Annotated in this window: 104 protein-coding genes and 4 tRNA genes (2 of these 108 only partly in view); 57 read left to right on the top strand and 51 right to left on the bottom strand. The window is 60.2% G+C overall.

The features are described 5' to 3' along the window. Nucleotides 1-55: the beginning of a large-conductance mechanosensitive channel protein MscL gene (gene mscL, locus NF676_RS23380; RefSeq protein WP_024014404.1), read on the bottom strand. Its footprint begins 359 nt before the window's first position; 55 of the gene's 414 nt are visible here — the first part of the coding sequence; the start codon lies at nt 53-55; its stop codon lies beyond the left edge, outside the window. Between the two features lie 285 nt (nt 56-340). On the opposite strand from mscL, the gene katB reads away from it, so the two are divergent. Genes katB through radA form a run of 3 tightly spaced genes read left to right on the top strand, consistent with a single transcriptional unit; the run spans nt 341 to nt 3,903 of the window. Further along, nucleotides 341-1,882, top strand: a complete 1,542-nt coding sequence (gene katB, locus NF676_RS23375; RefSeq protein WP_252886826.1) for a catalase KatB — start codon at nt 341-343, stop codon at nt 1,880-1,882. 60 nt (nt 1,883-1,942) lie between these two features. Next, a complete protein-coding gene (locus NF676_RS23370; protein ID WP_150742268.1) occupies nt 1,943-2,488 on the top strand; it encodes an ankyrin repeat domain-containing protein in 546 nt (181 codons plus the stop codon). Nucleotides 2,489-2,535: 47 nt separating this feature from the next. Beyond that, a complete protein-coding gene (radA, locus tag NF676_RS23365; RefSeq protein ID WP_095181861.1) occupies nt 2,536-3,903 on the top strand; it encodes a DNA repair protein RadA in 1,368 nt (455 codons plus the stop codon). A 172-nt stretch (nt 3,904-4,075) separates the two neighbouring features. Here the strand turns inward: radA and NF676_RS23360 are convergent, their stop codons facing one another. Then, a complete protein-coding gene (locus NF676_RS23360) occupies nt 4,076-4,444 on the bottom strand; it encodes a PilZ domain-containing protein (RefSeq protein ID WP_041477779.1) in 369 nt (122 codons plus the stop codon). Between the two features lie 159 nt (nt 4,445-4,603). Between NF676_RS23360 and NF676_RS23355 the strand changes: the two genes are divergently transcribed. From NF676_RS23355 to yjiA, 3 genes are all read left to right on the top strand, one after another. Next, entirely contained in the window at nt 4,604-6,670 is a 2,067-nt protein-coding gene (locus NF676_RS23355; protein WP_041477781.1) for a carbon starvation CstA family protein, read from the top strand. Nucleotides 6,671-6,685: 15 nt separating this feature from the next. After that, entirely contained in the window at nt 6,686-6,883 is a 198-nt protein-coding gene (locus NF676_RS23350) for a YbdD/YjiX family protein (protein ID WP_003228401.1), read from the top strand. Between the two features lie 152 nt (nt 6,884-7,035). Then, the gene (gene yjiA, locus NF676_RS23345; protein WP_150638464.1) at nt 7,036-8,013 is read left to right on the top strand and encodes a GTPase; all 978 of its coding nucleotides are present in this window, start codon (nt 7,036-7,038) and stop codon (nt 8,011-8,013) included. 114 nt (nt 8,014-8,127) lie between these two features. On the opposite strand, the gene NF676_RS23340 is transcribed toward yjiA, so the two are convergent. The 5 genes from NF676_RS23340 to morA form a co-directional block, all read right to left on the bottom strand. Continuing rightward, on the bottom strand, nt 8,128-8,832 hold the full coding sequence (locus NF676_RS23340) for a GntR family transcriptional regulator (RefSeq protein ID WP_252886825.1): 705 nt from the start codon (nt 8,830-8,832) through the stop codon (nt 8,128-8,130). Between the two features lie 18 nt (nt 8,833-8,850). Then, nucleotides 8,851-9,555, bottom strand: a complete 705-nt coding sequence (locus NF676_RS23335; protein WP_016773102.1) for a FadR/GntR family transcriptional regulator — start codon at nt 9,553-9,555, stop codon at nt 8,851-8,853. Nucleotides 9,556-9,604: 49 nt separating this feature from the next. Further along, nucleotides 9,605-10,918, bottom strand: coding sequence for a C4-dicarboxylate transporter DctA (locus NF676_RS23330; RefSeq protein WP_095181858.1), 1,314 nt, complete (start codon nt 10,916-10,918; stop codon nt 9,605-9,607). A gap of 335 nt (nt 10,919-11,253) precedes the next feature. After that, a complete protein-coding gene (gene glyA, locus NF676_RS23325; protein ID WP_041477786.1) occupies nt 11,254-12,507 on the bottom strand; it encodes a serine hydroxymethyltransferase in 1,254 nt (417 codons plus the stop codon). Nucleotides 12,508-12,737: 230 nt separating this feature from the next. Then, nucleotides 12,738-16,586 carry a cyclic di-GMP receptor MorA gene (morA, locus tag NF676_RS23320; protein ID WP_041477787.1) on the bottom strand — a complete coding sequence of 1,283 codons (3,849 nt, stop codon included), beginning with the start codon at nt 16,584-16,586 and terminating at the stop codon, nt 12,738-12,740. A 286-nt stretch (nt 16,587-16,872) separates the two neighbouring features. Between morA and ettA the strand changes: the two genes are divergently transcribed. Then, nucleotides 16,873-18,537 carry an energy-dependent translational throttle protein EttA gene (gene ettA / locus NF676_RS23315; RefSeq protein WP_016773108.1) on the top strand — a complete coding sequence of 555 codons (1,665 nt, stop codon included), beginning with the start codon at nt 16,873-16,875 and terminating at the stop codon, nt 18,535-18,537. Nucleotides 18,538-18,887: 350 nt separating this feature from the next. Next, nucleotides 18,888-20,225, top strand: coding sequence for an NADP-specific glutamate dehydrogenase (gdhA, locus tag NF676_RS23310; RefSeq protein ID WP_252886824.1), 1,338 nt, complete (start codon nt 18,888-18,890; stop codon nt 20,223-20,225). Here the strand turns inward: gdhA and NF676_RS23305 are convergent. The 4 genes from NF676_RS23305 to NF676_RS23285 form a co-directional block, all read right to left on the bottom strand. Next, nucleotides 20,222-20,716, bottom strand: coding sequence for a GreA/GreB family elongation factor (locus tag NF676_RS23305; RefSeq protein ID WP_252886823.1), 495 nt, complete (start codon nt 20,714-20,716; stop codon nt 20,222-20,224). The two genes, gdhA and NF676_RS23305, sit on opposite strands and share 4 nt — an antisense overlap. A 70-nt stretch (nt 20,717-20,786) precedes the next feature. Then, nucleotides 20,787-21,143 (bottom strand): hypothetical protein, encoded by a 357-nt coding sequence (locus tag NF676_RS23300; protein ID WP_056790510.1) that lies wholly within the window; start codon nt 21,141-21,143, stop codon nt 20,787-20,789. Between the two features lie 219 nt (nt 21,144-21,362). Further along, nucleotides 21,363-23,216 (bottom strand): Lnb N-terminal periplasmic domain-containing protein, encoded by a 1,854-nt coding sequence (locus NF676_RS23290; protein WP_150638473.1) that lies wholly within the window; start codon nt 23,214-23,216, stop codon nt 21,363-21,365. 97 nt (nt 23,217-23,313) lie between these two features. Continuing rightward, nucleotides 23,314-23,802 carry a DUF3015 domain-containing protein gene (locus NF676_RS23285; RefSeq protein WP_016773112.1) on the bottom strand — a complete coding sequence of 163 codons (489 nt, stop codon included), beginning with the start codon at nt 23,800-23,802 and terminating at the stop codon, nt 23,314-23,316. Between the two features lie 302 nt (nt 23,803-24,104). Between NF676_RS23285 and NF676_RS23280 the strand changes: the two genes are divergently transcribed. Then, nucleotides 24,105-26,543: a Lon protease family protein gene (locus NF676_RS23280; protein WP_016773113.1), complete on the top strand. Its 2,439-nt coding sequence runs from the start codon at nt 24,105-24,107 to the stop codon at nt 26,541-26,543. Between the two features lie 325 nt (nt 26,544-26,868). After that, nucleotides 26,869-27,189, top strand: a complete 321-nt coding sequence (locus NF676_RS23275; RefSeq protein ID WP_016773114.1) for a PA4575 family protein — start codon at nt 26,869-26,871, stop codon at nt 27,187-27,189. On the opposite strand, the gene NF676_RS23270 is transcribed toward NF676_RS23275, so the two are convergent. Next, complete coding sequence (locus NF676_RS23270; protein WP_252876926.1) at nt 27,186-29,015, bottom strand: hypothetical protein; 1,830 nt, start codon at nt 29,013-29,015, stop codon at nt 27,186-27,188. The two genes, NF676_RS23275 and NF676_RS23270, sit on opposite strands and share 4 nt — an antisense overlap. Before the next feature lie 160 nt (nt 29,016-29,175). Between NF676_RS23270 and NF676_RS23265 the strand changes: the two genes are divergently transcribed. The 3 genes from NF676_RS23265 to bamJ all read left to right on the top strand — a co-directional run bounded on the left by NF676_RS23265 (nt 29,176) and on the right by bamJ (nt 30,838). Continuing rightward, the gene (locus NF676_RS23265) at nt 29,176-29,664 is read left to right on the top strand and encodes a TIGR00645 family protein (RefSeq protein WP_016773116.1); all 489 of its coding nucleotides are present in this window, start codon (nt 29,176-29,178) and stop codon (nt 29,662-29,664) included. 130 nt (nt 29,665-29,794) lie between these two features. Continuing rightward, nucleotides 29,795-30,100 (top strand): DUF6482 family protein, encoded by a 306-nt coding sequence (locus NF676_RS23260; protein WP_056790499.1) that lies wholly within the window; start codon nt 29,795-29,797, stop codon nt 30,098-30,100. A 120-nt stretch (nt 30,101-30,220) separates the two neighbouring features. Further along, a complete protein-coding gene (bamJ, locus tag NF676_RS23255) occupies nt 30,221-30,838 on the top strand; it encodes a BamJ family beta-barrel-assembly machinery protein (protein WP_039761705.1) in 618 nt (205 codons plus the stop codon). Between the two features lie 139 nt (nt 30,839-30,977). Here the strand turns inward: bamJ and NF676_RS23250 are convergent, their stop codons facing one another. The 3 genes from NF676_RS23250 to NF676_RS23240 all read right to left on the bottom strand — a co-directional run bounded on the left by NF676_RS23250 (nt 30,978) and on the right by NF676_RS23240 (nt 32,931). Continuing rightward, nucleotides 30,978-31,235 (bottom strand): PA4570 family protein, encoded by a 258-nt coding sequence (locus tag NF676_RS23250; protein ID WP_016773118.1) that lies wholly within the window; start codon nt 31,233-31,235, stop codon nt 30,978-30,980. Nucleotides 31,236-31,439: 204 nt separating this feature from the next. Further along, the gene (locus NF676_RS23245) at nt 31,440-31,781 is read right to left on the bottom strand and encodes a zinc ribbon domain-containing protein YjdM (RefSeq protein WP_016773119.1); all 342 of its coding nucleotides are present in this window, start codon (nt 31,779-31,781) and stop codon (nt 31,440-31,442) included. A 181-nt stretch (nt 31,782-31,962) separates the two neighbouring features. Beyond that, entirely contained in the window at nt 31,963-32,931 is a 969-nt protein-coding gene (locus tag NF676_RS23240) for a polyprenyl synthetase family protein (protein ID WP_016773120.1), read from the bottom strand. Between the two features lie 241 nt (nt 32,932-33,172). Here NF676_RS23240 and rplU point away from each other — a divergent pair, with 241 nt between their 5' ends. The 5 genes from rplU (at nt 33,173) to NF676_RS23215 (ending at nt 36,928) form a co-directional block, all read left to right on the top strand. Then, on the top strand, nt 33,173-33,484 hold the full coding sequence (gene rplU, locus NF676_RS23235; protein ID WP_007924746.1) for a 50S ribosomal protein L21: 312 nt from the start codon (nt 33,173-33,175) through the stop codon (nt 33,482-33,484). 35 nt (nt 33,485-33,519) lie between these two features. Beyond that, nucleotides 33,520-33,777, top strand: a complete 258-nt coding sequence (rpmA, locus tag NF676_RS23230) for a 50S ribosomal protein L27 (protein WP_016773121.1) — start codon at nt 33,520-33,522, stop codon at nt 33,775-33,777. Between the two features lie 193 nt (nt 33,778-33,970). Then, on the top strand, nt 33,971-35,194 hold the full coding sequence (cgtA, locus tag NF676_RS23225; protein ID WP_016773122.1) for an Obg family GTPase CgtA: 1,224 nt from the start codon (nt 33,971-33,973) through the stop codon (nt 35,192-35,194). A gap of 137 nt (nt 35,195-35,331) precedes the next feature. Continuing rightward, nucleotides 35,332-36,450, top strand: coding sequence for a glutamate 5-kinase (proB, locus tag NF676_RS23220; RefSeq protein WP_039761700.1), 1,119 nt, complete (start codon nt 35,332-35,334; stop codon nt 36,448-36,450). 10 nt (nt 36,451-36,460) lie between these two features. Next, nucleotides 36,461-36,928 (top strand): CreA family protein, encoded by a 468-nt coding sequence (locus tag NF676_RS23215; RefSeq protein ID WP_041477794.1) that lies wholly within the window; start codon nt 36,461-36,463, stop codon nt 36,926-36,928. Nucleotides 36,929-37,113: 185 nt separating this feature from the next. Here the strand turns inward: NF676_RS23215 and rpsT are convergent, their stop codons facing one another. Next, nucleotides 37,114-37,386 carry a 30S ribosomal protein S20 gene (rpsT, locus tag NF676_RS23210; RefSeq protein WP_003228351.1) on the bottom strand — a complete coding sequence of 91 codons (273 nt, stop codon included), beginning with the start codon at nt 37,384-37,386 and terminating at the stop codon, nt 37,114-37,116. 252 nt (nt 37,387-37,638) lie between these two features. Here rpsT and murJ point away from each other — a divergent pair, with 252 nt between their 5' ends. The 6 genes from murJ (at nt 37,639) to ispH (ending at nt 45,191) form a co-directional block, all read left to right on the top strand. Next, nucleotides 37,639-39,177 (top strand): murein biosynthesis integral membrane protein MurJ, encoded by a 1,539-nt coding sequence (gene murJ, locus NF676_RS23205; RefSeq protein ID WP_150638483.1) that lies wholly within the window; start codon nt 37,639-37,641, stop codon nt 39,175-39,177. Nucleotides 39,178-39,306: 129 nt separating this feature from the next. Beyond that, complete coding sequence (gene ribF, locus NF676_RS23200) at nt 39,307-40,245, top strand: bifunctional riboflavin kinase/FAD synthetase (protein WP_252886822.1); 939 nt, start codon at nt 39,307-39,309, stop codon at nt 40,243-40,245. Between the two features lie 13 nt (nt 40,246-40,258). Then, nucleotides 40,259-43,090 carry an isoleucine--tRNA ligase gene (ileS, locus tag NF676_RS23195; RefSeq protein ID WP_056790497.1) on the top strand — a complete coding sequence of 944 codons (2,832 nt, stop codon included), beginning with the start codon at nt 40,259-40,261 and terminating at the stop codon, nt 43,088-43,090. Continuing rightward, nucleotides 43,083-43,595 (top strand): signal peptidase II, encoded by a 513-nt coding sequence (gene lspA, locus NF676_RS23190; protein ID WP_150742253.1) that lies wholly within the window; start codon nt 43,083-43,085, stop codon nt 43,593-43,595. The genes ileS and lspA overlap by 8 nt, the downstream gene beginning before the upstream one ends. Then, nucleotides 43,588-44,040, top strand: coding sequence for an FKBP-type peptidyl-prolyl cis-trans isomerase (gene fkpB / locus NF676_RS23185; RefSeq protein ID WP_252886821.1), 453 nt, complete (start codon nt 43,588-43,590; stop codon nt 44,038-44,040). The genes lspA and fkpB overlap by 8 nt, the downstream gene beginning before the upstream one ends. A 206-nt stretch (nt 44,041-44,246) precedes the next feature. Next, nucleotides 44,247-45,191 (top strand): 4-hydroxy-3-methylbut-2-enyl diphosphate reductase, encoded by a 945-nt coding sequence (ispH, locus tag NF676_RS23180; protein ID WP_016773129.1) that lies wholly within the window; start codon nt 44,247-44,249, stop codon nt 45,189-45,191. On the opposite strand, the gene NF676_RS23175 is transcribed toward ispH, so the two are convergent. Beyond that, on the bottom strand, nt 45,148-45,717 hold the full coding sequence (locus NF676_RS23175; protein WP_095181845.1) for a GspH/FimT family pseudopilin: 570 nt from the start codon (nt 45,715-45,717) through the stop codon (nt 45,148-45,150). The genes ispH and NF676_RS23175 overlap by 44 nt on opposite strands. 130 nt (nt 45,718-45,847) lie before the next feature. Between NF676_RS23175 and NF676_RS23170 the strand changes: the two genes are divergently transcribed. From NF676_RS23170 to thiO, 7 genes are read left to right on the top strand one after another with little or no spacing between them, the layout of a single operon-like run. Then, nucleotides 45,848-46,321, top strand: coding sequence for a GspH/FimT family pseudopilin (locus NF676_RS23170; protein ID WP_252886820.1), 474 nt, complete (start codon nt 45,848-45,850; stop codon nt 46,319-46,321). Beyond that, nucleotides 46,318-46,767: a type IV pilus modification protein PilV gene (gene pilV / locus NF676_RS23165; protein ID WP_024014356.1), complete on the top strand. Its 450-nt coding sequence runs from the start codon at nt 46,318-46,320 to the stop codon at nt 46,765-46,767. The genes NF676_RS23170 and pilV overlap by 4 nt, the downstream gene beginning before the upstream one ends. Beyond that, nucleotides 46,764-47,477: a PilW family protein gene (locus tag NF676_RS23160; protein WP_125925976.1), complete on the top strand. Its 714-nt coding sequence runs from the start codon at nt 46,764-46,766 to the stop codon at nt 47,475-47,477. The genes pilV and NF676_RS23160 overlap by 4 nt, the downstream gene beginning before the upstream one ends. 10 nt (nt 47,478-47,487) lie before the next feature. Continuing rightward, on the top strand, nt 47,488-47,967 hold the full coding sequence (locus NF676_RS23155) for a pilus assembly PilX family protein (protein WP_150742250.1): 480 nt from the start codon (nt 47,488-47,490) through the stop codon (nt 47,965-47,967). After that, entirely contained in the window at nt 47,954-51,043 is a 3,090-nt protein-coding gene (locus tag NF676_RS23150; RefSeq protein ID WP_252886819.1) for a pilus assembly protein, read from the top strand. The genes NF676_RS23155 and NF676_RS23150 overlap by 14 nt, the downstream gene beginning before the upstream one ends. Before the next feature lie 15 nt (nt 51,044-51,058). Beyond that, nucleotides 51,059-51,460, top strand: coding sequence for a type IV pilin protein (locus NF676_RS23145; RefSeq protein ID WP_252868305.1), 402 nt, complete (start codon nt 51,059-51,061; stop codon nt 51,458-51,460). A 57-nt stretch (nt 51,461-51,517) separates the two neighbouring features. Next, nucleotides 51,518-52,618, top strand: a complete 1,101-nt coding sequence (gene thiO, locus NF676_RS23140) for a glycine oxidase ThiO (protein ID WP_252886818.1) — start codon at nt 51,518-51,520, stop codon at nt 52,616-52,618. Between the two features lie 92 nt (nt 52,619-52,710). Here thiO and NF676_RS23135 read toward each other — a convergent pair whose 3' ends face one another. The 4 genes from NF676_RS23135 to NF676_RS23120 form a co-directional block, all read right to left on the bottom strand. Beyond that, the gene (locus tag NF676_RS23135; RefSeq protein ID WP_252886817.1) at nt 52,711-54,057 is read right to left on the bottom strand and encodes a sigma-54-dependent transcriptional regulator; all 1,347 of its coding nucleotides are present in this window, start codon (nt 54,055-54,057) and stop codon (nt 52,711-52,713) included. Further along, nucleotides 54,054-55,643, bottom strand: a complete 1,590-nt coding sequence (locus tag NF676_RS23130) for a sensor histidine kinase (protein ID WP_073475487.1) — start codon at nt 55,641-55,643, stop codon at nt 54,054-54,056. Before NF676_RS23130 ends, NF676_RS23135 begins: the two co-directional genes overlap by 4 nt. Further along, nucleotides 55,633-55,866, bottom strand: coding sequence for a PP0621 family protein (locus NF676_RS23125; protein ID WP_252868302.1), 234 nt, complete (start codon nt 55,864-55,866; stop codon nt 55,633-55,635). The genes NF676_RS23130 and NF676_RS23125 overlap by 11 nt, the downstream gene beginning before the upstream one ends. A 127-nt stretch (nt 55,867-55,993) precedes the next feature. Next, nucleotides 55,994-57,010: an outer membrane protein assembly factor BamD gene (locus NF676_RS23120; RefSeq protein ID WP_056790462.1), complete on the bottom strand. Its 1,017-nt coding sequence runs from the start codon at nt 57,008-57,010 to the stop codon at nt 55,994-55,996. Between the two features lie 151 nt (nt 57,011-57,161). On the opposite strand from NF676_RS23120, the gene rluD reads away from it, so the two are divergent. The 8 genes from rluD (at nt 57,162) to NF676_RS23080 (ending at nt 64,039) form a co-directional block, all read left to right on the top strand. Next, a complete protein-coding gene (rluD, locus tag NF676_RS23115) occupies nt 57,162-58,124 on the top strand; it encodes a 23S rRNA pseudouridine(1911/1915/1917) synthase RluD (protein ID WP_016773140.1) in 963 nt (320 codons plus the stop codon). Beyond that, on the top strand, nt 58,121-58,843 hold the full coding sequence (pgeF, locus tag NF676_RS23110; RefSeq protein WP_056790460.1) for a peptidoglycan editing factor PgeF: 723 nt from the start codon (nt 58,121-58,123) through the stop codon (nt 58,841-58,843). The genes rluD and pgeF overlap by 4 nt, the downstream gene beginning before the upstream one ends. 130 nt (nt 58,844-58,973) lie before the next feature. Further along, nucleotides 58,974-61,538: an ATP-dependent chaperone ClpB gene (gene clpB, locus NF676_RS23105; RefSeq protein ID WP_073475480.1), complete on the top strand. Its 2,565-nt coding sequence runs from the start codon at nt 58,974-58,976 to the stop codon at nt 61,536-61,538. 297 nt (nt 61,539-61,835) lie between these two features. Continuing rightward, nucleotides 61,836-61,911 (top strand) — tRNA-Asn (locus NF676_RS23100). Between the two features lie 9 nt (nt 61,912-61,920). Continuing rightward, nucleotides 61,921-61,997: transfer RNA gene (locus NF676_RS23095), tRNA-Pro, on the top strand. 5 nt (nt 61,998-62,002) lie between these two features. Continuing rightward, nucleotides 62,003-62,078: transfer RNA gene (locus NF676_RS23090), tRNA-Lys, on the top strand. Between the two features lie 97 nt (nt 62,079-62,175). Then, a tRNA-Pro gene (locus NF676_RS23085) sits at nt 62,176-62,252 on the top strand. Nucleotides 62,253-62,413: 161 nt separating this feature from the next. Next, complete coding sequence (locus NF676_RS23080; protein ID WP_252886816.1) at nt 62,414-64,039, top strand: methyl-accepting chemotaxis protein; 1,626 nt, start codon at nt 62,414-62,416, stop codon at nt 64,037-64,039. A 156-nt stretch (nt 64,040-64,195) separates the two neighbouring features. Here NF676_RS23080 and NF676_RS23075 read toward each other — a convergent pair whose 3' ends face one another. From NF676_RS23075 to NF676_RS23060, 4 genes are all read right to left on the bottom strand, one after another. Then, entirely contained in the window at nt 64,196-65,494 is a 1,299-nt protein-coding gene (locus tag NF676_RS23075) for an NAD(P)/FAD-dependent oxidoreductase (protein ID WP_016773144.1), read from the bottom strand. Nucleotides 65,495-65,557: 63 nt separating this feature from the next. Further along, on the bottom strand, nt 65,558-65,731 hold the full coding sequence (locus NF676_RS23070; RefSeq protein ID WP_007909875.1) for a DUF3094 domain-containing protein: 174 nt from the start codon (nt 65,729-65,731) through the stop codon (nt 65,558-65,560). Nucleotides 65,732-65,782: 51 nt separating this feature from the next. Continuing rightward, nucleotides 65,783-66,310, bottom strand: a complete 528-nt coding sequence (locus tag NF676_RS23065) for an MOSC domain-containing protein (RefSeq protein WP_160768590.1) — start codon at nt 66,308-66,310, stop codon at nt 65,783-65,785. Then, nucleotides 66,307-66,933 carry a DUF1780 domain-containing protein gene (locus tag NF676_RS23060; RefSeq protein ID WP_007909887.1) on the bottom strand — a complete coding sequence of 209 codons (627 nt, stop codon included), beginning with the start codon at nt 66,931-66,933 and terminating at the stop codon, nt 66,307-66,309. Before NF676_RS23060 ends, NF676_RS23065 begins: the two co-directional genes overlap by 4 nt. A gap of 190 nt (nt 66,934-67,123) precedes the next feature. Between NF676_RS23060 and NF676_RS23055 the strand changes: the two genes are divergently transcribed. Both NF676_RS23055 and NF676_RS23050 read left to right on the top strand, forming a co-directional pair. Further along, complete coding sequence (locus tag NF676_RS23055; protein ID WP_041477814.1) at nt 67,124-67,813, top strand: energy-coupling factor ABC transporter permease; 690 nt, start codon at nt 67,124-67,126, stop codon at nt 67,811-67,813. Nucleotides 67,814-67,878: 65 nt separating this feature from the next. Next, nucleotides 67,879-68,094 carry a hypothetical protein gene (locus tag NF676_RS23050; RefSeq protein ID WP_016773148.1) on the top strand — a complete coding sequence of 72 codons (216 nt, stop codon included), beginning with the start codon at nt 67,879-67,881 and terminating at the stop codon, nt 68,092-68,094. 7 nt (nt 68,095-68,101) lie between these two features. On the opposite strand, the gene yacG is transcribed toward NF676_RS23050, so the two are convergent. From yacG to pilB, 5 genes are read right to left on the bottom strand one after another with little or no spacing between them, the layout of a single operon-like run. Beyond that, nucleotides 68,102-68,302: a DNA gyrase inhibitor YacG gene (gene yacG / locus NF676_RS23045; protein ID WP_016773149.1), complete on the bottom strand. Its 201-nt coding sequence runs from the start codon at nt 68,300-68,302 to the stop codon at nt 68,102-68,104. Then, nucleotides 68,299-68,922: a dephospho-CoA kinase gene (gene coaE / locus NF676_RS23040; RefSeq protein WP_110646726.1), complete on the bottom strand. Its 624-nt coding sequence runs from the start codon at nt 68,920-68,922 to the stop codon at nt 68,299-68,301. Before coaE ends, yacG begins: the two co-directional genes overlap by 4 nt. Beyond that, nucleotides 68,919-69,791, bottom strand: coding sequence for a prepilin peptidase (locus tag NF676_RS23035; protein WP_041477817.1), 873 nt, complete (start codon nt 69,789-69,791; stop codon nt 68,919-68,921). Before NF676_RS23035 ends, coaE begins: the two co-directional genes overlap by 4 nt. Before the next feature lies 1 nt (nt 69,792). Then, the gene (locus tag NF676_RS23030) at nt 69,793-71,010 is read right to left on the bottom strand and encodes a type II secretion system F family protein (RefSeq protein ID WP_095181835.1); all 1,218 of its coding nucleotides are present in this window, start codon (nt 71,008-71,010) and stop codon (nt 69,793-69,795) included. A gap of 2 nt (nt 71,011-71,012) precedes the next feature. Beyond that, nucleotides 71,013-72,713: a type IV-A pilus assembly ATPase PilB gene (gene pilB, locus NF676_RS23025; protein WP_056790439.1), complete on the bottom strand. Its 1,701-nt coding sequence runs from the start codon at nt 72,711-72,713 to the stop codon at nt 71,013-71,015. 226 nt (nt 72,714-72,939) lie between these two features. Here pilB and NF676_RS23020 point away from each other — a divergent pair, with 226 nt between their 5' ends. Both NF676_RS23020 and NF676_RS23015 read left to right on the top strand, forming a co-directional pair. Next, a complete protein-coding gene (locus NF676_RS23020) occupies nt 72,940-73,356 on the top strand; it encodes a pilin (protein ID WP_056790436.1) in 417 nt (138 codons plus the stop codon). A 294-nt stretch (nt 73,357-73,650) separates the two neighbouring features. After that, nucleotides 73,651-74,004, top strand: a complete 354-nt coding sequence (locus NF676_RS23015; protein ID WP_071173629.1) for a BON domain-containing protein — start codon at nt 73,651-73,653, stop codon at nt 74,002-74,004. 263 nt (nt 74,005-74,267) lie between these two features. Here the strand turns inward: NF676_RS23015 and NF676_RS23010 are convergent, their stop codons facing one another. From NF676_RS23010 to dksA, 14 genes are all read right to left on the bottom strand, one after another. Continuing rightward, nucleotides 74,268-74,567: a DUF2845 domain-containing protein gene (locus tag NF676_RS23010; protein ID WP_039761633.1), complete on the bottom strand. Its 300-nt coding sequence runs from the start codon at nt 74,565-74,567 to the stop codon at nt 74,268-74,270. Continuing rightward, a complete protein-coding gene (locus NF676_RS23005) occupies nt 74,564-77,506 on the bottom strand; it encodes a DUF748 domain-containing protein (RefSeq protein ID WP_252886815.1) in 2,943 nt (980 codons plus the stop codon). The genes NF676_RS23010 and NF676_RS23005 overlap by 4 nt, the downstream gene beginning before the upstream one ends. Before the next feature lie 222 nt (nt 77,507-77,728). After that, entirely contained in the window at nt 77,729-78,745 is a 1,017-nt protein-coding gene (locus tag NF676_RS23000) for a class I SAM-dependent rRNA methyltransferase (protein ID WP_252886814.1), read from the bottom strand. A gap of 142 nt (nt 78,746-78,887) precedes the next feature. Next, nucleotides 78,888-80,825 carry an acetate--CoA ligase gene (gene acs, locus NF676_RS22995; protein ID WP_252886813.1) on the bottom strand — a complete coding sequence of 646 codons (1,938 nt, stop codon included), beginning with the start codon at nt 80,823-80,825 and terminating at the stop codon, nt 78,888-78,890. Nucleotides 80,826-81,026: 201 nt separating this feature from the next. Next, nucleotides 81,027-82,691: a glucose-6-phosphate isomerase gene (gene pgi / locus NF676_RS22990; RefSeq protein ID WP_016773160.1), complete on the bottom strand. Its 1,665-nt coding sequence runs from the start codon at nt 82,689-82,691 to the stop codon at nt 81,027-81,029. A 358-nt stretch (nt 82,692-83,049) separates the two neighbouring features. Next, nucleotides 83,050-83,910, bottom strand: a complete 861-nt coding sequence (gene panC, locus NF676_RS22985; protein ID WP_252886812.1) for a pantoate--beta-alanine ligase — start codon at nt 83,908-83,910, stop codon at nt 83,050-83,052. Then, the gene (panB, locus tag NF676_RS22980; protein WP_150638516.1) at nt 83,907-84,707 is read right to left on the bottom strand and encodes a 3-methyl-2-oxobutanoate hydroxymethyltransferase; all 801 of its coding nucleotides are present in this window, start codon (nt 84,705-84,707) and stop codon (nt 83,907-83,909) included. The genes panC and panB overlap by 4 nt, the downstream gene beginning before the upstream one ends. A 436-nt stretch (nt 84,708-85,143) precedes the next feature. Further along, nucleotides 85,144-85,629 (bottom strand): 2-amino-4-hydroxy-6-hydroxymethyldihydropteridine diphosphokinase, encoded by a 486-nt coding sequence (gene folK, locus NF676_RS22975; RefSeq protein WP_136494031.1) that lies wholly within the window; start codon nt 85,627-85,629, stop codon nt 85,144-85,146. A gap of 3 nt (nt 85,630-85,632) precedes the next feature. Then, complete coding sequence (locus tag NF676_RS22970; protein ID WP_039761624.1) at nt 85,633-87,033, bottom strand: polynucleotide adenylyltransferase PcnB; 1,401 nt, start codon at nt 87,031-87,033, stop codon at nt 85,633-85,635. Between the two features lie 733 nt (nt 87,034-87,766). After that, nucleotides 87,767-89,203: a sigma-54-dependent transcriptional regulator gene (locus NF676_RS22965; protein WP_039761623.1), complete on the bottom strand. Its 1,437-nt coding sequence runs from the start codon at nt 89,201-89,203 to the stop codon at nt 87,767-87,769. A gap of 22 nt (nt 89,204-89,225) precedes the next feature. Beyond that, complete coding sequence (locus NF676_RS22960; protein ID WP_024014332.1) at nt 89,226-92,180, bottom strand: sensor histidine kinase; 2,955 nt, start codon at nt 92,178-92,180, stop codon at nt 89,226-89,228. Further along, nucleotides 92,164-92,340: a hypothetical protein gene (locus tag NF676_RS22955; RefSeq protein WP_003176118.1), complete on the bottom strand. Its 177-nt coding sequence runs from the start codon at nt 92,338-92,340 to the stop codon at nt 92,164-92,166. Before NF676_RS22955 ends, NF676_RS22960 begins: the two co-directional genes overlap by 17 nt. Before the next feature lie 77 nt (nt 92,341-92,417). Next, nucleotides 92,418-93,311, bottom strand: a complete 894-nt coding sequence (gene gluQRS / locus NF676_RS22950; RefSeq protein ID WP_252886811.1) for a tRNA glutamyl-Q(34) synthetase GluQRS — start codon at nt 93,309-93,311, stop codon at nt 92,418-92,420. A 209-nt stretch (nt 93,312-93,520) separates the two neighbouring features. Further along, on the bottom strand, nt 93,521-93,964 hold the full coding sequence (dksA, locus tag NF676_RS22945) for an RNA polymerase-binding protein DksA (protein ID WP_041477831.1): 444 nt from the start codon (nt 93,962-93,964) through the stop codon (nt 93,521-93,523). Nucleotides 93,965-94,296: 332 nt separating this feature from the next. On the opposite strand from dksA, the gene NF676_RS22940 reads away from it, so the two are divergent. Then, on the top strand, nt 94,297-95,466 hold the full coding sequence (locus NF676_RS22940; RefSeq protein ID WP_056790414.1) for a pyridoxal phosphate-dependent aminotransferase: 1,170 nt from the start codon (nt 94,297-94,299) through the stop codon (nt 95,464-95,466). Beyond that, nucleotides 95,466-96,179, top strand: a complete 714-nt coding sequence (sfsA, locus tag NF676_RS22935) for a DNA/RNA nuclease SfsA (RefSeq protein WP_024014329.1) — start codon at nt 95,466-95,468, stop codon at nt 96,177-96,179. The genes NF676_RS22940 and sfsA overlap by 1 nt, the downstream gene beginning before the upstream one ends. On the opposite strand, the gene NF676_RS22930 is transcribed toward sfsA, so the two are convergent. Continuing rightward, nucleotides 96,176-96,493 carry a Rieske (2Fe-2S) protein gene (locus NF676_RS22930; protein ID WP_122506697.1) on the bottom strand — a complete coding sequence of 106 codons (318 nt, stop codon included), beginning with the start codon at nt 96,491-96,493 and terminating at the stop codon, nt 96,176-96,178. The genes sfsA and NF676_RS22930 overlap by 4 nt on opposite strands. 164 nt (nt 96,494-96,657) lie before the next feature. Here NF676_RS22930 and NF676_RS22925 point away from each other — a divergent pair, with 164 nt between their 5' ends. From NF676_RS22925 to NF676_RS22910, 4 genes are read left to right on the top strand one after another with little or no spacing between them, the layout of a single operon-like run. Next, a complete protein-coding gene (locus tag NF676_RS22925; RefSeq protein WP_150742232.1) occupies nt 96,658-97,530 on the top strand; it encodes a heme/hemin ABC transporter substrate-binding protein in 873 nt (290 codons plus the stop codon). 50 nt (nt 97,531-97,580) lie between these two features. Next, nucleotides 97,581-98,564 (top strand): FecCD family ABC transporter permease, encoded by a 984-nt coding sequence (locus NF676_RS22920; RefSeq protein WP_252887987.1) that lies wholly within the window; start codon nt 97,581-97,583, stop codon nt 98,562-98,564. Then, nucleotides 98,564-99,331, top strand: coding sequence for a heme ABC transporter ATP-binding protein (locus tag NF676_RS22915; RefSeq protein WP_252876905.1), 768 nt, complete (start codon nt 98,564-98,566; stop codon nt 99,329-99,331). The genes NF676_RS22920 and NF676_RS22915 overlap by 1 nt, the downstream gene beginning before the upstream one ends. A 19-nt stretch (nt 99,332-99,350) precedes the next feature. Continuing rightward, a complete protein-coding gene (locus NF676_RS22910; RefSeq protein WP_252886810.1) occupies nt 99,351-100,199 on the top strand; it encodes a ChaN family lipoprotein in 849 nt (282 codons plus the stop codon). Between the two features lie 232 nt (nt 100,200-100,431). Here NF676_RS22910 and NF676_RS22905 read toward each other — a convergent pair whose 3' ends face one another. The 4 genes from NF676_RS22905 to NF676_RS22890 form a co-directional block, all read right to left on the bottom strand. After that, on the bottom strand, nt 100,432-101,226 hold the full coding sequence (locus tag NF676_RS22905) for a Crp/Fnr family transcriptional regulator (RefSeq protein ID WP_252886809.1): 795 nt from the start codon (nt 101,224-101,226) through the stop codon (nt 100,432-100,434). Between the two features lie 15 nt (nt 101,227-101,241). Beyond that, nucleotides 101,242-101,514 carry a TfoX/Sxy family protein gene (locus tag NF676_RS22900; RefSeq protein WP_016773175.1) on the bottom strand — a complete coding sequence of 91 codons (273 nt, stop codon included), beginning with the start codon at nt 101,512-101,514 and terminating at the stop codon, nt 101,242-101,244. A 288-nt stretch (nt 101,515-101,802) separates the two neighbouring features. Further along, nucleotides 101,803-102,147 (bottom strand): pentapeptide repeat-containing protein, encoded by a 345-nt coding sequence (locus NF676_RS22895; RefSeq protein ID WP_252886808.1) that lies wholly within the window; start codon nt 102,145-102,147, stop codon nt 101,803-101,805. A gap of 91 nt (nt 102,148-102,238) precedes the next feature. Then, nucleotides 102,239-103,795: a bifunctional aminoglycoside phosphotransferase/ATP-binding protein gene (locus tag NF676_RS22890; RefSeq protein WP_252886807.1), complete on the bottom strand. Its 1,557-nt coding sequence runs from the start codon at nt 103,793-103,795 to the stop codon at nt 102,239-102,241. Between the two features lie 116 nt (nt 103,796-103,911). Here NF676_RS22890 and mrcB point away from each other — a divergent pair, with 116 nt between their 5' ends. Genes mrcB through NF676_RS22875 form a run of 3 tightly spaced genes read left to right on the top strand, consistent with a single transcriptional unit; the run spans nt 103,912 to nt 107,337 of the window. Then, on the top strand, nt 103,912-106,236 hold the full coding sequence (gene mrcB, locus NF676_RS22885; RefSeq protein WP_095181816.1) for a penicillin-binding protein 1B: 2,325 nt from the start codon (nt 103,912-103,914) through the stop codon (nt 106,234-106,236). Between the two features lie 16 nt (nt 106,237-106,252). Further along, a complete protein-coding gene (locus NF676_RS22880) occupies nt 106,253-107,002 on the top strand; it encodes a tetratricopeptide repeat protein (protein WP_041477844.1) in 750 nt (249 codons plus the stop codon). Continuing rightward, nucleotides 107,002-107,337: a YqcC family protein gene (locus tag NF676_RS22875; RefSeq protein ID WP_016773180.1), complete on the top strand. Its 336-nt coding sequence runs from the start codon at nt 107,002-107,004 to the stop codon at nt 107,335-107,337. Before NF676_RS22880 ends, NF676_RS22875 begins: the two co-directional genes overlap by 1 nt. A gap of 38 nt (nt 107,338-107,375) precedes the next feature. On the opposite strand, the gene NF676_RS22870 is transcribed toward NF676_RS22875, so the two are convergent. Next, a complete protein-coding gene (locus NF676_RS22870; protein ID WP_252867835.1) occupies nt 107,376-108,347 on the bottom strand; it encodes an IS110 family RNA-guided transposase in 972 nt (323 codons plus the stop codon). Between the two features lie 339 nt (nt 108,348-108,686). Further along, nucleotides 108,687-109,103: a DUF4124 domain-containing protein gene (locus NF676_RS22865; RefSeq protein WP_056790380.1), complete on the bottom strand. Its 417-nt coding sequence runs from the start codon at nt 109,101-109,103 to the stop codon at nt 108,687-108,689. Nucleotides 109,104-109,502: 399 nt separating this feature from the next. Between NF676_RS22865 and NF676_RS22860 the strand changes: the two genes are divergently transcribed. From NF676_RS22860 to msrP, 5 genes are all read left to right on the top strand, one after another. Beyond that, nucleotides 109,503-111,227, top strand: a complete 1,725-nt coding sequence (locus NF676_RS22860; protein WP_252886806.1) for an acetolactate synthase 3 large subunit — start codon at nt 109,503-109,505, stop codon at nt 111,225-111,227. Between the two features lie 2 nt (nt 111,228-111,229). Beyond that, complete coding sequence (gene ilvN, locus NF676_RS22855; protein ID WP_003176102.1) at nt 111,230-111,721, top strand: acetolactate synthase small subunit; 492 nt, start codon at nt 111,230-111,232, stop codon at nt 111,719-111,721. A gap of 46 nt (nt 111,722-111,767) precedes the next feature. Beyond that, nucleotides 111,768-112,784 carry a ketol-acid reductoisomerase gene (gene ilvC, locus NF676_RS22850; protein WP_003228216.1) on the top strand — a complete coding sequence of 339 codons (1,017 nt, stop codon included), beginning with the start codon at nt 111,768-111,770 and terminating at the stop codon, nt 112,782-112,784. A 148-nt stretch (nt 112,785-112,932) separates the two neighbouring features. Further along, nucleotides 112,933-113,790 carry a CDP-diacylglycerol--serine O-phosphatidyltransferase gene (pssA, locus tag NF676_RS22845; protein ID WP_016773182.1) on the top strand — a complete coding sequence of 286 codons (858 nt, stop codon included), beginning with the start codon at nt 112,933-112,935 and terminating at the stop codon, nt 113,788-113,790. A gap of 63 nt (nt 113,791-113,853) precedes the next feature. Further along, nucleotides 113,854-113,960, top strand: partial view of a protein-methionine-sulfoxide reductase catalytic subunit MsrP gene (gene msrP, locus NF676_RS22840; RefSeq protein WP_252886805.1) — the beginning only. It continues 907 nt past the right edge of the window; only the first 107 of its 1,014 coding nucleotides appear in the window; it begins with the start codon at nt 113,854-113,856; its stop codon lies beyond the right edge, outside the window.

Raw genomic sequence — 113,960 nt, 5'->3', positions numbered from 1 at the left:
TGTCGACCACATTGCCTTTGACCGCGAAGGCCTTGAACTCGCTAAGCACGCCCATAGTTATTTCCTTGTTACAGATGAGTTTGGTGTTGGCAGTGTAAATCAGCGAAACGCCTCCTGCGCGAAACACCTTCTTACAATGCCCGTTTTTATCGACACATCGATTGACGATTAGTTTGCAAATTGCCAGCAATCGCGCGCGGAATACGCGCTAACCCGCTGACGGGAAAGCCAATTTCTTCAATCATGGTGTTACGTTCTTTCTATTTATGTTCTGCGGCACAGGCCTCTAGCCTTGGTGTGGCGCACCTGGATGCGCCCAATAAAACCAGAGGAACCTGATATGACATCCACTCCTGGACTGGGGGCTTTTCCCTTCCGCCGCACCTTCGGCGTACTGACTGCCGGGCTGCTGACCTTTTCGGTCAACGCCGCTCCGCTGACCCGCGATAACGGCTCGGCAGTCGGTGACAATCAGAACTCGCAAACTGCCGGCGCCAACGGCCCGGTGCTGCTGCAGGATGTGCAACTGATCCAGAAGCTGCAGCGCTTCGATCGTGAACGCATCCCCGAGCGCGTCGTACACGCACGCGGCACCGGCGCTCACGGCACCTTCACCGTGACCGATGACATCAGCGACCTGAGCAAGGCCAAGGTGTTCGCCGCAGGCCAGAGCACGCCGGTATTCGTGCGTTTCTCGGCGGTGGTGCATGGCAACCATTCCCCGGAAACCCTGCGTGACCCGCGCGGTTTCGCCACCAAGTTCTACACTGCTGACGGCAATTGGGATCTGGTCGGCAACAATTTCCCGACCTTCTTCATCCGCGATGCGATCAAATTCCCGGACATGGTGCACGCCTTCAAGCCCGATCCGCGCACCAACCTCGATGACGATTCGCGCCGGTTCGATTTCTTCTCCCATGTACCGGAAGCCACCCGCACGCTGACCGAGTTGTATTCCAACTACGGCACTCCGGCCAGTTACCGGGAGATGGATGGCAATGGTGTTCATGCCTATAAGCTGATCAATGCCAAGAATGAAGTTCACTACGTGAAGTTTCACTGGAAGAGTCTTCAAGGCATCAAGAACCTCACGCCAAAACAAGTCAGCGAAGTTCAAGGTCAGGATTACAGTCATATGACTAACGACTTGGTGAGTAATATCAACAAGGGCAACTTTCCGAAGTGGGACTTGTACGTGCAAGTTCTCAAGCCACAGGATTTGTCCAAGTTTGATTTCGATCCATTGGATGCAACCAAGATCTGGCCGGGTATTGCCGAGCGCAAAGTTGGACAAATGGTCCTGAACCGTAATCCGGCCAATGTCTTCCAGGAAACCGAACAAGTTGCCATGGCTCCAGCCAACGTAGTTCCGGGTATCGAACCTTCGGAAGACCGCTTGTTGCAGGGCCGAGTGTTCTCTTATGCCGATACGCAGATGTATCGCCTCGGCGCCAACGCTTTGCAATTGCCGGTCAATGCACCGAAAACCGCAGTGAACAATGGCAATCAGGATGGTGCGATGAATTTCGGCGCCAGCCAGTCCGGCGTCAACTACCAGCCAAGCCGCCTGCAACCGCGTGAAGAAACGCCAGCGGCGCGTTACAGCCAGTCGGCGCTGGCGGGCAGCACGCAGCAGGCGAAGATCCAGCGTGAGCAGAACTTCAAGCAGGCCGGTGATCTGTATCGCTCGTACAGCAAGCTGGAGCGTCGCGACCTGATTGACAGCTTTGGCGGCTCGCTGGCCACCACCGATGACGAGAGCAAGCACATCATCCTGTCGTTCCTGTACAAGGCCGACCCTGAGTACGGCAGCGGTGTGACCGAAGTGGCCAAGGGCGACCTCAGCCGTGTGAAAGCACTGGCGGCGAAACTGACCGACTGATAGCCATGCGGCGTACGCGAGGGCCAGTGCGGCCTCGCGTGCGTTCAAGGAGAGAGCCCGATGCGTATTTTTCTTTTGTGCCTGGCCGGGTGCCTGTCGCTTACTGCGTGGGCAACCCCGGTCGAGCAGAGCCCCGAAGCGATCAAGGCGCAGTTGCAGGATTACTACTTCGACGCCGCCCGCCGGGGTGATGTGCCGATGCTCGAGACCTTTATCGAGTCCGGCTATTCCCTCGATACCCGCGATAGCAAGGGGTACACCGCGCTGATTCTGGCGGCCTATCACGGTCAGGCGCCGGCGGTTGAACGCCTGCTCGCCGCTGGCGCGGATGCCTGTGCTCAGGACCAGCGCGGCAACACGGCGCTGATGGGTGCGATTTTCAAAGGCGAATTACAGATCGCCCGGCGCCTGATGGCCACCGATTGCAGCCCCGACCAGCGTAACGGCGCCGGGCAGACAGCGGCGATGTACGCCGGGCTGTTCAAGCGTCTGGAATTGCTTGATGCGTTGAAAGCCAAGGGCGCTGACCTCAATGCCGAGGATCCGCTGGGCAACAGCGCCGCGCGTCTGGCCAGCGGCGAAATCCGTACCGCTGCGCCGCGCTGATCATCGATGGCTGCGTTATCATCGCGTCTTTTGTTCCGGGGGTTCTGATGGCCAAGGCCAAGCGCATGTACGGCTGCACCGAGTGCGGCGCAACCTTTCCCAAGTGGGCCGGGCAGTGCGGCGAGTGCGGTGCCTGGAACACTCTGACTGAAACCATGATCGAAAGCGGCGGCGCCACGGCACCTACCGGGCGCACCGGTTGGGCTGGCCAGCAGGCGCAGATCAAGACGCTCGCCGAAGTCAGCATCGAAGAGATTCCACGTTTTTCCACCGCCTCCGGTGAGCTCGACCGCGTGCTCGGCGGTGGTCTGGTCGATGGCTCGGTGGTGCTGATCGGCGGTGATCCGGGGATCGGCAAATCGACCATTCTGTTGCAAACCCTGTGCAATCTGGCCAAAAGCATGCCGGCGCTGTACGTCACTGGTGAGGAATCCCAGCAGCAAGTGGCGATGCGCGCCCGCCGTCTCGGCCTGCCGCAGGATCAACTGCGGGTGATGACCGAAACCTGCATCGAAACCATCATCGCCACCGCTCGCCAGGAAAAGCCCAAGGTCATGGTGATCGACTCGATCCAGACCATCTTCACCGAACAGCTGCAATCGGCGCCGGGCGGCGTGTCGCAGGTGCGTGAAAGTGCGGCGCTGCTGGTGCGATACGCCAAGCAGAGCGGCACGGCGATCTTCCTCGTCGGCCACGTCACCAAAGAGGGCGCCTTGGCCGGTCCGCGTGTTCTGGAACACATGGTCGATACCGTGCTGTATTTCGAAGGTGAATCCGATGGTCGTCTGCGTCTGCTGCGTGCGGTGAAGAACCGTTTTGGCGCGGTCAACGAATTGGGCGTGTTCGGCATGACCGACAAGGGCCTGAAAGAAGTCTCCAACCCATCGGCGATTTTTCTTACCCGCGCTCAGGAAGAAGTCCCGGGCAGTGTGGTCATGGCGACGTGGGAAGGCACCCGACCGATGCTGGTGGAAGTGCAGGCGCTGGTCGATGACAGCCATCTGGCCAACCCGCGTCGGGTGACGCTGGGGCTGGATCAGAACCGTCTGGCGATGTTGCTCGCGGTGCTGCACCGCCACGGCGGGATTCCGACCCACGATCAGGACGTGTTCCTCAACGTGGTCGGTGGCGTGAAGGTGCTGGAGACAGCGTCGGATCTGGCGTTGATGGCGGCGGTGATGTCGAGTTTGCGCAATCGGCCGTTACCGCATGATCTGCTGGTGTTCGGCGAAGTCGGCCTGTCCGGCGAGGTGCGCCCGGTGCCAAGCGGGCAGGAGCGGCTGAAAGAAGCGGCCAAGCACGGTTTCAAACGCGCCATCGTGCCGAAGGGTAATGCTCCGAAGGAATCGCCGGCGGGGTTGCAGATCATTGCCGTGACCCGCCTTGAACAAGCACTTGACGCACTGTTTGAGTGAACGCCGAACCTCTGTGGTGAGGGGATTTATCCCCGTTGGGGCGCGTAGCGGCCCTGAAAAAAACGGGTCTGCTGCGCAGCCCAACGGGGATAAATCCCCTCGCCACATAAGTCCCTTCACCACATAGATCCCCCTCACCACAGGGCATTCCAATTCGGGGTTGGGGGTGGCGCTAGATTTCGATCAGCGCACCCAGTTCGCGCTCCAGCTCGGCCTCATCCGCCAGATTCAGTTCGATCAAGCGGCGCAGGCGCTGGATCGATTCCAGGCTGATGTGCCGGCAGATGAACCCCAAGTGGCCGTTTTCCTCGTGGGCCAGATGCACGTCCATTTCGATATCGACGTCTTCGCTCAAATGAATGTCGACTAGGAAGTCCTGCTCTTTATCCCCAAGCCACGGCTCCGGTCGCTCGATCAGCAGGCCCTTGAGCGACAGGTCGATCAACTTGACCGGCCAGATGTACTCGCCCTGTTTCAGCTCGGTTCGGGCATCGAACGCAATACGTTTGAAACGACGTCGATTGGCGGGGTGCTCGCTCATGGCGCAATCCTCATGAAGGTTCGCTGACTATAGACCGCGAATGCGGGCGCCAGCCAATCGCTCAAGCGTCTAGACCTATGTCGGGGTATGGCCTTTGGCGCCGTAAGCGCTAAACTCGGGGTGGCTGTCTTTCTTGTCCACCCTGGCTGGAATAATAAAATGAAAAATAATAATAGCCTGCTGCGCCACTTACCCTGGCTCGTGCTGGCAATCGTAGGAGCGTGCGCCCTGGGCGTAGTGGCATTGCGCCGCGGCGAGGCGATCAACGCCTTGTGGATTGTGGTCGCTGCCGTGGCCATTTATCTGGTTGCGTACCGTTACTACAGTCTGTTCATCGCCAACAACGTGATGCAACTGGATCCGCGTCGGGCCACCCCCGCCGTGCTCAACAACGATGGTCTGGACTACGTGCCGACCAACAAACACATTCTTTTCGGTCACCACTTCGCGGCCATCGCTGGCGCGGGGCCGCTGGTCGGTCCGGTGCTGGCGGCGCAGATGGGGTATCTGCCCGGCACACTCTGGCTGATTGCCGGTGTGGTGCTGGCGGGCGCGGTGCAGGACTTCATGGTCCTGTTCATGTCGACCCGACGCAACGGCCGTTCCCTGGGCGACATGGTGCGTGAAGAGATGGGCCGGATTCCCGGGACCATCGCACTGTTCGGCTGCTTCCTGATCATGATCATCATCCTCGCGGTGCTGGCGCTGATCGTGGTCAAGGCCCTCGCCGAGAGCCCGTGGGGCATCTTCACCGTGATGGCGACCATCCCGATCGCGATGTTCATGGGCATCTACATGCGCTACATCCGCCCGGGCCGCATCGGCGAGATCTCCGTGGTCGGTGTGTTGCTGCTGCTCGGCTCGATCTGGCTGGGCGGGCAGATTGCTGCCGATCCGGTATGGGCCAAAGCCTTCACTTTCACCGGTGTGCAGATTACCTGGATGCTGGTCGGTTACGGTTTTGTCGCCGCGTCGCTGCCGGTCTGGCTGATTCTGGCACCGCGTGACTATCTGTCGACCTTCCTCAAGATCGGCACCATCGTCGCCCTGGCGATCGGTATTCTGGTGACCATGCCCGAGCTGAAAATGCCGGCGCTGACCCAGTTCGTCGACGGCACCGGCCCGGTGTGGAAGGGCGGTCTGTTCCCGTTCCTGTTCATCACCATCGCTTGCGGCGCGGTATCGGGTTTCCACGCGTTGATCTCGTCGGGCACCACGCCGAAGCTGCTGGATAACGAAACCAACGCCCGCTACATCGGTTACGGCGGCATGCTGATGGAATCGTTCGTGGCGATCATGGCCATGGTTGCCGCTTCGGTGATCGAGCCAGGCGTGTACTTCGCCATGAACAGCCCGGCCGCTGTGGTCGGCAGTGATGCCGCGTCAGTAGCGCAAATGGTCACCAGCTGGGGCTTCGCGATCACGCCGGAAGCGCTGCAAGCCGTGGCCCACGACATCGGTGAAACCACCATTCTGGCCCGTGCTGGCGGTGCGCCGACCCTGGCGGTCGGTATCGCGCAGATCCTGCACAGTGTCCTGCCGGGTGAAAACACCATGGCGTTCTGGTACCACTTCGCGATCCTGTTCGAAGCGCTGTTCATCCTCACCGCTGTGGACGCCGGTACCCGTGCCGGACGCTTCATGCTGCAGGATCTGCTCGGCTCCTTCGTACCGGCGCTGAAGCGCACTGAATCGTGGACCGCCAACCTGATCGCCACCGCCGGTTGTGTGGCGATGTGGGGCTGGTTGCTGTATCAGGGCGTGATCGATCCACTGGGCGGCATCAACACTCTGTGGCCACTGTTCGGTATCTCCAACCAGATGCTCGCCGGTATCGCGCTGATGCTCGGCACCGTGGTCCTGATCAAGATGAAGCGCCAGCGCTACATCTGGGTCACCCTGTTGCCGGCCACCTGGCTGTTGATCTGCACCACCACTGCTGGCTTCATCAAGCTGTTCGACGCCAACCCGGCGATCGGCTTCCTGTCCCTGGCCAAGAAGTACAGCGATGCGCTGGCCAACGGTCAGGTGCTGGCACCGGCGAAGAGCGTCGAGCAGATGCAGCACGTGATCTTCAACGCCTACACCAACGCCACACTCACCGCGCTGTTCCTGTTCGTGGTCTTCAGCATCCTGTTCTATGCGCTCAAGGTCGGCATCGCCGCCTGGGGCAAGAAAGAGCGTACGGATAAAGAATCGCCATTCCAGGCCCTGCCGGATGCGTAACCAGAGGATTGCAGCATGTTCAATGACCTGAGTCGCCTCGGTAAATACCTCGGTCAGGCCGCGCGCCTGATGGTCGGCATGCCCGACTACGACACCTACGTCGAGCATATGCAAACCAAACACCCGGACAAACCGGTGATGAGCTACGAGATGTTCTTCCGCGAACGTCAGGAAGCCCGTTACGGTGGCAAGGGTGGGCCGAAGTGCTGTTGAGCTGACAGCCTGCGGTTGAGGTAATCCCCTGTGGGAGCGAGCCTGCTCGCGAATACGGAGTGTCAGTTGATGAAGGATTTGACTGACACACCGCTTTCGCGAGCAGGCTCGCTCCCACATTTGTTTTTGTGTTCTTTTCAGGAGATCGGGTTTTGTCTTCTCCCATTCCGGTAACGGTCCTCAGCGGTTTCCTCGGCGCCGGCAAGACCACTTTGCTGCGTCATTTATTGAAAGCCGAGCACGGCCTGAAAATCGCCGTGATCGAAAACGAATTCAGCGACGCCGGCATCGACACCCAACTGCTGGGTGACGGGCCGGTGCAGGTCATGACCCTGGCCAACGGCTGCGTCTGCTGCACCATTCACACCGATCTGACCAAGGCGCTGTACTTGCTGCTCGAGCGCCTGGACAGCGGCGAGATCGCCTTCGATCGTCTGGTGATCGAGTGCACCGGTCTCGCCGATCCGGCACCGGTGGCGCAGACGTTCTTCATCGACGAAGAGCTGCGCGAGCGTTACCTGCTCGACGGCATCATCACCCTGGTCGACGCCGCTCACGCCGACGTGCACCTGACCCAGACCATCGCCCAGGCGCAGATCGGTTTCGCCGATCGCTTGCTGGTGAGCAAGACCGATCTGGTCGATGAGGCGACGTTCACCGCGCTGAGCGAGCGCCTTACGCGAATCAACCGCCGCGCGCCGATCCGCGTGGTCGAGCATGGCAACATCGATCTGGCTGAACTGCTGGATGTGCGCGGCTTCAACCTCAATGCTGACCTGGGCGGCGGTTTGAGCTTGCGTCCGGTGAGCAAGGCGCCGTCGATCGATCGCATCTCCAGCCTGGTGCTGCGCACCGATCAGGCGCTGGATATCGATCAGCTCAGCGAATTCATGAACGAACTGCTGGAAGAACACGGCAAGCAATTGCTGCGCTACAAAGGCGTGTTGAATATTGCCGGGGAAGATCGGCGCCTGGTATTTCAGGGTGTGCTGAAACTCTATGGTTTCGACTGGGACACCGAATGGGCCGAGGGCGAGACGCGCGAGAGTGTGATCGTGTTTATCGCCGATGACTTGCCGGAAGAGAAGATTCGGGCGGGGTTTGCCAGGGTTGCAGCGCAACAAGCCTGATAATTTCAATAGCTCAACGGGCCTCTTCGCGAGCAGGCTCGCTCCCACAGTAGAACGCATTCTGTCAGAAGGAATGCAATCCACTGTGGGAGCGAGCCTGCTCGCGAAGGCGGTCTAACCGACAGCACAATGCTCAAGATCTGAACCCAGCAGTGTCTGCTCAAGATGATCCAGATGCCGATTCATCAGCCCCTCTGCCTTGGCAGCATCACCTCGCTCCACAACCTCAACCAACGCCAAATGCTCCTGCCACGCGCAACAGCTGCGCGTCGGGCACCGACTCCGCGCAATCGCCAACGACGTCAACGGCACCAGACTGCGCAGAAAATGCGCCAACGGCACATTCCCCGCCATCCGTGCCAACTGCAAATGAAACTCCCCCGATAACCGAATCGCCGCCCCGCGCCGATCCTGCTCGACGGCGCGCTTCTCGCGCTCTATCAACGTGCGCAAGCATTTCAAATCGTCTGGCTGCGGACGCTGACACGCCAACCGCACCAACGTGTTCTCAGCCAGCCGTCGCGCATGCAAGGTCTGCCGGATCAGCTCCCGATCAGGCGCAGCCACTCGTGGTCGATGATTGGCGCGCAATACCACGATCTGCTCATGGGACAACTGCGTCAGCACCCGTCGTACATCGGCGCGGCCGGCGCCGAACATCGCTTGCAGACTGTCCTCGGTGAACCGGCTGTCTTCATCGATACGCTGCTCGAGAATCGCGTCGAACAGTCGCGGATACAGATCCTCCGTCGGCGTGCCGAGGCGAGAGACGGGCAGGGCGGTCGAATCGGCATGCGAGGCTGAAGCAAAACTGTTCATGGCCGTTCTCCTGGCAAATCAGGTGGGCAGGTTGTCGTCCGGGATGTTCAGCTCAACGCCCATGCGCTGGCCTTCGCGCAGAATGTGCCGACGCATTTCGGCGCTGGCCTGAGCGCTGTTCTTGCTGCGGATCGCGCGGACCACCGCTTCGTTTTCTTCCAGACGTTCGGCCAGATGTTCCGGGGAATTGCGCAACACTTCGGCGCTTTGCTTGAGGGCATTGCTGGTCTGCTGCACCACGCTCTGGAAAATCGGGTTCGAAGTCAGCGTGAACAGTTCTTCGTGGAAAGCGATGTAGGCGCTGACCCCGGCTTCACTGTCACCGGCCTCGAGGGCTTCGCGCATGTCCATCAGGGTCAGGCGCAATTGGCCGACTTCCTTGCTGCTGATCGATTGCGCAACCAGCCCGACAATGAACGGCTCGAGGGTGTAGCGCAGTTGCAGCACATCTTCCAGGCTCGCCCCGGCGACTGCGCTGTCGTGGCTCTGGCTGTCGCTGAGTTGCGCATCGAGGACGACCACGCCTTTGCCCGGCATCGAGCGCACCAGGCCGAGTGTTTCCAGCACGATCACCGCTTCGCGCAGGCTCGGCCGGCTGATGCCCAGCTGTTCGGCCAGTTCACGCTGGCCCGGCAGCATGTCGCCGGAGCGCCACTGGCCTCGGGCCAACGCGGCGCGGAGTTTCTCCACCACTGAATTGACGACGGTTGAAGTTGTAATCACGTATTGGCTCCCTGCGCCGTGCCTGCGCATTGGCAGGCACGGCACTCATTCAGAATTCTTTGGCCGCCGCCGGAGCGACGGTTTTTCGCGGTTGAAAGTTATAGCCCTGTTCGCCGTTGAGCACCTTGTTCGCTCGCTGTACATCGATGTCCTTTTCCCAGCGGGCGATGGCCACGGTGGCGACGCAGTTGCCGATCAGATTGGTCAGCGCGCGGCCGATGCCCATGAACCAGTCCACGGCCAACACCAGCACCAGGCCGACCACGGGAATCGCCGGAATCGCCGTCAGCGTTGCCGCGAGAATCACCAGCGCCGAACCGGGAATGCCGTGGGCGCCTTTGGAGGTGATCAGCGAAACCAGCAGAATCGTCAGCAAATCGGTCATCGCCAGCGGTGTGCCGGTGGCATTGGCGATGAACACGATGGCCAGGGTCAGGTAGATCGAGAAGCCGTCGAGGTTGAACGAGTACCCGGTCGGGATCACCAGACCGACCGTCGAGCTGCCGATACCGAGGTGTTCGAGCTTGCGCATGATCTGCGGCAGCACGGCGTCGGAAGAGGCGGTGCCCATGACGATCAGCAGTTCTTCCCGCAGGTACTTGAGCAGCGGCCACATGCGCAGGCCGGAGACGCGCATCACCAGACCGAGGATCAGCGTGACGAAGGCGACGCAGGTCAGGTAGAACAGACCGACCAGACTGCCCAGGTGCTGCAACGAATCGAGGCCGTATTTGCTGGTGGTGAAGGCGATGGCGCCGAATACGCCGATCGGCGCCAGACGCACGATCATGCCCATGATGCGGAAGATCACGTGGCTGAGTTCGTTGATCAGCCGCGAAATCCCGGAAGCCGCTTCGCCAACCAGATTCAGTGCGCTGCCGAACAGCACCGAGAACAGCAGCACTTGCAAGATATTGTTGTCAGCGAAGGCACCGATCACCGAGGTCGGGATCAGGTCCATCAGAAATTGCGTGGTGGTGTGCATGTGCTGGCTGCGCTCGGCGAGGTCGCCCATGTCGGCGCTGGAGAGTTGCTCCAGATGAATGTTCGCGCCGCTGCCAATGCCGGTGCTGAAGGCGAACACCAGACCAATCACCAAGGCGATGGTGGTCAGCACTTCGAAGTAGATCACCGACTTCAGGCCGATGCGCCCGACCTTCTTCAGATCGCCCGCGCCGCTGATGCCGCTGACCACCACGCAGAATACGATCAGGCCGATGAGCATCTTGATCAATTTGATGAAGCCATCGCCGAGCGGTTTGAGCTGGGCGGAGTATTCAGGAAGGGTCAGCCCGCAGACGATGCCGAGCATCAGTCCGAGAACCACTTGAAGGAAGATTGAACGCGAGCACCATCTGAGCATGGGAGGAATCCTGGGTCGGTGTCCTGGCTGCCGCACGCGTTGCGCATCGGATGCAGGACTTAATTATTGTGGTCTTACCGGTATGTCCAGTGCAGGCGCAGTCTAGGCTTGGTTTTTTCCTGATTACAAGGGGAAAACATGAAATTGGCATGACCGGTCTGACCAGCGGCCAGAGCCGCGTAGGAGCTGCCGAAGGCTGCGATCTTTTGATCTTGTTTTTAAAATCCAGATCAAAAGATCGCAGCCTTCGGCAGTTCCTACAGGTGAATTGCAGGCGAAAAAAAACCGGCCAATCACTTGGCCGGTTTTTTCATGCTGCTGGTTTAACGTCGCGATTAAGCGCCGTACACCGGCAATTTCTTGCAGATGGCTTTGACTTTCTCGCGAACGGCGTCGATCACCGCTTCGTTGTTCAGGTCAGCCAGGATGTCGCAGATCCAGCCGGCCAGCTCTTTGCACTCAGCCTCTTTGAAACCGCGAGTGGTCACAGCCGGAGTACCGAAGCGCAGGCCGGAAGTCACGAACGGCGAGCGTGGATCGTTAGGCACGGAGTTCTTGTTCACGGTGATGAACGCTTTGCCCAGAGCGGCGTCGGCGTCTTTACCGGAGATGTCCTGCTTGATCAGCGACAGCAGGAACAGGTGGTTTTCAGTACCGCCCGAAACCACGTCGAAACCGCGCGCGATGAACACTTCGGCCATGGCCTTGGCGTTCTTCACCACTTGTTGCTGGTAAGCCTTGAACTCAGGCTGCAGCGCTTCCTTGAAGCAGATCGCCTTGGCCGCGATCACGTGCTCCAGCGGGCCACCCTGGGCGCCCGGGAACACTGCGGAGTTGAGCTTCTTCTCGATCTCGGCGTTCGCTTTGGCCAGGATCAGACCGCCACGTGGACCGCGCAGGGTCTTGTGCGTGGTGGTGGTCACGACGTCGGCGAACGGTACCGGGTTCGGGTAGACACCAGCGGCAACCAGACCGGCGACGTGAGCCATGTCGACGAACAGGTAGGCGCCAACCTTGTCAGCGATCTCGCGGAAGCGCGGGAAGTCGAGGATCTGCGAGTAGGCCGAGAAACCGGCAACGATCATTTTCGGCTTGTGCTCGACCGCCAGACGCTCGACTTCGTCGTAGTCGATCAGGCCGTTGGCATCGATACCGTATTGAACGGCGTTGTACAGCTTGCCCGAGGAGGAAACGCTGGCGCCGTGGGTCAGGTGACCGCCATGGGCCAGGCTCATGCCCAGAATGGTGTCGCCACCTTGCAGCAGAGCCAGGTAAACAGCGGCGTTGGCTTGGGAACCGGCGTGCGGCTGAACGTTGGCGTAATCAGCACCGAACAGTTCCTTGGCACGGTCGATGGCCAGTTGTTCAACCACGTCAACGTATTCGCAACCACCGTAGTAACGCTTGCCCGGATAGCCTTCGGCGTACTTGTTGGTCAGGACCGAGCCTTGAGCTTCCATCACCGCTGGGCTGGTGTAGTTTTCCGAAGCGATCAGCTCAATGTGTTCTTCCTGACGCTGAGCTTCTTGCTCCATGGCGGCAAAAAGGTCGGCGTCGTACTTGGCAATAGTCAAATCACGGCTGAACATGGCGGTCCTCAAGGATCGGGGGCAGAAAAGGGGGCATTCTAACCCAACCGCTTTTGGATGACATATGAAACGACGTCATGTCGCAGACAAGTGGCGTTCATGACAGATGTGCGGTGCTTTTGCCGGCCCCTTCGCGAGCAGGCTCGCTCCCACATTTGAGATGCATTCCCCTGCTGCAATGCATTCCCCTGTGGGAGCGAGCCTGCTCGCGAAGGGCGCGCCGCAGATGTTCAGTCGAACATGAACAGCGCATCGTTACAGAACTGCGCTTCAAACCGTCCCGCCGGCATCGGCCGGCCGAACAGATAGCCCTGCACCTCATCGCAACCATGCTCACGCAGGAAGTCCAGTTGCTCATGGGTTTCCACGCCCTCGGCGATCACCGCCAGGTTCAGGCTGTGGGCCATGGCGATGATCGCCCGGGCGATCTGCGCGTCCTGTTCGCCGGACGGCAGGCCGTCGACGAAAGTACGGTCGATCTTCAGCACGTCGATCGGGAATTGCTTGAGGTAGTTGAGCGATGAATAACCGGTGCCGAAGTCATCGACTGCGATGCTCAGGCCGAGGTTCTTCAGCCCGGCAAGAATCTGCATCGCCTCGCTGACTTCGCGCATCAGGATACTTTCGGTCAGCTCCAGCTCCAGACACGCCGGTGGCAGGCCGGTTTCGCGCAGGATCGTCGCGATTCGGGTGCCCAACTGGCCATCGGAGAACTGCCGTGCGGAAATATTCACCGACACCTTCGGCACCCGCACCCGTTGCTGGTGCCAGGTTTTCAGCTGTCGACAGGCCTCGCTGATAACCCAGTCGCCAACGTCCACCACCAGGCCGAGCTCTTCCAGCACCGGAATGAAATCCCCTGGCGGCACCAGCCCGCGACGTGGATGGCGCCAGCGCAGCAGCGCTTCGGCGCCGGTCAGGCGCTTGCCGTCGCCACTGAACTGCGGCTGGTAATACAGGACGAATTCGTTCTGCTCCAGCGCATGGCGCAGATCGCTTTCCAGTTCCAGACGCTCCAGCGCACTGGCGTTCATGTCGGCCTGATAGAACTGGAAGTTGTTCTTGCCGCGTTCCTTGGCGTGGTACATCGCCGTGTCGGCGTTCTTCATCAACTGGCTGAGTTCGTTGCCGTCCTGCGGACTCAGGGCGATGCCGATACTGGCGGTGACGAAGAACTCGCGGCCCTCGAGCACGAACGGCCGCACCAGGCTGGCGAGAATCTGCTCGGCGACATGAATTGCCCGGTTCAGCGCCAGTTCGCGGTTGGAGCGATGCTGCAGCAGCAAGGTGAATTCGTCGCCACCCATGCGCGCCACGGTGTCGTCGTCATCGACGCAGGCCAGCAGGCGCGTGGCCATGTCCTTGAGCATGCGGTCGCCGGCGGCGTGGCCGAGGGAGTCGTTGATCGGTTTGAAACGGTCGAGGTCGAGGAACATCAGCACCACCCACGACTTCTGCCGTTCGGCCGCTTGCAGTGCGGTGTGCAGACGGTCCTGGAACAGCGTGCGGTTCGGCAGGTGGGTGAGGGCGTCGTAATAGGCGAGGCGGTGGATGCGCTGCTCGCTGGCCTTGCGCTCGCTGATGTCGCTGAAGAAACACACGTAACTGGCCAGATCGCCCTCGTCGTCGAGCACGGCAGTAATGCCGACCCACGCCGGGTAATGTTCGCCGTTACGGCGCTTCATCCACACTTCGCCTTCCCAGGTGCTGTGCTCGTGCAACTGCTTGAGCACGTAGCGCAAGTGCGCGTCCTGCTGCTCGTCGACGGTGAGCATGTTCGGCAACTGGTCGAGCACTTCGCCGACGCTGTAGCCGCTGACCCGACTGAACGCTTCGTTGGCCTGAACGATATAACCGGCCGGGTCGGTGATCAGGATCGCCGAGGTAGAGTGCTCGAATACCGTGGCGGCCATGCGCAAATCTTTTTCGGCACGGCGCTGCTGGCTGATATCGCGGCCGACGCCGAGCACGCCTTCGAACGCGCCGTGTTCGTCCCACACCAGCACCAGGCGCAGTTCGATCGGAATCTTGCGGCCATCGGCACGCAGGCAATCGAAGAGGAACAGCTGCGTTTGCACCTGGCTGCGCAGCAATGCCAGTTGCTCGGGCTTGTCCAGCGCCTTGCTGACGCGGTCCATCAGCACATGAATGCCGTTCAGTTGCCCGGGATTGGCGATGATCGATTGCCAGCCGTTCTGGAAGATCCATTCGGCGTTGTAGCCAAGCACGGCCTGCACCGACGGGCTGACGTAGTTCAGCGAGAGCTTGCTGTCGGTGGAGAAAATCACGTCGCTGATGCTTTCGGCGAGCATGCGGTAGCGCTGCTCGCTGTCACGCAGCGATTCGCTCGCCTCAATCTGTTCGGTGATGTCCTTGGCGACGCCGATGATCCGCGTGACCTGATCATGCTTGTCCCGCGCCAGCGCCTGTTCACGGATGTCGAAGCGCCGCCACTTGCCGTCGCGATGGCGGAAGCGCAATTGGCATTGCAACAACTGGCTGTAACCGGCGTGACGCTGCAACTGCCGCGAGCGATGGTAATAGTCGGCGTCTTCCGGATGCAGAAGGATTTCCCAGAAGTATTCGCCCATCTGATGCAGTTCAGTGCGGTTGTACCCCAGGGTCTGGCCGAGGTGGTGGTTGCTGAAAATCATCCGCTGGCTGATCACGTCCTGCACATACAGATGATCCGGCACGGTGCGCACCACGTCCGACCAGAAGCCTTCGCGCTCCAGCAACGACAGCTCGATCAGCTTGCGGCTGGTGATGTCGTTGATGCTGAGGATCACCGCTTTATAGTCGTGCTGCTCGCTCGGCAGGCGCAGGACCATCCACAGGTGCTGGTCGCGACCATTGCTGTTGGGCAGTTTGATTTCCAGTTCCAGCTGTTTCTGCTGCTGCAGGACGGCGTCGAGGATCTGCTGACCGATCGCGCACTGCGGATGGCGCTGGCCATCGATCAGCAGTTGCCAGGCATCGTCGCAGGAATGCACATCGAGCAGTTGCAGGGCGACCTGGTTGACCTCGGTGACGCGCATTTCCGCGAGCAACTGCTGGCGCTGCTGCGGTTGGTCGAGCCAGGCCTTGAGCTGGTCGCTGGTCTGGATCTGCGCCTTGTCGAACATCTGCTTGAGGCCGGACAGGTCAAGCACGCACAAGGCCACGCCGGTGCCTTCGAAAATATCCTGGTAACGCCGCCGGCCTTCATGCACCTGGCGCTGGCGCCGACGCATGTTCAACAGTGCAATCACCGGCAACATCGAAAACGCCAGGCCGAGCAGGCATTTGCCGATGAACGCCGGCAGCAATTCTTCCAGTACGCGCTGGCGGTCGAACAGCCCGCGCAATTGCCAGTCGCTGCTGCTCAGCGGCACGGTCAGCACGGTGTTGGCGACATCGTCAGGCGTCAGCCCGCCAGCCTTGGCCGAGGGCAGCCCCGCTTCGCGGCTGATGATCTGGTGATTGAGGCGGTTTTCCACCAGCCACAACGGGCGCAGGGCGGTGGCGTCCTGTTTGGTCAGCGAGTCGAAGAAGGTTGGCGTCAGGCGCAAGGCCCAGTAACCGCGACTGCTGCCGCTGGCCTGATGCAACAGCAGGTGCACCACCGAGCCGTCATCGGCATTGCTGAAATAATGCGCCTGAGCGCGACTGCGACGCACCAGTTCGGTCAGGTAATCGGCGTCGGAACTGTCGGTGGCGCTGTCGCTGATGATGCGGCCGGAGGGAGAAAGCAGGGCCATGCTGCGCAGATCCGGCAGCGAACGCTGCAACTTGCGCAGGAGCATCTGCTGTTCGTCGGCGGTTTGCGGTTGTTCGACGATCGGTAGCAGATTGAGGGCGATTTGCGCATTCAGCGCCATGTTCAGGCTGACCTGAGCGGCGAGATCGGCGGTGTAGTCGATGGTGTACTGGCGCTGATTCTTCTGGGTTTCACGCAATTGATCGAGCAGTTGCCAGAACAGCAACGCGAGCAATAACAGCACGAGGGTGGCCAGCGCACCCTTCAATGTCCCGCGCAGGGGCGAGCCGGGCGCCGGTGGGGTGCTGCTCACAGAGGCTGGCGGAGTGACATTGGTCAAGCTGTGATCCTGCGATTTGGCTGGACTGGCGCGACGTGCACTATAAGCCGGACGCCCGAAGGGCGGCTAGCATGCCTTGAGTTGTGGCGAAGTGCCAGCCCCTCTCGGCTGGACTGCCATCGGTCATTAAGGTAGCTTTGCCGGTTACGCGGGGGCGTTCCAGCTCCTAGAATCAGACTTTTTCCGCGCGCACGCATTGATGATCCTCAAGTGAACGACGCGCACCGGTCTGGCCAGGCATCGCCTGCGCTCCAATCATTCATCTGTCACTGACCCAAGGTTCTCCATGGCTCAATACGTCTTCACCATGCATCGGCTGGGCAAAGTTGTTCCGCCGAAGCGGGAAATCCTCAAGAACATTTCGCTGTCCTTCTTCCCCGGCGCCAAGATCGGCGTACTCGGCCTCAACGGTTCGGGTAAATCCACGCTGCTGAAAATCATGGCTGGCGTCGACACCGAGTTCGAAGGCGAAGCCCGTCCGATGCCGGACCTGAACATCGGTTACCTGCCGCAAGAGCCGCAGCTCGACCCTGCCAAGACCGTACGTGAAGTGGTCGAGGAAGCGGTCAGCGTGATCAAGGATGCGCAAGCGCGTCTGGACGAAGTCTACGCGGCCTACGCCGACCCGGACGCCGACTTCGACAAGCTCGCCGCTGAACAGGCCAAGCTCGAAGCGATTCTGCAGGCCAGCGACGGCCACAACCTCGAGCGCCAACTGGAAGTCGCCGCCGATGCGCTGCGTCTGCCGGCCTGGGACGCGAAAGTCGAACACCTGTCCGGTGGTGAAAAGCGTCGTGTCGCCCTGTGCCGTCTGCTGCTGTCCGCTCCGGACATGCTGCTGCTCGACGAACCGACCAACCACTTGGACGCCGATTCGGTGGCGTGGCTGGAGCATTTCCTCCACGACTTCCCGGGCACCGTGGTCGCGATCACGCACGACCGTTACTTCCTCGACAACGTCGCCGGCTGGATTCTGGAACTCGACCGCGGCGCGGGCATTCCTTACGAGGGCAACTATTCGGGCTGGCTCGAAGCCAAGTCCGATCGTCTCGCCCAGGAATCCAAGCAGCAGTCGGCTCACGAAAAAGCCATGAAAGAAGAACTGGAGTGGGTGCGCAAAGGCGCCAAGGCCCGCCAGTCGAAATCCAAGGCACGTCTGCAACGCTTCGAAGAAATGCAATCGCAGGAATTCCAGAAGCGCAGCGAGACCAACGAGATCTACATCCCGGCCGGTCCGCGCCTGGGTGACAAGGTCATCGAATTCAAGAACGTCACCAAAGGCTACGGCGATCGCGTGCTGATCGACAACCTGTCGTTCTCCATGCCGAAAGGCGCCATTGTCGGCGTGATCGGTGGTAACGGTGCCGGTAAGTCGACGCTGTTCCGCATGCTCATGGGCAAGGAAACCCCGGATTCGGGCAGCATCGAAATCGGCGAAACCGTGCAGTTGGCCTGCGTCGACCAGAGCCGCGAAGACCTCGACGGCAGCAAGACCGTGTTCCAGCAGATTTCCGACGGTTCCGACCAGATCCGCATCGGCAACTACGAGATCCCGTCGCGTACCTACGTCGGTCGCTTCAACTTCAAGGGCGGCGATCAGCAGAAGTTCGTCAAGGACCTCTCCGGCGGTGAGCGCGGTCGTCTGCACCTGGCGCTGACCCTGAAGGAGGGCGGCAACGTCCTGCTGCTCGACGAACCGTCCAACGACCTCGACGTGGAAACCCTGCGTTCGCTGGAAGAAGCCCTGCTGGACTTCCCGGGCGCCGCCATTGTGATCTCCCACGATCGGTGGTTCCTTGACCGTGTCGCCACGCACATCCTGGCGTACGAAGACGACTCGCAAGCGGTGTTCTTCGAAGGCAACTACACCGAGTACGAAGCCGACCGCAAAAAGCGCCTCGGCGAAGCAGCGGCCCAGCCACACCGGGTACGTCACAAGAAACTGGCCTGATTCGGGTTGGTTGTAGAAAGAGCGGAGCCTTCGGGCTCCGTTTTTTTTGCCCTGGGTTTTTCCTGATAAACCGAGTTGCGGCTTTCGCGAGCAGGCTCGCTCCCACAGGGGTAACGCATTCCAAATGTGGGAGCGAGCCTGCTCGCGAATACGGTGTAACTGTTGGTGCAAGTCTTGGATCTGTGCTCCCCACTCAGGTGCAAAAACGGATCAAATACCCCTCGGATTTATATCCTGTGCACCATTTAATTTCATAACTGCGACATTTTGCTCTGTTCCTGTGCGCAATTCGTTTGTTACAGTCCGGCCCAATCTCCTCCAACGACAATAAATTTGCCGAGACTTTGCCCATGATCGAATCCGTCGAATCCTTCCTTGCGCGCCTGAAAAAACGCGACCCGGATCAACCCGAATTCCACCAGGCTGTCGAAGAAGTCCTGCGCAGTCTGTGGCCGTTTCTTGAAGCCAATCCGCATTACCTGACTTCAGGCATTCTCGAGCGCATCTGCGAGCCCGAGCGCGCGGTGGTGTTTCGCGTGTCGTGGGTCGACGATCAGGGCAAGGTCCAGGTCAATCGCGGCTTCCGTATCCAGATGAACAGCGCCATCGGCCCTTACAAGGGCGGCCTGCGCTTCCATCCATCGGTGAACCTCGGCGTGCTGAAATTCCTCGCCTTCGAGCAGACCTTCAAGAACTCGCTCACCTCCCTGCCCATGGGCGGCGGCAAGGGCGGTTCCGACTTCGATCCGAAGGGCAAGAGCGACGCCGAGGTCATGCGTTTCTGTCAGGCGTTCATGAGCGAGTTGTATCGCCACATCGGCGCCGACGTTGACGTGCCGGCCGGTGATATCGGTGTCGGTGCGCGGGAGATCGGTTTCCTCTTCGGCCAGTACAAGCGCCTGAGCAACCAGTTCACCAGCGTCCTCACCGGCAAGGGCATGACCTACGGCGGCAGCCTGATTCGCCCGGAAGCCACCGGTTTCGGCTGCGTGTACTTCGCCGAAGAAATGCTCAAGCGCCGTGGACAGACCGTGGAAGGCAAGCGCGTGGCGATCTCCGGTTCCGGCAACGTTGCCCAGTACGCGGCGCGCAAAGTGATGGATCTGGGCGGCAAAGTGATTTCCCTGTCCGACTCCGAAGGCACGCTGTACTGCGAGGCAGGCTTGAGCGAAGCACAGTGGCTGGCGCTGCTGGAGCTGAAGAACATCAAACGCGGGCGCATCAGCGAACTGGCGAACGCCCATGGTCTGGAATTCCGCGCCGGCCAACATCCGTGGTCGCTGCCGTGCGATATCGCGCTGCCCTGCGCGACACAGAACGAACTTGATGCCGAGGCCGCGCGCACGCTGCTGCGCAATGGCTGCGTCTGTGTGGCTGAAGGCGCGAACATGCCGACCACGCTGGAGGCTGTGGATATCTTTATCGAGGCCGGTATTCTGTTCGCACCGGGCAAGGCGTCGAATGCGGGCGGTGTTGCCGTCAGCGGTCTGGAAATGTCGCAGAACGCCATGCGCCTGCTGTGGACGGCGGGCGAGGTGGACAGCAAGCTGCACGCGATCATGCAGTCGATCCACCACGCCTGTGTGCATTACGGCGAAGACAACGGTCAGGTCAATTACGTCAAAGGCGCGAACATTGCCGGCTTCGTCAAAGTCGCCGATGCGATGTTGGCGCAGGGCGTGGTTTAAGCCGGTTCGATGCGGATCACTTCGATCAGTTGATCGCCGGCCGGTCGCTGCCAAAGCACTTCATCGTTGAGCCGGGCGCCGAGCAAGGCCCGGCCCAGCGGCGATGCCCAGTTGATCAGACCCTGACTGGCGTCGGCCTGATCTTCGCCAACCAGTTGCACGCGGTGTTCAGTGTCGTGTTGGTCGGCGAAGGTCACCCAGCTACCGATTTGGACCTTGTCGGTGGAGGTCGCAGCGACTGCGACTTGGGCGCTGCTCAGGCGTTGAGTGAAATAGCGCAGATCCCGTTGCAGATCGGCCAGACGTTGCTTGTCGGCCTGCTCGCCCTTGGCCGTTTGCTCGGCGTGCAGGCTTTGCAGCTCGGTGACCTTCGCCTGCAACTGCGCCAGACCTTGCGGGGTGACGTAGTTGGGCTGCGTGCTGACCTGACGTTCGACCGGCTGATCGGCCTGCGCAGCGGCGTTGTCTTCGTTGACGAATGCGCGACTCATGAAGTCCTCCTGTTAAAGGATTTGGGCCATGATTGCCGGCATTTGGTTTCAACGGATGTCTGCAAGTGACCTATTGCGAGCGATAAGCCCGCCCGACGTCCTGGTCCTTCTGCTGCTGCCAGGCACGTTCGCGCTCATCCCAATGTTCGTTGCGATATTGCTCGCGATCCCTGTTTTCCAGCATCGCCTGACATTGGCGGAAGCCGTCGACCCAGCCGTCGGCGTATTGCTGGTCCTTGAGATAGCGCGGCACATTCTTGCGAAACTCACCGCTGATCGAGCCCGCCGCTTGCCGGCCGCTGACGCAACCGTCATCGAAACCGTCGGCGAAGGCCGGTGGATAACCCTTAGCGATCAAGTCTTCATGGGTGGTCTGGCAACCGCCCAGCGCCAATACAACGCCCAACAATCCCACGTACCGCCACATCGCACTCTCCCGCGCCGATACTCGGCTCATAAGGAAAGTCTAGAAGGGGATTCATGAGGCGGCTGTCGAAGGCCTGTGAAAAATCCATTGCACACCACAAGGCCCCTGTGGGAGCGAGCCTGCTCGCGAAGGCGTCTTGTCAGGCAACACTGCTATTGACTGACCCACCGCTTTCGCGAGCAGGCTCGCTCCCACAGGGAGATTTACACAGGCTCGGGATCAGTAGTGATACCACTTCACTTCAAGCATGACTTCCGTTTCCGGGCTGGCGAGCTGGCTGAATTCACGCTGAGCGCTCAGGCGCAAACCGAGGTTGCGCGACAGCTCCCACTGCTGATTCAGGCTCAGGCTGCGGCGCACTTCGCCGTTGAAGAAGTAGTCGCCCTTGGCCTCCAGGCTCAGATTGCCTAGCGGGTTTTTCCACAGCACGCCGGTGTTGAAGCCACCGGCCGGGGAAACAAACTCGGCGAAGTCATTGTTGTGTTCCACGCGTACCGTGCCCAGCGCGAAGCCGAGCACGTCTTCGCCCAACTGCCACGTGCCGCCGCCGCCACCGTTGACATGGCTGACCAGCGTCTCGTCATCATGCTTGCCCGGCACCCGCTCAAGGCCACCGGTGACTTGCCACGACAGCGGTTGCAGTAGCTCGTTGCGCGGCGTCAGCGAACGAATGGTCGCCAGATCCAGTTGCTGTAGCTGCCAGTCATTGCCTTCGTATTGGCGCAGCTTCAGTTGCAGGATCTCGATCTGCGCGCCGAGAGGAAAGCTTTCGGCGTTGTCATTGAGGTCGTGATAAGCCATGCGCAGGCCATATTCGCCAAAGGCGCGATCGCCTCGCGTACCTAGGTCGGCCTGCCAGGTGCGGGACTCGTGGCCATCTTCGGGCAGACCGGGTTGCGGAATTTCCAACTCCGGCGCCGGGTTCTTGTTGATCGCCCGCAGCAGTTCGAAACTGCGCTGCGCTCGTTGCGGGTCGCGCTCCTGGCCGTTGGCGCGGTAGCGCTCCAGACGATAGGCGGCGTCGACGATCAACGCCTGGCGCGCGCGCGGCAGCGCCTTGAACGTCGGCTCTTGCAGGACTTTTTGATCGGCGCTGACCTTGAGCACCCATTGCTGTTCTTCATCGCTCAACGGTTCGGCGCGGCTGAGCAGTTCACGTTCGCGGGACGGGCGATATTCGATGTGTTCGACCAGCCCGGCCTCTTTCACCGCTTTGACAGTGTCGGTCGGGATCGCGGTCAGCGGGAATTGTTCGGTCAGGCGCAGGCTCGGTCGCGCCACTTGCAGCAGTTCCAGCAAACGATACGAGCAGTTTTCGTCGAAGAAGAAGTAGTCGAACTGGATCTGCTTGAGCTCCCACACATGTTCGACCATGCGTGCGGTTTCTTCCTGAGTCAGGTTGAGGCGGTATTCCCACAGGTCGCGGTTTTCCAGGCTGCGGTATTCCGAGAGTTTTTCCTGATACGGCACCAGCGCAAACAGCCCCGGGTAGCCGCCCATCAAGCCTTTCCAGGCATACAGAATGCTGTTGTCCGAGCCTTCGATGTAGGCACCGAAGTTGATCGCGTAGCTGAGCAGTGAAGTCTTGTCGGCCTGCACATCCGCCTGATCGATGCGCAGCAGGGTGTGGCCGAACATCGACGAAGGGCTGTTGAGATACGCCGCCGGGAAGATCATCACCGCGCTGTGCGGCGAGACGTCCTTGAACCATTGCTTGTATTCGGCGCATTCGGGCGCTGGCAGGTCGGCGAGATTGAGCTGCGCTTTCAGCCAGCGTGTACGCGCCGGGTAGACGCATTGTGCGTGTTGCTCGCCGAGGCTGGCCGGGGCGTACAGCGCCTGCACGGTGGCGGCCAGTTCGCGGTCCGGATGCTCGTTGCCGTCGGGCGCGAGAAAGAACTTCTTGTCGCTGACATAGCTGCGCCAGCCGCCGAGTTTGGCGGTTTCGTAATGACCGAGGGAAATCCAGAAGCGGTCGTTGGCCAGTTGCTGCAAACGTTGAGGATCGATGTGAGGCGCGGCGGACAGCGGGGCGCAGACACAGAGCGCCAGCCAGGCAAGGCGTTTGAGCATAGTCGGCAACTTGAACAGGAAAAGAAATAAAAGACCCAAAGAGGGGCGGGCCAAAAAAACAAAACCCGCTTCCCGAAGGAAGCGGGCGGGGTCGAGCTTAAGCCTGAGTTGCGTACTTGGCCAGACGTGGGTCCGATTTCAGTACCGCCAGGGTGTTGGTATGCACGTCTTCAGCGGTCACGTCAGCCTTGCTGAAGATCTGCTGGAAGTGCTCGTGGGTCACTTGCGCGAAGTGCGCGCGATCTTCCGGTGCTACGCCCAGGACCACGGCATAAGTGGTCAGCGCTTCGCCATTGCCTTTGGCCATGTCTTCGGACAGCTCGTTCATCATGCCATTCATGGCGAACCAGGATTTGCCGCCGTAGGTCAGCGATGCGTTGGTCGAGCAACCGTTGGTGCCGGAAGTCATACCGAACGTGGCGTTACCGGAAGTGCCGTTGGTGGTGGAAGCAAGGAAGTGCGCCGGGGTGCCACGCTGACCTTCGAACAGCATGTTGCCCCAACCGCAATCCGGGCCGCCCGGGGCTTGCGCCATTGCGTTGATGGATACAGCGGTGAAGAGAGTACCGAGAAGAATCCGTTTCATAGCTTTGTTCTCTTTATGTGCATACCAATGGACAGGGTTCTGGCCCTTCGCGCTCTGCCCGAGGACAGAACCGAAAGTGTCAGTGGGCCGGTATTAGTTCCAGCCGCGCAGTTTGGAGTTTAGGCACGTTCCAGCGGTTCCGTGATTTTTTGCAAAATATTTGGAATAAACCTCTGATTTATCGGGATGCGTCGGCCGGCCGCGCGCTTGTCTATGCTTTGTCATGTGGCGCGCCTTGCCAGTGGGGCACGGGCAGCGCCAGAATGCCGCTACCTGCCCCGCCTGATTGTTAAGGAAGCCCGATGCCTGATCCTGTTGCTGCCAGCCTGCGTCTTGCGCCCGAAGCGCTGACTCGTCCGTTTTCCGCTGAACAGTTCAGCTTCACTAGCACCAATGATCTGGAGCCCTTTCGCGGTGTGCTCGGCCAGGAACGCGCGGTCGAAGCCTTGCAGTTCGGTGTGGCGATGCCACGCCCCGGTTACAACGTATTCGTCATGGGCGAGCCCGGCACTGGCCGTTTTTCGTTCGTCAAACGCTACCTGAAAGCCGAAGGCAAGCGCCTGCAGACCCCGGCGGACTGGGTCTACGTCAACAACTTCGATGAGCCGCGCGAACCGCGTGCACTGGAGCTGCCATCGGGCACGGCGGCCTCGTTCATCGGTGACATCAACGGCCTGATCGACAACCTGCTGGCGACTTTTCCGGCGGTTTTCGAACACCCGTCCTACCAGCAGAAAAAAAGCGCCATCGACCGCGCCTTCAACCAGCGCTACGACAAGGCGCTGGACATCATCGAGCGCCTGGCCCTGGAAAAAGACGTCGCCCTGTACCGCGACAGCAGCAATATCGCCTTCACGCCGATGCTCGACGGCAAGGCCCTGGACGAAGCCGAATTCGCGCAGTTGCCGGAAGCCGAGCGCGAGCGTTTTCACGATGACATTTCCGGCCTCGAAGAGCGCCTGAACGAAGAACTCGCCAGCCTGCCGCAGTGGAAGCGCGAGTCGAACAATCAACTGCGCCACCTCAATGAAGAAACCATCACCCTGGCCTTGCAGCCGTTGCTGGCGCCGCTGTCGGAGAAGTACGCGGAGAACGCCGGGGTCTGCGGTTACCTGCAAGCGATGCAGGTCTACCTGCTGAAAACCGTGGTCGAACAACTGGTCGACGACAGCAAGACCGACGCCGTCGCGCGCAAGTTGCTGGAGGAACAATACGCACCAAGCCTGGTGGTCGGGCATCCGGCCAGCGGCGGTGCACCGGTGGTATTCGAGCCACATCCGACCTACGAAAACCTGTTCGGCCGCATCGAGTACACCACTGATCAAGGTGCGCTCTACACCACTTACCGGCAGTTGCGTCCGGGTGCGCTGCACCGCGCCAATGGCGGTTTCCTGATTCTCGAAGCGGAAAAAATGCTCAGCGAGCCGTTCGTGTGGGATGCGCTCAAACGCGCCCTGCAATCGCGCAAACTGAAAATGGAGTCGCCGCTGGGCGAGATGGGCCGCTTCGCCACCATGACCCTGAATCCGCAGCACATCCCGCTGCAGGTCAAAGTCATCATCATTGGTGCGCGGCAGCTGTATTACACGCTGCAGGATCTCGATCCGGACTTCCAAGAGATGTTTCGCGTTCTGGTCGACTTCGACGAAGACATCCCGATGGTCGACGAAAGCCTCGAGCAGTTCGCCCAGCTCCTGAAAACCCGCACTTCGGAAGAAGGCATGGCGCCGCTGACCGCCGATGCGGTGGCGCGGCTGGCGACCTACAGCGCGCGGCTGGCCGAGCATCAGGGGCGCTTGTCGGCGCGCATTGGTGACCTGTTCCAACTGGTCAGCGAGGCGGATTTCATTCGCCATCTGGCCGGCGATGAAATGACCGACGCCGGCCATATCGAACGCGCCCTCAAAGCCAAGGCCACCCGCACCGGGCGGGTCTCGGCGCGGATTCTCGACGACATGCTCGCCGGAATCATCCTCATCGACACTGACGGTGCAGCAGTCGGCAAGTGCAACGGGCTGACGGTGCTGGAGGTCGGTGATTCGGCGTTCGGCGTGCCGGCGCGGATTTCCGCCACGGTCTATCCGGGCGGCAGCGGTATCGTCGACATCGAACGTGAGGTCAACCTCGGCCAGCCGATTCACTCCAAAGGCGTGATGATCCTCACCGGTTATCTGGGCAGCCGTTACGCTCAGGAATTCCCGCTGGCGATCTCGGCGAGCATTGCGCTCGAGCAGTCTTACGGCTACGTCGATGGCGACAGTGCCTCGCTGGGTGAGGCGTGCACGCTGATTTCGGCGCTGTCGAAAACCCCGCTCAAGCAATGTTTTGCCATCACCGGTTCGATCAACCAGTTCGGCGAAGTGCAGGCGGTCGGCGGGGTCAACGAGAAAATCGAAGGCTTCTTCCGCCTCTGCGAAGCGCGCGGTCTGACCGGCGAACAAGGCGCGATCATTCCCCAGGCCAACGTCGCCACGCTGATGCTCGATGAGAAAGTCCTGGCCGCCGTGCGCGCCGGCCAGTTCCACGTGTATGCGGTGCGTCAGGCCGATGAGGCGCTGAGCCTGCTGGTGGGCGAGCCGGCCGGTGAACCGAACGCCGATGGCGAATTCCCCGAAGGCAGCATCAATGCGCGAGTGGTCGAGCGCCTGCGCGACATCGCCGAGATGATCAGCGAAGAAGACCTGAAGGAGGCCGAGAAGGAACTGGCGCAGGAGGCTCTCGCCGAAGCCAAACCGGCCTGACAGGCTTGCAATAAACCCTGTGGGGAGCGAGCCTGCTCGCGAAAGCGCTGTTTCAGTTGACGAATGAGTTGGCTGATCCATCGTCTTCGCGAGCAGGCTCGCTCCCACAGTGCTTTTCCAGATTGGTCTCTGCGGGGATCTTCGGGGAATGTGTCACGAGTCTGGCGCCAATATTCACACAATGACCATTCGGCGCCTTCTGGTTCCATTTGGCTTGCGCGGGACACTTTTCTTCTATTCTCAGGTCAAGGATATCGACAGTATCACTGGATCGAGCCAGTCCTCCCATGGGGGCTGAATACCGGCTTTACCGAGGGTCGCCGCCATGTCGCGCAACCTCTGTCTCACCCGTCAATGCCTGGGTCTGGTGACCCGGATCGAATGCGCCGTCAAGCCGTTGGCCGGCGACAACGGCATGTGGACGCTGCTCTTCGCGGCCGGCATGGCCGGCGAACAACCTTCCGCGATCAAAGCCCAAGGCCCTTTTCACGGCCCGGTCGCGGCCGAGTCGATTCTCGACACCATCGTTGAAAGCCTGACCTTGCATGGTTACGAACTGGCCGATGATCCGCAGATCTGGAGCCTGCATCTGCAAGCGCAGTTGCGGCAGATCAACGGCGGCCGTGGGCGCAGCCTCAACGGTTAAGGTGCTGACTGGTCGACCTGCGCCTTGTCGAGCTTGACCTCAAAACCGTATTGCACGGTGGCGAGGTCGGTGCGCTGATAGGTTTCCACGCGAGTCGGGCGACCGTAAAAATAGTGCACGCCGAGTAGCGCCGGGCCTTCTGCACTGGCGTCGTGGCTGACCGAAAGAATCTGCTTGAGGTAGTGGCCACTGTCGTCCTTGACGAAGAAACGCCATTCGTTGGCCGGGAAGGTTTTCAGGTCGACCACCAGCGTGTTGTCCTTGATCGCCAGGCCTTTGGGCAATGACTGCGCGTCGTAGGATTGCTTGACCACAGTCGCCAGAAACAACGGCATCGAACCCACGGCAATCGCCGGGGTTTCCGGAAACAGGTTCAGATCATATGTAATCGTCGCTTGCAGCGGATCGACCTGATACGCCTCGGGCGGCAGTTCGATCGGCTCGTCGAGTTTGCCGCCGCGCTTTTCCGTGAAGAAAGTCACCGGGCTGACGCCGGGATTGAGTTGGTCGCCAAGCAATTCGTCATTGAAGGTGCGGCGGTGGGAAAACTCGATACGCGCCGCGCTCGGCTCTTCCACCGATTGATGAATGCGCACGCCGGCCTTCAATTGTTCCTCGGTCAGGTCCGCGCCTTTGAGCCAGTTGGCGGCCAGATCGTCATACACCACAACTGGCAGATCCAGCGGCTGCACGGCTTTGGCCGTGGTGTGCGGATTGAAGGTGCGCACCGGCAGATCCAGGGATTTGCGCGTCACCGTTGCCGAGGAGAAGTCGAGCACGCTGACTTCCAGTGTGTCGATCGGGCCGTGGAAATACACCTTGTTGTAGCGGCGCGGGTGTTCTTTCTCGAAGGCTTGCTGTTCGTCGCTGAGCTGTTTTTCCAGGGTGTCGCTCCAGCTCTTCTGCTTCTGTAACTGCGTCAGTTGCTTCTGGTAAAACTCGACCTGCTCCGGGCTTTCGTTGATCGAACCGGCGCGCACCAGGTATTGGCCACTGGCGTCGCGGGCCTGGACGATCAGCGGATTGATCCGGGTTTCGGCGACTTCTGCCGCGAGCGGCAGGCTGTTGCTGACTTCGACCTCGGCGTAGTTTTTTTCCAGCTTGAGCAGTTTGACGCTGAGATTGTCGTTGCTGCGGGTCTGGCCGACGTCTTTCTGCGTCAGGTCGAAACTGTACAAGCGACGGGGCGCAATGACCTCGACCTGGCCTTGCAGGCTGACCGGTTGCGGCAGGCTTTTTTTGTCGACGTTGAGGCCATCGATGAACGGGTAGGTCACCGTCAGGTCATCGGGGTTGGTCACGTTGGAGCTGGACGGGCTGAGCTGAATGCCGGGGTCGGTCTCCGACCACTCCGGCTGCCAGGCGATCACCCGTTTGTTGCTCAACGTGACCGAATGCCATTCGATGCCGTGCGGGAACAGAAAACCGCCGGGAATGTTCAGGTTGAACGGGAATACCGGTTGCAGATCGGTCAGGTAATCCGAGCTGGCGTCCTTGTGCAGCACGAACAGGCCATTGATGAAGGTATCGACCAGCGCCTGCGGGGTAAGGTAGTGCTTGAGCACGGCGAGGGCGTCTGCGCCGTATTCGGTATGCGGGGTGATGTCGTCGAGCTTGAGTCGGGCGCGTTCGAGCAACAGCAGCGAACCGCCGAGTTCGGTGATGGCGTCCTTGAGCTTCGGATCGCTGATCGTGTCCAGGGACTGTTCGAAGGTGGCGGTCTTTTCGTCAAGGTTGGCGACTTGTTTTTCATCGCCGGGCGAGCAACCGCCGATGAGCAAGGCGAGGCAGATTCCGGCAGTCGTCAAGGCTGATCGCACATCCATTTCCACGCGTCCTGTCCACTGTCATTGGGCTGTCAATGCTTTGGACACTAGCAGAAAAACTTTGTCACACACACGCAGGTGGCGGATTTTCCGGCGGTTTCTGGCTGTCACAGCGGGCTGTTATACTCGCCGCCATTTCCAGCCCCTTGTGTGAGAGTCAATGGAACGCTTTATCGAAAATGCAATGTACGCCACCCGCTGGCTGCTGGCGCCGATCTACATCGGCCTGTCCCTCGGTCTGCTGGCGCTGGCATTGAAGTTCTTCCAGGAAATCATCCATATCCTGCCCAACGTCTTCGCCATGGCTGAATCGGACCTGATTCTGGTGCTGCTGTCGCTGATCGACATGGCGCTGGTGGGCGGTCTGCTGGTAATGGTGATGATTTCCGGTTACGAGAACTTCGTCTCGCAACTGGACATCGACGAAGGCAAAGAGAAGCTCAGCTGGTTGGGCACTATGGACTCGTCGTCGCTGAAGATGAAAGTCGCGGCGTCGATCGTGGCGATTTCTTCGATCCACCTGCTGCGCATCTTCATGGATGCCAAGAACGTCGATCCTGAGCATCTGATGTGGTACGTGATCATTCACATGACTTTTGTGGTGTCCGCGTTTGCCATGGGTTACCTGGACAAGGTCACCAAGCACTGATCAGCCGATCAAGGCAAAAAAACCGCCCGTCTGTTGCGAAACAGACGGGCGGTTTCGTTTGTGGCTTGTGCTTTCAAGCGCAGCGGCCTATGCCTGTAACGGTGCGATTCGCCATGTGTGAGGTGCTTCCATGAACCTGCAAGAGTTGAACGCGTTTGCTGTTGCCAGGAAGGTCGATGAGTTGAACCTGATCTCGATGGAGGGTGGCATTTACCTGTTGGAAGCGAGGATGCATGGGACGGCGTATCCGTTGAGCGATCTCAAGGGCAATATGCTGACGCTGCGCTCAGTGGAGCACGCGCGGGATCTGCTGCATGCCTTTCCGGTACTGCCCTTCAATCTTGTGCACACCTCGGTCCACGACGAAATGTGTGGCCTGGTCGGTGACCTCGATGAAAGCCTGAAAGTGCCGCTCGCCTGGCGTTCGGCCCTGTAGCCCCGGCCCCAAGTCCGGGGTATCTGTGCTAGTCTGCTCGCCCTTTTGGTTCCGGGCGCGCCGGGACGCGCTGTGCACGCACGGCAAGTCCTGTGGCCGTCCGCACAGCGGAGCAGTGTCATGTCCGAAGTAAATCTGTCCACCGACGAAACCCGCGTCAGCTACGGTATCGGCCGTCAACTCGGCGACCAGCTGCGCGACAACCCGCCACCGGGTGTCAGCCTGGACGCGATCCTGGCCGGTCTGACCGACGCTTTCGCCGGCAAGCCAAGCCGTGTTGGCCAGGAAGAAATGTCCGCCAGCTTCAAGGTGATCCGCGAGATCATGCAAGCCGAAGCAGCGGCCAAGGCTGAAGCCGCGGCTGGCGAAGGCCTGGCCTTCCTCGCCGAAAACGCCAAGCGTGACGGCATCACCACTCTGGCCTCCGGCCTGCAATTCGAAGTGCTGACTCAGGGCGAAGGCGCCAAGCCGACCCGTGAAGACCAGGTACGTACGCATTACCACGGCACCCTGATCGACGGCACTGTGTTCGACAGCTCCTACGAGCGCGGCCAGCCTGCAGAATTCCCGGTTGGCGGCGTGATCGCTGGTTGGACCGAAGCCCTGCAACTGATGAATGCCGGCAGCAAATGGCGCCTGTACGTGCCGAGCGAACTGGCTTACGGCGCACAAGGCGTGGGCAGCATCCCGCCGCACAGCGTTCTGGTATTCGACGTCGAGCTGCTGGACGTTCTGTAATACCGAGCCTGCCTAGATGGCGGGCTAAAAAATGTGGGAGCGAGCTCGCTCGCGAAGGCGGTTTTTCAGTCGACTCATTCGTTGACTGATTTATCGCTTTCGCGAGCAAGCTCGCTCCCACAGGTTTTTTTAATGCTGCTCATATTTCGATCTTGTTGTGCAGCTCATTGGTCGGGCGCAACGCCCGGGCATAGCAGAACAGGAACAGATTGCGCACCAGCTCCTTGAGTACCAGCGGCTCGCTGGAATTGAGGCTGCTGACGTCCAGATCACCTTGATCCTGCAGCTCATGCAAGGCTTCTTCTTCAAGCACCGCACAGACTTCGCCGGTTTCCCGATGGAGGATTCTGAGGTACGGGTGTGGGCGATCCAGCCAGGCGTCGATCAAATAAGTCATGGGTCTCATCTCCTTGAAAGGTTTCAATGAGAATAATTCTTATTCATTAAATAGCAAGTGCCTATTGGCGGATCGTGGATTTTTCCGGGTAAAGGTTGTGTCAGGTCAAAATGGCTGGCTGATGGCCATGCGCGAATTCATTGAGCTGGAGCGGGGAGGGCAAAGCTCCATCCCACGACGGGCGCGGGATGGCTGACGCAAGGCTCAGACTTTTCTGACGAACTCGGATTTGAGCTTCATCGGGCCGATGCCGTCGATCTTGCAGTCGATGTCGTGATCGCCATCGCACAGGCGGATGTTCTTGACCTTGGTGCCGACCTTGACCACCAGCGACGTGCCTTTGACCTTGAGGTCCTTGATCACGGTGATGGTGTCGCCGTCCTGCAGGACGTTGCCGACCGAATCTTTCTTCACGGCATCATCGGCCGCCACTTCGGCTTCGCCGCTGGCAGACCACTCGTGGGCGCACTCGGGGCAGACCAGTTGGGTGCCGTCTTCGTAGGTGTATTCGGAATTGCATTTCGGGCAGGGTGGCAACGTGCTCACTAAGGTTCCTTGGGTATCAGGAGGACTAAAGGGCGCACATTGTATAGGGTTTTACGCGGAGGAGGGCATAGCGCAGAAACAACTGTGGGAGCGAGCCTGCTCGCGAAAGCGCTGTGTCAGTCAACATTGAGTCGATTGGCAGATTGCTTTCGCGAGCAGGCTCGCTCCCACAGGGGATGAATCAGTGCGTGCGGGCGACCGCGAACTCGCTCAGTTCCACCAGCGCATCGCGGTATTCGCTGGCCGGCAGCGCCTCCAGGCACTTGATCGCGCGGGCCACGTAATCGCGGGCCAGTTGCGCGGTGTACTCCAGCGAGCCGGACGCTTCGACGGCGATGCGGATGCTTTCCAGGTCTTCGATCCCGCCTTTCTGGATCGCCTGACGCACCAGTGCCGCCTGTTCGGCCGTACCTTCGCGCATGGTGTAGATCAGCGGCAGGGTTGGCTTGCCTTCGGCCAGATCGTCGCCGACGTTCTTGCCCAGGGTTTCCGCGTCGCCTTTATAGTCGAGCAAGTCATCAACCAGCTGGAACGCCACACCCAGGTGATCGCCGAACGTGCGCAGGGCTTCGCTCTGCTCGGCGGTCGCACCAGCCAGGGCGGCGGCGCTGTGGGTCGACGCTTCGAAGAGCATTGCGGTCTTGCCGCGGATGACTTCCATGTAGGTTTCTTCGCTGGTGCTGGCGTCTCGCACCTTGGACAGCTGCAACACTTCGCCTTCAGCGATGATCCGCGTGGCTTGAGACAAAATCTTCATCACCGGCATCGAGCCCAGTTCGACCATCATTTCGAACGAGCGCGAATACAGGAAGTCGCCGACCAGCACGCTCGGGGCATTGCCCCACATGGCGTTGGCGGTCGAGCGGCCACGGCGCATGCCGGACATGTCGACGACGTCGTCATGCAGCAAGGTCGCGGTGTGCAGGAATTCGATGGTGGCGGCCAGCAGGCGCATGTCGTCGCCTTCGCGACCCAGGGCCTTGCCACACAGCAACACTAATAAAGGACGCAGGCGTTTGCCGCCGGCCGACGTGATGTAATCGCCGATTTTCGATACCAGCGGCACTCGAGACGTCAGCTGCTTCTTGATGATGCCGTCGACGGCGCTAAAATCGTCCGCCACCGCGCGGTAGAAAGCTTGGGGTTGCATCAGCGAGAGTCGCTCCAGAAGGGTTGCGCGGCATGCTAGGACCCCCGTCCAGACCTGTCAAGGCGCGATGGACGGCCACTTGCGCGAGGCAGATTGCTTGCGTACAATCGCGCACCCTGAACTTCCTGGGCAGCACCTGCCTTACGCAATTGCACTTGGGCCGTTCCAGCCCCATGCAGCCATGCCAGCCAATACCTCTTCTTATAAAGAGCTGGGTGAGCAGGATTATCGGAGAAATACCATGTACGCAGTAATCGTTACCGGCGGTAAGCAATACAAGGTCGCTGAAGGTGAATACCTGAAGATCGAAAAACTGGAAATCGCTACTGGCGAATCCGTGACTTTTGATCGCGTTCTGCTGGTCGCCAACGGCGACGACGTGAACATCGGCGCACCAGTTGTTGCTGGCGCAACCGTCAAGGCTGAAGTGATCTCCCAAGGTCGTCACGATAAAGTCCGCATCATCAAGTTCCGTCGCCGTAAGCACCACATGAAGCGTATGGGCCACCGCCAGTGGTTCACCGAGATCAAAATCACCGGTATTCAGGCTTAATTACAGCCTAATTCCTCACTAGGAGAATTGAACTCATGGCACACAAAAAAGCTGGTGGTAGTACCCGTAACGGTCGCGACTCAGAAGCCAAACGCCTTGGCGTGAAGATGTATGGCGGCCAGGTCATCAAGGCCGGCAACATCATCGTGCGTCAGCGCGGCACCCAATTCCACGCTGGCTACGGCGTTGGCATGGGCAAGGATCACACTCTCTTCGCTAAAATCGAAGGCGTGATCAAGTTCGAAGTAAAGGGCGCCTTCGGTCGTCGTTACGTGAGCGTAATCGCGGCTTAATCGCGAGATCGCTGGAGAAGCCCTGTCTTGCGACGGGGCTTTTTCGTTTGTGGGGTGAGTCTCTTGCAAAGCTGTTTGTATGGGCTGTCGGCGTGCGATGCAGGTCGTGTCTTGGGGTCGCTGCGCTCATTTTTGCAAGAGTCTTATGTCTTGATTGTTTTTCGGCTCGTCCGTACGGCGAGAGGCGTTGGTTATGAAGTTTGTTGATGAAGTATCGATTCGCGTAAAGGCCGGTGACGGTGGCAACGGTGCCATGAGTTTCCGCCGGGAAAAATTCATTGAAAACGGCGGCCCGAACGGCGGTGATGGCGGTGACGGCGGTTCCATCTACATGATGGCCGACGAAAACCTCAATACCCTGGTCGACTACCGTTACACCCGTCACTTCGATGCCGAGCGTGGCTCCAACGGTGGCAGCACCGACTGCACCGGCAAGAAGGGCGAAGACCTGATCCTGCGCGTGCCGGTCGGCACCACCGTGATCGACTCCGCCACTCAGGAAGTCATCGGCGACCTGACCAAGGCTGGTCAGAAACTGATGGTGGTCCAGGGCGGCTGGCACGGTCTGGGTAACACCCGTTTCAAATCCAGTACCAACCGTGCGCCGCGTCAGACCACGCCAGGCAAGCCGGGCGAGCAGCGCGACCTGAAGCTGGAAATGAAAGTGCTGGCCGACGTCGGTCTGCTGGGCTTGCCGAACGCCGGTAAAAGTACCTTTATCCGTTCGGTCTCGGCCGCCAAGCCGAAAGTCGCCGACTACCCGTTCACCACACTGGTGCCGAACCTGGGTGTGGTCAGTGTCGATCGCTGGAAAAGCTTCGTCATTGCCGACATTCCGGGCTTGATCGAAGGCGCTTCCGACGGTGCCGGCCTGGGTATTCGCTTCCTCAAGCACCTGGCGCGTACGCGTCTGCTGCTGCACCTCGTCGACATGGCGCCGCTGGATGATTCCAGTGCTCCGGACGCAGCTGAAGTGATCGTCAACGAGCTGATCAAGTTCAGCCCGTCGCTGGCCGAGCGTGATCGCTGGCTGGTGCTGAACAAGTGCGATCAGATCCTTGAAGAAGAGCACGATGCTCGCGTCAAGGAAATCGTCGATCGCCTGGAATGGACTGGTCCGGTGTACGTGATCTCGGCCATCGCCAAGATCGGTACCGAGCGTCTGTGCCACGACATCATGCGTTACATGGAAGACCGTGCCGATCGCCTCGCCGCAGACCCTGCGTACAAGGAAGAGCTGGCCGATCTCGATCAGCGCATCGAAGATGAAGCCCGTGCGCAGTTGCAGGCGCTGGATGACAAGCGTGCCCTGCGTCGCAGTGGCGTGAAGTCGGTCCATGACATCGGCGACGATGACTGGGACGAAGAAGATGTGGATGACGAAGACGGTCCGGAAATCATTTACGTGCGTGACTGATCCGTTGCGATAAACTTGAACGCCGCTCAATCGAGCGGCGTTTTAGTATCCGGAAATCGATCGTTGGTCAGCAATCGCCACGATTAACGTCACGGGCAGTGCCAGGTCGCGCTGCCCTCAAGCTAAGGTTGAAGATGATGCGGAGCAAGGTGACAGGTGCGCAGCGTTGGGTCGTGAAGATCGGCAGCGCTTTGCTGACAGCTGACGGCAAAGGGCTGGATCGCGCGGCAATGAGTGTCTGGGTCGAGCAGATGGTGGCGCTGCATGAGGCGGGCGTCGAGCTGGTGCTGGTGTCCTCCGGGGCGGTAGCGGCCGGTATGAGTCGCTTGGGCTGGACCGCACGACCCAGTGCCATGCACGAGCTCCAGGCGGCCGCTGCAATCGGTCAGATGGGGTTGGTGCAGGCGTGGGAGTCGAGCTTCGCCGAGCATGGCCGGCACACTGCGCAGATTCTCCTGACCCACGACGACCTGTCCGACCGCAAGCGCTACCTCAACGCCCGTAGCACCTTGCGTGCACTGGTCGAGCTGAAGGTCATTCCGGTGATCAATGAAAACGACACCGTGGTCACCGATGAAATCCGTTTCGGCGACAACGACACGCTGGCGGCGCTGGTGGCCAATCTGGTCGAGGCCGATCTGCTGGTGATCCTCACTGATCGCGACGGCATGTTCGACGCTGATCCGCGCAACAATCCCGATGCGCAGCTGATTTATGAAGCGCGCGCCGATGATCCGACGCTCGATGCGGTTGCAGGCGGTACCGGTGGTGCGCTGGGGCGCGGCGGCATGCAGACCAAGTTGCGTGCGGCACGCCTGGCAGCGCGTTCCGGTGCGCACACCATCATCGTCGGCGGGCGGCTTGAGCGTGTGCTCGATCGCCTGAAGGCGGGCGAGCGCATTGGCACGCTGCTATCGCCGGAGCGCGGCATGCTCGCGGCGCGCAAGCAGTGGCTGGCCGGGCACCTGCAAACCCGTGGCACCCTGGTGCTGGATGAGGGGGCGGTGTCGGCGTTGTCCAAGGGCAACAAAAGTCTGCTGCCGGTGGGGGTGAAACTGGTTCAGGGCAGTTTCCGTCGCGGTGAGATGGTCGTCTGTGTGGCGCCGGACGGTCGGGAGATCGCTCGGGGTCTGGCCAATTACAGCGCCCTGGAAGCGCAAAAAATCATCGGTCAGTCGTCGGATGCGATTGTCGGTTTGCTCGGTTACATGGCGGAGCCGGAACTGGTTCACCGTGACAACCTGATTCTGGTCTAAGGAAAATTCGATGCGTGTAGCGAAAGGATTGTTGGGCCTGCTGATGGCCATGCCATTGCTGGTCTCGGCCGAGGAAATCGGTCAGGTGTCGACGGTGTTCAAGTTTGTCGGGCCGAATGACCGGATCGTGGTCGAGGCCTTCGACGATCCGAAAGTCGAGGGCGTGACCTGCTACCTGTCTCGCGCCAAGACCGGCGGAGTGAAGGGTGGTCTGGGTCTGGCAGAGGATCGCGCCGAAGCCTCGATTGCCTGTCGTCAGGTCGGGCCGATCAAGTTCAAGGGTGAGTTGAAGGACGGCGACGAGGTGTTCAAGGAGCGCACCTCGCTGGTGTTCAAGACCATGCAGGTGGTGCGTTTCCTCGACAAGAAGCGCAACACGCTGGTGTATCTGGTCTACAGCGATCGCTTGATCGAGGGTAGTCCGCAGAATGCGGTCACGGCCATCCCGATCCTGCCGTGGGTGCCGGTCCAGCAATAAGCGCCACCAATCCGAACTGTGGGGGCGAGCCTGCTCGCGAAGAGGTCATGTCGGTCGATAGAAATATCAACTGGCAGATCGCATTCGCAAGCAGGCTCGCTCCCACACTTTTTTTGCCTGTAGCTTGTTAAATCACAGGCAATAAAAAACCGACCCTGAGGTCGGTTTTTTAATGACTACGTCGATTAAGCGGCTTCTTTCAGCGCTTTGACGTGGCCATTCAGACGGCTCTTATGACGAGCAGCCTTGTTCTTGTGGATGATGCCTTTATCGGCCATACGGTCGATAACTGGCACAGCCAGAACGTATGCAGCTTGAGCTTTTTCAGCGTCTTTTGCGTCGATGGCCTTAACTACATTCTTGATGTAGGTACGAACCATGGAACGCAGGCTGGCGTTGTGGCTGCGACGCTTCTCAGCCTGTTTTGCACGTTTTTTGGCGGAAGGTGAGTTGGCCACCGTCGAGCTCCTCGAAAGACTTTTTAGGAAATAGCAAACAAAATAGGCCGCGAATCATGCCGATGAAGACTTGTCTTGTCAAGGGCACTTGAATCGTTCCGCTAAGTGGTAGGTATAAAGAGGCGGGATATTTATTTCCGGCGCTTGACCTGTAAACTCGCGAGCTTTGGCTCTGTGCTGTTGCGGCGCGGAGTATCGCACAAGTAGGCGCATTGTTCGCCTGCTGTTTATCGACAGGCACAAACTCTCTCAATGAATCTGCTCAAATCGTTGGCCGCCGTCAGCTCTATCACGATGCTTTCCCGGATTCTGGGTTTTGTTCGTGACACGCTGATCGCGCGGACATTCGGCGCCGGGATGGCCACGGATGCCTTCTTTATTGCGTTCAAACTGCCCAACCTGCTGCGGCGGATCTTTGCCGAAGGGGCTTTCTCCCAGGCGTTCGTGCCGATCCTGGCCGAATATAAAAGCCAGCAGGGCGAAGAGGCGACGCGTACCTTTATTGCCTATGTATCGGGCCTGCTGACGCTGGTGTTGGCGGTTGTGACTGCACTGGGCATGATCGCCGCCCCTTGGGTGATCTGGGCCACGGCGCCCGGTTTTACCGATACCCCGGAAAAATTCCAGCTCACCTCCGATCTGTTGCGGGTGACCTTTCCTTATATATTGCTGATCTCGCTGTCGTCGCTGGCCGGCGCGATTCTGAATACCTGGAACCGCTTCTCGGTGCCGGCCTTCGTACCGACTCTGCTCAACGTCAGCATGATCGTGTTTTCGGTGTTCCTCACGCCGTATTTCGATCCACCGGTCATGGCTCTTGGCTGGGCGGTGCTGGTAGGAGGTCTGGCGCAGTTGCTGTATCAGCTGCCGCACCTGAAAAAGATCGGCATGCTGGTGCTGCCGCGCCTGAACCTGCGCGACAGCGGCGTGTGGCGGGTGATGAAGCAGATGCTGCCGGCGATTCTCGGCGTGTCGGTCAGTCAGATTTCATTGATCATCAACACCATCTTCGCCTCGTTTCTGGTCGCAGGTTCAGTGTCGTGGATGTATTACGCCGACCGCTTGATGGAATTGCCGTCGGGCGTATTGGGCGTGGCGCTCGGCACGATTCTGCTGCCGACACTGGCCAAGACCTACGCCAGCAAGGATCGCCACGAATACTCGCGCATCCTCGATTGGGGGCTGCGCCTGTGCTTTGTGCTGGTGCTGCCGTGCGCGCTGGCACTGGGGATTCTTGCCGAGCCGCTGACTGTTTCGCTGTTCCAGTACGGTCAGTTCAGTGGCTTTGATGCCGAGATGACCCAGCGTGCACTGATTGCCTATTCGGTCGGCCTGCTCGGGATTATCGTGATCAAAGTGCTGGCGCCGGGCTTTTATGCGCAACAGAACATTCGCACCCCGGTGAAAATCGCAATTTTCACGCTGGTCTGCACGCAGTTGTTCAACCTGGCGCTGATCGGGCCGCTGGCCCACGCCGGCCTTGCCTTGGCGATCAGTGCCGGTGCTTGCCTGAACGCCGGGCTGCTGTTCTACCAACTGCGCAAGCAAAAGATGTATCAACCGCAACCGGGCTGGGGCAAATTCGGCTTCAAGCTGGTCGTTGCGGTGACCGTGATGTCGGCGGTCTTGCTGGCCGGCATGCATTTCATGCCCGCCTGGGATGAGGGCCATATGCTTGAGCGCTTCTTGCGCCTGGGCGCGCTGGTGGTTGCTGGCGTGGTGGCGTATTTCGGTATGTTGTTGCTGTTGGGTTTCCGCCTGCGCGACTTCAATCGCAAGGCCTTGAGCTGAGGTTTCAGCCTTCATGAGCAGGCATGGGCCGGCGGTTTTGTCGGCTCGTTCACTTTGCGTTACGGTGTTGCCTGTCGTCGGCCGTCGGGTGTGGTTATAATCGACCACTTTATGAGCAAGAAGCGCGTTATGCAGCTGGTTCGAGGCCTCCACAACTTGCGCCCCCAGCATCGGGGCTGCGTCGCCACTATTGGCAACTTTGACGGTGTTCACCGTGGTCACCAGGCTATCCTGGCCCGGCTGCGTGAGCGTGCGCTTGAGTTGGGCGTACCCAGCTGCGTGGTGATTTTCGAGCCGCAGCCACGGGAGTTCTTTGCCCCCGACACCGCACCGGCACGTCTGGCGCGGTTGCGCGACAAGCTGCAATTGCTGGCCGCTGGAGGCGTCGACCGGGTGTTGTGCCTGGCTTTCAACCAGCGGCTGAGCAAGCTCAGCGCCAGTGAATTCGTCGATACCATTCTGGTCGATGGCCTTGGCGTGCAGCATCTGGAGGTCGGTGACGATTTCCGTTTCGGTTGCGACCGCCTCGGCGATTTCGATTTTCTGATGCAGGCCGGGCAGGTTCACGGTTTCACCGTCGAAGCGGCGCAAACCGTCGAGCTGGACGGCATTCGCGTCAGCAGCACGCAGGTGCGCAACGCCTTGGCTGCGGCCGATTTTGCCTTGGCCGAACGCTTGCTCGGCCGTCCGTACCGCATCGCCGGTCGCGTGCTGCATGGGCAGAAACTGGCCCGGCAACTGGGCACGCCCACTGCCAACATTCAACTCAAGCGTCGTCGCGTGCCGTTCACCGGGGTCTATCTGGTGAATGTCGACATCGACGGCAAGACCTGGCCCGGCGTCGCCAATATCGGCGTGCGCCCCACGGTGCAAGGAGATGGCAAAGCCCACCTCGAGGTCCATCTGTTAGATTTTGCCGGCGATCTGTATGACCGGCGTTTGACGGTGGTTTTCCACCAAAAGCTGCGTGAAGAGCAGCGCTTCGCCTCTCTGGAGGCATTGAAAACGGCGATCAATGCGGATGTCGCCACCGCCCGTGCACTAGCCGCACCTAGCGCCCATCGCTAATGAAGAGCCTTAAATGACCGACTATAAAGCCACGCTAAACCTTCCGGACACCGCCTTCCCAATGAAGGCCGGCCTGCCACAGCGCGAACCGCAGATCCTGCAGCGCTGGGACAGTATTGGCCTGTACGGAAAGTTGCGCGAGATTGGCAAGGATCGTCCGAAGTTCGTCCTGCACGACGGCCCTCCGTACGCCAACGGCACGATCCACATCGGTCACGCACTGAACAAGATTCTCAAGGACATGATCATCCGCTCGAAAACCCTGTCGGGTTTCGATGCGCCGTATGTCCCTGGCTGGGATTGCCACGGCCTGCCGATCGAGCACAAGGTGGAAGTGACCCACGGCAAGAACCTCGGCGCGGATAAGACCCGCGAGCTGTGCCGTGCCTACGCCACCGAGCAGATCGAAGGGCAGAAGTCCGAGTTCATCCGTCTCGGCGTGCTGGGCGACTTCGCCAACCCGTACAAGACCATGGATTTCAAGAACGAGGCCGGTGAAATCCGCGCCCTCGCCGAAATCGTCAAGGGTGGTTTTGTCTTCAAGGGCCTCAAGCCAGTGAACTGGTGTTTCGATTGCGGTTCGGCTCTGGCTGAAGCGGAAGTCGAGTACGAGAACAAGAAGTCCTCGACCATCGACGTTGCGTTCCCGATCGCCGACGAAGCCAAACTGGCTGCGGCCTTCGGTCTCGCGTCGCTGAGCAAACCTGCTGCGATCGTGATCTGGACCACCACCCCGTGGACCATCCCGGCCAACCAGGCGCTGAACGTGCACCCGGAATTCAACTACGCCCTGGTCGATATCGGCGACAAGCTGCTGGTGCTGGCTGAAGAGCTGGTCGAAGCCTGCCTGGCGCGCTATGGCGTGGAGGGTTCGGTCATCGCCACCACCACCGGTAAAGAGCTGGAGCTGATCAACTTCCGTCACCCGTTCTACGATCGTCTGTCGCCGGTGTACCTGGCTGACTACGTTGAACTGGGCGCTGGCACCGGCGTGGTTCACTCCGCCCCGGCCTACGGCGTGGACGACTTCGTGACCTGCAAGAAATACGGCATGGTCAACGACGACATCCTCAACCCGGTACAGAGCAACGGCGTGTACGTGCCGTCGCTGGAATTCTTCGGTGGCCAGTTCATCTGGAAGGCCAACCCGGCTATCGTCGAAAAACTGACCGAAGTCGGTGCGCTGATGCACACCACCGTCATCGAACACAGCTACATGCACTGCTGGCGCCACAAGACCCCGCTGATCTACCGCGCTACTGCGCAGTGGTTCATCGGCATGGACAAGGAGCCAACCAGCGGCGACACCCTGCGCGTGCGCTCGCTCAAAGCCATCGAAGACACCAAGTTCGTTCCGGCCTGGGGCCAGGCGCGTCTGCATTCGATGATCGCCAACCGTCCGGACTGGTGCATCTCGCGTCAGCGCAACTGGGGCGTGCCGATCCCGTTCTTCCTCAACAAGGAAAGCGGCGAGCTGCACCCGCGTACCGTCGAGCTGATGGAAGAAGTCGCCAAACGCGTTGAAGTCGAAGGCATCGAAGCCTGGTTCAAACTCGACGCCGCCGAACTGCTGGGCGATGAAGCGCCGCAATACGACAAGATCAGCGACACCCTCGACGTCTGGTTCGACTCGGGCACCACGCACTGGCACGTTCTGCGCGGTTCGCACCCGATGGGCCACGAGAGCGGCCCGCGTGCCGACCTCTACCTGGAAGGTTCCGACCAGCACCGTGGCTGGTTCCACTCGTCGTTGCTGACCGGTTGCGCCATCGACAACCACGCACCGTACCGCGAACTGCTGACGCACGGCTTCACCGTCGACGAGTCTGGCCGCAAGATGTCCAAGTCGCTGAAAAACGTGATTGAGCCGAAGAAGATCAACGATACGCTGGGCGCCGACATCATGCGTCTTTGGGTCGCGTCGACCGACTACTCTGGCGAAATCGCTGTGTCGGATCAGATCCTGACCCGCAGCGCCGATGCCTACCGTCGTATCCGTAACACCGCGCGCTTCCTGCTTTCCAACCTGACCGGTTTCAACCCGGCCACCGACCTGCTGCCGGCCGAAGACATGCTGGCGCTGGATCGCTGGGCGGTGGATCGTACGCTGTTGCTGCAACGCGAGTTGCAAGAGCACTACGGCGAATACCGTTTCTGGAACGTGTACTCGAAGATCCACAACTTCTGCGTGCAGGAGCTGGGTGGTTTCTACCTCGACATCATCAAGGACCGCCAGTACACCACCGGTGCCGACAGCAAGGCCCGTCGCTCGTGCCAGACCGCGCTGTTCCACATCTCTGAAGCGCTGGTGCGCTGGATCGCGCCGATCCTCGCCTTCACTGCCGACGAGCTGTGGCAATACCTGCCGGGCGAGCGTAACGAGTCGGTCATGCTCAACACCTGGTACGAAGGCCTGACCGAGCTGCCGGAAGGCTTCGAGCTGGGTCGCGCCTACTGGGATCGCATCATGGAAGTGAAAGTCGCGGTCAACAAAGAGATGGAAATCCAGCGTGCGGCGAAAGCCGTCGGTGGCAACCTGCAGGCCGAAGTGACGCTGTTTGCCGAAGAGGCGCTGAGCGCCGATCTGGCCAAGCTGAGCAACGAGCTGCGCTTTGTCCTGATCACCTCGACTGCCAGCGTCGCGCCATTCGTTCAGGCTCCGGCCGATGCAGTGGCCACCGAAGTCAGCGGTCTGAAACTGAAGATCGTCAAATCGGCGTTTCCGAAATGCGCGCGGTGCTGGCATTGCCGCGAAGACGTCGGCGTGAACCCGGAGCATCCGGAAATCTGCGGTCGTTGCGTCGACAACATCAGCGGTGCTGGCGAGGTTCGTCACTATGCCTGATGCCATTGGCCGTTTCGGACGGCTGAGCTGGCTGTGGTTGAGCCTGCTGGTCCTGGTCATTGACCAGGCCAGCAAGTTCTACTTCGAAGCCAGGCTCGAAATGTTCCAGCAGATCGTGATCATTCCCGATCTGTTCAGCTGGACGCTGGCCTACAACACCGGCGCTGCGTTCAGCTTCCTCGCCGACAGCTCCGGCTGGCAGCGCTGGCTGTTTGCGCTGATCGCCATTGCCGTCAGTGCCGTGCTGGTGGTCTGGCTCAAGCGTTTGGGGCGCAACGACACCTGGCTGGCCGTCGCCCTGGCACTGGTGCTGGGTGGTGCGCTGGGCAACCTGTATGACCGCATCGCCTTGGGCCATGTGATCGACTTCATTCTGGTGCACTGGCAGAACCGCTGGTATTTCCCGGCGTTCAACATTGCCGACAGCGCGATCACCGTAGGCGCGATCATGCTGGCACTGGACATGTTCAAATCGAAGAAAACCGAAGAGGCCGCTCATGACTGAACCGCTATCGACTGAGCAACGCATCGGCCAGAACACCGAAGTCACCCTGCACTTTGCCTTGTGCCTGGAAAACGGTGACACCGTCGACAGTACCTTCGACAAGGCCCCGGCGACGTTCAAGGTCGGCGATGGCAACCTGCTGCCGGGCTTCGAAGCCGCACTGTTCGGCTTCAAGGCCGGCGACAAGCGCACCCTGACCGTCGAGCCGGAAAACGCTTTCGGTCAGCCGAACCCGCAGAACGTGCAGACCATCCCGCGTTCGCAGTTCAACGACATGGAGTTGTCACCGGGTCTGCTGGTGATCTTCAACGATGCGGCCAATACTGAATTGCCAGGTGTGGTGAAGGAATTCGACGACACGCAAGTGACCGTCGACTTCAACCACCCGCTGGCGGGCAAGACGCTGACCTTTGACGTGGAAATCATTTCCGTCAAAGCGATCTAAAAATGCAGGAGTGAGCTTCTGTGGCGAGGGGATTCATCCCCGCTGGGGTGCGAAGCGCCCCCAGACCAGTCAACGGATTCTGAGATAAGTCCGTTGATAGTCTACGACTGCTACGCAGCCGAGCGGGGATGAATCCCCTCGCCACAACAAGCAGGTATCCACAGTCTGTTTTCCATTGTTTTCGCGCGCAAGACACGAGGCACAGCATGCAAATCAAACTCGCCAACCCCCGTGGCTTCTGCGCCGGTGTGGACCGGGCGATCGAAATCGTCAACCGCGCCCTGGAAGTCTTCGGGCCGCCGATCTATGTGCGTCATGAAGTGGTGCACAACAAGTTCGTCGTCGAAGACCTGCGCAGCCGTGGCGCGATTTTCGTCGAAGAGCTCGATCAGGTGCCCGATGACGTGATCGTCATCTTCAGCGCCCACGGTGTTTCCCAAGCCGTACGCAACGAAGCTGCAGGTCGTGGCCTGAAAGTCTTCGATGCAACCTGCCCGCTGGTGACCAAGGTGCACATCGAAGTCGCCAAATACAGCCGCGACGGTCGCGAGTGCATCCTGATCGGCCACGCCGGTCACCCGGAAGTCGAAGGCACCATGGGCCAGTACGATGCCAGCAATGGCGGCGCGATCTACCTCGTTGAAGACGAAAAGGACGTGGCCGCATTGCAGGTGCGCGATCCGGAAAGACTCGCCTTCGTCACCCAGACAACCTTGTCGATGGACGATACCAGTCGCGTGATTGATGCCCTGCGCACGCGCTTCCCGGCCATCGGTGGTCCGCGCAAGGACGACATCTGCTACGCCACACAAAACCGCCAGGACGCCGTCAAGCAACTGGCCGACGAGTGCGACGTGGTATTGGTGGTCGGCAGCCCGAACAGCTCCAACTCCAACCGTCTGCGTGAACTGGCTGAGCGTATGGCGACTCCGGCCTACCTGATCGACGGTGCCGAGGACCTGCAACAGAGCTGGTTCGACGGCGTCGAGCGCATCGGTATTACCGCTGGCGCCTCCGCACCGGAAGTGCTGGTCCGGGGCGTGATCCAGCAATTGCAGGCCTGGGGCGCGACTGGTGCCGACGAGCTGGCTGGCCGTGAGGAGAACATCACGTTCTCGATGCCGAAAGAGCTGCGCGTCCGTTCGATCTGACGCTTCTGCCTTTGTCGCACAGCGCCTGTTCGGTCTCCTGACTGCCCAGGCGCACGCGACCGGTCGCCGCCAGCACGATCTGCCGCTGGCTGACCGGCTCGCGCGGCGAGCAGACGTGTATTGTCCCCGCCTGAAATCGCCGTCCCGGCATCAGCGGCTGTCCCAGATGACTGAACCGCACGTAGCGGCTCACCCACCAGTTGCCGACAATCGCCACCTTCGCCTCACTGGCGCGTTCAACCAGCAGCGGATTGCTGCTGTCCTCCGGCCCCTTGCCGCTAAGATCCAGAATGATTCGCCAACCCTGACTCCAGTCGCCGTCAATGCCATGGATCACCACACTTTGATTGTGGGTCATAGCCAGGGTGCGAGCGTGGCGGATGCCCTCGAGCAGCGACTGCGCTGCGTGGTCGCGCTGAGTCGCCTGTTTGAGCGCAGCGAACGCCGGGCTGACCAGCAGCAGAACAATTGCGCCAATCGCCAGTCCCATAAGCAGTTCAATCAGGCTGAAACCGTGTTGCGGCATGAAAAATCCCTCCGTGGAATGGTATGAGCAGCGCAATCCGTGCGCCGCGCAGGGCAAATCAGTCGGCGCGTGCCGAGCGAATGTTCTAGCGTGTAAAAGCAGGTATAGCCGACGGCAACGGAGGGCACCGATGGATCTTCGTACAAAAGGTTTCACGCTGGTCGAGTTGCTGGTCGCCATTGCGGTGTTCCTGATACTGATCACGCTGGCGGTGCCGGCCTTTACCCGTACGATCCAGAGCAGCAAGGCGGATACCGAAGTCGGCGACTTGCAGCGGGCAATCAATTTCGCTCGCCTCGAGGCAATCAATCGCGGCGTGACCACGCGTCTGCGTCCGACCGCTGGCGGCAGTGTCTGGACCGGTGAACTGGCGGTCTACGACAGTACTGGCAATCCGGCCAATGTGTTGCGGGTTGTTCCAGCAATGAGCAGTGGCGCGACTCTGACGCTACCCTCAGGAGTGACCGCACTGGATTTCAACAATCTTGGTGGTCTGGCGGCACCGTCGACGGCGGTGGTCATCGGTTACACGCAGGGCACGCAAAGCAGGACGCTGAACGTGTGTTTGAACGGACGCATTCAACTGGGTGGAAATTGCGGATGAGGGCAGGGAGCAAAAACGCACAGGAGGGCATGACGCTGATCGAAGTGCTGGTCGCGTTGCTGATTCTGACCGTCGGGCTGTTGGGCGCAGCGGCGGTGCAGCTCAATGCGCTGAAGTACACCGACAGTTCGCGGATGACCAGTCAGGCCAGTTTCATCGCCTATGACATGATGGATCGCATCCGCGCCAATTCCGGCGCCAACTACACCGTTACGCCGCCGACCTCGGGCAATCTCAGTAATGCGCGGGACCAGGACCTCTACGACTTCACCACCAATATCGCCAACTTCGGCGGCCCGACCGCGACGGGCAGCATCACCCTCAATCAGCGGGTCTACACCATCACCATTACCTGGAGCGATGCGCGCGCGGCCAACTCTGCCAGTGCCCAGCGCAGTTTCGTCCTGACCAGCCGGGCGGCGGTCGATCCGGTGGCCACGCCATGAAGCACACCAGTCGTGGTTTCGGCCTGATCGAGTTGCTGATTGCCCTGGCTTTGGGGCTGATCGTCGTGCTCGGCGTGGTACAGATTTTCATCGCCGCAAAAAACACTTACGTCAGTCAGAACAGCGCCGCAGCGATGCAGGAAGATGCGCGCTTCGTTCTCAGCAAAATGATTCAGGAAATTCGTATGGTCGGCATGTTCGGCTGCCTCGGCACCATCGTCGACTCCAGTTCTGCAGGGGATTTCAACACCGCGCAACTCATCCCGATCAACTGGGATAACGCCAGTCTCAAGCTGACCATGGTCACCGCCGATGTTGGCAGCGGCGGGGGAACGCCGACCTGGACAGTGATTTCCGATTGTCGTAACAGCGCGGTCGCCTACAGCGGATTGCGCAGCCCGACCACGGGGCAGATCGCGTTCCCGATCCGGCGCCTGATCTACAGCTTCAGCAATAACCAGATCCTCATGGGCACCGGCAGCGGCAATCCGGCGCAGCAAGTGCTGGTGAACAACGTCAGCGCCTTCAACGTCACATTCGGTCTGGCCAGCTCCGCGACCGACGTCGCAGCTTCAACGTACAGCAGCAACCCCGGCGATCCGGCGCGCATCCGCAGCGTGCGCCTGAGCCTGACCCTCACCGACCCGAACAATCGGGTGCGCAATCAAACCTTCAACGTGGTTGCGGCATTGCGCAACCGCTTGCCATGAGGGGGCGGCGATGAGGATTTCCTTGCAACAACGTCAGGCCCAGCGCGGCATGGTCCTGTTGGTGAGCCTGGTGTTTCTGCTGTTGCTCACATTGATCGGTTTGTCCTCGATGCAGAGCGCCAACCTGCAAGAGAAAATGGCCGGCAGCGTAAGCCTGCGCAATCAATCGTTTCAGGCTGCGGAAGCGGCGTTGCGTATCGGCGAAAGTGCGGTGCAGCTGGACAGTTACTCGTTGGCGGTGTGCAGCGGCACGACCCAATGTCTGCCGCCGACGGAGTCGTCAGTGGTCAGCTCGGCCGGCTTCAATTCGACCTCCGGGGTGACCTGGATCGCCGCCGGTAATGGCTTTTATGGCGTGCAGAACATCGGCACGACCCTGACGGCGGTGAACGTGCCGAGTAACACTTCGGCGACGTTGTATCGAGTCACTGCGGTCGGCATCGCCGGCAATTCGCGTAGCGTGGTGGAGAGTGTCTATGCGAAGTATTGAGCGCGGCCTGTCGCTGCTGATCGGCATGCTGCTGAGTTGCTACCTGGCGGCACCGGCCTGGGCTTTCACGCCTTCCGATTCGCCATTGCTGAGCGCGGCTGCGGTGGCGCCAAACGTGATGCTGCTGATCGATGACTCGGGGAGTATGAACAGCATCATCTACGCCGCCGGATTCGACCCGAACGTCAACCGCACTCCCGCCCGGCAGTGCAATGCCTTCCTCGGATTGTGCTCTGCACTCAATGCGCCGCAGATTACCGGCGACACGGTGTTTCTATCGAGCCTGCCGACTTCCGGTTGCTCGGGAGGCGCCTATGCGTTCTACAACAACAGCGTGGCGCCGTTGTGCCTCAAGCTCCCAGACCCGGTAGGCAACGAGAACACTCGGTATTCCGCCGATTACATTTCCTACATAGTCAGCCTCGCCAACAGCAACGGCACCCGCGACTTCACCACGGGGGCGATTCCCAACGATTACCGGATGAACGTGGCGCGCAACGTTTCCACCGCACTGGTGAGCAGCAACCGCACCTTGCGCATGGGCCTGTCGACATTCAATCCGGCGACCAGCAGCAACCCGGGCAACGGCGGTTTCATCGCTCGCTCGATCACCGATTTGTCACCCGTCGCGGGCAGCGTCACCCAGGCCCAGGCAGACACCAACTACAACGCGCTGATTTCATCGATCAACGGCTTGAACGCCGTGGCCAACACTCCGTTGGCCGAGAGCTACTACGAAGTCACGCGCTACATGCGTGGCTTGGCGCCTTACTACAACGGCACACCGGCGAGCTATACCAGTCCGATTCAATACCGCTGCCAGAAAAACTACGGCGTGGTGATTACCGATGGCTTGCCAACCTATGACCGTACCTTCCCGACCAACGATCCGCTGGGAGGCAGCCGGCTACCGAACTGGGATGGCGTGAATAACGATGGCGACAACCTCAACGGTGACGGTGAAGGCGACACGCTTTATCTGGATGACATCGCCAAATTCGCCTTCGACATCGACATGCGTTCGACCGGTACTGACGCAGCAGGCAAGAGCTGGAACGCGGTGGATTTTCCCCGGCAGAACATGAACACCTACACCGTGGGTTTCGCGGCGGATAACGACATGTTGTCCGACGCCGCCAGTTACGGGCAGGGCAGGTACTACCAGGCGACCGACAGCTCCGGGCTCAATGCGGCGTTATCGTCGGCATTGAGCGATATCACTTCCAAGGCCGGCTCCGGTGGTGCCGGCGTCGCCAGCAGCAGCACCTTGAGCAGTGGCAGCAGTTTTTACCAGACCACTTACGATCCCAAGGATTGGCGCGGCACGATCAGGTCGTTCGGCTTTACCTCGACCGGCACGGTAAATACCTCGGCGGCGCAATGGTCGACCGACACCACCATCGTGCCCTCTGCCACAGCGCCGAATTTCCAGTCATGGAACACCTTGAGCAACACGCCCATTGCCTTGGCACTCCTCAACTTTTCCCCGGCGCAGCAGACTACGCTGAATCAGGGGTTGCCCGCCGGAATCAACGGCAATGATCTGGTGGAGTGGAGCAAGGGGACCAACAAGGCCGGGCTCAAAGTGCGCACTGCGCTGCTGGGCGACATCATCAATTCGCCGCTGGTGCTCGCGTCGCCTTCAGACAAGACCGCATCCGATCTGACGGGTGACAGCAGTTACACCAACTACCTGACGACCAAGGCTGCGAACATGAACACCAGTCTGGTAGTGAACGCCAACGACGGTTTCGTCAATGTGATCAATTCGACGAACGGCACCCGCCGTTATGCCTACATGCCCTCCAGCGTGCTGCCTTCGTTGCGGCTGATTGCGGATACCAATTACGTCAACGGCGTCAGCCACAAGTTTCTCGTGGACGGTCAGGTCGGCGTGTTCGATGCGCAGGCCGGCACCACCTGGAGAACGCTGGCCATTGGCGGAACGGGGGCCGGTGGTAAAACCTTCTACGGACTGCAACTGTTCGATGCCTCGGCAGGCAACGTGATCAAGGCACTGTGGGAAGTCAGTGCGCCGGCTACGGCCAACACGGCGAATGCTTTCAATGATCTGGGTTACGCCTACGCCCGTCCGGAAGTCGCACGCTTGGCCAATGGTCGCTGGGCGACATTCATCGCCAATGGTTACGGCAGCAATTCGGGGGTTGCAGCGTTGTATGTGCTTGATGCGCTGGATGGTTCGCTGATCAGGAAAATCGTCATCGACAGCACGGAAACCAGCAACGGTCTGTCTTCGGTAAAACTCAGGGTCAATTCTTCGAACGTGGTGCAGGCTGCCTACGCTGGTGACCTGAAGGGGCGTATGTGGAAATTCGACTTGAGCGCACCCGGGGCAGAAAACTGGGGCGTGGCGTTTGCCGGCAAGCCTTTGTTTACAGCCCCGGGTGGGGCAACGCAGCCGATCACTGCGCAACCGCTGCTGGCGGATAATCCGCAGGGCGGCAAGCAAGTGTTCTTTGGCACCGGCAAGTTCAACGAGACTGCCGACAAGACCAACAAGGATCTGCAGGCGTTCTATTCGATCTGGGATGCGGAAGGAGGCTCAGGGCAAATCACCGTTAGCAGCTTGCAGGCACAGGCGATTACCGGCTCGTTCTCCGGCAGTTCCGGGCAGTTTCTGACCACCAGCCAGAATGAAACGACGTATCCGGCAGAGAAAGGGTGGTATCTGCCGCTGGTGTACAACAACGTGCTGACCGGCGAGCGCGTGATCAATCAGGCCAGTATTGTGTTGGGACGAGTTGTTTTCACCACTGCCAGCGTCGATACCACCGACCCTTGTTCGAGTTTTGGTACGGGCCGACTGGTCGAACTCGATGCGTTCAACGGTAAGATGCTCAACTACGCCGTGATCGACACCACCGGTGACCGTTTGGTCGACAGCAACGATACGATATCCAGTGGCGTGATTTTTACCGGCGGCATTCCGACCCTGAACTTCATCTCGGCTAACGGCGAGCGCAAGGGCACGACTGACACCAGCGGCGCGGTCACGGTCATTGTGGAAAAAGGTGGCGGCGGCAGCCGTCGTATCATGTGGCGACAAATCCAGTAAGCGAGAATTTGAGGCATGCGCAGATCCAGCCGAGGTTTTACCCTGATCGAGATCATGATCGTCATCGCGATTATCGGGATCATCCTCACCATCAGCATTCCCAGCTACAACGAATACGTGAAGAAGGGCCGTCGCGCCGAAGTGGTCTCGCTGCTCTCGGAGCAGGCGCAGACCCTCGAACGCTTCTACACCCGCAACAATGTCTACACCGGCGTCACCGGACTGAGCACGGGCAATGATTTCTATACCATCACCCCGACGCTGACCGACCAGACCTTTGTGCTCACCGCGATTCGTAAAACCGGCTCGGCCATGGCCACCGACAAATGCGGGGATTTCACCCTGACCAACACCGGCGTGCGAAGCATGAACAACGCGACCACCGGAGTGACCGCCAAGGATTGCTGGGGCCGCTGACGCATTCTTTTTCGGGCGCCTTTTGCGCCCACTGTCTTTTTTACGGTTGGATCAAACATGACCAGGCAACAGCAAGTGGTGATTGTCGGCGGCGGGGTGATTGGCCTGCTCACTGCCTACAATCTCGCCTCCGAAGTGCGCAGCGTGGTGCTGCTGGATCGCTCGAATGTCGGCCAGGAATCGTCCTGGGCTGGCGGCGGCATCGTCTCGCCGTTATACCCGTGGCGCTACAGTCCGGCAGTCACCGCGCTGGCGCATTGGTCGCAGGATTTTTATCCACAGCTCGGCGAGCGCTTGTTTGCTGACACTGGGGTTGATCCTGAAGTGCACACCACTGGTCTGTATTGGCTGGATCTGGACGATGAAGCCGCAGCCCTGGCCTGGGCCGCGCGGGAAAATCGGCCGCTGCGGGCAGTGGATATCTCGGCGGCACATGACGCGGTGCCGGTGCTCGGCAGCGGTTTCAGCCGAGCGATCTACATGGCCGATGTCGCCAACGTGCGCAATCCACGGCTGGTCAAATCGCTGAAAGCCGCGCTGCTGGCGCTGCCGAACGTGACGATTCACGAGCAATGCGAAGTCAGTGGTTTCGTCCGCGAGGGCGAGCGCGTGGTTGGCGTGCAAACCTCCACTGGGGTGATGAGCGGCGACGAGTTTGTGCTGACGGCGGGGGCGTGGAGCGGCGATCTGCTCAAGACGCTGAACCTGACGCTGCCGGTCGAACCGGTCAAAGGCCAGATGATTCTCTACAAGTGCGCGGCTGATTTCCTGCCGAGCATGGTGCTGGCCAAGGGACGTTATGCGATCCCGCGTCGCGACGGTCACATTCTGATCGGCAGCACGCTGGAGCACGAAGGTTACGACAAGACCCCGACCGATGTAGCGCTGCAAAGCCTCAAGGCCTCGGCGATCGAATTGCTGCCGGCGTTGGCGGATGCCGAGGTGGTCGGGCACTGGGCCGGGCTGCGGCCGGGGTCGCCGGAAGGGGTTCCCTTTATTGGCCGGGTGCCGGGGTTCGAGGGGTTGTGGCTGAACTGCGGGCATTACCGCAACGGGCTGGTGTTGGCGCCGGCGTCGTGTCAGTTGTTTGCTGACGTGATGCTGGGGCGGGCGCCGATTATTGATCCGGCGCCGTATGCGCCTGAGGGCCGGATTTAGTCAGAGGCTGGTAGACCGCCTTCGCGAGCAGGCTCGCTCCCACAGGAATACTCATTCCAAATGTGGGAGCGAGCCTGCTCGCGAAGGGGCCTTCAATCCAGTCCCAATTTCTTCAGCCGATAGCGCATCGACCTGAACGACAGACTCAACCGCTGCGCCGCTGCCGTGCGGTTCCAGCGGGTTTCCTCCAGCGCCTGCAGAATCAGTTTCCTCTCGACGCTCTCCAGATAATCCTCGAGATTGTCGATCTGTGTCAGATCGGCCATCGCCCCATCCGCCGTGCAATTGCCTTCGCTCAAACGCAGATCCTGCGCTTCGATCGTGCGGTTTTCACACAGGGTGTGCGCGCGTTCGAGAACATTCTCCAGTTCGCGCACGTTGCCGGGAAAGCGATAGTTCTTCAGCGCCTCCAGCGCTTGCGGGTGCAGGCGCGCTTCGGGTTGTCCGGTGTCTTTGGCCAAGCGCTTGAGTACGTGCATGGCAAGCGCCTCGATGTCGTCGCGGCGTTCGCGCAGGGAAGGCACGCGCAGTTCGATGACGTTGAGCCGGTAATACAGATCCTGGCGGAAGCGTTCGGCCGAAACTTCGGCTTCAAGGTCTTTGTGCGTGGCGCAAAGGATGCGTACGTCGACCACTGTTTCCTGCTGGCCGCCGACGCTGCGTACGGCTTTTTCCTGAATCGCCCGCAGCAGCTTCACTTGCATCGACAGTGGCAGGTCGGCGACTTCATCGAGAAACAGAGTGCCGCCATGGGCCGCCTGGAATAGCCCCGGCTTGTCTTCGACGGCACCGGTGAAGCTGCCTTTGCGGTGGCCGAAAAATTCGCTTTCCATCAGTTCCGACGGAATTGCCCCGCAGTTCACCGGCACAAACGGCTGGCTGGCGCGCGGGCCTTGTTCGTGAATCAGACGCGCGACCAGTTCTTTGCCGCTGCCGGATTCGCCGCTGATGTATACCGGCGCCTGGCTGCGCGCGAGCTTGTCGATCTGCTTGCGCAGATTGGCCATCGGCTGCGAATCGCCCAGCAAGCGTCGCTCGATTGCCGTGCTCAGGCCGCCCGCTGTCGGCAGGCGCAGTGCCGAGCTGACCAGTTCGCGCAATCGCGGCAGCTCCACCGGTTTGGTGAGGAAATCGAACGCCCCGGCCTTCAATGCATTGATGGCCGTTTCCAGGCTTCCGTACGCAGTGATCATCGCCACCGGCAGGTGTGGATCGCGTTGCTGAATGTGTTGCACCAGCTCCAGCCCGGTGCCGTCGGGCAGGCGCATGTCGGTCAGGCACAGGTCAAAGTGCTCGCGCTGCAACAGCGCCTGAGCCTCGCCCAGATTGCGTGCGCTGAAGGTCTCGAGTTTCATCCGTCCCAGGGTGATTTCCAGGAGCTCGCGGATATCCGGTTCGTCGTCGACGATTAGAATTTTTTGCCGTGGGCTTGTATTCAACTTTGTTTCCGTCCGTGAGCAAAAGTGATGCAAAAGCAGCCGCCGCCTTGGCGTGATTTGAAGTCTAGGCGTGCCTGGTTGCTTTCGCACAGCTCACGGGACAGATAAAGGCCAAGACCGGTGCCCTGGCTGCTCGTAGTGAAGAATGGCTCAAACAGGTGCGCCTGTTCATCGGCCGACACGCCGGGGCCGTTGTCCTGCACTTCGAGCACTGCCAATTGGCTGTCGGGGTCGACGAACAGTGCCAGCCATACTTCGGCCTGCTCGTGCAGTTGGGCACTGTGACGCCAGGCGTTGCGGATCAGATTGTCGAGAATCTGCCGCAGCTGGTTGGGGTCCATCAGCGTGGTGAAATCGCCGGAATTGATTCGCAGATGAATGTGCTGGCGCTCATTGGCCTGCTCGCGGGTCTCGCCGACGAAATCTTCCAGCCACGGCTTGAGGTCCAGCCGTTGCGGCGCGCTTTGCTGGCGGCGGGACAGTTGCAGGACGTTTTCGATGACTCGGTTCATGCGCTGGGAGTGGTCTTGAATAATCTGCGTCAGACGTCGATCTGCGCTATCGAGTTCCTCGGACTCGGCCAACAGCTGCGCGGCATGACTGATCGCGCCCAGTGGATTGCGAATTTCATGGGAGATGCCGGCGGTCAAACGCCCGAGCGCAGCGAGCTTGAGTTGCTGGGCTTGTTGGGTGATTTGCGCCAGGTCTTCGAGAAACACCAGCGTCTGCTGGTTCGGACTCTGCTCGAGAGCGATGAAGCTGGGTTGCAGCTCAAGGCCATTGCCGGGGATTTTCAGACTCTGCGGGCGCAAGGTCGGGTTGTTGCGCCACAGTTGCAGGCGCTCGACGAGTGCTGGCGAATATTCGTCGATCAAATGACCTTGCAGGTGACTATGGCCGAGCAGACTCTGCGCACTGTGATTGGCCAGTTGTACCCGGCGGTGCTCGTCGAGCACCAGAATCCCCGTGCGCATGCGTTGCAGGATCAACGCGTTCAGCGCCTCCAGGCTGACCACTTCGCTGGCGCGCTGTTCGGCCAGGGTCTCGCTGACTTCGAGGCGGCGGATCAGCCCTTGCACCAGCAGTGAGGCGGCGAAGCACAGCGCGCCGAGGGTGCCGGCTTGCAGGTACGCGTTGGCGCTCAAGGGGCGGCTGAGCCCCAGCAGAAAACTCAGGCCGACAATGCCGATCGCCGCGATGGCGGCAATCAGCAGGCCGATGCGTCGGCGCAGCAGGGTGTTGCTGATCGCCACCGAGACCACCAGCAGATTGCCCAGCGCACTGGCCACGCCGCCGGCCGCGTAGAACAGGCCGCACAACAGCAGCACATCGACAAGCGCCAGGGTGAACAACTGCGCCGGGCGCCGGGTGTTTTCGAGGAACACCACCAGCAGCATATTGATGATCAGGTACAGCCAGCTGCCGCCGCGCAGCAGATCGTCGTTGGCCGACGTCAGCAGGCGGTTGTCCATGTTGCTGGAGATCAGCAACACCAGAGTGATGCCGACACTTAAACGGTACAGGTGATAAAGGCGCAGCAGACGCTGCGCCTGTTTCTGGTCGGCGTTGACGGCCTCAGCGACCACTGGCGCCCGGGCCTTGCTCGAGATGAGCCTGGCTGCAATACCACAGTTGCTGGTTGCCCAGCGCGCGGTCGCGCGGCAGGTGCACGCCGCAGTGGGCACAACGCACCATCGGCGGCGCGTCCTGTTCGCGCGACGATCGGGTGGACGAGGCGGGGGCCTTGAATTTGCGCCAGAGCCAGATGGCGGCGAAGATCAGGGCAATCCAGAACAATAAACGAAGCATGATGAGCGGCTTTTCGACTGATGATCCGGCAGTTTAGCCAAGGACCCGATCAGCGCACAGCCTATTAAAGCGCGGCAATAAAAAAGGGAGATCCGCAGATCTCCCTTTTTTCGTACAGCCGGTGTGGTCAGTCGAACACGCCGAAGGTCATGTAGCTGAACCACGAGCGATCGGTGTCGCTGGATTCCGGCTCTGGCTCTTCGATCACGTCGCCGTTTTCGTCTTTAGGCTTGAGCTCGTTCGGGATCGCATCTTTCGCGTCCTGGAACTGCTTCTGCACGTCCTGGTTGGCACGGGTTTCGCCCGGCGGCAGCGGTGGACGCGATTCGATCAGGCCCAAAGTCGCTTTGCTCAGGAACGAACGGTTGTCAGCTTCGGCTACGCGTGGCACGAACTGGCCATCCTCCAGGCTCGGGTGGTCCGGATAGTTGAGCTTCAGGGTTTCCAGGCTGGTGGCCGCCAGATCGTCGAGGTGCAGACGCTGGTAGGCTTCAGTCATCACCGCCAGGCCGTCGCCGACCGATGGGGTTTCCTGGAAGTTCTCCACGACGTACTTGCCACGGTTGGCAGCGGCTACATAAGCCTGACGGGTCAGGTAGTAGTCAGCGACGTGGATTTCGTAGGCGGCCAGCAGGTTGCGCAGATAGATCATGCGCTGCTTGGCGTCCGGCGCGTAGCGGCTGTTCGGGTAGCGGCTGGTCAGCTGCGCGAACTCGTTGTACGAGTCGCGGGCGGCGCCCGGGTCACGCTTGGTCATGTCAAGCGGCAGGAAGCGCGCCAGCAGGCCGACGTCCTGGTCGAACGAAGTCAGACCCTTGAGGTAGTACGCGTAATCCACGTTCGGATGCTGCGGATGCAAACGAATGAAACGCTCGGCGGCAGACTTTGCAGCTTCCGGCTCGGCGTTCTTGTAGTTGGCGTAGATCAACTCCAGCTGAGCCTGATCGGCGTAGCGACCGAACGGATAACGCGACTCCAGAGCCTTCAGCTTGGCTGTGGCGCTGGTGTAGCTGTTGTTGTCCAGGTCAGTCTGAGCCTGCTGATACAGCTCGGCTTCGCTGAGGTTTTCGTCTACGACTTCCTTCGATGAGCAAGCAGCGGTCAATGCGAGGATGGCGATCAGCAGCAGGTGTTTCACTTGCATGGCGGCTTGCGTCCCTATGACGGCCGCTGTCTTGGGCGGGGCCGTCCTGTTATGATGAGCGCCCCGTTGAAAAGCCTCGGGGCAAAAGACGCCGTATTTAACCACAAGCGCGCAGCCGAAACCAAAGGCTGTGCCGACGCCCAGTCCGAGCATGTCCGATAAAATTGAACTTCGCGCAGAGGTGCCGTCCGAATTGGGCGGCCAACGCCTCGATCAAGTCGCCGCCCAACTCTTCGCTGAGCACTCACGCTCGCGCCTTTCCGCCTGGATCAAAGAAGGTCGCCTGACTGTGGACGGGGCGGTGATCCGCCCGCGCGACATTGTGCATGGCGGTGCCGTCCTTGAGCTGACTGCCGAGCAGGAAGCCCAGGGCGAGTGGATCGCCCAGGACATCGAGCTCGACATCGTCTATGAAGACGACGACATCCTGGTGATCAACAAGCCTGCGGGCCTGGTGGTGCACCCGGCCGCCGGTCACGCCGATGGCACCCTGCTCAACGCTTTGTTGCACCATGTGCCGGACATCATCAATGTCCCGCGCGCCGGTATCGTGCATCGTCTGGACAAGGACACCACCGGTCTGATGGTGGTGGCCAAGACCATTCAGGCGCAGACCAAACTGGTTGCGCAATTGCAGAGCCGCAGTGTCAGCCGCATCTATGAGTGCATCGTCATTGGCGTGGTCACCGCCGGTGGCAAGATCAACGCGCCGATCGGTCGTCACGGCCAGCAACGCCAGCGCATGGCAGTGATGGAAGGCGGCAAGCCTGCCGTCAGCCACTACCGCGTGCTCGAACGTTTCCGTTCGCACACCCACGTGCGGGTGAAACTGGAAACCGGTCGGACCCACCAGATCCGCGTGCACATGGCGCACATCAACTTCCCGTTGGTCGGCGATCCGGCGTACGGCGGGCGTTTCCGCATTCCGCCTGCGGCCAACCCGACCATGGTGGAATCGCTCAAGCACTTCCCGCGTCAGGCGCTGCACGCGCGCTTCCTTGAACTCGATCACCCGACGAGCGGTGAGCGCATGAGCTGGGAATCGCCGCTGCCGGAAGATTTCGTCTGGCTGCTGACCCTGCTCAAGCAGGATCGCGAGGCCTTCGTCGGATGAACTGGCTGACGCCGGACTGGCCTGCGCCGGCCAGCGTCAGGGCCTGTGTCACCACCCGCGAGGGTGGTGTCAGCGAGGCGCCGTTCGACAGCCTGAATCTGGGCGATCATGTCGATGATCGTCCGCAGGACGTCGCTGAGAACCGTCGACGCTTGACCGATCACTTCTCCATACAGCCTGCCTGGTTGCAGCAAGTGCACGGGATCACCGTTGCCCATGCTGATCCGGGCGTCGTTGCGACTGCAGATGCCAGTTGGACGGCAGCGCCGGGTATTGCCTGCGCGGCGATGACGGCAGACTGTTTGCCGGCATTGTTCTGCGATCGTGCCGGCACGCGTGTCGCGGCCGCTCATGCCGGTTGGCGGGGTCTGGCGGCGGGCGTGCTTGAGGCAACTCTCGACAGCCTCGATGTTCCTGCTGACGAGGTACTGGTCTGGCTCGGCCCGGCCATTGGCCCCAAAGCCTTTGAAGTCGGTCCGGAAGTACGGGAAGTCTTCATCAATCAACTGCCTGAAGCAGCAGAAGCGTTCGTACCGAGCAACAATGCCGGCAAGTTCATGGCTGATATCTATCTGCTGGCGCGCCTGCGTCTGGCTGAACGGGGTGTCACGGCTGTTTATGGTGGCGGTTTCTGCACCGTGACCGATCCGCGCTTCTTCTCCTATCGCCGTGCGTCGCGGACCGGTCGTTTCGCCTCCCTTGTTTGGCTCACCCGCTAAACTCTCTGATCTGCATCAACTCTCCGACGCTTGAATCTCCCAGAATCGACCGCATCTACAGTGGTATCTGGCAGGTTTCTTTATTCAGGATGGTTTCTTAGGTCCGGCCTGCTCAAAAGGAAGGTGACCCATGCGTATTGACCGTTTAACCAGCAAATTACAGTTGGCCCTGTCCGACGCCCAGTCGTTGGCGGTTGGCCACGATCATCCGGCCATCGAGCCGGCGCACTTGATGCAGGCCATGCTTGAACAGCAGGGCGGTTCGATCAAGCCGCTGCTGATGCAAGTCGGCTTCGACGTCAACAGCTTGCGTAAAGAGCTGACCAAAGAGCTCGATCAACTACCGAAAATCCAGAACCCGACCGGCGACGTCAACATGTCGCAGGATCTGGCGCGCCTGCTCAATCAGGCTGACCGTCTGGCTCAGCAGAAGGGCGACCAGTTCATTTCCAGCGAACTGGTGCTGCTCGCCGCGATGGACGAGAACAGCAAGCTCGGCAAGTTGCTGCTCGGCCAAGGCGTGAGCAAGAAAGCCCTGGAAAACGCGATCAACAACCTGCGTGGTGGCGAAGCGGTAAATGACGCCAACCACGAAGAGTCGCGGCAGGCACTGGATAAATACACCGTCGATCTGACCAAACGCGCCGAAGACGGCAAGCTTGATCCGGTGATCGGCCGCGACGACGAAATCCGTCGCACCATTCAGGTTCTGCAACGCCGCACCAAGAACAACCCGGTGCTGATCGGTGAACCTGGCGTGGGTAAAACCGCAATCGCCGAGGGGCTTGCGCAGCGCATCATCAACGGCGAAGTGCCGGACGGCCTTAAGGGCAAGCGCCTGCTGTCGCTGGACATGGGCGCGCTGATTGCCGGCGCCAAGTATCGCGGTGAGTTCGAAGAGCGCCTGAAATCGTTGCTCAACGAACTGTCGAAGCAGGAAGGGCAGATCATTCTGTTCATCGACGAACTGCACACCATGGTCGGCGCTGGTAAGGGCGAAGGCTCGATGGATGCCGGCAACATGCTCAAGCCTGCGCTGGCTCGCGGCGAGTTGCACTGCGTCGGCGCGACCACGCTCAACGAGTATCGCCAATATATAGAGAAGGACGCGGCGCTCGAGCGGCGTTTCCAGAAAGTCCTGGTGGACGAGCCGAGCGAAGAAGACACCATCGCCATTCTGCGTGGCCTCAAGGAACGTTACGAGGTACACCACAAGGTGGCGATCACCGACGGCGCGATCATCGCTGCGGCCAAGCTCAGCCATCGCTACATCACGGATCGACAGCTGCCGGACAAGGCCATCGACCTGATCGACGAGGCTGCCAGCCGTATCCGCATGGAGATCGACTCCAAACCGGAAGTACTCGATCGTCTGGAGCGGCGCCTGATTCAGTTGAAAGTGGAATCCCAGGCGCTGAAGAAAGAAAGCGACGACGCAGCGAAGAAACGCCTGGAAAAACTCCAGGAAGAAATCGAGCGTCACGAACGTGAGTATTCCGATCTGGAGGAAATCTGGAACTCGGAGAAAGCCGAGGTGCAGGGTTCTGCGCAGATTCAGCAGAAGATCGAACAGTCGCGCCAGGAACTGGAAGCCGCGCGGCGCAAAGGCGACCTGAACCGCATGGCCGAGTTGCAATACGGGGTGATCCCCGATCTGGAACGCAGCCTGCAAATGGTCGACCAGCACGGCAAGAGCGAAAACCAGTTGCTGCGCAGCAAGGTGACTGAAGAAGAGATTGCCGAAGTCGTGTCGAAGTGGACCGGCATCCCGGTGTCGAAAATGCTCGAAGGCGAGCGCGACAAGCTGATGAAAATGGAGAGCCTGTTGCACAAACGGGTAATCGGTCAGGAAGAAGCGGTCGTGGCTGTGGCCAATGCCGTGCGGCGTTCCCGCGCCGGACTGTCCGACCCGAATCGTCCGAGCGGCTCGTTCATGTTCCTCGGCCCGACCGGTGTCGGTAAAACCGAGCTGTGCAAGGCGCTGGCCGAATTCCTTTTCGATACTGAAGAGGCGATGGTGCGGATCGACATGTCCGAGTTCATGGAGAAACATTCCGTGGCTCGTCTGATCGGTGCGCCACCAGGCTACGTCGGCTATGAAGAGGGCGGTTACCTGACCGAAGCGGTGCGTCGCAAGCCGTACTCGGTGATCCTCATGGACGAAGTCGAGAAGGCGCACCCGGATGTGTTCAACATCCTCCTGCAAGTGCTTGAGGATGGCCGTCTGACCGACAGTCACGGGCGTACGGTGGACTTCCGCAACACGGTGATCGTGATGACGTCCAACCTCGGGTCGATGCAGATCCAGGAACTGGTCGGTGATCGTGAGGCGCAGCGTGCTGCTGTGATGGACGCGCTGACCTCGCACTTCCGTCCTGAGTTCATCAACCGCGTTGACGAAGTGGTGATCTTCGAGCCGCTGGCGCGGGATCAGATCGCCGGCATTACCGAGATCCAGTTGGGCCGCCTGCGCAGCCGCCTGGCCGAGCGCGAGCTGAAGCTGGAGCTGAGCCCGGAGGCGATGGACAAGCTGATCGCCGTCGGTTACGACCCGGTGTATGGCGCACGTCCTTTGAAACGGGCGATCCAGCGCTGGATCGAAAACCCGCTGGCGCAGTTGATCCTGTCGGGTCATTTCATGCCGGGCGACACCGCCACCGGCAAGGTCGAGAACGACGAAATCGTTTTCGGCTAAGCCTCAGCGGCAATGAAACCGGGAAGGCCTCGCATTGCGAGGCCTTTTTTTCGCCAGGCTGTTGAACTCAAAGGAAAAGGCTTGTAAAGTGCGCCCCGCAGTCAGTCACCGGCAGCGTTTCAACCCACCGGGTTGGAATCTGAAATAAGTTGCAAATCATTAACTTGAAAGCAATTTAGGGGGTTGACAGAGGTGTTCTAGGTTGTAGAATAGCGCGCCTCAGACACACGAACGCAGCGATGCGAACGGGTGGCGAGATGCAACAAAGCTTCACCGTTGTAAATTGAAATGTGTAGTTCCGTGATAGCTCAGTCGGTAGAGCAAATGACTGTTAATCATTGGGTCCCAGGTTCGAGTCCTGGTCACGGAGCCAATTTCAAACCGGGGTATAGCGCAGTCCGGTAGCGCGCCTGCTTTGGGAGCAGGATGTCAGGAGTTCGAATCCCCTTACCCCGACCATATTTGGGTCGTTAGCTCAGTTGGTAGAGCAGTTGGCTTTTAACCAATTGGTCGTAGGTTCGAATCCCACACGACCCACCATTTTTGAAACCAGTTTGCGCTGGGATCGAATCTTAAGATCAGAGGCCAAAAGCGCTGATCGAAGAAGGCGATCTTTGAAAGGTCGCCTTTTTTTTACCGGGGTATAGCGCAGTCCGGTAGCGCGCCTGCTTTGGGAGCAGGATGTCAGGAGTTCGAATCCCCTTACCCCGACCATATTGAAAATCCTCGTATCGAAAGATGCGGGGATTTTTTTTGCCTGCTGAAAGGCGAATCCCTTCAAGTCGTCATACAACCTGCCGATAGCCCGCTAACACGAGGGGACTGCCAACGCTTCGCCCCTTGATCTGGCCATTACAAGAATAAGGGCGTTCGTCATGTTGCTTCGTCAGTTGAATATTGCTCCCCGGGCTGCCCTGGGATTTGCCCTGATCGCGGTGTTGGTGGCCTTGCTCGGCGTGTTTGCGCTGGGGCAGATGTCGAGCATTCGCGACAGCGAGGTGGCGGTGGAGAACCGCTGGTTGCCGAGCATCCGTGGCGGCGACGAGATCCGCGAACTGATGCTGCGCATCCGCACCATCTCCCTGCGCATGGCGCTCGATCAGGATCAGGCCAATATCGCCACCTATCGCGGCCAGATGGACACCCGCGACAAGGAACTGAGCGAGAAAATCGCCGCCTACGACAAACTGGTCGACACTGCCGAAGGTCAGCAGCTGTATGACCAGTTCAAGAAAACCTTCGCCGCCTATCGCACCGGCATCGCCCAGTCATTCACCCTCGCCGAGCAAGGCAAGCGTGACGAGTTGACCAAATTGTTGCTGGTTGACATGAAGACCGTGGTCGACGGCTCCGGCAAGCAACTCAACGATCTCGCCGATCTGTTCGCCCGCCAGGTCGCCGCCGAAAGCGAGAAGTCCGCCGCGCATTATGAAACCTCGCGGACCATCGTCAGCCTGTTCATTGGTCTGGCAGCGCTGGCCACGGTGGCGCTGGCGATGTTGCTTACGCGCAGTATCGTGCGCCCGCTGAGCAGCGCCGTGGATGCCGCAGAAAGTGTCGCCAAGGGCGATCTCACGCGGCCGATCGAAACCCATGGCAACGACGAAGTCAGCCGCTTGCTCAAGGCCTTGGCGACGATGCAACAGAACCTGCGCGAGACGCTGCAAGGTATCAGCGGCTCAGCCACACAACTGGCCACCGCCGCTGACGAACTGAGCGCCGTCACCGTCGACAGCACCCAAGGCCTGCAAGAGCAGAACAACGAAATCGAACAAGCTGCCACTGCGGTCAACGAGATGACCGCTGCGGTGGAGGAGGTCGCGCGCAACGCGGTGTCGACGTCCGATGCCACGCGCCAGTCCAGTCAATCAGCACAATTGGGCCAGGAGCGCGTCAGCGAAACCGCCAGCGCGATCAACGCCCTGGCCAGTGATGTACAGAACACCGGCGAACTGGTGCAGTCGCTGGCCAATCAATCGCAAGACATCGGCAAGGTTCTGGACGTGATTCGCGCCATCGCCGAGCAGACCAATCTGCTGGCGCTCAACGCTGCCATCGAGGCAGCACGTGCGGGCGAAAGCGGTCGAGGTTTTGCGGTGGTAGCCGATGAGGTGCGCGCGCTGGCGTATCGCACCCAGCAATCGACGCAGGAAATCGAACAGATGGTGCAAGGCATGCGCAGCGGTTCGAGCCAGGCGCTGGAGTCAATGCAGGCCAGCGCATCTCGTGCGGCGAGTACGCTGGTTCTCGCAGAGCGGGCAGGTGAGGCGTTGGTGACGATCACGGCGTCGGTGCACGAGATTCACGAGCGCAACCTCGTGATCGCCAGCGCCGCCGAGGAGCAGGCGCAGGTTGCGCGGGAAGTGGATCGCAATCTGGTGAACATTCGCGACCTGTCGGTGCGTTCGGCTGCGGGGGCTGATCAGACCAGCGCATCGAGCCATGAGCTTTCGCAACTGGCCAATGCGCTGCAGGGCATGGTGCGACGCTTTCAGCTCTGATGAACAGAGATCAATTGCAGGCCTTCGCCTGCTGATTTGCGCACAACACGAAACAATGTGGGAGCGAGCCTGCTCGCGAAGGGGCCGGATCATTCAACGACAGTGTTGACAGACCCACCGCTTTCGCGAGCAGGCTCGCTCCCACAGGTTGGCGCTTTAGTGCAGTTTCAGACGCGGTTCGGTGCCACGACCAATCTTGCTGCCCAGCATCAACATCGCCGTGCGGAACGGCCCGTACAGCGCCATCTGGTGCATGCGGTACAGCGACACATAGAACATCCGCGCCAGCCAGCCTTCGAGCATGACGCTGCCGGTCAGGTTACCCATCAAGTTACCCACAGCAGAAAAACGCGACAGTGAAATCAGCGAGCCGTAGTCGGTGTACTTGTACTCCGGCAGGGTCTTGCCTTCGATGCGCAATTTCAGCGACTTGGCCAGCAGCGACGCCTGTTGGTGTGCCGCTTGTGCCCGTGGCGGCACGTTGCGATCGGTGCCCGGTTGCGGGCAGGCCGCGCAGTCGCCGAAGGCAAAGATGTTTTCGTCGCGAGTGGTTTGCAGAGTCGGCAGCACTTGCAGCTGATTGATGCGGTTGGTCTCCAGACCGTCGATGTCCTTGAGGAAACCCGGTGCGCGAATGCCGGCAGCCCAGACTTTCAGGCTGGCCTTGATCTCGTTGCCATCGGCGGTGATCAGGCTGTCCGCAGTCACTTCGCTGACTGCTGCGTTGGTCATCACATTGACCCCGAGCTTCTCCAGGGTCTTGTGCACCGGCCCGCTGATGCGCTCCGGCAGGGCAGGCAGCACCCGTGGGCCGGCTTCGATCAGAGTGATGTGCATGTTTTCCGGCTTGATCCGGTCCAGACCATAAGCCGCCAGTTCATGGGCGGCGTTGTGCAACTCGGCCGCCAGTTCGACGCCAGTGGCGCCAGCGCCGACGATCGCTACGCTGATCTGCTCGACCACGTCGGTCTGCCCGGCGTGGGCGCGCAGATAATGATTGAGCAATTGCTGATGGAAACGCTCGGCCTGTTTGCGCGTATCAAGAAACAGGCAATGCTGCGCCGCGCCCTGGGTGCCGAAATCGTTGGTGGTGCTGCCGACGCTGATCACCAGCGAGTCATAAGCCACTTCACGCGCCGGTACCAGCTCGACGCCGTTTTCGTCATAGGTTGCCGCCAGCTGGATTTTCTTCTGCGCGCGATCAAGCCCGCTCATGCGCCCGAGCTGGAACTCGAAGTGGTTCCATTTTGCCTGGGCGACATAATTGAGTTCGTCTTCGGAGGAGTTCAGGGAACCGGCGGCCACTTCGTGCAGCAGCGGTTTCCAGATGTGGGTCAGGTTCGCGTCGACCAGCATCACGCTCGCCGTGCCGCGCTTGCCCAGAGTCTTACCCAGACGGGTAGCCAACTCCAGACCGCCGGCGCCGCCGCCGACAATGACAATACGATGGGACATAGGGATAACTCGCAAGGTTTTTAAAGGAAATCGGTGCGGTTACCCGAGGGAGCGCAAGGCAGCTCATAACGTCAGGTAACTGATAAATCGGCTCAACAGGCCCAGACCAATGGTCACTGCCAGCACCAGCACCAGGAGCATCCACGGCCGGAAAGGCCGGCGCTCGACACGGTGTTGGGACAATTGCAGGTACTCTTCGACATGCTTTTGGTCTTCGGGGTTCAGGCGGCTGGTCATATTTGCCTCGTCAGGTAGACGTTACTGAATGAGCACAGGCTACAGCGGTTTTCAGCCCGGGTTGAACGCAGCGTAGCCGCTGTCCGGGACCGGTTCGACGCACACGCTATCGTCGAGGCGAATGATGCCGCTTTGTAACACCCGGGCAGTGATCCCGCCATGCCCGCGCACGGCTTGAAACGTGCCCGGGCCGAGATTGTTCTGCAAGCGTGCGCAGGGCTGACACCAGCCAGTGGTTTCGAGTATCGCTTGCCCGATGCGAAAGCGCCGCCCCTTCAGGCTAAACAAATTGATTCCGCTTATAACGAGATTGCGCCGCAGATCTTCAGGCCGGACCGGCTCGTCATCGGGACGGCCCATCAATGCATTGATCACCGCCAAGTGCTCCCACTGAATCAGCGTCACCTGTCGCGCATTGCGAACGCCCGGGCGGGCGTGGTCGCCGGTGAGCCCGGCTTCCAGCCGCGCCTCGACCGCGTCCAGCTCAAGCATCGGCCCACGGGATTCTGGACGCACACCGATCCAGCGCACACGACCGGTTTGCGGAACCTCAGCGATCAACTGCTGCAGCGGCGTCACAGGCTGATACCCACGTCGAACACAATGCTGCGGCCGAGGTTACTGCGCAGAAAGTCCGGTGCGTCGGGGTGGGCGAACAGCACGCGGGCGAATGTCGGGCCGACCAGCGACAGCGAGCGCCAGCCCTGACGCAGATATTCGGTCGGTGGCGGGAAATGACTGTTGAGATCGAGCACTTCGCGCTTGAGGCTGGCGAAGGCGATGATGTCCAGTTCACCCAGATCCATGCCGCGTTCCTTGTAGTTGTGCGCCTTCTTGCGCAGGGTTGGCGCCAGACGCAGGAGAAATTCATTGGCCGGGATGCGTTTGGGCTTGGCTTCGCGGCGCACCAGTTGGCTCAGGGAAAACGCGCTGCGCCGACGCTGCAATTCGTCGCGCCATTCATCATTGAGACGGCGGCCCTCATCGAGGACGAAAAAAACTTCGAAATTGGCATCGCGAAACAACACGTCCGGCGGCTCACCGGCCGGGGCGAATTCGTCGGCGCGGTAGGGGATGTTCAGACCTTGCAGCAGGCGCTGGCAGACCCAACGCTCACGCTCCCATTTGCGGGCATTGGACAGGAACGCGTTGGCTTGCTCGGCCGCGATGGTCAGCAGGCGTAAATAATCTGAATCATCCATAAGCCCAAGCTTAGCGTCCAAATGCGACAAGCAGATAGCTTTGCATCGGCTCAGACATAAACGTCGCGCGATTGCGCCCTTGTAGGAGCTGCCGAAGGCTGCGATCTTTTGCTTTTATAAACAAGATCAAAAGATCGCAGCCTTCGGCAGCTCCTACAAAAAAGCGTGTCGAGTAGCAGGTGAGGGAATCATGATCGGTGCCGAACTGCTTTCAACGGCAAGCCTGACACTCGGCTGGCTGATTTATCTGCCGGCGCTGCTCTGGGCGATCATGCGTGCGCCATGGGTCGAGCTGTTCAGCGACAGTCGTCGGCAGCACTTGCTGTTCGGCACGGTGTTCGCGCTGTTTCTGCTGTGGCTGGTGCGCAGGGATTTCGACACCGGTGTGTCTTATCACTTCATCGGCATGACCGCGGTGACGCTGCTGCTCGATTGGCCGCTGGCGATTGTCGGCGGGCTGGTTGCGCAGATTGGCCTGGTGCTTTTGGGGCGTCAGGACCTGGCTGCGGTGGGCGTCAATGGCGCGTTGCTGATTCTGCTGCCAGTGCTGATCACCGAGTGCGTGGCGATTCTGGTCGAGCGTGCGCAGCCACGCAATCCATTCGTTTACATCTTCTGTTCCGGCTTCTTCGCCGCCGCGTTGTCCGGCCTGTTGTGCCTGATCCTCAGCCTGACGCTGCTGTGGTACGACGGCCTCTTCGCCATGCCGGAATGGCTGGAAGATTTCGTCGGCTACCTGTGGTTGCTGCTGTTTCCCGAGGCTTTTATCAACGGCATGGTCGTCAGTGCATTGGTGGTGTTCTGCCCGGAATGGCTGGAGACCTTCAACCGCACCCGCTACCTTTCGGCGCCGTGGAAGGACGACGATCCGAAGTCTTGATCCACATCAAGCCGGCCATGCCGCAGAGATTTCATGCTCGCGCAAATCCCTTCAGGAGCAGTGGCATGGGCGTTTATGAATGGGCGCGGCAGGAAACCCGGCAGAGTCTGGAGCTGGCGCAGGAAGTGGGCTTTGACCCGGGCCTGAGTTTGCGCGCCCTGCTCAGCGCCGTGGTGCAGCAAAGCAAGGCAGTGCGCAATGCCGAAGACCTGGCCGACGAGTTGCGCTTTCTCGCGGAGAACCTCGACGACAGTCAGGACTACGGCTTTATGCGGCCCTGATCAGCGATCAGTGACGCGGATCGAAATCGCCGGAAAACAGCTCGTCTTCGGCATCCGGGGCGACCGGAATCTTGTGCTCTTCCGAGGCCCAGGCGCCGAGGTCGATCAGTTTGCAGCGGTCGGAGCAGAACGGACGGAATTTGTTCGCCGGGGTGAATTCGACGGGGGCGCCGCAGGTTGGGCATTCAACGGTTGGAATCTGGCTCATGCTTGGCCTCCGGATAAAGTCAGATAAAAGTGATGCAGACGCTCGACCTCGCTGTGCAGCCAGGCGAGGTCGCGGTCGTTGACGATCACGTCGTCGGCACGGCTCACGCGGTCTTCACGGCTCGATTGCGCCTTGAGGATCGCCTGCACCTGCGCTTCGCTGGTCTGGTCACGCTGCAAGGTGCGTTCGATCTGCAGTGGTTGCGGCGCATCGATGACCAGAATGCGCTGGGTCATCGCGTATTGCCCGGACTCGATCAGCAACGGTGAAACCAGAATCGCGTAAGGCGATTTTGCCTGCGCCAGATGATGAGCGATTTCTTCGCCGATCAACGGATGCAGCAGCGCTTCGAGCCAACGTCGCTGTTCGGGCTCTTCAAAAATCAGTTTGCGCAGGGCGGCGCGGTCCAGCGTGCCATCGGACTGCAACACGCCGGAACCGAAATGCTCGGCGATTTTCGCCAGCGCCGGACGCCCCGGTTCGACTACCCAGCGCGCCGCATGATCGGCATCCACCACATGCACACCGAGATCGATGAAGTGCTGCGCCGCCGCACTTTTGCCGCTGCCGATGCCGCCGGTCAGGCCGAGGATCCAGGGTTTTTCCACAGGGGTATTCATTTCAAACCGACAGACTGCCAATAGAAGTCGGTTATTTGACCACCCCAGAGCAAGGCAATCCAGCCGGCAATCGCCAGAAAGGGTCCGAAGGGGATCGGCGTCGAGGTTTCCTGGGCGCGCAGACGCAGCATGACAACGCCCAAAATCGCCCCCACCAGGGAAGATAGAAGAATCGTCAGCGGCAGAATCTGCCAGCCACCCCATGCGCCGAGCAAGGCCAACAGCTTGAAATCGCCATGGCCGATACCGTCCTTGCCGGTGAGCAGTTTGAACAGCCAGAACACCGACCACAGCGCCAGATAACCCGCGACCGCGCCCCACAACGCATCGGGCAACGCCACGAACACGCCGAAGCTGTTGACGATCAGCCCCAGCCACAGCAGCGGCAGCACCAGCACATCGGGCAGCAGCTGATGTTCGCAGTCGATCAGACTCATCGCCAGCAAGCCCCATGTCAGCAAGATCAGCAGACCTGCCGGCCAACCGAAGCCGAGATGCCAGGCAATGAATGCCGAGAGGACGCCGCAGGCCAGTTCGGTCAGCGGGTAACGTTTGCTGATCGGCGCCGAGCAGGCCGAGCAGCGACCGCGCAGCAGCAGATAACTGAGCAGCGGAATGTTTTCCCAAGGGCGGATCCGGTGTCCGCAATGCGGGCACGCGGAGTGCGGCAGCATCAGGTTGTAGGTCGGCACAGGCGTTTCAGTGGGCAGGCCGAGCACATCATGGGCCTGCTGGCGCCAGTCGCGCTCGAGCATCTTCGGCAGGCGCCAGACCACTACGTTGAGGAAGCTGCCGACCACCAGCCCGAGCAGCAGCGCGCTGACCACAAAGGCCAGCGGATACACGGCAAACAGTTCGTCGATAGGCATGTCAGATCGCTGAGCCGAGCTGGAAGATCGGCAGGTACATGGCCACCACCAGTCCACCGACGATGACCCCCAGCACCACCATGATGAACGGCTCCATCAGGCTGGTGAGGTTGTCGACCATGTTATCGACTTCCGCTTCATAAAAACCGGCGACCTTGTCGAGCATGTCATCCAGCGCGCCCGATTCCTCGCCGATGGCGGTCATCTGCACCGCCATGTTGGGAAACACACCGGTGCTGCGCATGGAGAAATTCAGTTGCATGCCGGTCGAGACGTCCTGCCGCACCCGCAACACCGCGCGCTTGAACACCACATTGCCGGTGGCACCGGCGACCGAATCCAGTGCTTCCACCAGCGGCACACCGGCTGCGAATGTGGTCGACAGGGTGCGGGCAAAACGTGCGACGGCGGACTTGTACATCAAGGTGCCCACCAGTGGCAGCTTCAGCAGCCAGGCATCGCGCCGGTCGCGCAGGGCCTGCGAAGTCTTCAACGCGTGGCGAGTGCCGAAAAACGCTGCCACCAGCGCAAAAAGAATGGCCCACCACCACTGCTGCATGAATTCCGACAGGCTGATGATCATCAGGGTGAAGCCCGGCAGTTCTGCGCCGAACCCGGAAAACACCGACTGGAACTGCGGCACCACTTTGACCAGCAGAATGCCTGTTACCACTGCCGCCACCAGCACCACGGCGGTGGGGTAGGTCATGGCTTTCTTGATCTTGGCCTTGAGCGCTTCGCTTTTTTCCTTATAGGTCGCGACCCGTTCAAGCAAGGTGTCGAGGGCGCCAGACTGTTCGCCGGCGTCGACCAGATTGCAGTACAACTCGTCGAAGTATTGCGGTTTCTTGCGCAGGGCCGTAGCGAAGCTGTTACCGGCCGCGACCTCCTGTTTGACCTCGTCGACCAGTTTGCGCATGGCCGGGTTTTCGAAGCCTTCGCCGATGATGTCGAAGGACTGCAACAGCGGCACGCCGGCCTTCATCATGGTCGCCATCTGCCGGGTGAACAGGGCGATGTCCTGCGGTTTGATGCGTTTGCCCAAGGTCAGCAGGGAGGCGGATTTCTTGCGCACCTTGCCCGGGTTTATCCCCTGTTTGCGCAGTTGCGCCTTGATCAGTGCGGGGTTCTGTCCGCTCAACTCGCCGCTGACTTTACTGCCTTTGCGGTCCGTGCCTTCCCAGGCGTAAACGCTGACTTTCGCTGCCTTGACCGCCATGTTCAATCCTTGGTGACCCGGTTGATTTCCTCAAGGCTGGTGATGCCTTGCATGGCCTTGTGCAGCCCGGAAGTGCGCAGATCGGCGAAGCCGTCGCGGCGCATCTGAATATCGATTTCCAGCGAATTGCCCTCGGCCATGATCAACCGTTGCAGGTCCGGTGTGTTCTTTACCACTTCATAAATCCCCACGCGTCCTTTGTAACCGCCATTGCAGTGATCGCAACCGACCGGCTCGTAGATCGTGAAATGGCCGATGCGTTCCTCGGGGAAGCCTTCCTTGAGCAAGGTTTCGTGCGGGATCTCCAGCGGCCGCTTGCAGTGTGCGCACAACTTGCGCGCCAGACGCTGGGCGATGATCAGGCTGACCGAGGTGGCGATGTTGAAACCGGGAATGCCCATGTTGTGCAGGCGTGTCAGGGTTTCCGCTGCGCTATTGGTGTGCAGGGTCGACAGCACCAGGTGGCCGGTCTGCGCAGCCTTGATTGCGATCTCGGCGGTTTCCAGGTCGCGGATCTCGCCGACCATGATCACGTCCGGGTCCTGACGCAGAAACGAGCGCAGCGCTTGGGCAAAGTCCAGCCCTTGGCGGGGATTGACGTTGACCTGATTGATACCTTCCATGTTGATTTCCACCGGATCTTCGGCGGTGGAAATATTGATGTCGACGGTGTTGAGGATGTTCAGCCCGGTGTACAGCGACACGGTTTTACCGGAGCCGGTGGGGCCGGTGACCAGAATCATCCCTTGCGGCTGTTTCAGCGCGGCCAGGTACAAGGCTTTTTGTTCGGCCTCGTAGCCCAGCGCATCGATGCCCATTTGTGCACTGGACGGGTCGAGAATCCGGATCACCACTTTTTCGCCCCACAGAGTCGGCAGGGTGTTCACGCGAAAATCGATGGATTTGCTTTTCGACAGGCGCATTTTGATGCGGCCGTCCTGAGGTTTGCGCCGTTCCGAGATATCCAGACTGGCCATTACCTTCAAGCGCGCGGCAATGCGCCCGGCCAACTGGATCGGCGGCTTGGCCACCTCGCGCAGCATGCCGTCGGTGCGCATGCGCACCCGATAGTTTTTTTCGTAGGGTTCGAAATGCAGGTCGGAAGAGCCGCTTTTGATCGCATCGAGCAGCATCTTGTGCACAAAACGTACGACCGGGGCGTCGTCGGCATCGAGGCCGCCGATCACGTCCTGTTTGTTGTCATCAATGGACTCGACGTCGAGGCCGTCGAGATCGACATCGGCCATTTCCTCCAGGCCCGAGGCATGGCTGTCGAAGAACTTGTCGATGGCGTCGCTGAGCTTGTCGTCCTCCACCAGAATCGCTTCGGTGCTCAGGCCGGTGCTGAACTGGATGTCGCTGATCGCCTGCTGATTGCTTGGGTCGGAAAGGCCCACGAACAGTTTGTTGCCGCGCCGCCAGAGGGGCAGGGCGCAGTGCTGGCGAACCAGTTTCTCACTGACCAGACCCTTGGGCTGAGTCTCTTTGTCGAGGCAATGCAGATCGAGCAGGGCCATGCCGAAATGTTCCGAGGCGATCTCGGCAATTTGCCGGCTGTTGACCAGTTTGTTGTGCACCAGGTAATTGACCAGAGACACGCGATTGCGCTGGGCCTGCGCCCAGGATTGCCGGGCGCTTGTTTCCGTGAGCAGTTCGGCCTGGACCAATTGCTTGGCCAGACCGCTCAGAGCGATGTCATTCATGGGGATTCCGCACGCTTGCCGTTCATGACTTATAGCCTAGTCAAGTGACAGCGCCAAACACGGCCGGTGCAGGTGACAAAAAGTGTCAGATAGTGCGGTTGCGGGTTGTAGGAAACGGCGCAGGCGATTGCGCGCGCCCAGCAGGCGGGGCCTGAAAGGCGTTGGCATGGGCTGTGCTGAGCCTTGTTCAGATCATGAGATTTCGACTCATGCATGGAGCGTGTCTATGAAAAAACAACAAGGTTTCACATTGATCGAGCTGCTGATCGTTGTGGCGATCATCGGCATTCTGGCGACTATCGCCCTGCCGCAGTATTCGAAGTATCAGGCGCGGTCGAAGGTGACCGCTGGGATTGCGGAAGCATCAGCTCTTAAGGTCAATTTTGAAGACGTGATCAATGCCGGATCGACTGACCCGAGCATTACCAACGTGAACGGCGGCACAGCGGCCACGCAGAATTGCACGTTGGCGGCATCCGGAAAAGTCGCCGATGGGACGGGTACTATTACTTGTACGCTGCTCAACGCTCCAGCGCCTGTTCTCGGCCAGACCGTAACGCTGACACGCAGTCCTACCACTGGCTGGACCTGTAAGTTCTCCGGCTCGAAAGAATATACAACTACGAGCTGCCCAGGCGTTTGACACGCACCTGCAACTTAAAAAGCTCCGCAATTGCGGAGCTTTTTATGGCGCAACGGTTTTTAAAAGCTCCAATAATTTCAGCAGCTTATGAACTTTCCAAAAAACCGCAACTTGCATGCGAAGATTGAGCGAGTCATGCATTTTGCATGAAAATGAAAATTGGCATTTTTCATAACTCATTGTTTTTAAAAGAATTTATATGGCAAAAAAAGTTGGCACAGCGTTCGCAATATCTCCGGTAACCCTGCTGACAAGCGTTACAGCAGACTTCCAGTAAAAACAGGAGTTACTCGTATGAAGAAGTTCGCTATCACTGCCGCTGCTACCGCTCTGACCCTGACCATGGCTGGTGGCGCTTTCGCCCAGTCCGCTCAGGCTACCCAGTCGCCAATGGTTCTGGCTGCCGGTGAAATGACCAAGGCTAAAGAAGAGACTTCCGATACCTGGATCACCACCAAGGTCAAAGCTGATCTAGTCACCGAAAAAGGCATTCCAGGCACTGATATCAAAGTCGAAACCAACAAGGGTGTAGTTTCCCTGTCGTCGACCACTGCGGTAACCGAGTCGCAGAAAGAAGTCGCCGTAGGCATCGCCAAGAAAATCAAAGGCGTTAAAGCGGTCTCCGCTGACGGCCTGAAAGCCGAGTAAGGCAAGACTTCTCGCCTGAACCGGGAGAAGACGCGACAGACGGGCCGAGCAATACGTCTGCCGCAACTTTAGAGTTCATGCGAACGGTCACACGGATGTGACCATTACAGGCCCCGGCACTTGTGTCGGGGCCTGTTCTATTTGGGCAATACCAATGTGGGAGCGAGCCTGCTCGCGAATGCGTAGTGTCAGCCGACAAGTTCGTCAGTAGACAGACCGTATTCGCGAGCAGGCTCGCTCCCACAGGGTGAATTTCGTTCGGCTTAGTTACCGCGTTTGCTGTTGATCTGCCGCAGGCGATTGCCTTCGAAGCGCAGGTATTGATACATGCCGTTGTTTGGTCCGTAGGTCCATTCCTCGACCTGAAACTCTTCGCGCCGATTGGCACTGCGCTTGTAGCCGAGCACATCGCGGCTGACCGGCTCGCCGCATTTTTGCAGCACTTCGCTGGCGCGGTCGCCGAGGCTGATCAACTGGCTACCGCAGCGCAATGTATCCGAAGCTGACGCGTGGCCGGCGGCGCACGTCAGAGCGAGCACAGCCAGCCAGTTACGCACGGTCATTCGGCATCCAGGTGCATTTGCGTGACCACGCGGCCATCGCTTTCGGCCTCGCCGAGGTTGGCGTCGATGAAATACACGCGGTCATCCTCGAGCTTGCCCTTGTCGACCAGGTAATCCTTGATGGTGCTGGCGCGATCCTGGCCCAACTGGCGCAACAGCACCTCGCTGCCACTCCAGAACGCGATCACGCCCTGGCGCATTTTCGCCGTGCGTTCTTCCTTGCCCAGATCTTTCCATTCTGCCGGTGGCTGGGTTTTCAGGCGGGTGCGGTAGATGCCTTCGAGCAACGCGCCTTTCTCGCTTTCGGGCACTTGCAGCAGCGAGGCCTGGGCCGGAACTTTGTCGCCACGGCGCTGGAGCATCTTGTAGTAGTTGTACTGATATTCGCGTTCCAGACGTTGTTCGGCGAGCAGTGGCCCATCGCTGCTCTTCGCGGCAGTGCCTTCGATTTCCAGGCGCAGCGCCGGACGTTCCTTGAGTGCCTGCGACAGTTTCACCAGCGCCGCTTCGGCGTCTTTGCTCAGATCGCTGGAGCCCGGCGCGAAGGACACCGTGCCGAGGTCTTCGGAGCCGCCGCCACTGACCAGTCCGCCGATCATCTTGAACGGTGCGGCGGCGGCTTTGACGATGAGGTTACGCAGGGTCTGCCAGACGATCGGCATCACGCTGAACTGCGGATTATTCAGGTCGCCGGTCACTGGCAATTCGATGGAGATCTTGCCGTCGACGTCCTTGAGCAGAGCGATCGCCAGTTTCAGTGGCAGACTCACTGCATCAGGGCTGTCGACCTTCTCGCCCAGTTGCAGCTGCTCGACGACGACTTTGTTCTCGGCTTTCAGTTGGCCCTTGGTGATCAGGTAATGCAGATCAAGGTTGAGCCGGCCTTTGCGGATGCGGTAGCCGGCGAACTTGCCGGAGTAGGGCGTCAGGGTCGTCAGTTCGACGCGCTTGAAGCTGGTGGCGATGTCGAGGCTGGCCATCGGGTCGAACGGATTGACCGCCCCCTTGATGGTCACCGGCGCATAACGGTCGACCTTGCCTTTGATATCGACGCTGGCCGGTTTTGCCTGACGGCTGTCGATGGTGCCGATCTGACCGTTGAGCTGCTGCACGGCGGTGGCGAAATTCGGCGTCAGGCTGAAGTCGGCGAAGTTGGCCGAGCCGTCGTTGATCGCAATCGCGCCGATGTGAATGCCCAGTGGTTTGTCCTTGCCGGCCGGTTTGGCTGCGGTGCTTTTTGCACCGCTGTCGGCCGGTTGCGGGATCAGCAGGTCGTCGACGTTGGTGGTGCGATCGTCGTTGATCATGAAGCGCACATACGGCTGCAACAGGTTGACCTTGTCGATCGACAGGCTGTCGCCGTGCTGATAGTTGATGCCGTCGACCACTACTTGCTGCCATTTGAGAAAATCGCGGGTCTTGAGCGTATCGAGGGTGTGCAATTGATCAATCTGCGCGCGGCCGGTGACGCTGAGGGCCAGTGGTTCGGTGCTTTTCAGGTTGACCTTGAGGTCACTGCCGAGCATGCCGCTGCGCAGTTCCAGGCGAATGAACGGGTTGATATAGGACTGCGCGACACGCTCCTGGGTTTTCACGTTGAGCTGCGCGTTGACCGGGGCCAGATTGACCGTGCCGTCGGCGCTGATCTTGCCTTGCTTGCCCAGACCGCTGTCGAGCTTGAGCTTGAAAGGCGAGCCGTTGAGGCTGTCGAAATCCTGCAGATCGACGTTCAGCGGGGTGATGTCCAGCGCTACTGCCGGTTGCGCCGAGCGGTCGGCGAGATGGACCGTGTAGTTGCGCAGTTGCACATCCTTGACCAGCACCTGCCATGGCTTGCTCGGCGCGCTTGGCTCAGGTTTCGGCGAGTCGGCGGCGGCCGGTGTATCCGCCGGTTCGGCAGCGGCTTTGGCAGCCGGTTTCGACGGTTGGCTGGCGAACAGCTTCTGCCAATCCAACTGGCCGTCGGCTTCCAGCGCCGCCCAGGTTTCCAGTTTGTTGCTGCGGATCTTGCCGACCACCACTTGCTGCTTGGCCAGGTCCAGCGAGGTTTCGCTGACGTCGAGGCGTTCGAGCCTGGCCAGCGGACGTCCGTCCGGAGCCTTGATGGCGAACGGCGCAATGCTCACCGCGACGTTGTTCAGCAGCAGTTCGGTCTGTTTCGACAGGTTGAGTTTGTACTCGGTGCTGAGGCTGACCACGCCGTTTTCCAGCACTAGCGGCACGGCGTCGCGCACGTAGGGCCAGAAGGATTTCATCTGGCCATCGGTGACTTTCAGGGTGCCTTCGGAGGTGAACGGGATCAGGCTGAAATTGCCGGTCCAGTCGATCCGCCCGCCAGCGGGGCCGATGGCGACGAGGGTCATGTCGGCGCTGTCCTCGGGCAGGGTACTGAGGTTTTTCAGCTCGAAACTGAGGTCGTCGTAAAAAAATTCGATCGGCTCGCTGGGCCGCATATCCTCGAAATGCACCACGCCGCCGGCCAGTTTGATGTTGTCGATACGCAGCGGGAATGGCTTGGCGTCGGGATCGGCGGGTGTCGGCTCGCTCGGCGGCACGTTGAACAGGCCGAGCAGGTTGAGCTTGCCGTCCTTGGCGAAGAGGATTTCGCTTTTGGGTTTGTCCAGTTCGATGTCGGACAGATGCAGCGCTTTGGTCCACAGGCTGTCGATTTGCAGGTTGGCATAGAGGCGATCGAAGCCGACCTGCTCCTTGCCCGGTTCGCCGATGATCAAACCCCACAGGGTGACCTCAAGGCTGAACGGGTTGAGTTCGATGCGCTGCAGATGCGCCGGCACCGTCGCGTAGTTCGCCAGTTGCTGGTTGGCCACGCGCAAGGCAATGCCCGGCAGGATCAGAAACCCCAGCAGGCTGTAGAGGGCCAGGGCTGTCAGCAGTGCGCCAATCGCGCGAATCAATCCTTTGGGCATGTGCGGCTTCATCTGTCTGAATCGGAGTGCCTTGGAGTATGGCACGCGATTCTGGTTCCGAAGTGCTTGATGTGGGACAGGATTGTTCAGAAATTTCTGTAGGAACAGATACCCATTGTAGGAGTGAGCCTGCTCGCGAATGCGCTGGTTCAGTGAAAAACAAGTCGACTGACACTGCGCTTTCGCGAGCAGGCTCGCTCCCACAGGGGAATGTAATCGCTCATGCTTGAGGGATTAGAGCTGCAAAATCAGTGTCTTCAACGGTGGCTGCTGGTCCCGCGAGGGGAAGTCCGCACCCGGGGTCATCACGCTCCATTCGCGCACCGGGCGGCCGGCCTTTTCGGCGCAGCGCAGCACTTGTTCGCGCCAGTCGTCCATGCTGACTTTCGCCAGGTTGTTGCAGCAGATCAGTACGCCGTTGTCAGCGGTGGTCAGCAGCGCGGGTTTGAGCAGGCTCTGATAATCGCGCAGCAGATCGACGGTGCCGAACGCACTTTTGGCCCACGCCGGCGGGTCGAGCAGGACCAGATCGTATTGGCGCTGTTCGAGGCGCTGATAGCTCGGCAGCTTCTGCCCGCGCCGCACGCTGATCGGCAGGCCAGCGAGCTGGCGGATCGCCGGGAAGTAATCGGACTGAATGAATTGCATCTCCGGCAGTTGCGGGTTGAGCAAACCATTCTCCCGACCGACCGCCAGATTGCCCTCGGCAAAGTCCAGGTTGCACACCTCGCGCGCACCGCCCGCCGCTGCACTGAGGCCAACGCCACAGGTGTAGGCGAAGAGGTTGAGCACGCTTTTGCCTTGCGCGTGGTCCTTGACCCAGCCACGGGTGTTGCGCAGGTCGAGGAACAGCAGCGGATCCTGCCCGGCATGACGCCCGCGCACTCGATAGTTCAGACCCCATTCATGCCCGACCAGATCGGCCAGTGCAGCGTCATCGGCTTTATAGACACTGTCCTCGCGATCGATCCGCGAATTGCCACGAGAGCGGTCGTTGTAGACCAGCAGGGTGTCGAAGCCCAGGGTCTGGTTGACCATGGCGTGCAGTTGCAGCAGGTCGTCACGTTCGAGCGTCTGGTGAAAACTCTGCACCAGCAGTTGCGGGCCGTAGCGGTCGATGGTCAGGCCGCCGGCGCCTTCCTGGCTGCCGTGGAACAGCCGATAGCAATCGGTGCCCTGGCTGTGCAGCGCAGCGAGCAGGTCCTGGCGTTGATCGAGGGCGGCGCGCAGCGCCTGATTCAAGGAAGACATGCGGGCGCCTTGCTGAAAAAACGCGAAGCTTAGCAGTCGGGGAGCTACAAGCGGCAAGTTTCTAGCTGCAAGCTAAAAGCGAAAAGCGAAAAGCTGCGCGGACCGCTTTAGCTTGCAGCTTGTAGCTAGAAACTTGCAGCTCTCAAGTATTGAGCCGCTTGTCGACGAGGTCCTGCACCACACTTGGATCAGCCAGCGTCGAAGTATCGCCAAGGCTGTCGAGCTCATTGCAGGCAATCTTGCGCAAAATCCGCCGCATGATCTTGCCCGAACGGGTCTTGGGCAATGCCGGCGCCCACTGGATCAGGTCCGGTTTGGCGAAGCTGCCGATTTCCTTGCTGACATGCGCCAGCAGGTCTTTCTTCAGCTCTTCGTTGGCCTCGGTGCCGTTCATTGGCGTCACGAATGCGTAGATGCCCTGGCCTTTGACGTCGTGGGGATAACCGACCACGGCGGCTTCGGCGATGCTGTCGTGCAGCACCAGGGCGCTTTCCACTTCGGCGGTGCCGATGCGGTGGCCGGAAACGTTGATCACGTCGTCGATGCGTCCGGTGATCCAGTAATCGCCGTCCTCGTCGCGGCGGGCGCCGTCGCCAGTGAAGTAATAGCCGGGGTAGGGTTTGAAGTAGGTGTCGATCATCCGCTGCGGATCGCCGTAGACGCTGCGAATCTGCGCCGGCCAGCTGGATTTGATCGCCAGCACGCCGCTGCCGGATCCTTTGATTTCCTTGCCGGCTTCGTCAAGCAATACCGGTTGCACGCCGAACATCGGTTGCGTCGCGCAGCCGGGTTTGATCCGTTGGGCGCTGACCAGCGGGCTGAGCATGATGCCGCCGGTTTCGGTCTGCCACCAGGTGTCGACGATCGGGCAGCGCTGTTCACCGACGGCATTGAAATACCATTCCCACGCTTCCGGGTTGATCGGCTCACCGACGCTGCCGAGCAATCTGAGGCTGGCGCGCGAAGTTTCCTTCAATGGTCCGGCGCCTTCGCGCATCAGCGCGCGCAGGGCGGTGGGCGCGGTGTAGAAAATGTTGACCTTATGCTTGTCGATGACCTGCCAGAAGCGCGAACTGCTCGGGTAGCTCGGCACGCCTTCGAACATCAGTGTGGTCGCACCGTTGGCCAGCGGCCCGTAGACGATGTAACTGTGGCCGGTAACCCAGCCGACGTCGGCGGTGCACCAGAACACTTCGCCGTCGCGGTAGTCGAGCACATATTTGAAGGTCATCGCCGCTTGCAGCAGATAGCCGCCGGTAGTGTGCAGCACGCCTTTGGGTTTGCCGGTGCTGCCGGAGGTGTAGAGGATGAACAGCGGATCTTCGGCGTCCATCGGTTCCGGCGGGCAGTCGTCGCTGACCTCGCGCACCGCCTGGTGGTACCACAGGTCACGGCCCTCGACCCAGTCGACCTGGCCCTGAGTGCGCTCTACCACCACCACGGTGCTGACGTTCGGGCAACTTTGCAGGGCTTTGTCGACGTTGTTTTTCAGCGGCACGAAGCGGCCGCCGCGCACGCCTTCATCGGCGGTGATCACGGTACGGCAGTCGGCGTCGAGAATTCGATCACGCAGGGAATCCGGGGAAAATCCGCCGAACACCACCGAATGAATCGCGCCGATTCGCACGCAGGCGAGCATGGCGTAGGCGGCTTCGGGGATCATCGGCATGTAGATGCACACCCGGTCGCCTTTCTTTACGCCACGGCTTTTCAGCACGTTGGCCAAACGGCAGACGTGGTGATGGAGTTTTTTGTAAGTGATCTGCGCCGATTCGGCAGGATCGTCGCCTTCCCAGAGCAGGGCGGTCTGCTCGCCGCGTTGTTCGAGGTGACGGTCGATGCAGTTGTAGCTGACGTTGAGCTTGCCGCCGGCAAACCAGGCGGCTTCTCCGGTTTTCAGGTCATAGCGCTGAACGGTCTGCCACGGCGTGCTCCAGTCGAGGAAACGCGTGGCCTGCTCGGCCCAGAAGGCGCTGGGGTGTTCAATCGATTCGCGGTACAGGCGCCGATACTCGTCCTGGCTCAACTGAGCGGCCTGGCGCACGGCATCGGCTTTGGGGAACGTGCTGATATCGAACATGACGGTTCCTTATTCTTGTGGTGCGACACGAATAAAGATGCGCCGAGCGCTGCACAGGTTCAAGTCATGCGCCAAAACAACTGTGGGAGCGAGCCTGTTTGCGAAGGCGCAGTGTCAGTCAACGAAGGTGTTGAATGAAGAACCGCTTTCGCGAGCAGGCTCGCTCCCACAGGGGAACAGCGTTGTGCCAGAAGGCTTTTATCAGCCGCGATGGCGCCCGCGGAAGTAGTTGATCAGGCCTTGAGTCGAGGCATCGTCAGCCACGGTCTCGTCGCTGCCGACCAGACGGTTGTAGACGCCTTTACCCAATTCCTTGCCCAGTTCCACACCCCACTGGTCGAAGGCGTTGATGCCCCAGACCACGCTTTGCACGAACACTTTGTGCTCGTACATCGCAACCAGGGCGCCGAGGCGACGCGGGCTGATGCGTTCCACCACCAAGGTGTTGCTCGGACGATTGCCCGGGATCACCTTGTGCGGCGCCAGTTTGCGCACGTCGTCTTCGCCCATGCCTTTGTCGCGCAGTTCGGCTTCGGCTTCCGGCAGGGTCTTGCCGAGCATCAGCGCCTGGCTCTGCGACAGGCAGTTGGCGTACAGCCATTGGTGATGATCGGAAACCGGGTTGAAGCTGACGATCGGCACGATGAAGTCGGCCGGGATCAGTTGGGTGCCCTGATGCAGCAGCTGGTGATAAGCGTGCTGACCATTGCAGCCGACGCCGCCCCAGATCACCGGGCCGGTATCGGTCGACACCGAGGTGCCGTCCTGACGCACGCTCTTGCCATTGGACTCCATGTCCAGCTGTTGCAAGTGCTTGGTGATGTTGCGCAGGTAGTGGTCGTACGGCAGGATCGCGTGGCTCTGCGCACCCCAGAAGTTGCCGTACCACACGCCGAGCAGGGCCAGCAGCACCGGCATGTTCTGTTCGAACGGCGCGGTCTGGAAATGCTGGTCCATGGTGTAGGCACCGGACAGCAGTTCCTTGAAGTTGGACATGCCGATGGCCAGTGCGATCGGCAAACCGATGGCCGACCACAGCGAGTAACGCCCGCCGACCCAGTCCCACATCGGGAAGATGTTTTCTTCGCGAATCCCGAAAGCCACAGCGGCGGCGTTGTTGCTCGACACAGCGATGAAGTGGCGATACAGCTCGGCTTCCGAGCCGCCCTGCGCCAGGTACCAGGCGCGTGCGGCCTGCGCGTTCTTCAGGGTTTCGAGGGTGTTGAACGACTTCGACGAAACGATGAACAGCGTGGTCTCGGCGCGCAGTTTCTGCGTCAGCTCATGGAACTCGCTGCCGTCGATGTTTGCCAGATAGTGGCAACGTACGCCTTTCTGCGCGTAGGACAGCAGTGCTTCGGACACCAGCTCAGGGCCGAGGAACGAGCCGCCGATGCCAATGTTGACCACATCGGTGATCGGCTTCTCGGTGTAACCGCGCCACAAGCCATCGTGAATTCGGCCAACCAGATCGGTGATCTGGTTCAGCACCTTGTGCACTTCCGGCATCACGTTGACGCCGTTGACCGACAGTTTGTCGCCGACCGGGCGGCGCAGGGCGGTGTGCAGTGCCGGGCGGCCTTCGGAGGCGTTGACGATTTCGCCGTCGAACAGCGCCTTGATCGCGCCCTTCAGATCGACTTCATTGGCCAGGCCCACGAGCAGGTTGCGGGTCTCGGCGTTGATCAAATTCTTCGAATAGTCGAGAAACAGACCGCAGCTACTGAGGGTGAACTGATTGAAACGCTGCGGATCGGCGTTGAAGGCTTCGCGCATGCTGAAATCCTGCATGGCTTGGCGGTGGTCTTTCAACGCTTGCCAGGCGGGCAGAGCGGTAACGTCGTGAGGAGTGCGGTAGTACGCCATCGCTGCGGTTTTCCTTTTTACTTGAACGGCCTTTTGAACACGGTACAGATCAACCACGGGTTTTAGCGCATGGGATCAACTGCGTCGACACGAGATCTGGACACAGGGCGAATACAGTAAACCTCGCGCTGCGTTCTGTCTTGACTTTGTCTGACCAGATCCCTGTACTTTTTTAACATCCGCAGAGGAATCTGGCCGACAAACGGAGGTGCCCGGAAGACTTTCGCCCAACCGGCATGCACCGGAAACACATGTGGGAGCGAGCCTGCTCGCGAAGGCGGAGTGTCAGGCAATTTATAAGTCGCTGATACACCGCTTTCGCGAGCAGGCTCGCTCCCACAGGGAAATTCGTTGCTGCTTAAATCGGGCTATCAAGATTCAGGTGCAGGTTGTCGATCAACCGCGTAGTGCCGAGGAACGCCGCCGCCAGAATCACCAGATCGCGGTCTTCCGCCGTCGCCGGACGCAAGGTCAGGCCATGACGGATCTCCAGATAGTCCGGACGCAGCCCCGCCGCTTCCAGCACCTGCAACTGCGCAGCGATCAGCGCCGGGTAATCACGCTCACCTTGCTTGATCGCTTCGGCGATAGTGCTCAGCACGCGGTAGACCACCGGCGCCACGGCGCGCTGGTCTTCACTGAGGAAGCCGTTGCGTGACGACAGCGCCAGACCGTCCGCAGCACGTACGGTTGGCTCGCCGATGATCTGGATCGGCATGTTCAGGTCATGCACCAGTGCGCGGATCACCGCCAGTTGCTGGTAATCCTTCTGGCCGAAGATCGCCAGGTCCGGTTGGACCATGTTGAACAGCTTGCTGACTACGGTCGCCACACCTTCGAAGTGCCCCGGACGGCTGGCACCACACAGGCCTTCGGACAATTGCGGCACGCTGACCCTGGTTTGGCCGGCCATGCCGTCCGGGTACATCTCTTCAACCGTCGGCGCGAACAGCAGGTCGCAACCGGCTTCGAGGAGCTTTTCCTGATCGGCGGCGAGAGTGCGCGGGTATTTGTCGAGGTCTTCGCCGGCGCCGAATTGCAGCGGGTTGACGAAAATACTCGCGACCACGAAATCCACTCGCTGCGTAGCCTTGGTGATCAATGCGACGTGGCCGCTGTGCAGGTTGCCCATGGTCGGCACGAAGCCGATGCGCTTGCCTTCACTGCGCGCGCGAGCGACGGCGGCACGCAGTTCGCGTACGGTTTTGACGGTGTTCATGCAGAGAATCCGTGTTCGATGCCGGGAAACGTGGTGGCTTTGACTTCGCTGACGTAAGCCTTCAGCGCGGCCTGGATGCTGTCCTGACCTTGCATGAAGTTCTTGACGAATTTGGGTACGCGGCCGCTGATCGACAGGCCGAGCATGTCGTGCAATACCAGCACCTGGCCGTCGGTAGCGTTGCCGGCACCGATGCCGATCACCGGAATGCCCACGGCCTGGCTGATTTCTGCCGCCAGTTCGCTCGGCACGCACTCGAGCAACAGCATGGCCGCACCGGCCTGCTCCAGCGCGATCGCATCGGCACGCATCTGCCGCGCCTGGTTCTCATTGCGGCCCTGCACTTTATAGCCACCGAGAATGTTCACTGCTTGCGGCGTCAGGCCCATGTGCGCGCACACCGGCACTCCACGTTCGGCGAGCAGACGGATCGACTCCGCCAGCCACAGCTGACCTTCGACCTTGACCATGTGCGCACCGGCCTGCATCAGCATGGCGCTGTTGTTCATGGTCTGTTCGAGGGTGGCGTTGGCCATGAACGGCAGGTCGGCGAGGATCAGGGCATCGCCATTGCCACGCTTGACGCTGGCGACGTGATAGGCCATTTCCGCCGTGGTCACTGGCAGGGTGCTGTCGTGCCCCTGCAGGACCATGCCCAGGGAGTCGCCGACCAGCAGCACTTCGACACCGGCCTCATTGCAGGCATGGGCGAAGGTCGCGTCATAGCAGGTCAGCATGGTGATTTTTTCACCTTTCTGCTTGAGGCTCTGGAGCGTGGTCAGGGTGATGGCTGGCATGTAAAAAATCCTCGTTCAGGCGCTCTGGAAACTGCTGCGAGTCACGCGCGTGATTCTTCATCTACTCAGGCGCACGGTCTTGTGTCGTGCTTTGAAAGGCCTGGATTGCGCCCGTTCATGCCGGGTTGGCGGCAGCGGGACGCCTATAGTCGTGATGAGCCAACAGGAAGTCAATTGCGTGTGTTACCGCCTTGTTACGCGGGCGGTGTTACCGGCGTTACTGATGCGATTCAGCGGCGCGGCGGGCCTGATTGGGGGGATTTTTGTCTGACAAAAACTGGAGATTGGCAGGTGACCTGTGGCGAGGGAATTTATCCCCGTTGGGTCGCGGAGCGGCCCCATGTTTGTATACGGCTTGGTCAGATTTGGGCCTGCTTCGCAGTCCAGCGGGGATAAATCCCCTCGCCACATAACCACATTTCACAGAAGATTTTTGTCAGGGCTGGGAGAGGCGTTCGAGGCCGACGAACGGGCAGGCGGCCAGCAGGTCTGTCAGCGTGCGGCCGTCGGCAAGACGCAGATCCTGCGGTGCCAGTTCAGCGAGGGGATAGAGAACGAACGCCCGCTCCTGAATCTGGTAATGCGGGACTTTCAGCCGTGGCTCGTCGATCAGGCGATCGCCGAACAGCAGAATATCCAGATCCAGGGTGCGTGGCCCCCAGCGTTCCAGACGTTCGCGGCCCTGAGCGTTTTCGATCGCCTGCAAGGCGTCGAGCAACTCGATCGGTGCGAGCGAGCTGTCGAGGGCGGCGACAGCGTTGGTGTAGCGCGGCTGGCCCGGCAACAGTGAATCGCTTTGATAAAAGGCTGAAACGCCGGCAAGACTCGTCTGCGGCAATTGCCCCAGCGCCGCGATGGCGCTGCGCAACTGGTCGGCCGGGTCAGCGAGGTTGCTGCCCAGACCAATGTAGATGCGTTCCATCGCTTACTCGCCCGTCGCGCTCGAGGCGCCGGCGCGCTTGCGCTTGGAACCGCCGCTGCGGCGACGTTTGCGTGGCGCGCCGCTGGCATCGTCACCCTTGCCGCTGAGGTCGCGGATCATGTCGCGACGCTCGCTGTCGTTGGCGTCCTGATAATCGGTCCACCATTCGCCGAGGCCATCGGTCTCCTCACCGGCGCTTTCACGCAGCAGGAGGAAATCGTAGCCGGCGCGGAAGCGCGGGTTGTCCAGCAACAGATCGGCGCGTTTGCCACTGCGCCGTGGCAGGCGTTCCTGCATGTCCCAGATTTCGCGGATCGGCATGGTGAAGCGCTTCGGAATCGCGATGCGCTGGCACTGTTCGGCAATCAGCTCGTGAGCGGCTTCCTGCATCGCCGGAATCGGCGGCATGCCACGTTCCTGCAGACGCAACACGCGGGCCGGCAGTGCCGGCCAGAGCAGGGCGGCAAACAGGAACGCCGGGGTCACCGGTTTGTTCTGCTTGATGCGCAGATCGGTGTTGGTCAGCGCTTCGCTGATCAGCGTGTGGGTGTATTCCGGGTTGTATTCCAGCGCCTCGGCACTGGCCGGGAACAGCGGGGCGAACAGTTGCAGATCAACCAACATTTCAAAGGTGATCGCGCCGTGCCCGGAGAGGAACAGCTTGAGCACTTCTTCGAACAGCCGCGCCGACGGAATCTCGCGCAGCATCGGCGCCAGCTCACGGATCGGCTGCACGGTGTGCTTCTCGATGCCGAAGTTGAGCTTGGCGGCGAAACGCACGGCCCGCAGCATGCGCACCGGGTCTTCCTGGTAACGCTGCTTCGGGTCGCCGATCAGACGGATCAGGTGATTGCGAATGTCGTGCACGCCATTGGCGTAATCGAGAATGCGCTCGCTGACCGGATCGTAATACAGAGCATTGATGGTGAAGTCGCGGCGTTGCGCGTCTTCTTCCAGGGTGCCGTAGACGTTGTCGCGCAGAATCCGCCCGCTCTCGTTGCGCGAAGACTGGTTGCTGTCTTCCTCGTCTTCGTTGACCGGGTGATTGGCGCGGAAGGTCGCGACTTCAATGATTTCGCGACCGAAATGGATGTGCACCAGTTTGAACCGGCGACCGATGATCCGCGCATTGCGGAATTCGGCACGGACCTGCTCGGGGGTGGCGCTGGTGGCGACGTCGAAATCCTTGGGCGTGATGCCCAACAGCATGTCACGCACGCAACCACCGACCAGATAAGCCTGGTAACCGGCACCTTGCAGGCGTTCGACGATATTCACCGCATAGCGGCTGAACTGCGTTTTCTGCAGCGAATGTTGGCCGCTGTTGAGCACTTCAGGGGTGCTGCGGATGTGTTGCGTACGACGCACGGGAGTTCGGAATGACTGGAACAGCTTCTTCAGCATGGGATGCACTGTTTGAAGGAATGTTCGGCCATACCAAAAGAATGACCGCATGATGGGCGCAGATTCTAGCATTTAGTCGGGGGATGGTGTAGGACGCGGCAGATATGAGCTGCAAGCCCCAAGCTACAAGGGTCCAGCGAGGAAAACGGGGGAATTTCACGGAGGGGAGAAACTACAAGGGGAGCCGAAGCTCCCCAAGAAGTAGTTGCGTGCTCTTTTTATTATTGATTCGGGCTTCTTGTTTTTGTTGAGTGCCCTCGCCACGAAGCGTTTCCTTCGTGACCCTCCCAATCGGGAGCCAAGAGCAAACGGATTGCTTTGGTCGCTGAATTGCAGTGATCTGTCGATCCAACCAGTACAGGCTCTGTCTTAGGACAGTTTTTGTTGTTCTCGGCCTGGTCGTGGGGCAAGCCCCAAATACAACGCCTCTCCAAAAGAATCAGTTAGCTGCGCCTCTCGCCGTCTTGTTTTTATTGTGCGTGAGTCGATTCGTCTTATTTTTATTGTCTTGTGCATTGCTTGTTATTGTTCTTGTACAAAACATATAGCAGGGTGCGTGCCAACTTTTGCCAAGCCCAGTAAAACAAGGGGTTAGGTCGATATAACCGTTTTGCAGGGGCGAAAAAAAGCCGGGGTTTCGTTACCGATAACCCCGGCTTCTGTTACGTGAATCGACTGCGGTAACAGTTTTTTCACATTGTCATGCGTTACCCGCGCACGCGGTGGGTAACGCTCAGCTTTCGCTGGCGACCCCGGTCTTGCGCCGTGGAATGCCCAGACGCTGGCGGCGTTCCCACAGGCATTTGCGGCTGACGCCCAGTTTGCGTGCCAGTTCGGTCTCGGTCATGTGGTCCTGATGCTCGAGGACGAAGTGCTGGAAATAGTCTTCCAGCGACAGATCCTCGGTCGGCTCATGGCTGCTGTTGCTGGCGTTACCGCCGGTTTGCGGCGGCAGACCGATGAACTCGTCGTCTTCCAGATCGCTCAGCTCGATGTCGATGCCCAGCAGGTCGGCCGAAATCTCCGGGCTTTCGCTGAGAATCACCGCGCGCTCAACCGCGTTTTCCAGCTCACGCACGTTACCGGGCCACGAATAGTGCCGGATCGCCTGTTCAGCGTCGGCAGCGAATTTCAGGTCGGTGCGATTGATCCGCGCGCTCTGGCGAGCGAGGAAGGCATTGGCGATTTCGTTGACGTCGGCGCCACGCTCGCGCAGCGGCGGCAGCTTCAGGGCAATCACGTGCAGACGGTAATAAAGGTCTTCACGGAACTGGCCGATTTTCGCCAGGCTCTTCAGATCGCGGTGCGTTGCAGCGATCAGGCGCACATCGACTTTCTGCGACTGTACCGAACCTACGCGGCGGATCTCGCCCTCCTGCAGAACCCGCAGCAAGCGAGCCTGGGCTTCGAGGGGCAGTTCGCCGATCTCATCGAGAAACAAGGTGCCGCCGTCCGCCGCTTCGACCAGACCGGCGCGACCGGCGCTGGCCCCGGTGAACGCGCCTTTCTCGTGGCCGAACAGTTCGGACTCGATGAGGCTTTCCGGAATCGCCGCGCAGTTCACCGAAATCATCGGCGCCTTGGCGCGTTTCGACAGATTGTGCAGGGCGCGGGCCACCAGTTCTTTACCGGTGCCGGACTCACCCTGAATCAATACGTTGGAATCGGTTGGCGCGACTTTGCGGATCTTGCTGTACAGGTCCTGCATCGGCGGGCAGGAGCCGATGATGCCGATTTCGCCATTGCTGTTATCCACAGCGGCTTTGCCATTGCCGGCGGCAGGCTTGCTCGCCGTGGCTTCGCCGGCAGCTGGCGCCGACTGACGATCACGCAGGATCCGTGCAACCGCCTGGAGCATTTCATCGTGGTCGAACGGCTTGGCGATGTAATCGACCGCGCCCATTTTCATCGAGTCGACCGCCGAGCGCAGGCTGGCGTAACTGGTCATGATCAGCACCGGTGTGCCTTGCCCGAGCTTGATCAGCTCGGTGCCCGGAGCGCCCGGCAGGCGCAGGTCGCTGACGATCAGATCGAACGTAGGAATGGTGAAGCGTTCTTGTGCTTCCTGCACTGATCCGGCTTCGCTGACCTGGTACTGGTTGCGTTCCAGCAGGCGGCGCAAGGCGGAGCGGATAATGGTTTCGTCTTCGACGATCAAAATGTGCGGCATTGATTCGATACTCTCGACGGTCTCAGTTCACAGCGGACGTCGCTTCGACATGACGCGGTAAGGTCACCCGGATACGGGTGCCGCGTTGGCTTTGTACATCAGCCGGGCTGTCGATGGTGATTTGTCCATAATGCTCTTCAACGATGGAATAGACCAGTGCAAGGCCCAGACCGGTGCCTTCACCCGGATCCTTGGTGGTGAAGAAAGGTTCGAACAATCGGTCCATGATGCTCGACGGAATACCGCTGCCTTCGTCTTCGACGATCAGATCGACCGTGTGTTCGCCGGCTTCGCTCTTGACCCGTACCGCACTGTGCGGCGGCGAGGCGTCGCGGGCGTTGGAGAGCAGATTGATCAGCACCTGGGCGAGCCGTTGCGGGTCGCCTTCGACCCAATGATCGGGATCGCACAGGTTGTAGAACTGCACTTCGAAATTGCGCCGGTTCAGCGCCAGCAGGCCGATGGCATCCTGCGCGACTTCGGCCAGACACACCGGTTCGTCGTTGTGCTGATGACTGCCGGCATGGGCGAAGCTCATCAGCGACTGGACGATGCGCGAGACGCGTTTGGTCTGCTCGAGAATCTGCCCGCTGATTTCCGTCAGCTCGCCGTCGTCTTCGCGCTCTTCGCGCAGGTTCTGCGCCAGGCAGGCGATGCCGGTGATCGGGTTGCCGATTTCGTGGGCCACCCCCGCTGCGAGTCGACCGATGCTGGCCAGCCGTTCGGAATGCACCAGTTTATCTTCGAGCATCTGCGTTTCGGTCAAATCCTCGACCAGTAACACCAGGCCACTGTTACCCGGTGCCAACGGCTCGTCGATTGCCGCTTTGTGCAGATTCAGCCAGCGGGTCTGACCATCGAGCGCCAGATGCTGTTTGTGCAAATGCTCGTCGGGCAGGTTGATGAAGCCTTGCAGCAACTCTTTCCATGGGTTGGCGATGGTACTCAGGCGCGAACCGACCACTCGCTGCGCGGCGATGCCGGTAAGCTCTTCCATGGCCTTGTTCCACATCAGGATCTCCTGATCCTTGGCCAGCGAGCAGACGCCCATCGGCAGTTCCTGCAAGGTCTGGCGGTGGTAGCGGCGCAGGGCGTCGAGCTCGGCGGCCAGGCCGGTGAGGCGCGAGTGGTAATCCTCGAGACGGCTTTCAATGAAGTGAATGTCTTCGGTGACGTAGTTTTCGCCGCCAGCCTTGTAGGGCAGGAAGGTTTCCACCATATCCTGCGCAACGCTCGGACCCATCAGGCCGGACAGGTTGGCCTCGATGCGGTCGCGCAACCGGCGCAAGGCATACGGCCGGCGTTCATCGAAGGGCAGATACAAGTCGCGCAGCGCTTGCTCGACTTCTTTCTGCGCAGCCTTGGCACCCAGCGGCTTGGCCAGCTGCGTGGCGAACTCCTGCGGCGAGGCGGCGTGCAGTTCGCGGCGTTGCGGGCGGCGCACGTTGTCCACGGCGCAGGCTTCGGCGGCGCTGGCTTCTTCCGGGCTGGCGTTGGTGAACAGCGAGATCAGGGTGAACATCAACACGTTGGCGGCCAGCGAGGCGATGGCCGCCATGTGCCAACTGGTGTCGTCGAGCACGTAGATCATGTTCAGCAGCGGGATATAGAAACCCTGCAGATTGCCGACCAGCGGCAGCAGCATGGTCACCACCCAGACCGTGATCCCCGCCAGCAGACCGGCAATGAAACCGCGGCGGTTGGCGGTCGGCCAGTACAGCACCGACAACACCCCGGGCAGAAATTGCAGGGTCGCAACGAACGCGACGATGCCGAGGTTGGCCAGATCCTGTTCGACGCCGAGCATCAGGTAGAAACCGAAACCGGCCATGATGATCGCCACGATCAGCGCCCGACGGGTCCATTTCAGCCAGCGGTAGATGTTGCCTTCGGCCGGCGGTTGATAAAGCGGCAGCACCAGATGGTTCAGCGCCATGCCCGACAAGGCCAGGGTGGTGACGATGATCAGGCCACTGGCGGCGGACAGGCCACCGACGTAGGCAAGCAAGGCCAACGGTTTGCTGTTGGCGGCGATGCCGATGCCGAGGGTGAAATATTCCGGGTCTGTGGTGGCGCCGAGTTTCAGTCCGGCCCAGAGAATCAGCGGTACGGCAAGACTCATCAACAGCAGAAACAACGGCAGGCCCCAACTGGCGCTGACCAGCGAGCGCGGGTTGAGGTTTTCCGTAAAGGTCATGTGATACATGTGCGGCATCACGATCGCCGAGGCGAAGAACACCAGCAGCAGCGTGCGCCACGGGCCTTCCTGCAACGGCGTGTGCAGGGCGGCGAGGGCCGTCTGGTTTTGCAGCAGCCACAGTTCGAGCTGTTGCGGGCCGTCGAATACGCCATACAGCGCATACAGGCCAACGCCGCCGAGGGCGATCAGTTTGATGATCGACTCAAAGGCAATCGCGAACACCAGCCCTTCGTGTTTCTCGCGCGTGGCGATATGCCGGGAACCGAAGAAGATTGTGAACAGAATGATCAGCGCACAGAACGCCAGCGCCACGCGGCTCTGCACGCGTTCGCCGGTGAGGATGCCGATCGAGTCGGCCACTGCCTGAATCTGCAGGGCAAGCAATGGCAAGACGCCAATCAGCATGAAAATCGTGGTCAGCGCGCCGGCCCAGGTGCTGCGAAAGCGGAAGGCAAACAGATCGGCCAGCGACGACAGTTGATAGGTGCGGGTGATCTTCAGGATCGGATAAAGCAGCACCGGCGCCAGCAGGAATGCACCGGACACGCCGAGATAACTGGACAGAAAGCCGTAACCGTACTGATAGGCCAGGCCCACCGTGCCGTAGAACGCCCAGGCACTGGCGTAAACCCCCAGCGACAGGGTGTAGGTCAACGGGTGGCGAATGATCGCGCGCGGGATCATGCCCCGTTCGCTGACCCAGGCAACGCCGAACAGCGCCGCCAGGTACGCGGCGCTGATCAGGATCATCTGGGTCAGGCTAAAGCTCATCGGCATCTTTTTGGCTCTGCAGGATGAAGGTCACGACAATCAGGATCAGCCAGAGCAGATAAGGGCGATACCAGGCGCCCGTCGCGTCGATCCACCAATCCATGATGGCGGGGGAGAACAGGTAGATCCCGACGACCAAAAGCAGGACCAAGCGATAGATGTACATCCCGGCCTCTCTTTTTTATGCGCGTGCCCGAAAACGTGCGGCGATGGTAACGGATGGGCGCGCGACTGCAAGTGTCGTCATTGCAGTTGCGCTTCGGGCAGGGTCAGTGTGCGCGGTATCTTGGCAGCATCCCAATGTGCGCTGCCCCAGGCCAGCAGTTCGCGCGGCGAAGCGTGAGCCAGTTCGGTGCCGGGATGCTGCCCCAGCGCGCGCAAGGCCCGCAGCAGCAACGGCGTGGCCTGATCGGCTTCGAGCGGCGGCGAACGGTAGGACTTGCCGAGTTTGTTGCCGTCCGGCTGGGTGATCAGCGGCAGGTGCAGATAGCGCGGCTGTTTCAGGCCGAGCAGTTCTTGCAGGTACAGCTGACGCGGCGTCGAATCGAGCAGATCGGCGCCGCGCACAATATCGGTAATGCCTTGCCAGGCGTCGTCGAGCACCACCGCCAATTGATAAGCGTAGAGACCATCGCGCCGACGGATGACGAAGTCGCCGACGTCGCGGCCCAGGTGCTGACGGTATTCGCCCTGCACGCGATCGATGAAGTGGTATTCCAGCTCCGGCACGCGCAGGCGGATCGCGGCGTCGTGCTGATCATGGCCGGCATTGCGGCAAAACCCCGGATAAATCCCGTGATACGGCTCCAGTTGTTTGCGCGAGCAGGTGCAGGCGTAGGCCAGACCGTGGTTGAACAGGCTGTCGAGCACTTCGGCATAAGCCGCGTGCCGATCGCTCTGGCGGACCATTTCGCCGTCCCATTCGAAGCCGTAACTTTCCAGCGCCTTGAGAATCGCCGCTTGCGCACCGGGCTCTTCGCGCGGCGGATCGAGATCTTCCATGCGCACCAGCCAGCGCCCACCGACGGAGCGGGCGTCGAGGTAAGACGCCAACGCAGCGACCAGCGAACCGAAGTGCAGGTGGCCACTGGGGGTAGGGGCGAAGCGGCCGATGTAGGCGGGGGATTTGGCAGTCATGGAGGCGATAAAGGCTATTCAGAATTTGAGCAGGTTACCTCTGTGGGAGCGAGCCTGCTCGCGAAAGCTGTGTCAGTCATGAAAGAGTTATCTGAGAGGACGCTTTCGCGAGCAGGCTCGCTCCCACAGAGGCAGACGCAGGTTCCGCGGGCAAAACACAGAAACAAAAACGGAGCGTTCACACGCTCCGTTTTTCGTTCAGGCCGAGATTACTTGCCGACCTGCTTTTCCTTGATTTCCGCCAGGGTCTTGCAGTCGATGCACAGATCCGCGGTCGGACGGGCTTCGAGGCGCTTGACGCCAATCTCGATGCCGCAGGACTCGCACCAGCCGTACTCTTCGTCTTCGATCAACTGCAGGGTCTTGTCGATTTTTTTGATCAGCTTGCGCTCGCGGTCGCGGGCGCGCAGTTCGAGGGAGAACTCTTCTTCCTGGCTGGCACGGTCGGCCGGGTCAGGGAAGTTGGCCGCTTCGTCTTTCATGTGGTCAACCGTACGGTCGACTTCCTGCATCAAGTCCAGTTTCCACTTGTTCAGGATCTTGGTGAAGTGCGCGCGCATCGGAGCGCCCATGTACTCTTCACCCGCCTTCTGAACGTAAGGTTCGAAGCCGCTGATCGACGTTTGCTGCTGTTGCTTTGCTTGGGTGGGCATGAAATGGACCGCCTCTACTCTTGTAATCCATTGCGCAGGATTGCTCCATCACCGACACCTGCCGGCCCTGCGGCTGCAAGCGGGCGAACTTACCAGATCAAATCAGCCTGCGCTACTCCCGGATGTCGAGCCCCCGGCGGGTGGCGCTTGCAGATGTCTGACAAGCCGTGTCTGTGGGAAGGGAGACCTGTTCAATCACTGATTTTAGTCAATCCTGGAGCGTACGTTCAGATCGTTACAGTCCAGCGTTCTTGAGGCTGTGACCTTCACGGGTTCTCGCTCGTTCCGGCAGACAGGTAGAATCGTCTCTTTTTTCCGTCGAAGGCATTCCAATGGCCCCCTACAGTGCGCGCAGTCGTGCGATCGAACCGTTCCATGTGATGGCGCTGCTGGCGCGGGCCAATGAATTGCAGGCCGAAGGCCACGACGTGATCCATCTGGAAATCGGTGAGCCGGACTTCACCACCGCCGAGCCGATCATTCGCGCCGGACAAGCTGCGTTGACGGCGGGCAAGACCCGCTACACCGCCGCCCGTGGCATTCCCGAACTGCGCGAGGCGATCGCCGGTTTCTACCAATCGCGTTACGGCCTGAATATCGACCCACGGCGGATTCTGATCACGCCGGGCGGCTCCGGCGCGTTGTTGCTGGCCAGTGCCCTGTTGGTCGATCCGGGTAAACACTGGCTGCTCGCCGACCCGGGCTACCCGTGCAATCGGCATTTCTTGCGGCTGGTCGAAGGCGCGGCGCAATTGGTGCCGGTCGGGCCGGAGGTGCGTTATCAACTGACCCCGGATCTGGTGGCGCGGCACTGGGACCACGACAGTGTCGGCGCCCTCGTCGCTTCGCCGGCCAACCCGACCGGAACCCTGCTGACCCGTGATGAACTGGGCGGACTGTCCACAGCGATCAAGGCCCGACACGGGCACTTGGTGGTGGATGAGATCTACCACGGCCTGACCTACGGCACTGATGCTGCCAGTGTGCTGGAAGTCGATGACGGCGCTTTTGTCCTCAACAGTTTCTCCAAGTATTTCGGCATGACCGGTTGGCGCCTGGGCTGGCTGGTGGCGCCAGACGCGGCGGTCAGCGAATTGGAAAAGCTTGCGCAGAACCTCTACATCAGCGCGCCGAGCATGGCGCAATACGCTGCGCTGGCCTGTTTCGAGCCCGCCACCATTGCGATTCTCGAAGAGCGCCGCGCCGAGTTTGCGCGCCGTCGCGATTTTCTCCTGCCGGCGCTGCGTGAACTTGGTTTCAACATTGCCGTTGAGCCTGAAGGTGCGTTTTATCTGTACGCCGATATCAGCCGTTTCGGCGGCGATGCCTTCGCGTTCTGCCGGCATTTCCTCGAAACCGAGCACGTCGCCTTTACGCCGGGACTGGATTTCGGTCGTTATCAGGCCGGTCATCACGTGCGCTTCGCTTACACACAAAACCTCGCACGTTTGCAGGAAGCGGTGGAGCGCATCGCGCGCGGCTTGAAGAGCTGGCAAGGCTGATGCGCTTTTATCCTGCTCTGGAAGAAGCGCGGCTGATTCGTCGTTACAAGCGTTTTCTCGCTGATATCGAGACCGTTAGCGGCGAGTTGCTGACCATTCACTGCCCGAATACCGGTTCGATGCTCAATTGCCAGGTCGAGGGCGGGCAGGTCTGGTTCAGCCGCTCCAACGACCCTAAACGCAAGTTGCCCGGCACTTGGGAAATTGGCGAAACACCGCAGGGCCGGCTGTTTTGCGTCAACACCGGGCGGGCGAATGGGCTGGTTGAAGAAGCCTTGCAGGCTGGCGTGATTACCGAGTTGAACGGCTTTACCGCGTTAAAGCGTGAGGTTGCCTACGGACAGGAAAAAAGCCGCATCGACTTCCGCCTCGAATACCCCAGCGGACCGGCGTATGTCGAAGTCAAAAGCGTCACCCTCGGCTTCGACGGCACTGCGGTGGCGGCGTTTCCCGATGCGGTGACCCAGCGCGGCGCCAAACATCTGCGCGAGCTGGCGCATCTGGCGCGCGACGGCATTCGGGCGGTGCAGTTGTACTGCGTGAACCTCACCGGCATCGATGCCGTGCGCCCGGCCGAGGAAATCGATTGGGCTTACGCCGAGGCGCTGCGTGAAGCGGTTGCTTGCGGTGTCGAGGTGTTGGCGTATGGCGTGCGCCTGGACCATGAAGAGATGGTCATCGACCGCCGACTCGACGTGCGGCTCAACGGTTAAACGTCGATCCACACGCCTTGTGTATCCTCCCGGCATTCAATTGCCGTGAGCGACTGCCCGGCGCAGGGGCCGGCGACGCATTCGCCGTTCTCGATCAGAAACAGTGCGCCATGGGTGGCGCACTGGATCAGGCTGTTGCTCGGATCGAGAAACTGGTCGGGCTGCCATTCCAGCCCGACACCCCGGTGCGGGCAGCGATTGAAATAGACAAAGACTTGGCCACCTCGACGCACGGCAAACAGCTTTTTGCCTTCGATTTCGAAACCGCGACTGCCAGCTTCGGCCAGATCGCTGCCGGCGCAGAGAAACTTCATGGCTATCCTCTAATGTCCGCTCGTGTCGGGATACGTCCGAGCTTGACGTTCAAATGCAAACAATTATCAAATGGCGACCTTCTCCCACAGGGAGTCTGGCCGTTGCCGAGGATACTTGGCTCGCTGCGCCGATGCCCGGGAAACCTTGTTCAAGGAAGCTGTGTATGCGCCTGAAAACCCGCGTTGCCGTGCTGTGCGCCGGCCTTTTGCTCTGCCATCAGGCGGCTGCGGCGGATTTACCGCAACGCTGGGTCAGCGCCGGTGGCGCGCTGTCGGAATGGGTCAGCGCACTGGGCGGCGAGTCGAAGCTGGTGGGGGTCGATACCACCAGCCAGCATCCCGAATCGTTGCAGGCGCTGCCGAGTATTGGTTATCAGCGCAGCCTGTCGGCCGAAGGCATCTTGAGCCTGCGTCCGGACATTCTGATCGGTACCGAAGAAATGGGGCCGCCGCCGGTTCTGGCGCAAGTCAAAGCAGCCAAGGTAAAGGTCGAGTTGTTTTCAGCCCAGCCTGATCTGCCGACGCTGGAAAAGAATGTCACTCATCTGGGCCAGTTGCTCGGTGCGCAAGAGAAGGCTGCGCAGTTGCTGGAGAATTATCAACAGCAGCTCCAGGCGCAGACAGTGCGAGTTGCCCAAGTGCAAACCACACAGAAAGCCCCCGGTGTGTTGCTGCTGCTCGGGCACGCCGGCGGCAAGCCGTTGATCGCCGGCAAGGACACCGCAGCCGATTGGCTGCTGCAACAGGCCGGCGGGCACAACCTTGCTACTCATACCGGCTACAAACCGTTTTCTGTCGAATCCCTCGCCAGCCTCGATCCCGAAGTGCTGGTGTTCGCTGACCGAGCGTTGACCGGTGAGGCGGCAAAAGCCGCGTTGTTCAAGGAAAACCCCATCCTCAATTCCAGCCGCGCGGCCAAAAGCGGGCGGGTGATGGAGCTGGACCCGACGCTGCTGGTTGGCGGTCTCGGGCCACGGTTGCCGGCTGCTTTGCAAACCCTGACGGACGGTTTCTACCCGGCCAAGGGCGGCCAATGACCACACTGGTCAAACCCCGTGGCTTGTTCATCGGCCTGACATTGTTGTGTCTGCTGGCGATCTGGCTGTCGCTGGCATTGGGGCCGGTGAGCCTGCCGCTGTTTGACACTTTGCGCGCCGCGCTGCGTCTGGTTGGCGTGCCGCTGGCGCCGGAGGGGCTGGAGCAGGCCGAGCTGATTCTCGGCCAGATCCGCCTGCCGCGAACCTTGCTCGGCTTGGCGGTCGGTGGCGTGCTGGCGCTGTCCGGCGTGGCGATGCAGGGTCTGTTTCGTAATCCGCTGGCGGACCCGGGGCTGGTCGGGGTGTCCAGTGGCGCGGCACTTGGCGCGGCGATTGCGATTGTCGGCGGCTCGTTCTTTGGCGGCCTGCCGGAGTGGTTCGGGCCGTATCTGTTGTCGGTGTGCGCGTTTCTTGGCGGGCTCGGGGTGACGGCGCTGGTCTATCGGCTGGGCAGGCGCAACGGTCAGACCCACGTGGCGACCATGTTGCTGGCCGGTATCGCGCTGACGGCGCTGGCCAGTTCGGCGGTCGGTCTGTTCACTTATCTGGCCGATGACGCGACGCTGCGCACTCTGACCTTCTGGAACCTGGGCAGCCTCAACGGCGCCAGTTACGCGCGGTTGTGGCCCTTGCTGATCATCACCATCGGCGTGGCGCTGTGGCTGCCGCGTCGGGCCAAGGCATTGAATGCCTTGTTGCTCGGTGAATCCGAGGCTGGTCATCTGGGCATCGATGTCGAACGGCTCAAGCGCGAACTGGTGTTATGCACCGCGCTGGGTGTTGGCGCGGCGGTGGCCGCTGCGGGCATGATCGGTTTTGTCGGGCTGGTGGTGCCGCATCTGGTGCGCCTGCTGGCCGGCCCGGATCACAAAGTGCTATTGCCAGCCTCGGTCCTGGCGGGTGCGAGCCTGTTATTGCTCGCCGATCTGGTGGCGCGCCTGGCGCTGGCGCCGGCGGAGTTGCCAATCGGCATTGTCACCGCGTTTATCGGCGCGCCGTTCTTTCTTTATCTGCTGCTGCGAGGGCGTGCCTGATGTTGTCTGCGCACAATCTGCATGTTCGCCGTGGCCGCAAAGCGGTGCTCAGTGGAGTCACGCTCGGGCTCGAACCCGGCGAGGTGCTTGGCGTGCTGGGGCCGAACGGCGCCGGGAAAAGCACGTTGCTTGGCGCCTTGTGCGGGGAGTTGCTCGCCAGTGACGGCAACGTTTCGCTCGATGGACAGGCATTGAGCTATTGGAGCGGAACACAGCGGGCACAACGACTGGCGGTGTTGCCGCAGGTGTCGACGCTGGATTTTGCCTTCGCCGTCGAAGAGGTCGTCGGCATGGGCCGTTTGCCGTACCAGACCGGGCGCGTACGTGATGACGAAATCGTCGCGGCAGCGCTGGCCGCCGCCGATGCCGGTCACTTGGGTGGGCGCAGCTATCTGGCATTGTCCGGTGGCGAGCGTCAGCGCGTGCATCTGGCGCGGGTGCTGGCGCAACTCTGGCCGGGTCAGGCCGGGCAAACCTTGTTGCTCGACGAACCGACATCGATGCTCGATCCGCTGCATCAGCACACCACCCTGCAGGCGGTGCGCGAGTTCGCCGATCGCGGCGCGGCGGTACTGGTGATCCTGCATGATCTGAATCTTGCGGCGCGCTATTGTGATCGCGTGCTGTTGCTGGAGGAGGGGCGCCCGGTTGCGCTGGATACCCCGCAGCAGGTGCTGCGTCCGGATACGCTCAGAGCGGTGTTCGGCCTGGAGGTTTTGGTGCAACCGCACCCGGAGCGTGGGCATCCGCTGATCATCGCCCGCTGATCAATCATCGAGGTGTCGCATGCGTGGATTGTGGTTGTTGGCACTGGTGTTGCTCGCGGGGTGTCAGCACGTGGCGGCTCCACCGGTGGGCGGCGATATCCGCGATCTGCGCAGCGGCGAGATGCTCACCGCGCAGCAACTGCTGGTGCGTCTCGCTGAACCTGAGCGTTTGATCATCGGTGAGCAGCACGACAATGCCGATCATCATGCTGCGCAATTGTGGCTGTTGCAGTCGCTGGGCGAGCGCCGGGTGCAAGGCAGTCTGCTGCTGGAAATGCTCACGCCGGATCAACAAGCGAAAGTCGATGCGCTGCGCCAGTCGAAGTCCGTCGCGGCTGATTTGCCTGCGGCATTGGCCTGGCAGGAGGGCTGGGACTGGAATCTTTACGGGCCGATCGTGCGCTTCGCTCTGACACAGCCATATCCGCTGCTGGCGGCCAATCTCGATGACAGCGAAATCCGCGCGTTTTATCGAAATCCACCTGCTCTCGACGGCCCGCGCAGTAATGCGCTTTCGGTTAAAAAAACCTTGCTTGGGCAAATCAGTGAATCCCACTGCGGCCTGCTGCCCGAATCACAGATGCCGGCGATGTTGGCGATTCAGCAACAGCGTGATCGACGCATGGCCGAACGCATGCTGGCGGCGCCAATGCCTTCGATCCTGCTGGCCGGTGCCTGGCATGCGCGCAAGGATGTCGGCGTGCCGCTGCATTTGCTGGATCTTGGCGCTGACAAACCACCGATCGTATTGATACTCGCCGAGCAGGGCGATGCAGTCACGGCAGCGATGGCCGACTACGTCTGGTACACGCCGGCGACGCCGAAGCCCGATTACTGCGAGCAGATGCGCCAGCAATTCGGCAAATGACTTTTCTGCGGGCAAAAAAAGACCCGGTAAAAACCGGGTCAAATAACCGTGATTAGCCTGATGAGGAGATAATCTGAGAGTCCGAACCAAGGGCTTTTCAGAATATCGACTGATCTCGCGACCAGTTGTGATAATCATAGCGATTCTCATTACCGAGTCAACCGCTGTTTTTGCCAATCTGTAATTTAGTTTTGCGAGTGGTGGTGAGGCCCTGTGAATAAAGGGCTATGCGCTAGGTGCGCTGCGTCGTCAACTGCGTAATCTGCCGATTCAACTGTCCGATGCGTCGAGCCATACCCTCAATCAGGCCATGGGCGATCTTCGGGTTGCTGCGGGTCATGCTCAAAAACTGATCACCAGGAATCAACATCACCGTGCTCGGCTCGGACGTCACTACCGTGGCGTTGCGCGGCTCGCCGGTAAACAACGCCATGGCGCCGAAAATCTCGTCCTTCGGCACGTCACCGACCTTGTGCCCGTCAACAAATGCCTCGGCGTGCCCGTCGATGATCACGAAGACATGATCCGCTGCATCGCCCTGTTGGATCAGCACGGCGCCGGCCTCGACCCGTTTGAAGCCGTTGGTGCTGCGGAACTCCCGGGGTTTCAACTCGGCCACAGCGTGGGCGAGCAGCGCCATTTGCCCGAGCAGATAGCTCAGAAGCTGCTCGGCTCGATCAGGGTCGGCATACAAATGCTGCAAAACCTCTGCGCGACCATAGGGCAGCAGGCGCACAGTGCTGTCGCTGCATACGCGACAGTCGCTCCATTGCTCGCCACGTTGCAGACCGAGCAGATCACCTTCCTGCCAATAGAACAGAGGGCGGCCCGCGATGCAGCCATGCACAACGCCCTCGCTCAGCAAAAACAGCTGATCGTCCGGCAACTGCGCATACAAATCATCCGTGGCCTCCAGTTCGACAACAGTCGCGCACGGCGACAAATCCTGCAGCCACTGCCCGGGAAGACTCTGCAAGCGATTGATCAATGCGTCGGCGTGGGCCGATTGTTCCCCCAGTAAATACATGGCGTCAGCGCCTGTTCAGTTCTTGTGGCGCGCGGAAATGGCTTCGAGCTGTTTGTTCAAGGCGTCCTTGCGCTCGGCAGGGATGTCGTTCCAGTGCACGTCCATCAACGCCCCTTCGATCGCATACAACAACACCTTTGAAGCGCGAAAGCCTCGAGTACGCACGGCCCGGTAGGCATCCACTGCACCTAGGCGACGCAAGTCCGAGGCGCTGTGGATGCCCACGGCATGCAGCCATTGCGCCGATGTCTTGCCAAGATTTTTCAGGTGTTGCAGTTCATCATTCATCAAGCCTCCTTGCGACGGCCGAATGGTGCGTGGGCGAGCTTCTCAGCAGTGTAGCCATCAGTAGGAAAAGCGTGGTTGTTTGGTCGGATTCGACGCAAAAGCTTCTAAGAAAGGGGGTAAAGGACCTGCGAACGCAGAGGGAAGCGAGTTAGGCGGTTAACAATGGGGGAGCGAGCCTGCTCGCGAAGAGGGCGTATCAGACACAATCAATATCGACTGACACTACGCCGTCGCGAGCAGGCTCGCTCCCATAGGGGCAAGGCGTGGTGTCAGGAAGATTTCCGGATATCAGCGAGTGCGATAGCGCAACCGTGTACCGAAATTCATCGACATCAGGATCTCGTCGGCACTCAGCTCCGGCGGGAAGTACGCACCGGAAATCTGTGCATGGGCCAGGCTGGCGCCTTCGAGCGAAGCCTTGCGAAAATCGATGCCACGCAAATCGGCGGAGCGGAAATACGCATCGCGGAAATCCACGTTATCGGCGTTCAGTTCACGCAGGTCGAGGCCACGGAAATCGCCGCCGACCATGTCGATCAGACCATCCTGTGGACGTTCTTTGTTGAAGCCTGCAACGTCATCTCTGTGCAGCAGGGCGTAAAGCGGAGTTTCGAGCAGTTTAGGCTGGCTCATGTCAGATCACCTGTTGGTTTTATGACGCCAGTATAGTGCCACTATTTGCCGGCCGTGAAGCGAGCGAGGGCTTCACGGCCGAAATAGTTTTTTACAGGCCAGGCAGGCGCTGACGGATCTGCGCGACCACGGTGTCCAGCGTGCCGGATTCATTGGTCTGCACGCGTTTGCTGCGCAGAATCTCCTCCGGGGTCAGCGCTTCGCGGTTGACCTGCTGCGCTTCGATCACTGCCAGGGTGGCGTCGGACGGATCCTTCTGATCGGCCTGGCGCATCGCCAGCCAGCTCTCGATCACGGCTTGCGGGGCGTTGCAGTCGAGGATCAGGAACGGCGTGCCGGTGGCTTCGGCAATCTTCGCCGCGTTGTCGCGCTGTTCACGCTTGAGGTAAGTCGCGTCGATCACCACCGGGAAGCCGGCGTGCAGGATCACCTCGGCGATTTCATGCAGGCGCGCGTAGGTCGCGGTGCTGGCATCGGCGCTGTAAATGCCGGCCTGCACGTCGTTGGCAACGGTCTGCTCACCGAACAGGCGCTTGCGCTCGACATCGGAACGCAGGCGAATTGCGCCCAGCGCTTCGACCAGGCGCATGGCCACATGGCTCTTGCCGACGGCGGAAACACCGTGGGTAATGGCCATGAAGCGCGAAGGAATGGTGCTGTAGCTTTCCGCCAGATTGGCGTAGTTGCGGTACTGGCGCAGGGTGGTGGCGCGCTGCACCGCAGTCGCGTCCGCCGGCATGCTGAACAATGCCACCTTGGCCCGCACCAGCGCGCGGTAGGCTTTATAGAAGTTCAGCACTTCCAGGCCCTCATAGTCGCCGGTCAGTTCCAGGTACTGGCTGATGAGGCGACGCGCCAACGATTTCAGGCCACGGTCTTCCAGGTCCATGGCGAGGAAGCCGGTGTCGGCCCAGACATCAGTGAAACGGAATGGCTCGTTGAACTCGATGCAGTCGAAAATTACCACATTGCCGTCGATGACCGTGGCGTTGCCCAGGTGAATGTCGCCGTGGCATTCACGGGTGAAACCTTGCGCCTTGCGCTGGGCGAACAGGGGCTTGAGGCGCTCGAAGCTGCTTTCGGCCCAGGCTTTCAATGCCTCAAGTTGCAGCAAATCGTTCTTGTCGCTGAGGAACGGCAGGATCTGCTCGAAATTTTGCGCGACCGGCGCCATCACGCTGTCCGGCGTGCCGGCGTCGTGTTCGGCCGGGACTTTCGGGGCGTTGAGATGGAAATGGGCGATCTGCTCGGCCAACGCGTCGATGTGCTGAGTGGTCAGTTCGCCATTGGCTTGCAGGGTGCTGAGCAAGCCGCTCTGCGGGAACTGGCGCATTTTCAGCACGTATTCGATAGCCGGGCCGTCGCCGCCCAGTTGCGGTGCCTCGACGCTGCCGGTGACCGGCAACACGTCCAGATACAAATCATCGGTCAGACGCTGGTTCAGCCGCAGCTCTTCAGCGCAGAAATGCGCACGTGCGTCGAGGCTGGTGAAGTCGAGGAAGCCAAAATTCACCGGCTTCTTCACTTTATAGGCAAAGGGTCCGGTGAGAATCACCCACGAGATGTGGGTTTCGATGACCTGAAACCCTTCGACGGGATGCGGGTAGAGGGCCGGGTTTTGCAGGGCAGCGATCAGGGACTGGCTCACGGGCGATCCTTCAGAGGCGGGGGAATTCGAGGCGGCCATTATGGCTGCTTGCCCGCCTGACGCAAACCTCCGCGCGTGCCTGTTGAGGATCGATAAAGTGCGTATAATCCGCCGCCATGACTCGATCCCGATCCCCCCGTACCAAGAAAAAACCACCAGCCAAGGGCCTCAGCCCATGGTTGAGCTGGGCCATTAAACTCAGCCTGGTCGGCCTTGTAGTGCTGGCCGGCTTTGCCGTTTACCTCGATGCCGTGGTGCAGGAGAAGTTCTCCGGCAAGCGCTGGACCATCCCGGCCAAGGTGTACGCGCGCCCGCTTGAGCTGTTCGTCGGACAGAAGCTCAGCAAGGACGATTTCCTCACCGAACTCGATGCCCTCGGCTATCGCCGCGAAGCCGTGAGCAATGGCCCCGGCGCCGCCGCCGTCAGCGGCAATACGGTTGACCTGAACACCCGTGGCTTCCAGTTCTATGAAGGTCTGGAAAAGCCGCAGCCAGTGCGTGTGCGCTTCTCCGGCGACTACGTCGCCGAACTGTCCTCGACCAACGGTTCGAAACTGTCGGTGGTGCGCCTCGAGCCGCTGATGATCGGCGGCATTTACCCGAAAAATCTCGAAGACCGCATCCTGATCAAACTCGATCAGGTGCCGCCGTACTTGCTCGAAACCCTGATCGCCGTCGAAGACCGCGACTTCTACAGCCACTGGGGCGTGTCGCCGAAATCGATCGCCCGCGCCGTGTGGATCAACACCTCCGGCGGCAAGATGACCCAGGGCGGCAGTACGCTGACCCAGCAGTTGGTGAAGAACTTTTACCTGACAAGCGAACGCAGCCTGACCCGCAAGCTCACCGAAGCGATGATGGCGTTGCTGCTGGAACTGCATTACGACAAGAAGGAAATTCTTGAGGCCTACCTCAACGAAGTCTTCGTCGGTCAGGACGGCCAGCGTGCGGTGCACGGTTTTGGTCTGGCCAGTCAGTTCTTCTTCGGCCAGCCTTTGTCCGAACTGAAACTGCATCAGGTTGCGATGCTGGTCGGCATGGTCAAGGGACCGTCCTACTACAACCCGCGCCGCAACCCGGAACGCGCGCTGGAGCGGCGCAATCTGGTCCTCGACGTGCTGGCGCAGCAAGGCGTGGCAACCCCCGAACAAGTCGAAGCGGCGAAGAAAATGCCGCTCGGTGTGACGACTCGCGGCAAGCTCGCCGACAGCTCGTTCCCGGGCTTTATCGACCTGGTCAAACGCCAGTTGCGCGAAGACTACCGCGACGAAGACTTGACCGAAGAAGGCCTGCGCATCTTCACCAGTTTCGACCCGATTCTGCAGATGAAAGCCGAAGCCTCGGTCAACGACACGTTCAAGCGTCTGGCCGGGCGCAAGGGCTCGGATGACGTCGAAGCGGCGATGGTCGTGACCAACCCGGAAACCGGTGAAGTCCAGGCGATGATCGGCAGCCGTCAGGCCAGTTACGCCGGTTTCAACCGCGCACTCGATGCGGTACGCCCGATCGGCTCGCTGATCAAACCGGCGGTGTATCTGACCGCGCTTGAGAAACCGAGCCAGTACACGCTGACCAGTTGGCTGTCGGACGATCCGCTGTCAGTCAAAGGCGCCAACGGTCAGGTGTGGAAGCCGCAGAACTACGATCGCCGCTCCCACGGTACGGTGTTCCTCTATCAGGGCCTGGCGCATTCCTACAACCTGTCGACCTCGCGCCTGGGCCTGGAAGTCGGCGTGCCGAACGTGCTCAAGACCGTAGGTCGTCTGGGAGTTACCCGTGAATTCCCGGCGTTCCCGTCGATGCTGCTCGGTGCTGGCGGCATGACGCCGATCGAAGTGGCGACCATGTACCAGACGCTGGCCAACGGTGGTTTCAATACGCCGATGCGCGGCATTCGCAGCGTGCTGACCGCCGAGGGCGAGCCGCTCAAGCGTTATCCGTTCCAGATCGAACAGCGCTTCGACCCTGCCTCGATTTACCTGATCCAGAACGCCATGCAGCGGGTGATGCGTGAAGGTACCGGCAGTTCGGTTTATAACGTGCTGCCCAAGACCCTGACACTGGCGGGCAAGACCGGTACCAGTAACGATTCGCGCGACAGCTGGTTTGCCGGTTTCAGTCAGGATCTGCTGGCAGTGGTCTGGCTGGGTCGCGACGACAACGGCAAGACGCCGTTCACCGGGGCCACCGGTGCGCTGCAGGTCTGGACCAGTTTCATGCGCAAGGCCGATCCGCTGCCGCTGGACATGCCGCAGCCGGACAACGTCGTGCAAGCGTGGGTCGATTCGCGCACCGGCCAGGGTTCGGATGCCAACTGCCCCGGCGCGGTACAGATGCCGTATATTCGCGGCAGCGAGCCGCCACCCGGCGCCGCGTGTGCAAGCGAAACACCTGCCTCGCCGGAATCGGTGATGGACTGGGTCAAGGGCTGGATGAATTAAGCAAAGAGGGTTTCAAGTGAACAAGTGGTTGATTCCAGCGGTGACCGCCGTGGCTTTGCTCAGCGGCTGCTCCACCGTACAGCGTGGTTCGATTCCGGTAGTGGATTCGGGTACGGCCGTGTCCAATAGCGAACGCATCGGCGCCAATGGCGGTTTCCGCCAGACCACGGTCAAGCGCCCGGCGCAGGGCCAGACTCAGGCGATTCCGCAAGGCGATACCGGCGTGGTGGTGATGGTGCCGGGCGGCGGTGCTGCGGTGTCAACACCGATCAGTTCTTCGCCGATCGTCCCGGGGCCTGCATCCGGCGGTATCACGTCGGGGCCTTACAACCCATCGGCGGTTGAGTCGGCACCGATCAACTCCGGCAGCTACAGCATGCCGTCGACGCCAAGTGGCATTCCTTCGGCCAGCAGCGGTGGCGGGCTGTCGGCGGATGAGCAACTGGACGGTCCGGTACTCGCCTTGCTGACCACCGCGCAACAGCAGCAGGCCGGCGGCGACCTAAACGGTGCCTCTTCCAGCCTGGAGCGGGCGCAACGTGTCGCCCCCCGTGAGCCACAAGTGCTTTACCGTCTGGCGCAGGTGCGCATGGCCCAGGGCGATGCGCCGCAAGCCGAGCAATTTGCCCGTCGCGCGTTGACCATGGCCAACGGTCGTCCGGATCTGCAAGCCAGCCTGTGGGAAATCATCGCTCAATCTCGTGAGAAACAAGGCGATTCCGCCGGCGCCGCGCTGGCCCGTCAGAAGGCCAAGGTTTCCCTGTGATGGACGTGCGTTTCCCGAAAATCGCCGATCAGCTGTTGTTGATTGAACGCGAGCTGCGCACCCAGGGCTGGTGGGATGAGGTTGAGCCATCGGCCGAAGCGCTGAGCAGTGTCGAGCCGTTTTCGGTCGACACGCTGGACTTCGAGCAATGGCTGCAATGGATCTTCCTGCCGCGCATGAAGATGATCCTCGAACAGGATCTGCCCTTGCCGAACGCCTCGGGCATTCAGGAAATGGCGGAAATGGTCTTCGCCCAGCGCAACCTTGGCGGCAAGGATCGGCAGTTGCAGGTGCTGCTCAAAGAGTTTGACCTGCTGATCACTGCCTCCCGCTGAGCGTGGTTGTAGGCGCTTTGTAGATACCGTCTTGAGCCTCACCGGGCAAGCGCAAGTTTCGGGTCATATGGCAGTCCTGACTTGAGCACTCCGTAAATGAAGTGCAGCAGCTTGCGCATTGCTGCGCAGATGATCTGCTTGGGGGCCTTGCCATTGGCTTCCAGGCGTTCTTTCATCGCCTTGATCGCCTTATTGTGTTTCAGCGCCACCATGCCAGGCATGTAAAGGCCTGCACGCAGCCGTGCTGACCCTACTCTTGAGATCAGGGTGTGACCTTTGAGCTTTCCTGATTCCTGCAGCTTTGGATTGAGCCCTGCGGCAGCGACCAGTTGGCGAGGATCACTGTATTTGCGCAGGTCACCCAGTTCGGCGAGCAATCGTTCAAGCGTTTTTTGTCCGATGCCGTCGATGGTTACGATGAGATCCCGCATCTGACGCATATCCGGGTCGTCATCGATGTGTTTTTTGATCGCCTTATGCGTTTCTACGATCTCTTTTTCGATATGGCGCAGAACGGAGTTGATCGAGTCTTTGACCTTTTCGTCGGAAACGTCCAGACGATTAAGCTCCATTTGTTCCATTTCCTGAAGGTCATCCAGGCGGCGCACCATTGCTTTTAACTGGCGGTATTTCAGCGGCTCAGGCGCCCATGGGTGAAGTTTTTGATCCTTTTCCCGGGCAAAGTCGGCGATCAGTTTGGCATCGCTTTTATCGGTCTTGATGCGGCGCAGTTCGCTGTCAGCGTACGCTTTGGTCGTAGCCGGGTTCACGACGCAGACCCGGAAGCCTTTGTTGTAAACGAATTCCGCGAGCTCCAAGTGGTAGACGCTGGTGGCTTCCATCACGATCAGGGCCGAACGCTCGGCGTTTTTTTCTAGCCACGCCTCAAACTCTTTAAAGCCCTTTGGATCGTTGGCCAGCTTGGCCTTGGTTTTGTGCTTGCCGTTGGGCTGGTGTGTAGCGATATCAAAGGTGTTCTTTGCGATGTCGACGCCAACGAAACCGGACATGATCGTTTCTCCACTTGTTCCCTGTTGCGATCATCACGTCACTCTGTCCAACCTTGCGAATGCGGGCTCTCGCCGCAGGCGGGCCCAAGATACCGTGCGAACTGTACGAGTGAGTGTGGAGGGCTGGAGCACGATCTACGTCACAGGCAAAAAGCCTAAGGAGCTGCGCGGCTTCCAAGTCCCTCCCTCGATGATCAGTCGAGAACTATCGCTCCTGACGGAGCGTTAGTCGAGATACAAGGAGCTGCCGAAGGCTGCGATCTTTTGATTTTAGACGAGCAGGATCAAAAGATCGCAGCCTCGTTGCACTCGTCAGCTCCTACAAGTCCGACGTCGCGATTACGAGCAATTCTCGGCAATCTGCTTCTTCGCTTCGACGATGCGCTCCTGACGCTGTGTATCGTCGAGCCTGCGCAAGTCCCCCTCGACCTCCTCACGCAAACGCGGATTGTTCTGCAGTTGCGCCAGGTTCGTGCGTGCCTGTTCGCAAAAGGCCTTGAGCTGCGCCTGCTGCTCGGCGACCTGTTTCTTCACCTTGGCATCAATGGCTTTCTGATCGCCGAGTACGCCGCCGCCCGGCAGCGGCGCGGCTTTCGGCGCGGGTGAGGAGGGCGTTTGCAGGGTCGTCGCCGGTTGGCCCTGCGGCGGTTGTGCATCGAAATGTGTGACGCCTTGGGCATCGACCCATTTGTAGATTTGAGCGGCCGAGCACCATGGGCTGAGACCGATCAGCAAAGTGAGGAGGAGCGTTCGCATGCTGATTCCTTGGCAAAAATGCGCAATTGACGCTAACAGAGTAGCGCTTTTCAGGTTTTTTCTTGCGTTCTCATGTGCTTACCCACAATTAACCCCACAGACGACTTGACTTGCAGAGGGCGAAACAGAAGAATCCAAAGTCCGCTGTAGAGGGACTGCCAGAAGCAGACCCACTCGGTAGATCATGAGGCGCACATCCGCGCCGACCTGTTACACCCGCAACGCGTTACCTCGCGCTGGGTGGGAAAGGCCCGCAACACTTGGGACGATCCCAATACTTGCTCAGTCAGTGCTGACGTAGTCGGCGACCACCGTCGCTCATGCTCTGCCGAGAAGTAAACCTATTAAGACCCGCCCCTTTTTTGTGGACGGTATTCTGGCGTTTTAGAGGTGAACAACGTGGAGCTTTTATCTGGCGGTGAGATGCTCGTCCGCTTTTTGCGTGACGAAGGCGTCAAATATATCTACGGGTACCCGGGTGGTGCTCTCCTGCATGTTTACGATGCCCTGTTCAAAGAACCGGAAGTGACCCACATCCTGGTTCGTCACGAACAAGCGGCTACCCATATGGCTGACGGCTACGCCCGTGCCACCGGTAAAGCCGGCGTGGTATTGGTGACATCCGGTCCAGGCGCCACAAACGCCATCACCGGTATCGCCACCGCCTATATGGACTCGATTCCGATGGTGATCATTTCCGGTCAGGTGCCAAGCACCATGGTCGGCACCGACGCGTTCCAGGAAACCGACATGATCGGTATCTCCCGGCCGATCGTGAAGCACAGCTTCATGATCAAGCACGCATCGGAAATCCCGGAAGTCATGAAGAAGGCCTTCTACCTGGCGCAATCCGGTCGTCCGGGTCCGGTCGTGGTCGACATCCCGAAAGACATGACCAATCCGGCCGAGAAATTCGAATACGTCTTCCCGAAGAAAGCCAAGCTGCGTTCCTACAGCCCGGCCGTTCGCGGTCACTCCGGGCAGATCCGCAAGGCGGCAGAAATGTTGTTGGCGGCCAAGCGCCCGGTGATGTACTCCGGCGGCGGCGTGATTCTCGGCAATGGCTCCGCGCAACTGACCGAGCTGGCGAAAATGCTCAACCTGCCGGTGACCAACACCTTGATGGGTCTGGGCGCTTTCCCTGGCACTGACCGTCAGTTCATCGGCATGCTCGGCATGCACGGCAGCTACACCGCGAACCTGGCGATGCACCATGCCGATGTGATCCTCGCCGTCGGCGCACGCTTCGACGATCGGGTGATCAACGGCCCGGCGAAATTCTGCCCGAACGCCAAGATCATCCACATCGACATCGACCCGGCGTCGATCTCCAAGACCATCAAGGCTGACGTGCCAATCGTGGGTCCGGTCGAGAGCGTCCTGACCGAAATGGTCGCGATCCTCAAGGAAATCGGCGAGACCCCGAACAAGGATTCCGTGGCCAGTTGGTGGAAGCAGGTCGATGAATGGCGTGGCGATCGCGGCCTGTTCCCTTATGAAAAGGGCGACGGCAGCAAGATCAAACCGCAGACCGTGATCGAAACCCTCTGCGAAGTGACCAAGGGCGACGCTTTTGTGACCTCCGACGTGGGTCAGCACCAGATGTTCGCTGCGCAGTACTACACGTTCAACAAGCCTAACCGCTGGATCAACTCCGGTGGTCTGGGCACGATGGGCTTCGGTCTGCCAGCAGCGATGGGCATCAAGCTGAGCTTTCCGGACGACGACGTTGCCTGCGTCACCGGCGAAGGCAGTATCCAGATGAACATCCAGGAGCTGTCGACCTGCCTGCAATACGGCTTGCCGGTAAAGATCGTCATCCTCAACAACGGTGTGCTGGGCATGGTTCGCCAGTGGCAGGACATGAGCTACGGCAGCCGTCACTCGCACTCCTACATGGAATCGCTGCCTGACTTCATCAAGCTGGCTGAAGCCTACGGCCATGTGGGCGTACGCATCACCGAATCGAAAGATTTGAAGTCGAAGATGGCCGAAGCGTTCGCCATGAAGGATCGCCTGGTGATCATCGATGTTGCGGTCGACACCAGCGAGCACGTCTACCCGATGCAGATCAAAGACGGCTCCATGCGCGATATGTGGCTGAGCAAGACGGAGCGTACTTAATCATGCGGCACATTATTTCCCTGCTTCTGGAAAACGAACCCGGCGCTCTGTCTCGTGTAGTCGGCCTGTTCTCGCAGCGCAACTACAACATCGAAAGCCTGACCGTGGCGCCGACCGAAGACCCGACCCTGTCGCGTCTGACGCTGACCACCGTGGGCCACGATGAAGTGATCGAGCAGATCACCAAAAACCTGAACAAGCTGATCGAAGTGGTCAAGCTGGTGGACCTGTCGGAAAGCGCTCACATCGAGCGTGAGCTGATGCTGGTCAAGGTCAAGGCCACTGGCGCCCAGCGCGCCGAGATCAAACGCACTACCGATATCTACCGTGGGCAGATCGTCGATGTCAGCGCCAGCGTGTATACCGTTCAGTTGACCGGTACCAGCGACAAGCTCGACAGCTTCATTCAGTCCATCGGCACCGCATCGATTCTGGAAACCGTCCGTAGCGGCGTGACCGGCATTGCTCGCGGCGACAAAGTACTCAGCATCTAAACCAAATTAGCGCATGGCCTGAACGGCCGGATATAAGGGGAAATTCATGAAAGTTTTCTACGATAAAGACTGCGACCTGTCGATCATCCAGGGCAAGAAAGTTGCCATCATCGGTTACGGCTCCCAGGGCCACGCTCAGGCGTGCAACCTGAAAGACTCCGGTGTCGACGTTACCGTCGGTCTGCGTAAAGGTTCGGCCACCGTTGCCAAAGCCGAAGCTCACGGCCTGAAAGTGACCGACGTGGCTTCCGCTGTTGCCGCTGCCGACCTGGTCATGATCCTGACCCCGGACGAGTTCCAGTCCTCGCTGTACAAGAACGAAATCGAGCCGAACATCAAGAAAGGCGCCACTCTGGCCTTCTCCCACGGCTTCGCGATTCACTACAACCAGGTTGTTCCGCGTGCCGACCTCGACGTGATCATGATCGCGCCGAAAGCCCCGGGCCACACTGTGCGTTCCGAGTTCGTCAAAGGCGGCGGTATCCCTGACCTGATCGCGATCTACCAGGACGCCTCGGGCAACGCCAAAAACGTTGCACTGTCCTACGCCGCTGGCGTCGGTGGCGGTCGTACCGGCATCATCGAAACCACCTTCAAGGACGAGACCGAAACTGACCTGTTCGGCGAACAAGCCGTTCTGTGCGGCGGTACCGTTGAACTGGTAAAAGCCGGTTTCGAAACCCTGGTTGAAGCTGGCTACGCGCCGGAAATGGCCTACTTCGAGTGCCTGCACGAACTGAAGCTGATCGTTGACCTCATGTACGAAGGCGGTATCGCCAACATGAACTACTCGATCTCCAACAACGCCGAGTACGGCGAGTACGTGACTGGCCCGGAAGTGATCAACGCCGAATCCCGTCAGGCCATGCGCAACGCCCTGAAACGTATTCAGGACGGCGAATACGCCAAAATGTTCATCAGCGAAGGCGCAACCGGCTACCCTTCGATGACCGCCAAGCGTCGTAACAACGCCGCTCACGGTATCGAAATCATCGGCGAGCAACTGCGCTCCATGATGCCGTGGATCGGTGCCAACAAGATCGTCGACAAAGCCAAAAACTAAGTCGTCGTCCCTTGTACGAAAAACGCGGCCTAGGCCGCGTTTTTTCGTTTGGGCCGGTGCTTCTGGTATAAAGCTGCATCGTTTGTGGCCGAACTGTCGTCCTCAAGCCTCTGTCGAATTTTTTCCAAACCGTTGCAAGGTAATGTCCATGAGCGAACGTCCCGAAGAGCCGAACAAGGCTTCCGACGCCGAAAGCCTGCTGCCCATCGATGAACACATCGAAGAAGGGCACGACGCCGAAGGTCGTAAAGTCCGGCATCGTGGTATCTATCTGCTGCCGAACCTGTTCACCACCGCCAACCTGTTCGCAGGCTTCTATTCCATCATCAACTCGATGAGCGCGCAGGCCGCGTTGAGCGCCGGCGACTCGGTGAATGCGAGCAAGTACTTCGCCTTCGCTGCGATCGCGATTTTCGTCGCGATGGTGCTCGACGGTCTTGATGGTCGCGTGGCGCGCATGACCAATACGCAAAGTGCCTTCGGCGCCGAGTACGACTCGCTGTCGGACATGGTCGCCTTCGGCGTCGCGCCGGCATTGCTGGCCTTCGGCTGGGCGCTGGGAGACATGGGCAAGGTCGGCTGGATGGTCGCCTTCATATATGTAGCGGGTGCGGCGTTGCGTCTGGCGCGTTTCAACACCCAGGTCGGCACGGCGGACAAACGTTACTTCATCGGTCTGGCCAGCCCGGCGGCGGCAGGTGTTGTGGCCGGCATTGTCTGGGCGTTCAGCGATTACGGCATTCAGGGTTCGAAGATGTCGTTCCTGGTGGCGTTGATGGTGGCGGCGGCCGGCATGCTGATGGTCAGCAACATCAAGTACAACAGCTTCAAGGAGCTGGATCTCAAAGGTCGCGTGCCGTTCGTGGCGATCCTGGCGGTGGTGCTGGTATTCGCTGTCGTGTTCAGTGATCCGCCGCGCATTCTGCTGCTGGTGTTCCTCGCCTATGCGGCGTCCGGTCCGGTGCAGTATCTGTTGCGCCTTCGTCGTCACAAAAACGCCGAGTGATGTAATTTCCCGCATACTCCGCAGTCTATGGGTGCACCTGTCCTCCAAAGCTGCGGAGTTGTCATGTTGATCAAGATCCCCAAAGCATCCGACTGCCATGAGTCGGATGTCACGCCTGAAGCCATTTATCTCTCCCGCCGCCAATTGCTCGGCGCCACTGCTGCCGGTAT

It is taken from the genome of Pseudomonas siliginis, assembly GCF_024072275.1.
In the GTDB taxonomy this organism is placed as follows: domain Bacteria; phylum Pseudomonadota; class Gammaproteobacteria; order Pseudomonadales; family Pseudomonadaceae; genus Aquipseudomonas; species Aquipseudomonas siliginis.
Note: the sequence above shows the minus strand (reverse complement) of the source record. Positions and strands in the feature narration are given on the sequence as shown.

What these genes read in the sequence shown, in the direction of transcription:
- rplU (WP_007924746.1), top strand. Translation starts at nt 33,173, where the DNA reads ATGTACGCAGTAATCGTTACCGGCGGTAAGCAATACAAGGTCGCTGAA.
- pgeF (WP_056790460.1), top strand. Translation starts at nt 58,121, where the DNA reads ATGAACTGGCTGACGCCGGACTGGCCTGCGCCGGCCAGCGTCAGGGCC.
- NF676_RS23265 (WP_016773116.1), top strand. Translation starts at nt 29,176, where the DNA reads ATGGAACGCTTTATCGAAAATGCAATGTACGCCACCCGCTGGCTGCTG.
- yacG (WP_016773149.1), bottom strand. Translation starts at nt 68,302, where the DNA reads ATGAGCCAGATTCCAACCGTTGAATGCCCAACCTGCGGCGCCCCCGTC.
- sfsA (WP_024014329.1), top strand. Translation starts at nt 95,466, where the DNA reads ATGCGCTTTTATCCTGCTCTGGAAGAAGCGCGGCTGATTCGTCGTTAC.
- NF676_RS23125 (WP_252868302.1), bottom strand. Translation starts at nt 55,866, where the DNA reads ATGCTTCGTTTATTGTTCTGGATTGCCCTGATCTTCGCCGCCATCTGG.
- NF676_RS23275 (WP_016773114.1), top strand. Translation starts at nt 26,869, where the DNA reads ATGTCGCGCAACCTCTGTCTCACCCGTCAATGCCTGGGTCTGGTGACC.
- NF676_RS23215 (WP_041477794.1), top strand. Translation starts at nt 36,461, where the DNA reads ATGCGTGTAGCGAAAGGATTGTTGGGCCTGCTGATGGCCATGCCATTG.
- NF676_RS23250 (WP_016773118.1), bottom strand. Translation starts at nt 31,235, where the DNA reads ATGACTTATTTGATCGACGCCTGGCTGGATCGCCCACACCCGTACCTC.
- NF676_RS22940 (WP_056790414.1), top strand. Translation starts at nt 94,297, where the DNA reads ATGGCCCCCTACAGTGCGCGCAGTCGTGCGATCGAACCGTTCCATGTG.
- pssA (WP_016773182.1), top strand. Translation starts at nt 112,933, where the DNA reads ATGAGCGAACGTCCCGAAGAGCCGAACAAGGCTTCCGACGCCGAAAGC.
- NF676_RS23240 (WP_016773120.1), bottom strand. Translation starts at nt 32,931, where the DNA reads ATGCAACCCCAAGCTTTCTACCGCGCGGTGGCGGACGATTTTAGCGCC.
- NF676_RS23145 (WP_252868305.1), top strand. Translation starts at nt 51,059, where the DNA reads ATGCGCAGATCCAGCCGAGGTTTTACCCTGATCGAGATCATGATCGTC.
- NF676_RS23305 (WP_252886823.1), bottom strand. Translation starts at nt 20,716, where the DNA reads ATGAGTCGCGCATTCGTCAACGAAGACAACGCCGCTGCGCAGGCCGAT.
- NF676_RS23160 (WP_125925976.1), top strand. Translation starts at nt 46,764, where the DNA reads ATGAAGCACACCAGTCGTGGTTTCGGCCTGATCGAGTTGCTGATTGCC.
- NF676_RS23050 (WP_016773148.1), top strand. Translation starts at nt 67,879, where the DNA reads ATGGGCGTTTATGAATGGGCGCGGCAGGAAACCCGGCAGAGTCTGGAG.
- gluQRS (WP_252886811.1), bottom strand. Translation starts at nt 93,311, where the DNA reads ATGACTGCCAAATCCCCCGCCTACATCGGCCGCTTCGCCCCTACCCCC.
- pgi (WP_016773160.1), bottom strand. Translation starts at nt 82,691, where the DNA reads ATGGCGTACTACCGCACTCCTCACGACGTTACCGCTCTGCCCGCCTGG.
- glyA (WP_041477786.1), bottom strand. Translation starts at nt 12,507, where the DNA reads ATGTTCAGCCGTGATTTGACTATTGCCAAGTACGACGCCGACCTTTTT.
- NF676_RS23355 (WP_041477781.1), top strand. Translation starts at nt 4,604, where the DNA reads ATGAAAAATAATAATAGCCTGCTGCGCCACTTACCCTGGCTCGTGCTG.
- pilV (WP_024014356.1), top strand. Translation starts at nt 46,318, where the DNA reads ATGAGGGCAGGGAGCAAAAACGCACAGGAGGGCATGACGCTGATCGAA.
- NF676_RS22965 (WP_039761623.1), bottom strand. Translation starts at nt 89,203, where the DNA reads ATGCCGCACATTTTGATCGTCGAAGACGAAACCATTATCCGCTCCGCC.
- NF676_RS22915 (WP_252876905.1), top strand. Translation starts at nt 98,564, where the DNA reads ATGTTGTCTGCGCACAATCTGCATGTTCGCCGTGGCCGCAAAGCGGTG.
- pilB (WP_056790439.1), bottom strand. Translation starts at nt 72,713, where the DNA reads ATGAATGACATCGCTCTGAGCGGTCTGGCCAAGCAATTGGTCCAGGCC.
- NF676_RS23020 (WP_056790436.1), top strand. Translation starts at nt 72,940, where the DNA reads ATGAAAAAACAACAAGGTTTCACATTGATCGAGCTGCTGATCGTTGTG.
- NF676_RS23150 (WP_252886819.1), top strand. Translation starts at nt 47,954, where the DNA reads ATGCGAAGTATTGAGCGCGGCCTGTCGCTGCTGATCGGCATGCTGCTG.
- gdhA (WP_252886824.1), top strand. Translation starts at nt 18,888, where the DNA reads ATGATCGAATCCGTCGAATCCTTCCTTGCGCGCCTGAAAAAACGCGAC.
- bamJ (WP_039761705.1), top strand. Translation starts at nt 30,221, where the DNA reads ATGTCCGAAGTAAATCTGTCCACCGACGAAACCCGCGTCAGCTACGGT.
- clpB (WP_073475480.1), top strand. Translation starts at nt 58,974, where the DNA reads ATGCGTATTGACCGTTTAACCAGCAAATTACAGTTGGCCCTGTCCGAC.
- ilvN (WP_003176102.1), top strand. Translation starts at nt 111,230, where the DNA reads ATGCGGCACATTATTTCCCTGCTTCTGGAAAACGAACCCGGCGCTCTG.
- NF676_RS23015 (WP_071173629.1), top strand. Translation starts at nt 73,651, where the DNA reads ATGAAGAAGTTCGCTATCACTGCCGCTGCTACCGCTCTGACCCTGACC.
- radA (WP_095181861.1), top strand. Translation starts at nt 2,536, where the DNA reads ATGGCCAAGGCCAAGCGCATGTACGGCTGCACCGAGTGCGGCGCAACC.
- NF676_RS22865 (WP_056790380.1), bottom strand. Translation starts at nt 109,103, where the DNA reads ATGCGAACGCTCCTCCTCACTTTGCTGATCGGTCTCAGCCCATGGTGC.
- thiO (WP_252886818.1), top strand. Translation starts at nt 51,518, where the DNA reads ATGACCAGGCAACAGCAAGTGGTGATTGTCGGCGGCGGGGTGATTGGC.
- NF676_RS22905 (WP_252886809.1), bottom strand. Translation starts at nt 101,226, where the DNA reads ATGTATTTACTGGGGGAACAATCGGCCCACGCCGACGCATTGATCAAT.
- NF676_RS22900 (WP_016773175.1), bottom strand. Translation starts at nt 101,514, where the DNA reads ATGAATGATGAACTGCAACACCTGAAAAATCTTGGCAAGACATCGGCG.
- NF676_RS23170 (WP_252886820.1), top strand. Translation starts at nt 45,848, where the DNA reads ATGGATCTTCGTACAAAAGGTTTCACGCTGGTCGAGTTGCTGGTCGCC.
- folK (WP_136494031.1), bottom strand. Translation starts at nt 85,629, where the DNA reads ATGGAACGCATCTACATTGGTCTGGGCAGCAACCTCGCTGACCCGGCC.
- NF676_RS23000 (WP_252886814.1), bottom strand. Translation starts at nt 78,745, where the DNA reads ATGTCTTCCTTGAATCAGGCGCTGCGCGCCGCCCTCGATCAACGCCAG.
- NF676_RS23350 (WP_003228401.1), top strand. Translation starts at nt 6,686, where the DNA reads ATGTTCAATGACCTGAGTCGCCTCGGTAAATACCTCGGTCAGGCCGCG.
- NF676_RS23270 (WP_252876926.1), bottom strand. Translation starts at nt 29,015, where the DNA reads ATGGATGTGCGATCAGCCTTGACGACTGCCGGAATCTGCCTCGCCTTG.
- ribF (WP_252886822.1), top strand. Translation starts at nt 39,307, where the DNA reads ATGCAGCTGGTTCGAGGCCTCCACAACTTGCGCCCCCAGCATCGGGGC.
- proB (WP_039761700.1), top strand. Translation starts at nt 35,332, where the DNA reads ATGCGGAGCAAGGTGACAGGTGCGCAGCGTTGGGTCGTGAAGATCGGC.
- murJ (WP_150638483.1), top strand. Translation starts at nt 37,639, where the DNA reads ATGAATCTGCTCAAATCGTTGGCCGCCGTCAGCTCTATCACGATGCTT.
- ispH (WP_016773129.1), top strand. Translation starts at nt 44,247, where the DNA reads ATGCAAATCAAACTCGCCAACCCCCGTGGCTTCTGCGCCGGTGTGGAC.
- ettA (WP_016773108.1), top strand. Translation starts at nt 16,873, where the DNA reads ATGGCTCAATACGTCTTCACCATGCATCGGCTGGGCAAAGTTGTTCCG.
- NF676_RS23035 (WP_041477817.1), bottom strand. Translation starts at nt 69,791, where the DNA reads ATGCCTATCGACGAACTGTTTGCCGTGTATCCGCTGGCCTTTGTGGTC.
- NF676_RS22960 (WP_024014332.1), bottom strand. Translation starts at nt 92,180, where the DNA reads ATGCCGATGAGCTTTAGCCTGACCCAGATGATCCTGATCAGCGCCGCG.
- NF676_RS23330 (WP_095181858.1), bottom strand. Translation starts at nt 10,918, where the DNA reads ATGCTCAGATGGTGCTCGCGTTCAATCTTCCTTCAAGTGGTTCTCGGA.
- NF676_RS23075 (WP_016773144.1), bottom strand. Translation starts at nt 65,494, where the DNA reads ATGTCCCATCGTATTGTCATTGTCGGCGGCGGCGCCGGCGGTCTGGAG.
- katB (WP_252886826.1), top strand. Translation starts at nt 341, where the DNA reads ATGACATCCACTCCTGGACTGGGGGCTTTTCCCTTCCGCCGCACCTTC.
- NF676_RS23155 (WP_150742250.1), top strand. Translation starts at nt 47,488, where the DNA reads ATGAGGATTTCCTTGCAACAACGTCAGGCCCAGCGCGGCATGGTCCTG.
- NF676_RS22970 (WP_039761624.1), bottom strand. Translation starts at nt 87,033, where the DNA reads ATGCTGAAGAAGCTGTTCCAGTCATTCCGAACTCCCGTGCGTCGTACG.
- NF676_RS23340 (WP_252886825.1), bottom strand. Translation starts at nt 8,832, where the DNA reads ATGAACAGTTTTGCTTCAGCCTCGCATGCCGATTCGACCGCCCTGCCC.
- NF676_RS23080 (WP_252886816.1), top strand. Translation starts at nt 62,414, where the DNA reads ATGTTGCTTCGTCAGTTGAATATTGCTCCCCGGGCTGCCCTGGGATTT.
- NF676_RS23290 (WP_150638473.1), bottom strand. Translation starts at nt 23,216, where the DNA reads ATGCTCAAACGCCTTGCCTGGCTGGCGCTCTGTGTCTGCGCCCCGCTG.
- mrcB (WP_095181816.1), top strand. Translation starts at nt 103,912, where the DNA reads ATGACTCGATCCCGATCCCCCCGTACCAAGAAAAAACCACCAGCCAAG.
- NF676_RS22930 (WP_122506697.1), bottom strand. Translation starts at nt 96,493, where the DNA reads ATGAAGTTTCTCTGCGCCGGCAGCGATCTGGCCGAAGCTGGCAGTCGC.
- NF676_RS23370 (WP_150742268.1), top strand. Translation starts at nt 1,943, where the DNA reads ATGCGTATTTTTCTTTTGTGCCTGGCCGGGTGCCTGTCGCTTACTGCG.
- NF676_RS23120 (WP_056790462.1), bottom strand. Translation starts at nt 57,010, where the DNA reads ATGCAAGTGAAACACCTGCTGCTGATCGCCATCCTCGCATTGACCGCT.
- NF676_RS23285 (WP_016773112.1), bottom strand. Translation starts at nt 23,802, where the DNA reads ATGAAACGGATTCTTCTCGGTACTCTCTTCACCGCTGTATCCATCAAC.
- rluD (WP_016773140.1), top strand. Translation starts at nt 57,162, where the DNA reads ATGTCCGATAAAATTGAACTTCGCGCAGAGGTGCCGTCCGAATTGGGC.
- NF676_RS23060 (WP_007909887.1), bottom strand. Translation starts at nt 66,933, where the DNA reads ATGGATGATTCAGATTATTTACGCCTGCTGACCATCGCGGCCGAGCAA.
- NF676_RS23175 (WP_095181845.1), bottom strand. Translation starts at nt 45,717, where the DNA reads ATGCCGCAACACGGTTTCAGCCTGATTGAACTGCTTATGGGACTGGCG.
- NF676_RS22875 (WP_016773180.1), top strand. Translation starts at nt 107,002, where the DNA reads ATGGACGTGCGTTTCCCGAAAATCGCCGATCAGCTGTTGTTGATTGAA.
- coaE (WP_110646726.1), bottom strand. Translation starts at nt 68,922, where the DNA reads ATGAATACCCCTGTGGAAAAACCCTGGATCCTCGGCCTGACCGGCGGC.
- NF676_RS22925 (WP_150742232.1), top strand. Translation starts at nt 96,658, where the DNA reads ATGCGCCTGAAAACCCGCGTTGCCGTGCTGTGCGCCGGCCTTTTGCTC.
- cgtA (WP_016773122.1), top strand. Translation starts at nt 33,971, where the DNA reads ATGAAGTTTGTTGATGAAGTATCGATTCGCGTAAAGGCCGGTGACGGT.
- NF676_RS23030 (WP_095181835.1), bottom strand. Translation starts at nt 71,010, where the DNA reads ATGGCGGTCAAGGCAGCGAAAGTCAGCGTTTACGCCTGGGAAGGCACG.
- acs (WP_252886813.1), bottom strand. Translation starts at nt 80,825, where the DNA reads ATGTTCGATATCAGCACGTTCCCCAAAGCCGATGCCGTGCGCCAGGCC.
- fkpB (WP_252886821.1), top strand. Translation starts at nt 43,588, where the DNA reads ATGACTGAACCGCTATCGACTGAGCAACGCATCGGCCAGAACACCGAA.
- dksA (WP_041477831.1), bottom strand. Translation starts at nt 93,964, where the DNA reads ATGCCCACCCAAGCAAAGCAACAGCAGCAAACGTCGATCAGCGGCTTC.
- NF676_RS23280 (WP_016773113.1), top strand. Translation starts at nt 24,105, where the DNA reads ATGCCTGATCCTGTTGCTGCCAGCCTGCGTCTTGCGCCCGAAGCGCTG.
- ilvC (WP_003228216.1), top strand. Translation starts at nt 111,768, where the DNA reads ATGAAAGTTTTCTACGATAAAGACTGCGACCTGTCGATCATCCAGGGC.
- NF676_RS22870 (WP_252867835.1), bottom strand. Translation starts at nt 108,347, where the DNA reads ATGTCCGGTTTCGTTGGCGTCGACATCGCAAAGAACACCTTTGATATC.
- NF676_RS23360 (WP_041477779.1), bottom strand. Translation starts at nt 4,444, where the DNA reads ATGAGCGAGCACCCCGCCAATCGACGTCGTTTCAAACGTATTGCGTTC.
- NF676_RS23070 (WP_007909875.1), bottom strand. Translation starts at nt 65,731, where the DNA reads ATGACCAGCCGCCTGAACCCCGAAGACCAAAAGCATGTCGAAGAGTAC.
- panC (WP_252886812.1), bottom strand. Translation starts at nt 83,910, where the DNA reads ATGAACACCGTCAAAACCGTACGCGAACTGCGTGCCGCCGTCGCTCGC.
- NF676_RS23055 (WP_041477814.1), top strand. Translation starts at nt 67,124, where the DNA reads ATGATCGGTGCCGAACTGCTTTCAACGGCAAGCCTGACACTCGGCTGG.
- NF676_RS23300 (WP_056790510.1), bottom strand. Translation starts at nt 21,143, where the DNA reads ATGTGGCGGTACGTGGGATTGTTGGGCGTTGTATTGGCGCTGGGCGGT.
- NF676_RS22955 (WP_003176118.1), bottom strand. Translation starts at nt 92,340, where the DNA reads ATGTACATCTATCGCTTGGTCCTGCTTTTGGTCGTCGGGATCTACCTG.
- ileS (WP_056790497.1), top strand. Translation starts at nt 40,259, where the DNA reads ATGACCGACTATAAAGCCACGCTAAACCTTCCGGACACCGCCTTCCCA.
- NF676_RS23260 (WP_056790499.1), top strand. Translation starts at nt 29,795, where the DNA reads ATGAACCTGCAAGAGTTGAACGCGTTTGCTGTTGCCAGGAAGGTCGAT.
- NF676_RS22910 (WP_252886810.1), top strand. Translation starts at nt 99,351, where the DNA reads ATGCGTGGATTGTGGTTGTTGGCACTGGTGTTGCTCGCGGGGTGTCAG.
- NF676_RS23005 (WP_252886815.1), bottom strand. Translation starts at nt 77,506, where the DNA reads ATGAAGCCGCACATGCCCAAAGGATTGATTCGCGCGATTGGCGCACTG.
- NF676_RS23010 (WP_039761633.1), bottom strand. Translation starts at nt 74,567, where the DNA reads ATGACCGTGCGTAACTGGCTGGCTGTGCTCGCTCTGACGTGCGCCGCC.
- NF676_RS22895 (WP_252886808.1), bottom strand. Translation starts at nt 102,147, where the DNA reads ATGAGCCAGCCTAAACTGCTCGAAACTCCGCTTTACGCCCTGCTGCAC.
- rpmA (WP_016773121.1), top strand. Translation starts at nt 33,520, where the DNA reads ATGGCACACAAAAAAGCTGGTGGTAGTACCCGTAACGGTCGCGACTCA.
- lspA (WP_150742253.1), top strand. Translation starts at nt 43,083, where the DNA reads ATGCCTGATGCCATTGGCCGTTTCGGACGGCTGAGCTGGCTGTGGTTG.
- panB (WP_150638516.1), bottom strand. Translation starts at nt 84,707, where the DNA reads ATGCCAGCCATCACCCTGACCACGCTCCAGAGCCTCAAGCAGAAAGGT.